Consider the following 113,395-nt stretch of genomic DNA (forward strand, 5'->3'; position numbering starts at 1 on the left):
TGTCGGCCGGTGGGTGGGCGCGGGCGTACGCTCCCGTCCGTAACGTGGGACGCCGGCGGCACACCGCAGGCCGGCGAAGGGCTGCACACCGCGCACGACGCGGTGTGCAAGGGGAAGGAGACGTCTTGCGCTCTGTGCGTGGGATGCGGATCGCCTCCGCCATCGTGGCGGGTGGACTCGTGCTGGGCGCTGCCGCGTGTGGTGAGGCTCCGGACGACGACAACAACGCCGGCGGCGACGGTGGCAAGAAGTTCAGCGCCTGCATGGTGACCGACGTCGGCGGCATCGACGACAAGTCCTTCAACGCCTCGGCCTGGAAGGGCCTCCAGGAGGCGCAGAAGGAGAACGACAAGATCGAGATCAAGAACGTCCAGTCGAAGGCCGAGGCGGACTACGAGGTCAACCTGACCGGGTTCGTCAACCAGAAGTGCGACTTCATCCTGGCCGTCGGTGGCCTGATGTCGGACGCCACCAAGGCCGCGGCTGAGAAGAACCCGAACCAGCAGTTCGGCATCGTCGACGCCAACCCGGGTGTCTCGAACGTCTACCCGATGCAGTTCGACACCGCGCAGGCCGCGTTCCAGGCCGGCTACCTGGCCGCCGGGATGAGCAAGACCGGCAAGGTCGGCGCCTACGGCGGTCTGCCGATCCCGCCGGTCACCATCTTCATGGACGGCTTCGCCGACGGCGTGGCGTACTACAACAAGACCAAGAGCAAGAACGTCCAGGTTCTCGGCTGGGACAAGGCCGCCCAGAAGGGCTCCTTCGCCAACTCGTTCGAGAAGCAGGACGAGGGCAAGAAGGTCTCCGACGCGCTCGTCGCGCAGGGCGCCGACGTCGTGATGCCGGTCGCCGGTGGCGCCGGTCTCGGCACCACCTCCGCGGCCAAGGCCTCGGGCGGCAAGTACTCGGTCGTCTGGGTCGACATCGACGGCTGCGAGAGCACCCCGGACTGCTCGGCGATCCTGACCACGGTCGTCAAGAACATCCCGGAGGCCGTCAAGGAGGCCGTGCTGAAGGCCGCCGGTGGCGAGAAGCTGCAGTCCACCCCGGGCTTCGTGGGCACGCTCGCGAACACCGGCGTCTCGATCGCCCCGTACCACGACTTCGAGAGCAAGGTCCCGGCGGACCTGAAGGCCGAGGTCGACAAGATCAAGGCGGACATCGCCGCCGGCACCATCACCGTCACCTCGAAGGCCCAGCCGACCAAGTGACGGTTCCGCCGGCCGCCGCGGTGCGATCATCGGCAGCGGAGGCCGGCGGACACCAGGTTTGACGATCCGGCCGTCCCGGCGCAACGGGGAAGGTACCCCCAGCGCCGGGGCGGCCGATCAGCTTGACTCCCCCCGACATCCCCACCCGGCGTGGTGGCGGCGCGGCAGGTCGCTACGCTGCACCATCGCTCGCACTCCAGGAGGTTGCGCTGAGACTCGAACTGCGCGGCATCACCAAACGGTTCGGTGATCTGGTCGCCAACGACCACATCGACCTGACGGTGGAGCCTGGAGAGATCCACGCCCTGCTCGGCGAGAACGGCGCCGGCAAGTCGACCCTGATGAACGTGCTCTACGGCCTCTACCAGCCGGACGAGGGCGAGATCCTGGTCGACGGCAAGCCGCTGAAGCTGAAGGGTCCGTCGGACGCGATCGCCGCCGGGATCGGGATGGTGCACCAGCACTTCATGCTGGTGCCGGTCTTCACCGTGGCCGAGAACGTGATGCTCGGCGCCGAGCAGGTCAAGGGGCCCTTCGCCGGGATCCTCGACCGGCGGCGGGCCCGGCGCGAGGTCGCCGAGGTCTCCGAGCGGTACAACCTGCGGGTCGACCCGGACGCGGTGATCGAGGACCTGCCGGTCGGCATCCAGCAGCGGGTGGAGATCGTCAAGGCCCTCACCCGCGACGTCGACCTGCTGATCCTCGACGAGCCCACGGCCGTGCTCACGCCGCAGGAGACCGAGGAACTGCTCACCGTCATGCGGTCGCTCAAGGCTGCCGGCAAGTCGATCGTGTTCATCACCCACAAGCTGGGCGAGGTGAAGGCGATCGCCGACCGGATCACGGTGATCCGGCGCGGCAAGACCGTCGGCACCGCCGAGCCGAGCGCCAGCCGGGACGAACTGGCCGCGCTGATGGTGGGACGCAGCGTCCGGCTGACCGTGGACAAGAAGCCGGCCACCCCCGGCAAACCGGTCCTGGAGGTCTCCGGCCTGGTCGTGGACGACGACCGGCAGGTACGCGCGGTCGACGGCGTCGACCTGACCGTGCACGCCGGTGAGGTGCTCGGCGTCGCGGGCGTACAGGGCAACGGCCAGACCGAGCTGATCGAGGCGATCATGGGCCTGCGCCCGGTGCTCGCCGGCACGATCAGCCTCGACGGCGAGCCGACGCACGGCTGGTCGACCAAGAAGGTGCTCCGCGCCGGCGTCGGCTACGTACCGGAGGACCGCAGCGTGGACGGCCTGGTCAAGGAGTTCTCCGTGGCGGAGAACCTGGTGCTTGACATCTACGACCGGCCGCCGTTCGGCAAGGGCCTGTCGCTCAAGCCCGAGGCCATCGCGAAGTCGGCGCGGGAGCGGATCGAACAGTTCGACGTCCGTACCTCCTCGGCCGACGCGGCGGTCGGCACGCTCTCCGGCGGCAACCAGCAGAAGGTGATCGTGGCCCGGGAGCTGTCCCGGCCGCTGAAGCTCTTCATCGCCGCCCAGCCCACCCGGGGCGTGGACGTGGGCTCGATCGAGTTCATCCACAGCCGGGTGATCCGCGAGCGGGACATCGGCACCGCGGTCATGGTGGTCTCCAGCGAACTGGACGAGGTGATCGGCCTGGCCGACCGGATCGCGGTCATGTACCGCGGGCGGATCATCGGCATCGTCGGCCCGGACACCCCGCGCGAGGAGATCGGCCTGCTGATGGCCGGCATCACCCCGGACGCCGCCACCCCGGACGCCGCCACCGCGACCGAGGACGGCCCTGGCAACGAGGACGAGGCATGACCAACCCGAACCCCGTCTCGGGCTCGCCGGACAAGGAGCCGGCGACCGAGGCGCAGGAGTCGCTGAGCGAGGCCCGGGCGACGCCGACGCAGCCGGCGGCTGACACCGAGCAGACGGTGCCCGCCACCGCGACCGCGAAGAAGCCGGAACCGGCCGGGGAGTCCCGTCCCGGCATGGGCCGGATGTTCCTGGACAACCTCTGGGCCGCGAACACGTTCACCGTGACGGTGCTCGCGGTGCTGCTGGCCATGGTGGTCGGCGCGGTGCTGATCATCGTGTCCGACCCCGAGGTGCTCGCCACCTACAGCTACATCACCGCCCGCCCCACCGATGCGCTGAACGCCAGCTGGACGGTGGTCAGCGAGGCGTACGCGAACCTGTTCAAGGGCGCGATCTTCGACCCGGACGCGGTCGGCTTCACCGCCGCCCTGAGCCCGATCTCGGAGACGCTCACCTACGCCGCGCCGCTGGTCTTCACCGGCCTGTCGGTGGCGCTGGCCTTCCGCGGCGGCCTGTTCAACATCGGCGCCCAGGGCCAGGCCACGATCGCCGTCATCCTGGCCGCCGTGGCCGGCTTCGCGCTGCCGCTGCCGCCCGTCGTGCACCTGCTGGTGGCGCTGATCGCCGGCGCGCTCGGCGGCGCGCTCTGGGGCTTCATCCCCGGCATCCTCAAGGCACGGGCCGGCGCGCACGAGGTGATCAACACGATCATGCTCAACTACGTGGCGGTCTACTTCCTGTCCTGGATCATCGTCCAGAACGGGGTGCAGAACCCGAACCGGGCGGACGCCATCAGCAAGCCGGTCGAGTCCACCGCACAGCTGCCCCGCCTGCTCGGCGAGGACCTGCGGGTGCACGCCGGCATCCTGCTCGCGGTGGCGGCCACCTGGTTCATCGCCTGGTTGCTCAACCGCTCCACGCTCGGCTTCGAGCTGCGTGCCGTGGGTGCGAACCCGGACGCGGCCCGGACCGCCGGCATCAGCGTCACCAAGACGTACGTGCTGGTGATGGTGTTCGCGGGCATGCTGGCCGGTCTCGGCGGCTCGACCATGGTGCTCGGCACCACCGCCACCGCGCTGACCCCGCTGGTGATCGCGCAGATCGGCTTCGACGGCATCCTGGTCGCGCTGCTCGGCCGCGTGAAGCCGTGGGGCGTGCTGCTGGCCGCGCTGCTGTTCGGCGCGCTCCAGGCCGGCGGCAACCGGATGCAGTCGTACTCCGGCATCTCGCTGGAACTGGTCACCGTGCTCCAGGCGCTCATCGTCATCTTCATCGCCGCGCCTGCCCTGGTGAAGACGATCTTCCAGCTCCGGGCGGCCCGCGCCGCCCGGTTGCAGACGAGCCTCGCGAAGGGCTGGTGAGCATGTCCACCACCGCTGTCCCCGAGGTCGCCGTTACCGCGGTCGACGAGGGTTTCTGGACCCGTAACCGGAAGATCGGCGCGGTCCTGCTGGCGCTCGGTGTGCTCGCGGCGGTGCTGTTCGGCGCGCTCGCGACCGACCAGCACGCGCGGTTCACGCTCAGCGAGACCGAGGGCGGGGCCGCCCTGGAGATCAACGGTACGGTCGGCGCGATCCTGTTCGGGCTGATCACCGCCGCGGCCGGAGGCGCGCTGCTGGCCGGGGTGCCGAAGCGCTGGTTCACGCTGCTGCTCGGCGCCGGGCTGGTCGCCTTCGTGCTGAGCTTCCTGTGCTGGCAGGTCTCGGCCGCCCCCGAGGGCCGCAACTTCATGCCGCTGGTGAACGTCGTCCGCGGCACGTTCATCCTGGCCCTGCCGCTGATCTTCGGCGCGCTCGCCGGTGTGCTCTGCGAGCGTTCCGGCGTGGTGAACGTGGCGATCGAGGGCCAGCTCCTGATGGGCGCCTTCTCCGGCGCGCTGTTCGGCAGCATGTCCGGCAGCGTCTGGGTGGGCCTGGTGGCCGCCGCCATCGGTGGCGCGTTCATCTCGTTCCTGCTGGCCGTGTTCTCCATCCGCTACCTGGTCGACCAGGTGGTCATGGGCATCGTGCTCAACCTGCTGGCGGTCGGCATCACCGGCTTCCTGTACGAGCGGCTGATGCAGACCGACGCGGCGAAGTACAACAGCGCCCCCCGGTTCGGCAACTGGGAGATTCCGCTGCTGTCCGACATCCCGCTGCTCGGCCCGGCGCTGTTCCGGGGCAACATCTTCCTCTACGTCGGCCTGCTGCTGGTGCTCGTCATCCACCTGGCGTTGTTCCGTACCCGGTGGGGCCTGCGGACCCGTTCGGTCGGCGAGCACCCGACCGCCGCGGACACGCTGGGCGTGAAGGTGCTGCGGCTGCGCTACCGCAACGTGATCCTGGCCGGTCTGGTGGCAGGTGTCGGCGGCGCCTCGTACACGCTGGCGCTCTACTCGTTCACCAAGAACATGATCGGCGGTAAGGGCTTCATCGCCCTGGCCGCGCTGATCTTCGGCCGGTGGAGCCCGACCGGCGCGCTGCTGGCGGCGCTGTTCTTCGGCTTCGCCGACCAGCTCGCCACCTACCTGGGCGCGATCGGCAGCAGCATCCCGAGCCAGTTCCTGGCGATGCTGCCGTACCTGGCGACGATCCTGGCCGTGGCCGGGCTGGTCGGCAAGGTCCGGGCGCCGGCCGCCGACGGCAAGCCGTACATCAAGGGCTGACCGCCCGCCGCGACACAGTGCCCGGCGGGGCGACCCGCCGGGCATCGTCGTCTCCGGCCGCACCCGCGACCGATCGGCGTTGATTGGGCAGAATGGGGGTTGTGATGGAGATCGACTGGGAGCGGCTGCGTACCGCCGCCACCGAGGTCATGCGGCACGCCTACGTGCCGTACTCGAAGTTCCCGGTGGGTGCCGCCGCGCTCGTCGACGACGGCCGGGTCGTGGTCGGCTGCAACGTGGAGAACGCCGGCTACGGCGTCACGCTCTGCGCCGAGTGCGGCGTGGTCTCGCAGCTGCACGCGACCGGCGGTGGCCGGATCGTGGCGCTGTCCTGCGTCGACGCCACCGGTGAGCCGCTGATGCCGTGCGGCAGGTGCCGGCAGCTGCTCTGGGAGCAGGGCGGGCCGGAGTGCCTGGTCGAGGCGAAGGGCGGACCGCTGCGGATGGCGGAGCTGCTGCCGCACGCCTTCGACGTGGCCGACATCGAGGCGGTGACCGGCGAGCATCCGGTGCCTGTGGTGCCGGACCGGCTGGCCGCCTGGCGGGGCCGGGGCACCGTGTTCGTGCACCCCGACCTGTCGGCCGGGCAGCAGGTCTGGACGACGTACTGGGAGCGGTCGTCGGGGGAGACCACTGACGCCGAGACCGGCGTGCTGGAGGAGGGCTCGACCTGGGACGACCCGGCCGAGGCGATCGAGTGGGGGCTGGCGCGGACGCCGCGCGTGGTCGTGGTGGACGCTTCGGGGACGATCTTCTGGGCTGGTGAGGGTGAGCCTCCCACGGAGATTCCGGTTCGTTGGGGTTGAGTCGGTTGAAGTGGGTTGAGCTGGGGGAATCGGGCCGACCGTGCCCGGCTCCGGGCGGTCAGGCTTGATCCCTGCGCCGGTCACGGTCGGCCCGATTCCTCGACGGTCACCGTTCGCGGGTTGAGCGCGACCAGCGACCATCCCGATTACTGATTGGATCATCAGAAGTGAGTGCTTTCACGGCGGTTGACGTCATCCGGGCCAAGCGGGACGGGGCCGTGCTGAGCGACGGGCAGATCGACTGGGTGGTCGACGCGTACACCAAGGGCCTGGTCGCCGACGAGCAGATGTCGGCGCTGGCCATGGCGATCCTGCTGCGCGGCATGACCGCGCCGGAGATCGCCCGGTGGACCGCCGCCATGATCGCCAGCGGCGAGCGGCTCGACCTGTCGCCGGTGTCCCGGCCGACTGTGGACAAGCACTCCACCGGCGGCGTCGGTGACAAGATCACCCTGCCGCTGACCCCGCTGGTGGCCGCGTGCGGCGCGGCGGTGCCGCAGCTGTCCGGCCGGGGCCTGGGCCACACCGGCGGCACGCTGGACAAGCTGGAGTCGATCCCGGGCTGGCGGGCGGCGCTCACAAACGACGAGTTCATCGCCCAGCTCCGCGACGTGGGCGCGGTGATCTGCGCGGCCGGCGACGGGCTCGCCCCGGCCGACCGCAAGCTGTACGCGCTGCGCGACGTCACCGGCACCGTCGAGGCGATCCCGCTGATCGCCAGCTCGATCATGAGCAAGAAGATCGCCGAGGGGACCGGCGCGCTGGTGCTCGACGTGAAGGTCGGCTCCGGCGCGTTCATGAAGAACGTCGACGACGCCCGCGAACTGGCCCGCACCATGGTCGAGCTGGGCGGCGCGCACGGCGTCCGGACGGTCGCCCTGCTCACCGACATGTCCACCCCGCTCGGCCTGGCCGTGGGCAACGCGGTCGAGGTGACCGAGTCGGTGGAGGTGCTGGCCGGCGGCGGTCCGGCCGACGTGGTGGAGCTGACGCTGGCGCTGGCCCGGGAGATGCTCGACGCGGCCGGCCTGCCGGACGCCGACCCGGAGGCGGCACTGCGGGACGGCCGGGCGATGGACTCCTGGCGCACGATGATCCGGGCGCAGGGCGGTGACCCGGACGCCCCGATGCCGACGGCGAACGAGGTCGAGCTGGTCACCGCGACCGAGGACGGCTGGGTCGCCGAGATCGACGCGTACGCGATCGGGGTGGCCGCGTGGCGGCTCGGCGCGGGCCGGGCCCGCAAGGAGGACCCGGTGAGCATCCCGGCCGGTGTGGTGCTGCACAAGCGACGCGGTGACCGGGTACGTGTCGGCGACCCGCTGTTCGAGCTGCGGGCCGAGCACGCCGAGCGGATGCCGGCCGCGCTGGACGAGGCGCGCCGCGCGGTGCGGGTGGCGCCGGACGCACCGGACGCGACGCCGCTGGTCGTCGAGCGGATCGGCTGACCGGGGACGGCCGTGGTGCCGGCCCGGCGGGAGCCGCTATCCTCCCAGGCCAGGGGGGATCGGCCGGCGACGAGCCGAGGTGAGCAGACAGGGGCTTGACCGTGCGCGTACCCGCTCCCGACCCCCGGGCCGTCCGGGAGGCGAGCCTGGACGAGTTGTCCCGGCTGGGTCTTCCGCTGCCGCCGCCGCAGTTCCCGCTGGTGTGGGAGCCGGGCGACGGGATCGAGCTGCGTCCGACCCCGGAGATCGAGGCCCGGATCGCGGTGCTGCACGTGATCCTGGCCCGCTGCTTCGGGATGCCCGCGCAGGCGGCGATGGGCTGGCTGCTGGAGTCGCACCTGGTCGACTCGGTGACGCCGCCGGAGTGGCAGTTCGTGATGGGCGGCCGGGGCGACCACAGGTCGTTCGTGCTGCACCACGACGCGTTGTTCTCGCTGGCCTGGGTGCTCGGGCTCGCCAAGGAGCTGGACCCGACGGTGCCGGTGGACGAGCGGCTGGTCGAGCGGATGCCGAACCTGGTCGCGGGGGAGACGTTCGGCCAGTGGCGGGCCCGGATCCTGGCCGCGCCGCAGCATCCCGGTGACGCCGCGGCGCTGCTCGACCTGCACTACTGCCTGGACTGGGCGTACCTGGAGACCGAGAAGGCCGGCGGCGCGCTGCCGGGCCTGGTGGACGCCAACGCGATCGGGCAGCGCCGGTGGGCGCTGGAGTGGGCGGTGGTGCTGCGCGGGCCGTACCACGACGAGCCGCCGGGCTGGGAAGAGGTCGACCTCTCCACCTGAGCCGCGTCAGCGCGGGCGGTGCACGCCGAGCCGGACGGAGAGCGTGACCGGCACCGGGTCGGGCAGCGCGGCGATGCGCGCGGCGAGCCGTTGCGGGTCGGCGTGCCAGGCGCTCGGTCCCATCCCGACGAGCGTGGTGACCTCGGCGCGGGTCAGCGCGAGCCGGGCCCGGTGCCCGGTCGCGGACTCCTCGGCGAAGTGGGCGCCGAGGCTGCCGGCGACCCGGTCGGCCTTGTCCGGGTCCACCCGCAGCAGGTCCAGCGCGTCGACGAGTTCGGTCAGGTGGTCGGCGGCCGGGGTGACCACCAGCAGCGCGCCGCCGGGGTCGAGCACCCGGTGGAACTCCGGGCCGTTGCGCGGCGCGAACACGTTCAGCAGCACGGCGGTGGACCGGTCGGCCAGCGGCAGCCGCTGCCAGGTGTCGGCCAGCGCGGCGGCGGCCCGCGGGTGCGCCCGGGCCGCGCGGCGCAGCGCCGGCTTGGAGACGTCCAGGGCCAGGCCGGCGGCGTCCGGCAGCGCCGCCAGCACCGCCGCGAGGTAGTGCCCGGTCCCGGCGCCGGCATCCACCACCAGGGGGTACGGGTCGACGTCCGCGACGCGTACCGCTGTGGTCGCCAGCGCGGCGGCGACGGCGTCGTAGTGGCCGGCGGCGAGGAAGTCGGCGCGGGCGGCGACCATCTCGGCGCTGTCGCCGGCGTGCGGGGCACGGCCGGCGAGCAGGTTCACGTACCCCTGCCGGGCGATGTCGAAGCTGTGCCCGCGCGGGCAGCGCAGCGCGCGTGCGGTGCCGGCGGTGGTCTCGGTGAGCGGCTCGGCGCAGACCGGGCAGCGCAGCCGGGCGAGGACGCGGTCGTCCACGGCTCAGCCCTCCGCTTCCGGCCGGCCGGTGAGGTGGCGGATCACCCGCTGGCTGAGCGTGCCGAGCGCGGCCACCTCGGCCGGGGTGATGCGGTCGATCAGGTGCCGGCGGACGGCCGCGACGTGCCCGGGTGCGGCGGCTTCGACGGCCCGGCGCCCGGCCGGGGTGAGCACGACGACCGAGCCGCGGCCGTCGGTGACGCACTCCTCCCGGCTGACCAGGCCGCGTTGCTGCATCCGGGAGATGTGGTGGGACAGGCGGCTGCGGGACCAGAGCATCCGGTCGGCGAGTTCGCTGAGCCGGAGTCGTTGTTCTGGGGTCTCGGACAGGTCGCTCAGGACGTCGTAGTCGGGCTCGGAGAGACCGGCGTCCTGCATCAGCTCCCGGGCCAGTTCCAGGTCGAGCAGGCGGCGCATGCGGCGGTAGCCGCGCCAGGCGCGGTCCTCCTGCTCGTCCAGCCAGCGCGGTTCGTCCACGGGCCGATCCTACCGGTGTTGTTGACATGTCACCAAGTTGCGGCCTAGGTTGATGACATGTCAACCAAACTGCCGTCCCGGCTGGTGCGGCTGTTCGCCGGCCTGGCCCTGTTCGGCGTCAGCGTCGCGCTGATGGTCCGCGCCGACCTCGGGCTCGCGTCCTGGGACGTGCTGCACCAGGGCCTCGCCGACCGCACCGGCCTGCCGATGGGCCTGCTGGTCAACGGCGTGGCGCTGCTGGTGCTGCTGCTGTGGATCCCGCTGCGGCAGCGCCCGGGCGTCGGCACCGTGGCGAACGTCGCGCTCGTCGGCCTGGCCCTCGACGCGACGCTGGCGCTCCTGCCGCCGGTCGCCCCGCTCGCCGGCCGGATCGGCCTGCTGGTCGCGGGCGTCCTGCTCAACGGCCTCGCCACAGCGCTCTACATCGGCGCCCGTCTCGGCCCCGGCCCGCGGGACGGGCTGATGACCGGCCTGGCCGCCCGTGGCCTGCCGCTCGGCCCGGCCCGCACCGGGATCGAGGTGACGGTGCTGGCCGTCGGCTGGCTGCTCGGCGGCGCCGTCGGCCCCGGCACCCTGCTCTACGCGATCGGCATCGGGCCGATCGTCGCCTGGTTCGTTCCCCGGCTCACCACCCCGGCCCCGGCCGCCGCCCCGACAGGAGTGACCTCACCATGCCCCGCCTGACTGTCGTCGTCGCCAGCACCCGCCCCGGCCGGGTCGGCCGTCGCATCGGTGACTGGTTCACCGCGGCCGCCGTCCGCCACGCCGGCTTCGACGAGGTACGCCTGCTCGACCTGGCCGAGATCGGGTTGCCCTTCCACGACGAACCGCACCACCCGTCCGAGCGGGTCTACCTGCACGAGCACACCCGCGCCTGGAGTGCCGCGATCGACGCCGGGGACGCCTTCGTCCTGGTGATGCCGGAGTACAACTACGGCTTCAGCGCGCCGCTGAAGAACGCGATCGACTACCTCTACCACGAGTGGCAGCACAAGCCGGTGGGCTTCGTCAGCTACGGCATGACCTCCGGGGGCCTGCGCGCGGTGCAGATGATCAAGCAGGTGGTGACCACGCTGAACATGACCCCGGTCAACGACCAGGTGGTCGTCTTCCTGCGGCAGGCGCTGGACGAGGCGGGCGAGCTGCGACCCGACCCCGGCCGCGAGGAGGCCGCCGCGCTCATGCTGGATCAGCTCGCCCGGCTGGCCGTCGCGCTAGCGCCGCTGCGGTGAACGCGTGAGCGCGAGGAGTGAGCCGGGTTTGCGAGCCCCGCAGTCGCGAACGAAAGGCGGCACGGTGAGCGCCGGGAGCGAGCCGGGGTCGCGGCTCTGGGAGCTGTTCGGCGAGCGCGGGCGCGGGGTGCTCGCCACGCTGCGCCGGGACGGCCGCCCTCAGCTGTCCAACCTCGACTACCTGGCCGAGCCGGGCCTGATCCGCTGCTCCACCACCGGCGACCGGGCGAAGGTGCGCAACCTGCGCCGCGATCCCCGGGCGAGCTTCCACGTGACCACCGCCGACGGCGGGGCGTACGCGGTAGCCGAGGGCACCGTGACGCTCACCCCGCCCGCTGCGGCCACCGACGACGCGACGGTCGACGAGCTGGTCGAGGTCTACCGGCGGATCCGCGGCGAGCACCCGGACTGGGCCGACTACCGGGCCGTCATGGTGGCCGACGGGCGGGTGGTCCTGCGGCTCGCGGTGGAGCGGGTGTACGGCTGGCGACCCTGACCGCCCCGGTCCACCGCCGCGCCCGTACGGGGGATGACTAGGGTCTGAGCATGGTCGCAATCTCGTACGAGGACATCGTCAAGGTCCCGAAGGCGCTGCTGCACGATCACCTCGACGGCGGCCTGCGGCCCGCGACGATCGTGGAACTGGCCGCCGAGGTCGGCCACGAACTGCCCACCACCGACCCGGCGGCGCTCGGCGTCTGGTTCACCGAGGCGGCGAACTCCGGCTCGCTGGAGCGCTACCTGGAGACGTTCGCGCACACGGTGGCGGTCATGCAGACCCCTGCCGCGCTGCGCCGGGTCGCCCGCGAGTGCGCGCTGGACCTGGCCGCCGACGGCGTGGTCTACGCCGAGGTGCGGTTCGCGCCCGAGCAGCACCTGGAGCAGAACCTGACCCTGGACGAGGTGGTCGACGCGGTGGTCACCGGGTTCCGGGAGGGCAGCGCGCTGGCCGCCGAGGCGGGCACCCCGATCCGGATCGGCACGCTGCTCACCGCGATGCGGCACGCGGCCCGCTCGCAGGAGATCGCCGAGCTGGCCGTGCGGCACCGCGACACCGGTGTGGTCGGCTTCGACATCGCCGGAGCCGAGGCGGGCTTCCCGCCCACCCGGCACCTGGACGCGTTCGAGTACCTCCAGCGGGAGAACTTCCACTTCACCATCCACGCCGGTGAGGCGTTCGGCCTGCCGTCGATCTGGCAGGCGATCCAGTGGTGCGGCGCCGACCGGCTCGGCCACGGCGTCCGCATCGTCGACGACATCACCCCGGGCAACCCGCCGGTGCTGGGCCGGCTGGCCGCGTACGTGCGGGACAAGCGCATCCCGCTGGAGCTGTGCCCGTCGTCGAACGTGCAGACCGGCGCGGCGGCCTCGATCGCCGACCACCCGATCGGGCTGCTGCGCGACCTGCGGTTCCGGGTGACTGTGAACACCGACAACCGGCTGATGAGCGGCACCTCGATGTCGCGGGAGATGGCGCTGCTGGTGGAGGCCTTCGGCTACGGCTGGAAGGAACTCCAGTGGTTCACCATCAACGCGATGAAGAGCGCCTTCATCCCGTTCGACGAGCGGCTGCGGATCATCGACGAGGTGATCAAGCCGGCGTACGCCGAGCTGATCGGCTGATCACGACTGGCGGGGGTGGCCGGAGAGCAGTGCGGCCACCCCGCGCAGCACCTGCCCGGCCCGGGCCGCCTCGGCGCCCAGCCCGGTCTGCCGGCGCAGCACGGCCGGCTCGGCGCGCAGCAGCGCGACCCCGCGCCGGAGCAGCACCCGGGGCGCCTTGCGCTGCTCGGCGAGATCCCGGGCGAGGCGGCGCAGGAACGTCGCGCCGCGCGGGCGGCGCAGCGCGTACGCCCCGGCGAGCAGGCCCAGCCGGCGGCACTCGGCCACGATCTCGGCCGCGAAGATCCCCTCGGCGACGAAGATTGGCGATCCGTCGACATCGAATGGCCGGGTGGCTACCCGACGGTCTGCGCCGATCGCATAAACCGGCACTTCGGCCTTGCCCTCACGAGCCAGTCGGGCGATTGTTTGCACCGCCGTGTCCGAATCCCAGGACAAGGGGGACTCCCAATCCACCTGTCCGTTTCGGCGCGGACACGTAGGGTCATCGCCGTCCTTGTAGAAGTCGTCCAGGCAGAGCACCGGAAGTCCGGTTCGCTGGGCTATGTATGACTTTCCGGACCCGGAGGGGCCGGCGAGCAGGACGACGCGGTGCGGGTGTTCCATTACCTTCAGTGACTCCGGCCAGACGGATTGCTATCAAATTGCATCAACATCTCATCACACCTCCGGTGAGGGACAACCTGGTCTTTCTCTTTGCGGAGCGGCGTGATGGAATCTCGGAGGTCCGACCCGCCGGGTCGGTCGCTCGGCGTTGCCCTCAGGGTGGCGCTGGGCGCGGTAATGCGAGGGCGGTGACGTGAGCAAACGGCCAACGACGGCGGGCTCCTTCCTGTCGCGGCTGCGCCGGCCGATGAGTCGGCTGCGCGACATGCCGATCTGGTCCAAGCTCGGTCTGATCATGATCGTGCCGACCATCGCCACGGTCGTGGTGGGCACCAGTGGTCTGGTCGACCACCTGGAGACGCTCAACAATGCCAACCGGGCGGGGGATCTGGCCAACCTGATCGGCTACTCGGGTGACCTGGTCGACACCGTGCAGGACGAGCGGGTCGGCGCCGTGCTCTTCCTCGGCGCGAAGGAGTTCCAGACCCGGGCGCAGTACCAGGAGGGTTACAACCGCGCCAACCAGCGGGTGGACCAGGCGAAGTCGCCGTACCTGCGGCAGCGTGGCGAGATCGACGACCTGCCCCGCAACTTCGTCGGGCTGCTCGACACGATCGACACCCAGCTGAAGGATCTTCCGGCTACCCGCAGCCAGGTGCTGAACGGCAAGCTGAAGATCAATGACGCCGACCAGGCGTACCGGCAGCTGATCGAGGATCTGCTGGCCATCCGCGACTCGGCCACCCAGCTCGCCGGTAACAACGACCTGAGCGACCGGATGCGCGCGGCGGCCGCTGTGGCCCGGCAGAAGGAATACCTGACCCAGCGCCGGGTCGTCGTCCACCAGGCGCTCACCCAGAACCAGTACACCGCCGCGCTGCGCGAGCAGTTCATCGCCAGCGGCACCGGCCAGTCGCAGTCGCTGGCGACCTTCCAGTCGGTCGCCACCGAGCCAGACAAGCTGTTCTACGAGCAGACCGTCTCCGGGCCCGACCTGCGCAAGGCCGACCGCTTCACGAGTTTCGTCTCGGGCAACAACAACGGCTCGATGGAGAACGCCCCGTTCGGGTCGGACCAGTGGGACCAGACCATGGTCGCCAACGCCAAGCTGATCCGGACCGTGGAGGCCCGGCTCGACGGCAACGTGGTCCGCCAGGCCGACGCGCTGCGCTCGGACACCCAGCGCCAGGTGTTCCTGGAGACCGGCCTGCTGCTCACCATGCTGCTGCTGGCCATCCTGTTCGCGTACCTGGTGGCCCGCTCGATGGCCCGGTCGCTGCGCGACCTGCGCCAGGGCGCCCTGGCGGTGGCTCAGTACGGGCTGCCACAGGCGGTCGCCCGGCTGCGTGACCCGCAGGTCACCGGCCAGCTCTCCCCGGTGCAACTCGCAAACCAGATCGCCGAGCCGCTGCCGGTACGCAGCAAGGACGAGTTCGGCCAGGTGACCGAGGCGTTCAACGCCGTTCACCTGGAGGCCGTCCGGACCGCCGCCGAGCAGGCCGCCCTGCGGGCCTCGGTCGCGACCATGTTCGTCAACCTGGCCCGCCGCTCGCAGATCCTGGTCGACCGGCTGATCGGCCACCTCGACCGCCTGGAGCGCGGCGAGGAGGACCCGGACCGGCTGGCCGAGCTGTTCCAGCTCGACCACCTGGCCACCCGGATGCGCCGCAACGACGAGAACCTGCTGGTCCTCGCCGGTGCGGACTCCACCCGTGTGCAGCGCGAGCCCGCCGCCCTGATCGACGTGTTGCGCGCCGCCCAGTCCGAGGTCGAGCACTACACCCGGATCGAGTTCGGCGTGATCGACCGGGACATCGAGGTCGCCGCCCACGCGGTCAACGACCTGGTGCACCTGGTCGCCGAGCTGTTCGACAACGCCACCGCCTTCTCCCCGCCGGACTCGCAGGTCATGGTGGAGGCCCGGCGGGTCGGCGACCGCGCCTCCCTCTACGTGGAGGACCGCGGCATCGGCATCAGCCCGGAGCAGCTCCGCGACCTCAACGAGCGGCTGGCCACGCCGCCGCAGGTGGACGTCGCGGTCTCCCGGATGATGGGCCTGGTCGTGGTCGCGCGGCTGGCCGCCCGGCACGGCGTCCGGGTCGAGCTGCGGCCGGGCGCCGACCGGGGCACCGTCGCCGACGTGACGCTGCCGACCTCGGTCCTGGTGCCGCGCGCCCTGGCCGGCCGTGGCCTGCCCGGTCCGGCCCTGCCCGCCGCGGGTCCGCAGCAGAACGGCCCGGCACCGGCCTTCGGCGCCTTGGCGGCCTTCGGCAACAACAACCCGCCGAGCCTGCCGCCGGCGCCCCACCCGGGCTCCTCGGGCAACCAGGTCACGCTCGGCGGACGCGCGTTCGACCCGGCGCCGCGCAACGGCTCGGGCACCCCGGCGAACGCCGGTGGCGGCCGTGCCATGCCGGCCTGGTCCGACCTGACCGGCGCCAGCCCGTCCGGCGGTGACGGCGGATTCGGCGGCCGGCCCAACGGCCAGTCGACAGACCCGCTGCCGCAGCGGCGCAACCCGGCCGACGGCGACCCGGGCAGCACCGGGCAGCAGCCGGCGATCCCGCGCCAACTGCCGAGCAGCCCGGAGGCGCGGCCCTACAGCCCGCCGCCGGTCTCCGCGCCGCCGGTCCCGCCGGTGTCGGCCCCGCCACTGCCCCCGGTCTCCGGCGCGCCGGTCTCCGGTAACCCGCTGCCGTACCGCCCGGTCTCGGCCGCGCCGGTCTCCGGTGACCCGTTCTCGGGCCGCCCGGTCTCCGCGGCACCGGTCTCCGGTGACCCGCTGCCGTACCGCCCGGTCTCGGCCGCGCCCGTCTCCGGGCACCCGGCGCCGGTGTCCGGGCAGCCCGCTGCCGGGTACCCCGCCTCCGCGCCGCCGGCGAACCAGCCGCAGGCACGTCCGATGCCCGCACCGGGTGTCAGCGCCCCGCCGGTCTGGCCGCCGGTCACGCCGGCCCCGGCTCCGGCGGCGCCGGAACGGGCCACCGGTGGCATGGACATGACCACCGAGCTGCCCCGGGTGCCGCGCACGGAGATTCCGGCCACCCCGCAGCAGGCGGCCGGCCAGCCGTCCGCCGCTCCGGCCGCGAGCCGGCCGGCCGAGGCCCCGGCGGCGAACCGCCCGGCGGCCCCGGCGGCACGTCCGGCCGCGCCGCAGCAGCAGGGCAACCGCCAGCGGTACGCGGACGAGACGATGGAGCTGCCGATCTTCCGGGAGCTGGAGTCGGCGTGGTTCCGCACCCGCCGGCCCGGGCCCAACGAGGAGCCGGCGGCCCCGGCCGCGACGACGAACGGCGGCGCCGCCACCCAGCAGTTCGCCAAGGTGGACACGGCCGGCCGGCCCGTGCCGCAGAAGACACCCGCAACGACAGGTAACACGCCGATGGCACACACTCCGACGGCCGGCGGAGCACCGCGTGACAACGGCGCGGCGAACGGGAACACCCGTCCCGCGTACACCGGCGGGTTGCCCACCCGGCAGCCGACCGCGTCGCCGCAGTCCTCCTCCCCGTGGCAGACGGCGGCCGACGACGGCTGGCGTGCCGCCTCGGCGGCCACCGAGGTCCCGGTTGCGGAGACCACCCGGAAGGGCCTGCCGAAGCGGACGCCGATGGCGCAGCTCGTGCCCGGCAGCATCGAGAAGCCTTCCGCGTCGGTGCAGCGGCGTACTCCGGAGGGTGTTCGGGGCCTGCTCTCGGCCTACCATCGGGGCGTGCAGCGCGGGCGTAACACCGACAGCAACACGACCGGCCCGGAGGGCACTCCGGGCGGGCAGCAGTCCTCGCAGTCTGACTCAGGCCCGGTGGCCGGGAGCGGGCAGAAGGAGCAACAAGGATGACTACTACGCAGGATCTCGGATGGCTGCTCGCCAACTTCGCCGACCGGGTGCCCGGTGTGGCGCACGCGGTCGCGGTCTCGGCCGACGGCCTGCTTCTGGCCTCGTCCCGTGACCTTCCGCGGGACCGCGCCGACCAGCTCGCCGCGATCGCGTCCGGTCTGGTCAGCCTGACCCAGGGCGCGGCCCGCTGCTTCGAGGGCGGGGCGGTGTTGCAGACAGTCGTCGAGATGGACAACGGTTTCCTGTTCCTGATGTCCATCTCCGACGGCTCGTCGTTCGCGGTGCTGGCGGCGCGGAGCTGCGACGTGGGTCAGGTCGGGTACGAGATGGCCCTGCTCGTGGACCGGGTGGGCGATGCCCTGACGCCGCAGCCGCGCACGGCTGTGGGGATGATGGGCTGAATGACGCGCTGGCCGGTGGGTCAGGTGCGGGAACAACTACGACAGCGACGGATGTCACCGGGGCGAGCCGGTGCCGGGTACGAGGGAGGTGAGCGGCGAAATGGCGGATCGTGACGAGCCGACCGGAGCGTTGGTCCGGCCGTACGCCGTTACCCGCGGTCGTACCCGCCCTCGGCTCGACATCGCCCTGGAGGCACTCGTCGAGACGACGGTGCGCGGCCGAGCGGTTGCCACTGGCAATGGTGGCCACGGTCGTGAACACCAGTACATCGCCGCGTTGTGTGACGGACGTGTGCAGTCGCTCGCCGAGATCGCGGCGCGGATGCAGCTTCCGCTCGGCGTGGCCCGGGTGCTCATCGCCGACATGGCGACGGACGGCCTGGTCGCGGTCCACGAGCCGACCATTTTGGACGACTCCGACGACGCGGTGGGCACTGAACTGCTGGAGAGGGTGCTGAGTGGACTTCGCAGGCTCTGACATGTCGCACCGGCCGCCGGCCCCGAGCGGCCGAGTGACGTCGGCGAAGATCGTTATCGCCGGTGGGTTCGGCGTCGGCAAGACGACGCTGGTCGGCTCGGTCTCCGAGATCACGCCGCTGACCACCGAGGCGATCATGACCTCCGCCGGTGTCGGCGTCGACGACACCCGGCAGGTGCCGGGCAAGACGACGACCACGGTGGCGATGGACTTCGGTCGTATCTCGATCGACCGGGATCTGATCCTGTACCTGTTCGGTACGCCGGGTCAGACGCGGTTCTGGTTCATGTGGGACGAGTTGGTCCGGGGTGCGATCGGCGCGGTGGTGCTTGTCGACACCCGGCGGCTCGCCGACTGCTTCGCCGCCATCGACTTCTTCGAGCACCGGCGGCTGCCGTACCTGGTGGCCATCAACTGCTTCGACGGCATGCAGTACCACGATCCGCAGGACGTCCGGGACGCGCTGGCGATCTCCCGCGACGTGCCGGTGGTGCCGTGCGACGCCCGTAACCGGGAGTCCACGAAGCACGTGCTGATCTCGCTGGTCGAGTACGTGCTCACCATGCGGCGCTCGCGGGCCGTCGCGCCCGCCTGACCGACGCGCGGAAGCGCCCGGCGGCCTCAGGGCCACCGGGCGCTTCCTGCCGTCCGGGGTCGGACACGGTACGCGACCGCCCGGTGACCCTCCACGGGACGGTCACCGGGCGGTGAGCGGGGTCAGGCGTACCGGGTCCAGGTGCCGCGGAACACCTGGTACACGGCGAGCGAGTCGGGCTCCATGCCGCCGTGCCGGTCGGCGCTGAACGCGTACCCGCCGGCGATGCCCTCGACGGTCTGCGCCTGGAGGAGGGCCCGCAGCCGGCCCCGGTCCAGGCTCGTCGCCATCCGCGCCGACGTGGCGAGGAGCTGGAGCGCGTCCGAGGCGTACGGGGCGAAGTCCGGGCTGACGCCGTGCCGCTGCGTGTAGCGGTTGACGAAGTCCCTGCGGGCCAGCTGCGCCGTCGTGGTGGCGGTGGCGGCGGAGACGTCCAGGCAGGCCGGGTGCACCGCGTACGCGCCCTCCACGGCCGCGGCGTTCGCGCCCTGGACGGTGTCGTCGGCGACCGCGCCGGCGTCGAAGAAGATCGGGCCGCGGTGACCGGCGGCGCGCAGCTCCCGCGCGGCGACTCCGGAGTCCGGCGCGGTACCCCAGACCACCACGCCGTCCCGCTGGCCGCCGGCGACGCGCTCGGCGGCGGCACGGAAACGCCGGCCGGTCGCCGGCAGGCGTACCGTGCGGGCCAGGTCGACGGTGCTGTCGGCGAGCGCCTCCCGCATCGCCCGCACACCCGAGTCGCCGTGCATCCCGTCGGTGGCGAGCACCGACACCCGCCGGATCTTCTTGGACTCGAACAGCTCCACCAGGCGACGTGCCATGTCGACGGCGTCCGGGGTGAGCTTGTAGGTGAACGTGCGCTCGTCCAGCGGCAGCACGATGCGGTCACCGTAGCCGAGCGACAGGAACGGCGTCTTGACCCGCTGGGCGGCCGCCGCGAGGGCCGCCGAGGTCTCGCCCAGTACACCGCCGATCAACGCCTGCGCGCCGATCCGGGTGAGGTCGGCGGCGTGCCGGGCGGCGACCTCGGGATTGCTGCCGTTGTCCAGGATCTGGAGCCGGACCGACCGGACCAGGTTCCCGACCGGCAGGCCGGTGCGGTTGAGCGAGTCGGCGGTGAGCTGCAGGGCCTGCCGCTGGGCGACGCCGAGCAGCGACCCCGCTCCGGTCAGCTCCAGGCTCGCGCCGACGATCAGATCCTGGTCGCTCGGCGCGCTGCTGGACGGGCCGTCCTCCGGCCGCTGGCCCTGCGGAGCGCAGCCGGCGAGCAGCAGGCTCCCGGCAGCGGCGGCGAGGACGCCCCGCCGGGTGAGCACAGTGGAGTCGAACGCCGGTGTCGCCAATGGAATCGCCTTCCCACCCCGGCGAACAGGCGCCGCCGCTGGTCCGCCGGGTATGTTCCCGGCCGGTCCAGCCCAGCGTCAAATCGCCCCGGTGTGGGATGAAACACCCCCCGGGAAGCCCGGTCAGGAGCGGTAGCCCGCCGAGCGGTACTCGTACTCCCGGTCGTCGTCGCGGTCGCCGGTGTCGCGGGTGAAGTCCCAGCCGCCGGCCGCCTCGCGGCCCGGACGGCCGCCCACGGCGAAGCCGCCGATCTCCTGGCCGCGCCGCCAGCCCCGGAAGTATCCGGTGGTGTTCTCGGCGAGGCTCGCCGCGTTCCGGACGATCCGCAGTGGACGTTCCTCGCGCAGCGGGGAGCCCGGCACCAGGTTGGCCTGCGGCACGCGCTTCGGCAGCCCGGCCTTGGTCTCGGCGCCGACGGCCGGACGGGCCGCTTGCTCGGCCGCCTGCCAGCCGGTGTCGGCGGTGCTCGACCACTCCAGGTCGGCCTCGTCGCCGTGCCCGACGAACCAGGCGGACTTGGCCTGCGCGAAGATCAGCAGGTCGCCGTCACCCTCGTCGGAGACCGGCGGCGGCCGGTGCTCCTTCGGTGCGGGACGCCGCTCGGGCGCGGCGGGCAGCGGGACGCGGCCCGGGTCACCCTGGTCGACGAGACGCAGCGGCGGCGTCTCCAGACCGGGGTCGGCCGAGCGGCTCATCTCGTCGCGCAGCGCCCGGTCGGCGAGCGGCGGCGGCTCCACCAGCCGCAGCATCGGCGGCTCCTGCGGCAGGTCGTCGGCGAGCCACGGCGGCGTGACCCGGCCCGGGTCGCTCGGCGCGTCCACGCCCCGCCCGTACGGGTAGGTGGTGCCCTCCCGCTCCCGCGCGGTGTCGTCCTCGTTGTTCACCAGCGGCCAGTTCGCCCGGGAGCCCGGCGGCGCCTCCGGCGCGGGCGGACGCGGGGCCGGCACCGGAATGCTCAGGTCGGTGGCGCTGAAGCCACCGGTCGGCGGTTCCTGGTGCTGGTTGGTCTTCGGCCGGGGCGGGATGACGGTGCGCTGCCGCTCGGCCCGCGCCTTGTTGATGGCCGCGGTGGTGAGCGTCGGCCGGAACGGCTCGCCAGCCTCGGCGGGCGGTACGGCGCCGCGCGGGGACGGGGCGATCGGGGTGATCCCGGGGGGCGGCGGTGGCGGCGCGGAGATCGGCCGGTTGGTGGGGCCGTCCACCCGCGACGGCAGCGGCGCGCCGGTCGGCTCGGGCCGCGCCGGGGGAGCCGACGACGGCCGGCCCAGTGCGGCTGCCGGAGCGACGGGCGTGACCGGAGTCGGGGCGACGGGCGGCGGCGTGACGGGCGCGGGCGCGACGGGCGGCGGGCCGAGCGGCCGGGGCGTCGTCGTGGCGGCCGGACCGGACACCGGCTCCGGACGGCTGCGCCGCCCGCCGGGGACCGGTTCGGGACGGCCGCGACGGCCGGCCGGTTCGGGTGCGCCGGCCGGTTCGGGACGACCGAGGTGGGGCTCGGCGATCGGTTCCGGCGGGATCGAGCGCACCGGACGCAGGTCGGCCGCGGGCGCCGGGGCCAGCTCGTCGACCTGCTCGCCCCGTCGCGCGGCGGCCCGGCGGCCGGTCGCGGGAGCGGGAGCGGTGCGTTCGGCGAGCGCGCCGACGAGCGCGTCGCAGCCGGCGTCACAGGTGCGGACGGAGGCGACGGCCTGCCGTACGGTCTCGGCGACGGCAGCGGTGAGCGTGCGGTTGACGGTGGCCCGCCGGGGCGTCTCGGAGATGGCGACGCGCAGCGCGGTCACCGCGTCGGAGACGGCGTCGGCGTCTGCCACTCCCTCGCCGGCCAGATGCGCGACGACCGCGTCGGCGGCCGGCGCGCCACCACGGCCCGCGGGGCCGGTGAGCATGCCCGGCTCGGGCAGCGCGTCGAGCACCGCCAGGGCGACCCGGTCGGCAGGATCCGGGTAGGCCCGCAGCGCGGCCGGGTAGAGCTCGCGGAGCACCTCGCGCAGCGTCACCGCGGCGGAGTGCCGGCCGCTCGCCAGCGCCGCGTGCGCGGCCAGGACCTGCGTGTATCCGGCCAGCTCACGCGGTGCCGGGAGGGTCACCGCGGAGAGCGCGCCGGCCTGGAGCGCGCGGGCCAGCCCGACCGCGCGGCGTTCGGCGGGCGGGGACTGCATCTCCTCCAGGGAGTCGTCGTCGGCGAAGCGCTCGGCGAAGTCGTCGACCGAGTCGTCGTCGGCGATCGCCAGCGGCCGGCCGGCGGCGCTCAGCAGCGAGGTGACGATGTGGTCGTCGCTGTCGGCGGCGATGGCCGCGCCGCTCGGACCGCCGGACCGCTCCACCAGCAGCGCGACCAGCCGGGCGTAACCGGCGGGATCGTCACCGATCTCGCAGACGTGCAGCAGACGGCCTGCGTCGTCGACCACAGCGGACGTAAGCGTCGTTCCGGCCGAAGCCGTTCGGTCGGCCGGATCTGCCGAGGCCAGACCGCAGTACACGCGCACGAGCGCCACGGCGTCGTCCTCCTCCCGGGACACAGGTCTTGCTCTGCCAGAGACTGATGCTCCCCGCTCCGGGTCAGTCGCGCCAGTCCACAACCGCAGAGATCTTGCCGACAATGGTGCGCCAACCCAAACTTGCGGTTTGTGCCCCGATTTTCTTCAGCCGGCGTCGACCCAGGAAACCACCGACGCCACCGTTGACGGAAGCGCGCAGAGCCTCGTCCAGGTCGTCCAGGCTGGAGCCCGCCGAGAGCATGTCCAGCACGGCGGGTAGCCGCAGGGCGTACGCCAGGTCACGGGCGATCTCACCGGCTTCGATGAGCAGCTCGTGGTCCCACGCGTCGTGGCCGCCGCGCAGGTTCTCGACCACCAGGTCGAGCTCGTACGTGTCCTCGTCCAGCGGGGCGATGTCGGCCGGTTCCAGCCGTTCGGACAGTTCATTCCAACTGTCCAGCTGGGACAGATCGTTCGGCGCGCCGGAACGGATGAAAGTGACCAATGACTCGGGGGTCTTGAACAGCAGGAGCCGGCCCTTGTGAGTGAGGAAGAGCGGCACCTCCTCGTCGCCCGCCTCGTCCTCGTCGTCCTCGTCCTCGGAGTCGTCCTCGTCGTCCTCGGCCTTCTCCTCGTCCGAGGCGTCGGCCTTGCCCTTGCGGCGGGACTTGGCGTCCTTCTCCTCGTCCTCGTCGTCCTCCTCGGCGGAGAGGGCGGCGAACTCCTCGTCGAGGATCACCACCTCCTCGTCCTCCTCGGTCTCGACGACCTGGCGGCGGGCCAGGAACGGGTCGTCCTGGTCGCGTTCGGCGACGTCGGTCGGGGTCAGCTCGCGCGCCGGCCGGTACGCCCGCAGCGTGAAGCCGGTGCCGGCGGGCAGGGCGATCTCCACCGGGTCGATCCGCACCTCTTCCCAGAGCGCGCGGTCCGCCGGCGGGCGGTCCTCCTCGACCTCGTCGGCCGCGGCGGCGGCGTCGGTGTCGTCGAGCTCGGGCTCGTCGGCGTCGGGCCGTTGGGGCGACTGGCGGGCCACGCTGACCTCCGTGTGCGTTCGGGTTGCCCACCCGGCGGCGTCGCGCCGCCGAGTGACTCTGCGCACATACCCTAGTGGGCGACGGTTCCGACCGGGAGTCGCACCCCTTGGCGTCGCGGCGGCACGACAAGTAGCGTTGCTACACATGAAGGCGCAGGCGCTGCACGGACACCTGGACGCGCTCCTGCTCGCCGTGCTGGAACGGGGCGCGCTGCACGGCTACGCGATCATCGAGGCGTTGCGGGCCCGCAGCGGCGGCACGCTGGATCTGCCCACCGGCACCATCTATCCGGCGCTGCGCCGGCTGGAGCGGGCCGGGCTGGTGGCGAGCACGTGGAGCACCGTCAACGGCCGGGAGCGCCGTACGTACGAGCTGACCGAGGCGGGCGGTCGCGCGCTCGCCGGGGAGCGGGCCGGGTGGCACGAGTTCAGCGCCACCGTCGGGCGGTTCCTCGGCGCGGACGAGCCGCCCACCGCACCGGCCTGACGGGGGCGCGTCGGCAGCCGCTCAGCCGGCCGACCGGCGATCGGCGAGCACCCAGCATCGGGCCGCCCGGGCCAGCGCGAACCAGGCCGCCGAGACCACCACCATCCCGATGACCAGGGGTGGCCAGGTGAGCGCGGCGTCCCACAGCCCGATCGACCAGCCGAACAGCGCGCCGCCGGCGACCGCGCCGAGCAGCAGGCTGCCGGTCAGACCGAAACCGATCAGTCGCGCCGGGCGGACGAGCCGCGGTGAACCCCACCGGGCGACCAGCGGACCGACCAGCAGCCCGGCGAGCGCCAGCGCGGCGACCACGCCCCAGATGCCGTTCAGCGCGGCGGAGAGCAGCAGGTAGCTCTGCGGCGGCGGCGGACCGTCGCTCCAGCTCGACCCCTGCCAGGTCAGGTCACCGGCGGCGATGAGCACCACCGCCACCACGAGCGTGCGCAGCGCCAGCCCGCGCAGCGCGCCGACGGCCAGCTCGGCCTGGAAACCCGGCACGAGCTGGGCGTCGCTGCCGAACTCGGCGACCGCCCGCCGCTGCGCCTCCGCGCGCGGCAGGCCCCCTTCCCGGTACGCCTCGACGGCGTCCTCCAGCGCGTGCCGCGCCTCGGTCAGCAGGTCGGTCTTGAGCCGGTTCGGCCCGTGCAACCGCGTGGACAACTCGTGCAGCCGCTGGTCGACCACTGCCTCCTCATGCACCCGCATGGGGTAAGCCTGCCACCGGCGGGCGGCAACCCGCGTCAGGGAAAACCCCGATCGGCCGGGCGTCAGGGCGTGATCGCCAGGTAGCCGCGCTCGGCCGCCTCCTGGCGCAGCCACTGCTCCCGGTACCAGCCGGGGCGTGCCACCAGCTCGTCGTGCCGGCCGCGCTGCACGATCCGGCCGCCTTCGAGCACCACGATCTCGTCGAACCCGGCGAGGCCGCTGAGCCGGTGGCTGATCAGCAGCACCGAGTGCCCGGCCGGGGTCGCGGCGAGCGTGGAGTCCAGCACCGCGTCGGCGGCCGCCGGGTCGAGCCCCTCGGTCGGCTCGTCGAGCACCAGCACCGGCGGGGCGGCCAGCAGCGCCCGGGCCAGCGCGAGCCGCTGCCGTTGCCCGCCGGAGAGCTGCCCGCCCTGCTCGCCGACCACCGTGTCCCAGCCGTCGGGTTGTTCGCGTACCCAGTCGAGCAGGCCGGCCGCCCGGGTCGCGGCGACCAGGTCCGCCTCGGTGGCGTCCGGGCGGCCGAGGAGCAGGTTCTCCCGGACCGTGGCGTGGAAGACGTACGCCTCGGCGAGCAGGCCGCCGACCACCCGGGGCAGATGTTCGGCCGGGATCTCGGACACCGGCACGCCGCCGGCGGTGACACGGCCGGTGTCGGGGCGTACCGCGCCGGTGAGCACCGCGGCGAGCGTGCTCTTGCCGGCGCCGCTCGGCCCGACCACCGCCACCCGGCGGCCGGCCGGCAGGTCGAGGTCGAACCCGGCCAGGGCGGGGGCGGCGCCGGCCCGGTAGCGGACCGTCACGTCGGCGAACCGCACGCCGTGGCCGTCGACGGTGGGCTCCGGCGCGTCCGGTGGCGTCGCCGGGCCGGGCTCGGTGAGCAGGTCGGCGACCCGGGCCAGCCCGGCCCGCAGCTGGGTGCGCTGGCGGGCCGCCGCGACGAGCGCGAGCGCCACCTCCACGGCGGCGAGCGAGCCGACCGCGAGGACGCCGACCAGCACGCCGCCGACCTCGGCGCGCAGCGCCACGACCACCACGGCGGCGGCGGTGAGGCCGCCGACGAGGACGCCGAGCGCGTCCACCGCGAAGCCGGCCGCTGCGAGCCGGCGTTCCAGCAGGGCCAGTCGTCCGGCCCGCTCGTCGGCGGCGGCGAGCGCGGCGCCGGTGGCCCCGAACGCGGCCAGGTCGGCGGCGCCGTGGGTGAGGTCGACCGCGTCCACGGCGAGCGCGCCCCGCAGCGGGGCCACCTCGTCGGCGGCGCGGCGGGTGATCCGGGTGGCGAGCGCGGGCAGCGCCACTCCCGCCACCAGCAGTCCGAGCGCGAGCACCCCGGCGGCCGGTGGTGAGATCAGCGCGGCGACGCCGACCGCGAGCACGCTGACCAGTGCCGCCGCCGCGCCGGGCACGAGGACGCGCAGCAGCAGGTCCTGGGCCGCCTCCACGTCCGAGACCAGGCGGCTCAGCGCGTCCCCGGTACGGCGGCCGGTCTCGCGCCGGGCGGCGAGCGTGGCGAAGACGCGGGCCCGCACGTCGGTGATCATGCGAAGGACGGCGTCGTGCCCGGCGAGCCGTTCGGTGTACCGGAACACGCCCCGGCTGACCGCCAGTGCCCGGACCGCGACGATGGCCACCGTCAGCCGGTCCAGCGGCGGTCGGCCGGCGGCGCTCATCAGCAGCCAGGTGGCGGTGGCCATCAGCGCCAGGCCGGCGAACTCGGTCACGGCGGCGAGCAGCCCGGCGCCGAGCAGCCGGCTCAGGTAGGGCCGGGCCAGTCGCAGCACCGCCCGTTCCCCGCCGGGGATCATCGGGGCACCGCCGGGCCGGTGGCGGTCGGGTGCAGTTCGGTGACCCGGCCGTCCTCGACCCGCAGGATCCGGTCGGCGTCGGCGAGCAGCGCGGGCCGGTGCGCGACGAGCAGCGCGGTACGCCCGGCGACCAGCCGCCGGGTCGCGTCCAGCACGACCGCCTCGCTGGCGCTGTCCAGCCGCGCGGTCGGTTCGTCGAGCAGCACGATCGGCGCGTCCCGGAGGAACGCGCGAGCCAGCGCGACACGCTGCCGCTGACCGCTGGACAGGCCGTGACCGCGCTCGCCCAGGCGGGTGTCCAGCCCGTCGGGCAGGGCGTCCACCACCTCGTCCAGCGCGGCGCCGGTGACCGCCGCGGCGAGCGTGGCATCGGAGGTGTCCGGTGCGCCGAGGCGGATGTTGTCGGCCAGCGATCCGGCGAACAGGTGCGCCCGCTGCGGCACCCAGGCCAGCTCGCGCCGCCAGTCGTCGAGGTCGACGCCGGCCAGGTCCACCCCGTCGACGGTGACCCGGCCGGAGGTCGGTGCGACGAAGCCGAGCAGCAGGTTGAGCAGCGTGCTCTTGCCCGCGCCGCTGGGTCCGATGATCGCCACCCGGTCGCCGGGCAGGATGGTCAGCGTGACGTCGCGCAGCGCCGTGGTCCGGTCGTACGCGACTGTGACGCCCTCGAAGCGGATCTCGCCCGAGCCGCGCGGCGCCGGACGGCGTGGCTCGGCGGTGGCGGGCGCGTCGGCGGCGGAGAGCGTGAGCGCCTCGTCCAGCGCGGTGAGTCCTTCCATGCTGGCGTGGAACCGGCTGCCCGCGGCGCGCAGGGGCAGGTACGCCTCCGGGGTGAGCAGCAGCACCAGCAGCGCGGTGGAGAGCGTGAGGCCGCCGCCGAGCAGCCGGATGCCGACCGGCACCGCGACCAGCGCGACGGAGAGCGTGGCGACCAGTTCCAGCACCAGCGCGGACAGGAACGCGATCCGCAGCGTCTTCATGGTGGCCTGGCGGTGGCCGTCGGCCATCCGGCGTACCACGTCGACCTGCCCCTTGGACCGGCCGAACGCGCGCAGCGTGGGCAGCCCGGCGACCATGTCGAGGAAGTGCCCGCCGAGCAGCGACAGCCGGCGCCACTGCCGTTCGGTGGCGGCCTGCGCCTGCCAGCCGAGCAGCGCGCCGAAGATCGGGATGAGCGGGATGGTGAGCGCGATGATCAGCGCCGAGCTCCAGTCGGCGAACACGATCCGGGCCAGCACGGCCACCGGCACCGTGACGCTCAGCACGAGCTGCGGCAGGTAGCCGGTGAAGTACGGGTCCAGCGCGTCCAGGCCACGCCCGGCCAGCGTGGCGAGCTGCCCGCCCCGCTGCCCGGCGACCCAGGTCGGGCCGTGCCGGCCGACCGCGCCGAGCAGGTCGGCGCGCAGCGCCGCCTTCACCGTGGCGGCGGCCCGCGCCGCGACTGTGCCCTGCGCCCAGCTCACCAGCGCCCGCCCGGCCACAGCGGCCACGAGACCGGCCAGCGCCGGCCGGTGCAGCCGCCCGTCGAACGCCGTCGCCAGCAGCGTCGCCAGCGCGGTGGCCTGAGCGATCACCAGCAGCGCGGTGAGCCCGCCCAGCACCGCGAGCACGGCGAGGTCGCGCCGGGCCGCGGGGACCCGACGCAGCAGACGCGGGTCGAACGGGCGGCGGTTCACCAGTACACCGGTGCCCTGCCGTCGATCCGTCCCCGGAACACCCACCAGCACATCGCCTGAAAGCCTAGTAGGGCCGGCAGGAGCGGTAGCGCGAGCCATCCCAACAGCGCCAGCGTCGGGTGGCTGGCGGCCGCCTCGGCCACCGTCAGCGACGCCGCCGGGTCGCCTGCGGAGACCAGGATCCGGGGCCAGAGCGCGGCCCCGATCAGCGGCGCGGGCAGCGCCAGCGCGGTCGCGGTCGCGGCGAAGGCCGCCAGGGCCCGGCCCCGCCGCAGCGCCGCGCGGGCCGCCAGCAGCGCCGCCACGAGCGCCAACGGCAGGAGTACGGCCACAGCCGGGCGCGCCACCGCGGCGCGTACCCGATCGGAGAGCACGCCCAGGACGGTGGCCGCGCCGACCGCGACCAGTGCGGCGGGCACCAGGCCGCTCGCCAGCCGGGCGAGGGCCGGGGCCTCGGCGGCGGGCAGCCGGAGCGTGAGGAACGTCGCACCGTGCACCGCCACCAGCGCGAGCAGCGCCAGCCCGGCGGCGGCGACGAACGGGGTGGCGAGGTGACCGACACCGACCACGTGGCCGTCGGCGCTCAGCGGCACGCCCTGGAGCAGCCCGGCGAGCACCGCGCCCCAGCCCAGCGCGGCCAGCACGCAGCCGACCACCACCACCCGGTCCCAGCGGGCGCGGGCGGCGGCGGAGGCCGGGCGGCTGCGCAACTGCACCCCGGCGGTCACCAGCACCACACCGGCCAGCGCGGCGAGCACCGCCGGGTAGAAGCCGGAGAGCAGCTCGCCCTCCAGCCGGGGGAACGCGCCGAACAGGATGCCGACGGCTGCCACCAGCCAGACCTCGTTGCCGAGGAAGAACGGCCCGAGCGCGGTGAGCGTGGCCCGGCTGCCCGGTGCCGGGCCGCGCCGGGCCAGCAGCAGGCCGACGCCGTAGTCGTAGCCGCCGAGCACCAGGTAGGTGGCGAAGAAGAGGCCGAGCAGGGCGTACCAGGCGAGTTCCACGGCGGGCTCCCTCAGACGAACACGGGCTGGTGGTGGGCGTCGCTGTCGGGCGCGGGCGGGCGGCCGAGCGCGGGGTCCTGCGCGCCACGGGCCGCGTGCCGGGCCATCAGCGTCCAGTTGGTCACCGCGAGCGCGCCGAGAAGCAGACTGAACCCGATCAGCGAGGTGAGCATCAGCCCCGGTGAGACCGGCGAGACGGCCTGCGCGGTGGGCAGCAGCCCGTACGCCGCCCAGGGCTGGCGGCCGACCTCGCGGGCGATCCAGCCGAGCAGCATCGCCACGAAGGGCAGCGGCAGGCCGAGCAGGATCAGCCAGAGCGGCGCCTTCAACCTGATGATCCAGTCCCGCCAGAGCAGCGGCAGCAGCAGCCAGAGGGCGCCGAGCGTGAAGCCGATCAGGATCATGAAGCCGAGGGCGACGTCGGAGAGCACCGGCGGTGCCCAGTCGCCCGGGCCGAAGCGGGCGGTCCAGTCGGCGACGAGTGCGTCCCGGTCGGGGCCGCCGCCGAACTTGGTCGGCTGGAGCTGCCCGACCGGCCCGAACTGGGCGAAGCCGAAACCCTGGAGCATGCTGACCGCTAGGGCCGCGGTGACCAGGCCGAGCCGCAGCGAGGTGCGGAACAGCGCGTAGTCGGGGGTACGCCGCAGCAGGTGCCAGGCGCTCACCGCGGCCATCAGCAGGCCGCCGGTGACCAGGCTCGCCGAGATCACGTGGCCGAACGCCATGCCGAACGTCGGGTTGCTGAGCAGCGCGCCGAAGTCGGTGAGGTGGGCGACGCCGTCGCGGACCTCGTACCCGACCGGGTTCTGCAGCCAGGCGTTCGCCACCATGATCCAGAAGGCCGAGGCGTACGCGGTGATCGCCACGCCCCAGAGCAGCGCCAGGTGCACGCCGCGCCGCAGCCGGTGCCATCCGAAGATCCACATGCCGAGGAACGTGGACTCCAGGAAGAACGCCACCAGCGTCTCGATGGCCAGCGGCGCGCCGAACACGTTCCCGACGTAGCGCGACAGCCCGCTCCAGTTCAACCCGAACTGGAACTCCATCACGATGCCGGTGGCGATGCCGAGCACGTAATTGATCACGTAGAGCTGGCCCCAGAACCGGGTCAGTCGCTCGTACACCGGCTTGCCGGTCAGGTAGCCGGCCGTCTGCAACCCGACCAGCAGCGTGACCAGGCCGAGCGTGACCGCCACGAACAGGAAGTGGATCGACGTGGTGGTGGCGAACTGGAGGCGGGCGAGGAGCAGCGGGTCCACTGTCGTCCTCCCATGCATGGGTTGGCTCTCTTGTCGTAGCCAACCTACACGTAGCCTCGCTACCTATAGGGGCGTGCGAACCCGGAGAAGTCCCGTAGGGGGCGACGTCAGCTCAGGAACAGGGCGAACGGCAGGGAGACGAGCGTGCCGGCGACAGCCAGCGCCATCGCGCCGAGCACCCGCGGCGGGCGGTCCGCGACGAGCAGCCGCTGCACGCGTACGTCGAGGTCGCGGTCGCCGAGTCCGAGCGTGCCGGCCGGCTGGACCCGGTGCTCGGCGGCGGCGAACCGGCGCAGCGCACCGGCCAGCGGTGCGTCCGCGTGCAGCTCCCGGGCCTTGTCGTCGGCGCGCATCTCGACCAGCAACGCCACCCGCGCGTGCGCGTCCCGCACCCACCGGAACCAGGGCAGCGCCCGGCACAGCGCGGTGAACGGCAGCAGCACCAGGTCGTGCCGCTCCTGGGCGTGCGCGCGCTCGTGGGTCAGCACCGCTGCCAGCTCGGCCGGGTCGAGCAGGTCGAGCGTGCCCGCGCTCACCACCACCCGGGGACGCACCCCGGGCAGGCAGTACGCCGCCGCGCTCGGATGGTCGAGCACCAGCGCGCCGGGCACCGTCGGGTCACGCCGGGCCACCAGGTGCAGCAGCTCCCGGTGCCGGCGCTGGGCGCGGACCGCCCCGTGCAGGCTGCGTACCGTCGTGGTGAGCAGCACCACGCCGATGCCGAGACCCACGCCGACCAGGCTGAGGTGCACCGCGCCCACCCCGGCGGGCAGCGTGCCGTGGGCCAGGTCGTCGGCCAGGGCCAGCAGCGCGTACCCGGTCGCCCGGTCGTACGCGTCGAGCCCCAGCGCCATCGGCAACCCCATGGCGGACAGGCCGAGCGCCAGCCCGACCGCCTGCCAGCAGAGGATCGCCACCCGGGGCGCCCGCCAGGTCCAGCGCGCGGCGGCGAGGACCTGCGCGGTCAGCCAGCAGGCCAGGATGATCGCGGCGAAGTGCAGGGCGTACGCCACGGCAGCCGCCCTACCGGTCCGTCGCCTCGTCGAGCGCCGGCCGAACGGGCCGGGGGTTCTCGACCCGGCCGGCCGGTCCGTCCTCGACCGTCGCCCCGGCCTCGGCGCCGAGCGCGGCGCGGAGCACGTCCGCCTCCGTGCCGGTCACCGAACGGGCGAAGCGCACGAGTGCGGCGTCCCGGCTGCCGCCGAGGTCGAGGGCTTCGAGCATGAGCTGGGCGATGTGCGCCTCGCGGGTGGCGGCCGGGCGGTAACGCCAGGCGCGCCCCTCCCGCTCGCGCTGCACCATGCCCTTGCCGGCGAGCCGGTCGAGCACTGTCATCACTGTGGTGTAGGCGAGTTCCCGGCCGTCCAGGGCGTCGGCGACCTCGCGTACGGTCACCCCGCCCGACGAGGCGGGCGCCGCGTCCCACAGCACGTCCATCACCGCACGCTCAAGGTCCCCCAGCCGAGTCACCCGTCAATCCTACCCCCGGTAGTAGATCCCCTCCGCCGCCCCGGTCCCCGGTTCCGTTCGCCGTCCCTCCCTCCCGAAGATCAACACCAGCTCGGGGAGGTGGTGCGGTCCGAGGCGGCTCGATGCAGCCACCTCGCCGTGCTGGTGTCGATCACGCGGTCCTCGGGCCGCCCCGCCAAGATCCAATCCACCTCGGGGAAGTGGTGTTGTCCCGGGTCGCTCGATGCATCCACTTCGGGGATGTGGTGTTGATCGTGCTGGCCTCGTGCGCGCGCCCCGGCAAGATCCATGCCAGTTCGGGGAGGTGGTGGCATTCGGGGCGGGTTGATCGGCCCACTTCGCCGTGCTGGTGTTGACCTTGGTGCATGGGGGAGGGCGAGGTTGGTGCCGGTTCGGGGAAGAGTGGTGCTGTCCGGTGTCGGTTGGATGTGGCCACCTCGGGGAAGTGGTGTCGATCTTGCCCGGCGCGGGTGCGATCGACAACAGTCGCGGGAAGCGCGGGAACGGGAAGTGGCGGCAACCCGGCTGGGGGTGTGCCGCCACTTCGGGCCGGACCGGGCTGCGTCGGTCAGACGCCCTTCGGGTGCCAGACCGTCTTGGTCTCCAGCAGCGTGGTCATCCGGGTGATGCCGGGGTCGGCGTACCAGTCGCGGTCGGCCGGGGCCGGCCGGAGCACCCGCTTGAGGTTCTCCGCGGCCTTGATCTCCAGGTCGGCCGCCAGGTCGGCGTCGGCGACGCCGGTCAGGTCGATCGCGTTGACGTCCATGTGCGCGGCGAGCGTCGGCACGGTCTCGGTCAGCCGGCCGGTGAGGATGTTGACCACTCCGCCGGGCAGGTCGGAGGTGGCGAGCACCTCGGCCAGCGTCACCGCGGCCAGCGGCGCCGCCGGGGAAGCGGCCACCACGACCGTGTTGCCGGTGACGATCGCCGGGGCGATCACGCTCACCAGGCCGAGCAGCGCGGGTTCCTCGGGGGCGACCACCGCCACCACGCCGGTGGGCTCCGGCGCGGACAGGTTGAAGTACGGGCCGGCCACCGGGTTCGCCCCGCCGTACACCTGGGACAGCTTGTCGGACCACCCGGCGTACCAGACCCAGCGGTCGATCGCCGCGTCCACCTCGTCGGCCGGGACGCCCAGGGCGACGAACTGCTCGCGCCGGCCCTCCAGCATCTCGGCGACCCGGTAGAGGATCTGGCCCCTGTTGTACGCGGTCGCCCCGGCCCAGCCCTTCACCGCGGCGCGGGCGGCCACGACGGCGTCCCGCGCGTCCTTCCGGGAGGCAAGAGACACGTTCGCGGATTGCACGAGATACGACCGTCCCGACTCGCTGCGCGGGAACTTCCCGCCGATGAAGAGCTTGTACGTCTTGCGTACCGCGACCCGCTCAGACATTGAGGTACCCCTCCAGCCCGTGCCGGCCGCCCTCGCGCCCGTAGCCCGACTCCTTGTAGCCGCCGAACGGCGACGTCGGGTCGAACTTGTTGAACGTGTTGGCCCACACCACGCCCGCGCGCAGCCGGTCGGCCAGCCACAGGATCCGGGAACCCTTGTCGGTCCAGATCCCGGCCGACAGCCCGTACGGTGTGTTGTTGGCCTTCTCGACGGCCTCCGCCGGGGTGCGGAACGTCAGCACGGACAGCACCGGGCCGAAGATCTCCTCGCGGGCGATCCGGTGCGCCTGGGTGACGCCGGTGAAGATGGTCGGCGCGAACCAGAAGCCGCGCTCGGGCAGCTCGCACGGCGGCGACCAGCGCTCCGCGCCCTCGGCGGCCCCGGCGTCGGACAGCTCCCGGATCCGGGCGAGCTGCGCGGCCGAGTTGATCGCGCCGATGTCGGTGTTCTTGTCCAGCGGGTCACCGACCCGGAGCTGGGCCATCCGGCGCTTGAGCGACTCCAGCACCCGGTCGGCGACCGACTCCTGGACCAGCAGCCGGGAACCGGCGCAGCAGACGTGCCCCTGGTTGAAGAAGATGCCGTTGACGATGCCCTCGACGGCCTGGTCGATCGGTGCGTCGTCGAAGACGATGTTCGCGGCCTTGCCGCCCAGTTCCAGCGTCAGCTTCTTGCGGGTGCCCGCCACCGAGCGGGCGATGGCGCGGCCGACCTCGGTGGAGCCGGTGAACGCCACCTTGTCCACGCCCGGGTGCTCGACCAGCGCCCGGCCGGTGTCGCCGGCGCCGGTGACGATGTTCACCACGCCGGCCGGCAGATCGGCCTGCTGGCAGATCTCGGCGAACAGCAGCGCGGTCAGCGGGGTGGTCTCGGCCGGCTTGAGCACCACCGTGTTGCCGGCGGCCAGCGCCGGGGCGATCTTCCACGCCAGCATGAGCAGCGGGAAGTTCCACGGGATGACCTGCGCGGCCACGCCGAGCGGCTTCGGGTCGGGGCCGAAGCCCGCGTGAGGGAGCTTGTCCGCCCAGCCCGCGTAGTAGAAGAAGTGCGCGGCGACCAGCGGCAGGTCGACGTCGCGGGACTCCTTGATCGGCTTGCCGTTGTCCAGCGACTCCAGCACCGCCAGCTCACGCGAGCGCTCCTGGATGATCCGGGCGATCCGGAACAGGTACTTGGCCCGGTCCCGGCCCGGCATCGGACCCCAGACCTTCTCGTACGCGCTCCGGGCGGCGCGGACCGCGCGGTCCACGTCGTCGGTGCCCGCCTCGGCGATCTCGGCCAGCACCTCCTCGGAGGCCGGGTTCACCGACTTGAAGCTGCCGCCGGAGGCCGGGTCGACGAACGCGCCGTCGACGAAGAGCCCGTACGAGGGCTTGATGTCCACCACCGAGCGGGACTCGGGGGCGGGTGCGTATTCGAACATCGCGTTCAGTCCAGGGTGAAGTAGTCGGGGCCGGCGTAGACGCCGGTCGTCAGCTTGGTGCGCTGCATGAGCAGGTCGTTGAGCAGGCTCGACGCGCCGAACCGGAACCAGTCCGGGCTCAGCCAGTCCGCGCCGACCGTCTCGTTGACCATGACCAGGTACTTGATCGCGTCCTTGGTGGTCTTGATGCCGCCGGCCGGCTTGACGCCGACCTGGCGCCCGGTAGCGGCGCGGAAGTCGCGGACCGCCTCCAGCATCACCAGCGTCACCGGCAGGGTCGCAGCGACCGGGACCTTGCCGGTGGAGGTCTTGATGAAGTCACCGCCCGCGAGCATGGCGAGCCAGGACGCCCGCCGCACGTTGTCGTACGTGGCCAGCTCGCCGGTCTCCAGAATCACCTTGAGGTGCGCGTCCCCGCAGGCTTCCTTGGTGGCCACGATCTCGTCGTAGACCTCGGCGTACCGCCCGGCCAGGAACGCGCCGCGGTTGATCACCATGTCGATCTCGTCCGCGCCCGCCTCGACCGCCGCGCGCACGTCGGCGAGCTTGATCTGCAGCGGCGCCTGGCCGGACGGGAACGCGGTCGCCACGCTGGCCAGGTGCACGCCGCTGCCGCGCAGCACCTCCGCCACGTACGGGACCATCGACGGGTAGACGCAGACGGCGCCGACGTGCGGGCAGCTCGGGTCGGACGGGTCGGGGCGCAGCGCCTTGGCCGCCAGCGCCCGCACCTTGCCCGGGGTGTCCGCCCCTTCCAGCGTGGTCAGGTCGACCATCCGGATCGCCAGGTCGATCGCCTCGGCCTTCGCCGTGGTCTTGATGGAGCGGGTGCCGAGTTGTGCCGCCCGCTGCTCCGCGCCGACCTGGTCCACGCCGGGCAGGCCGTGCAGGAAGGTCCGCAGAGCGGTCTCGGATCGTCCCAGCTCGGTGAGGTCCGACCGAGCCGACGTCGTTGTCGCCGTCATGCCCCGAATAGTACGCACCCGCGAGTCGAGTGATCTTGCTCACGAACGACCGGTAGTGAGCGTCATACGTGAGCGGTGTCGCTGGTCGTACCGCACCCGCCCGGCGCCCGGCCGGCAAACGGTAGGTTGAGCGATCGTGGACGTAACCGTCATTGACCATCCGCTCGCCCAGACGCGGCTGACCGCCATGCGGGACGCCCGGACCGACTCGTCGTCGTTCCGGGCCGCGCTGCGCGAACTCACCACCATGCTGGTGTACGAGGCCGCGCGCTCCTTCCCGGTCGAGAAGTACTCGATCCAGACCCCGGTCACCGCCACCGAGGGCAGCCGGCTGGCGAACCCGCCGCTGCTGGTGCCGGTGCTGCGGGCCGGTCTCGGCATGGCCGACGCCGCGCTCGGCCTGCTGCCCGAGTCGTCGATGGGCTTCGTCGGCCTGGCCCGCGACGAGGAGACGTACGAGCCCCGCGCGTACATGGAGTCGCTGCCGCGCGACCTCGCCGGCCTGCCGGTGCTGGTGCTCGACCCGATGCTCGCCACCGGCGGCTCGCTGGAGCACTGCTGCCGGCTGCTCGCCGACCGCGGCTGCACCGACATCACCGTGCTGTGCGTGCTCGCAGCGCCGGTCGGCATCGAGCGGCTGGAGCGCTCCGGCCTGCCGCTGCGCCTGGTCACCGCCTCGATCGACGAGGGCCTGAACGACTCGAAGTTCATCGTCCCCGGCCTGGGTGACGCCGGCGACCGCCAGTTCGGCGGCATGCCCCGCTTCTGAGACCGGTCCGGTGCGGAGGGACGCCCTCCGCACCGTGTCCGGCCCTACCCGGCGAGTCGATGCGCGGGGGTGCGGGGAGGCGCTAGCGTTCCGGGCCATGACTGGTGTTGCGCTCGCCGAGGAGTTGCTGCTCCTCGCGTATGACGACGAAACCGGCAAGGCCACCATGCCGCGGATCAGCCTGGACCTGGGCATGGCCGCCGCGGTGCTGGTCGAGCTGGCCCTGGCCGGACGGGTCGCGTACGCGGACGGGAACCTGGCGGTGGTCGACCCGGCCCCCACCGGCGAGCCGATCGCGGACGCCGTACTCGCCAAGATCGCTGCGGACACCCCGCACACGCCGTCGTCGTGGGTGCAGCGACTGCGGCACGGGCTGCGCGACCGGATCCTCTCCGACCTCTGCGGCCGGGGCGTGGTCCGCGACGTCGACGAGACCGAGCTGGGCTTCATCCACGTGCACCGCTACCCGGTGGCCGACGCCTCGGTCGAGGCGGACATCCGGCAGCGGCTGGCCGACGCGCTGACCAGCGGGCAGCTCCCGGACGAGCGGACCGCCGCGCTCGCGACGCTGGTCGCCGTGCTGCGGATGGAACCCGCGCTCGGGCTGACCGGCTCGGCCGCCGAGGACGCCGGCCGGCGCCTGGAGGAGATCGCCGCCGGCGCCGGGTTCTCCGGCACGGTGAGCCTGGACGACAGCGTGGTACGCCCGTCGATCAGCCTGGTCATCGCCGCGCTGGGCCAGGCCGTCGACGCCGCCCTCGGCAAGCGGTGAGGAAGGCCCCTTCCTCGCAGCAGGGGTCAGAGGCCCAGGGCGGCGGCGATCTCGTTGCGCAGCTCGGTCACCGCGGCACGCGCGCGCTGCCGGGCCGCGGGCACGTCGCCGCCGGTCACCGGCTCCACCACCTCCAGGTACGCCTTGAGCTTCGGCTCGGTGCCGGACGGCCGGATCACCACCCGGGCCGCGCCGGTGCGCAGGATCACCACGTCGGCGTCCGGGAGCAGGTCGGACGCCTCGGTCACCGGCTGCCCGAGCAGCGCGGTAGGGGTGGCCGCCCGGATCCGGGCCATCGAGTCCGCGATCACCCGCAGGTCCTCCACCCGGACCGAGAGCTGCTCGGTGTGGTGCACACCGAACTCGGCTGCGAGCTCGTCCAGCCGGTCGAGGAGCGTGCGGCCCTCGGCCTTGAGACCGGCGGCCAGCTCGGCGACAGTCAGCGCGGCGGTGATGCCGTCCTTGTCCCGGACGTGCTCCGGCGCGACGCAGTAGCCGAGCGCCTCCTCGTAGCCGTACACGAGCGGCTCCCGGCCGCCGCCGGCCCGGACGATCCACTTGAACCCGGTGAGCGTTTCGTCGTAGGGCAGGCCCCGGGCCGCCGACATGGCCCGCAGCAGCGCCGACGACACGATCGTGGTGGCGTACAGGCCGGTCACGCCCCGCCGCATCAGGTGGTCGGCGAGCAGCGCGCCCACCTCGTCGCCGCGCAGCATCCGCCAGGACCCGGCGTCGCGTACGGCAACCGCGCAGCGGTCCGCGTCCGGGTCGTTGGCGATGGCCAGGTCCGCGCCGGTGCGGTCGGCGAGCGCGACCAGAAGGTCCACCGCGCCCGGCTCCTCCGGGTTGGGGAAGCTGACGGTCGGGAACGCCGGGTCCGGCTCGGCCTGCTCGGGCACCACGCCCGGCACGCCGAATCCGGCGCGTGCGAACGCGGCGGTCAGCACCGCGCCGCCGACCCCGTGCAGCGGCGTGTACGCCACCTTCAGGTCGCGCGGTCCGGCCGGGTCCACCACGGCGGCGGCCCGCTCCACGTAGGCGGCCACCAGGTCGTCGCCGAGTACCTGACCGGCCGGACCGAGCGGCACCGCCGCGAGCGGGCCGACGGCGCGGATGGCCGCCTCGATCCCGGCGTCGGCGGGCGGCACGATCTGCGCGCCGGAGCCCAGCTCACCGCCGAGCTGCGCGCCCAGGTAGACCTTGTAGCCGTTGTCCTGCGGCGGGTTGTGGCTGGCGGTGACCATCACGCCGGCGACCGCGCCGAGCTGCCGGACCGCGAACGCCAGCACGGGCGTGGGCAGCGGCCGGGGCAGCAGCAGCGCCGGACGGCCCGCACCGGTGGCGACCTGCGCGGTGCGCTCGGCGAACGCACGGGAGCCGCGCCGGGCGTCGTACCCGATCACCAGCGGGCCCTCGCCGCCCTGGGCGGCGAGCCAGCCGACGAGCCCGGCGGCGGCCTGGGTGACCACGGCGAGGTTCATGCCGTTGGGCCCGGCCCGCAGCGGGCCGCGCAGCCCGGCGGTGCCGAAGGTCAGCGGACCGGCGAACCGGTCGGCCAGGTCGGCCGCCGTGCCGGGCAGCCCGTCGAGGACCGCGCGCAGCTCGTCGCGGTCGGCCGGGTCCGGGTCGTCGTCGAGCCAGCGCTCGGCGCGTACGCGAAGGTCGTCAAGGTCAGTGGTTTCCGCCGCCATTGCCTCATGAAAGCACGGCGGCGGATCACCACCGACCGTCGGCCTCGACTCAGTTCGCCGCCGTGAGCTGGAACGAGCCGGCCATCGCGTCGAAGATCGGCTTGCTCTCGGCGAAGGTGGCGTCGCTGGAGGAGAGGTAGAACGAGTAGACCTTGCCGCCCTGGACCACGCCCCGCCACACGCCGTGCCGCTTCTCGTCACCCTCGCCGCAGGTGTACTCGAACTCGGCGGCCGGCTTACCGGCCAGCGTCGTCTCGGTCATCGCGAGCTGTTCGTAGGGCTTGGCGCACGACTTGCTCTTGTCGCGGAGGTTGCGGGAGGCGAACTCGGCCCAGCTGACCGACGTGCCGCCCCAGTTCTCGGCCAGCACCCGCACCTTGCGGCTCTCGTCCTGCGGGTCGACGTAGTCGACGAAGACGCCACCGGTCTTGCGGTCCCAGCCCTTCGGCACCTGGACGGTGATGCCCTTGACGGTCTGCTCCTGCATCTCCACCGGCGAGGCGGCGGCCGAGTTCGACGGCAGCGCGCCCACGATCGGCGGGGGAGCGTCGTCGCCGCCGCTGGTCAACGCGATCACGCTCACCAGCAGCACCACGGCGAGGCCACCGGCGGCGGCGAGCTGGACCTTGCGCGGCCACGCCTTCACCCGGCCGAGCAGGCCCTTGGCCGTGCCGAGCGGGCCGCCACCACCGGCGGCGGGTGCGGTGGCCGGGGTGGTCCACGCCTGGCCGGTGCCGGGCACCGACCACTGGTTGCCGGCGCCGTACACCGGCTGGGTGGCGTCGACGGTGCGGCCGTAAGTGGCGGGTACCGCCTGGGTCGCGTCCGCACCGGCGCCCGCCCCGAGCCGGACCGTGGCGTCCGGCGAGATGCGCTGGGTGGCGTCCGGCGTGCCCGGCCCGGACATCGCGCCGGTCGGGGTGTGCAGCGGACCGGCCAGCGCGTCGGCGCTGGTCTCGTCGAGCGCGGCGGCACCCGCTGCGGCCTTCTCGGCCTGGGGCCGCTCGCCGCGACGCAGGGCGGCGAGGCGGTCGGTGAGCGACTCGTCCGGGCCGATCATCGCCCGGCCGCCGATCTGCCCGCTCGGCTTCGGCTCCGCGGCGATCGCCGGCGGCGTGGTCGGGCGCGGCACCGGGACCACCGCGTACGGGTCGGTGACCGAGTTTACGGCGGTCGCGGTGCTGGTCAGCGGCCCGGCGAGCAGTTCGCGCAGGTTGGCGCGCGCGCGGTGCACGTCCATCCGGCGGGCCGGGTCCTTCTCCAGCAGCCCCATCAGCACCCCGGTGAGCGGGCCGCTGCGCTGCGGCGTGGCGGGCGGGTCCTCGACCACCGCGTGCATGGTCTCGATCGGGTCGCCCTTGTCGAACGGGGGCCGGCCCTCGACCGCGGTGTAGAGCGTCACACCGAGCGAGAACAGGTCGCTCGGCGGCCCGAACTCCTGGCCCATTGCCCGCTCGGGCGAGATGAAGTGCGGCGAGCCGAGCACCATGCCGGGCGTGGTGAGCTGCACGTCGGTGGGCATCCGGGCGACGCCGAAGTCGGTGAGCACGCAGCGGCCATCGGTGCAGATCAGCACGTTCGCCGGCTTCACGTCGCGGTGCAGCACGCCGATCGCGTGCGCGACCTCCAGCGCGCCGAGCAGCGCGATCCCGATCTTGGCGACGGCGCGTGGCGCGACCGGCCCGTCCTCGATCACCATGTCGGCCAGGCTGCGGGCGTCCAGCAGCTCCATCACGATCCACGGGCGGCCACCCTCGGTGACCACGTCGTAGACCTGCACCACCGCCGGGTGCTGGATCGCCGCGGCGGCTCGGGCCTCCCGCAGCGTCCGTTCGTAGAGCGCGTCGCGGTCGCTCGGGGCGAGCCCCGGCGGGAGGACGACCTCCTTGACCGCCACATCACGGCGCAGCAACGTGTCTGTGGCCCGCCAGACCGTGCCCATGCCTCCGTTGCCCACCGGGGAGCGCAGCGAGTAGCGACCACCGATGGTGGTGCCGGGCGCCGCGCGTCCAGTGGGGGGACTGGCCGGTCCGCCGCTCCACGTCGGAATCTGAGTCACAGAAAAGCCACCGGGGGATATCGAGGGGGCTGGGACACAACCCCTCTATCTTGCTGGTTCCGACGCCCGATGCGAAACCCGACGCGGCGGGCGTTTACCTACTCGACGGTATGTGGTCGGTTGCTCACCTCCGGTGGGTCGCCGCCGCGAGGTGTGCGGTATCCCTCACCCACCAGGCGGTCTGCGCGTCCTACCATCCGGTAATGAGCGATGCGCGGTCAAGCGAGTCGGGTTTCCCGATCCAGGGCGTCTACACGGCGGCAGACCTTCCGGCGGATCTGGACGCCCGGCTGGGCGAGCCGGGCGAGTTCCCGTACACCCGCGGGGTCTACCCGACGATGTACACGTCCCGGCCCTGGACCATGCGACAGTACGCCGGGTTCGGCACCGCGACCGAGAGCAACGCGCGCTACCACCAGCTGCTGCGCGCCGGCACCATGGGCCTGTCGGTCGCGTTCGACCTGCCCACCCAGATGGGGTACGACTCGGACGACCCGATCGCGCACGGTGAGGTCGGCAAGGTCGGCGTCGCCATCGACTCCATCGAGGACATGCGCACGCTGTTCGGCGGCATCCCGCTGGACAAGGTCTCCACCTCGATGACCATCAACGCGCCCGGCTCGGTGCTGCTGCTGCTCTACCAGCTCGTGGCCGAGGAGAACGGCGTGCCGGGGGCGGCGCTCAACGGCACCATCCAGAACGACATCCTCAAGGAGTACATCGCCCGGGGGACGTACATCTTCCCGCCGAAGCCCTCGCTGCGGCTGGTCGCCGACACCTTCGCCTACTGCCGGGCCGAGGTGCCGAAGTGGAACACCATCTCGATCTCCGGCTACCACATGGCCGAGGCCGGCGCGTCGCCCGCGCAGGAGGTGGCGTTCACGCTCGCGAACGGCGTGGAGTACGTCCGCGCGGCGCTCGCCGCCGGTCTGGCCGTCGACGACTTCGCGCCCCGCCTGTCGTTCTTCTTCGTGGCCCGCACCACGCTGCTGGAGGAGGTCGCGAAGTTCCGCGCGGCCCGGCGCATCTGGGCCCGGCTGATGCGCGACGAGTTCGGCGCGAAGAACCCGAAGTCGATGATGCTGCGGTTCCACACCCAGACCGCCGGCGTGCAGCTCACCGCCCAGCAGCCGGAGGTGAACCTGGTCCGGGTGGCGGTGCAGGGCCTCGGCGCGGTGCTCGGCGGCACCCAGTCGCTGCACACGAACAGCTTCGACGAGGCCATCGCGCTGCCCACCGAGAAGGCGGCCCGGCTGGCGCTGCGGACCCAGCAGGTGCTGGCGTACGAGACGGACCTGACCGCCACCGTCGACCCGTTCGCCGGGTCGTACGTGGTGGAGGCGATGACCGCCGAGGTGGAGGCGGCCGCCACCGAGCTGATGGACCGGGTCTTCGACCACGGTTCGGCGGTGGACGCGATCGAGGCCGGGTTCCAGAAGCGGGAGATCGAGCAGTCCGCGTACCGGATCGCCCAGGAGATCGACTCGGGCGAGCGGGTGGTGGTCGGGCTCAACCGGTTCCGGATCGACGAGGAGGAGCCGTACGAGCCGCTGCGGGTCGACCCGTCGATCGAGGCGGCGCAGGGGGAGCGGCTGGCCCGGCTGCGCGCCGAGCGGGACTCCGGCGCGGTGGAGCGGGCCCTGGCCGAACTGCGTGCCGCCGCCGAGGGGGACGCCAACGTGCTCTACCCGATGAAGGAGGCGCTGCGCGCCCGCGCCACTGTCGGCGAGGTGTGCGGGACGCTGCGCGAGGTGTGGGGGATCTACCGGCCCAGCGACCGGTTCTGAATCGTCCCGGCGGCGGCCCCGCCGCGCACCCTGAGTGCGCGGTGCGGGCCGCTTTCGCGTGTGCGATTCGGCGATTCGGGTAACCGGATCGGGTGAACGGGACGGACAGCCTGTGCGGTCGGCGGTCGGACGCTCGTGTCACCGTCGGGAGTCTTCCGGCAGCCGACAGTTGTCGTGCAATTGTCGGAGCGGCAGTTAATTGCCACGACTAATGCGACAATTCGGAACGACGGGTCGTTATTTGTGGCCGATGAAACGGTTACGCGTTGTAGGAGGTGGGAGGCGGATGACGGCGTTCGACCGCGATCTACCTGCTGTCCCGCAGATATTCGAGCCCTCCCACCAGGGCATTCGTGACGCTGCGCGGTCCGACCGCTACGCGAAAGATGTTGCGCAGCGTCACCGTCGGAGGTCTAGGCTGTCTGCTGTCCGACCCGAAGATCCATCCACTTCTAGTGATCGAGAATTCGACGTGACGAGTGCGTTGACGCTGCCTTCCGGCGGCCCGCTGGCGTCGTCCCGGCCCGAGGCGCCGACCGGTTACCAGCCCCTGCCCTTCGAGCTCGACCATCTGCTCGCTCTGCGCGTACCGGGCCTCATCGAGACGCGCCGTCACATCCACTCCCACCCGGAGCTGTCCGGCGAGGAGTTCGAGACGGCCGCGCTGGTGCACCGCGAGCTGTCCCTGGCCGGGCTGAAGCCGCGTCTGCTGCCGAAGGGCAACGGCGTCATCTGCGACATCAACGGGCGCCCGGACGGGCCGGTGATCGCGCTCCGCGCCGACATCGACGCGCTGCCGCTGAGCGACCCGAAGGACGTGTCGTACCGCTCGACAGTCGAGGGCGTCTGCCACGCCTGCGGCCACGACGTGCACACGTCGGTGATGCTCGGCGTCGGCATGCTGCTGGCCCAGCTCGCCGACACCGGCCGGCTCGACGGCCGGGTCCGGCTGATCTTCCAGCCGGCCGAGGAGATCCTGCCCTGCGGCTCGCTCGAGGTCATCGAGGCCGGCGGCCTGGACGACGTGGTGCAGATCTTCGCGCTGCACTGCGACCCGAACCTGCCGGTGGGCAAGGTCGGCCTGCGGGTCGGCCCGATCACCGCCGCCGCCGACAACGTCACGGTCCGGCTCACCGGGCCGGGCGGGCACACCGCCCGCCCCCACCTGACCGTCGACCTGGTGGACGCGCTCGGCCGGCTGGTGACCGAGGTGCCGACGCTGATCAGCCGCCGGGTGCCGGCCAACAGCGGGCTGCTGCTGGTGTTCGGCCACGCCTCGGCCGGCACCCGTTACAACGTCATCCCGTCCGAGGCGTGCGCGGCCGGCACGCTGCGGGTGATGGACCGCGACACCTGGGACCAGGCACCCGAGATCGTGGCTCAGGTGGTGCGGGACGTGCTCGCCCCCACCGGCGCCACAGTCGACCTGGAATACCTGCGCGGCCGGCCCCCGGTGACGAACGACGCCGGCGCGATCGGCGTGCTCACCGCGGCCACCGCCGCGGCGCTCGGCCCCGACGGCATCGCCGAGACGCCGCAGAGCATGGGCGGCGAGGACTTCTCCTGGTACCTGGAGCACGTGCCGGGTGCGCTCGCCCGCCTCGGCGTCGGCCGTAGCGGGCCCAACGTGGACCTGCACCGGGCCTCGTTCGACGTGGACGAGCGCGCCATCGAGGCCGGCGTACGCCTCATGGTCCAGACCGCGCTGCGGGCACTGGCGGCGGCGCGCTGACCGGACCGTCGGCCGGCCCGGCCGGGCCCGGCGGCATCGGGCCCAGGCCGGGCGGCAGCATCGCACCCGGGCCGGGCGGCGGCGTCCGCCGGGCCCGCACCCGGCGCCGCCCCAGGAGCAGCAACCACAGCGGTACGCCGATCACCACCGCGAACGGCAGCACCGCGCCGAGCACTGTGAGCAGGACCCGGGCCGAGGCCAGGAACGCCGTCCAGCCGCCGCCCAGCCCGGCCAGGAAGCCCAGGTCAGCCTCCTCCTCGGCGGTGCTGGCGTCCTGACCGAGGAACGTCACGGTGATGGTGGACAGCGAGGTCAGGTCAGCGAGCCGGCGCTTGCGGGCCTCCAGCGCGGCCAGGTCCGCCTGCCGGGTGCCCACCTCGTTCTCCAGCCGGACCAGCTCGTCCACCGACGTGGCCCGGGCCAGCAGCTTGCGGGAACTCTCCACCCGCGCCCGCTGGGTGGCGATCCGGGCGTCCAGGTCGACCACCTGCTCGGTGACGTCCTCGGTGCGGATCTCCCGGCGCTCCTGCCGGCCGAGACCGGCGAGCCGGTCGATCACCGCGGTGAACCGGTCGGCGGGCACGCGCAGCGTCAGCGCCGCCCGCGCCTCGGCGGCCCGGCTCGACCGCCGGTCGGCGCCGACGAATCCGCCGGCCGCCGTCACCGCTGTGGTCGCCTCCCGCGCGGCGGCCTCCACATCGTCCACCCGGACCTGCATGGTTCCGGTGTAGATGATGGACCGCTGGTCGACCCGCAGGTCCGCGCCGCCGGTGCCGCCCGGGGCCGCCTGGTCGCTGTCCGCACCGCCCTCGGCGGCCTGCTCGCGCCCCGCGCCTCCGTCGGCGGCGGGCGCGGCCGAGTCGCTGCCACTGTCACCGCCCGCGCCGCACGCGCCCACACCCAGCGCTGCTATCAGACCCACAGCCACCAGGGCCACGCCCCGGAGTCGTCGTCCACCCATGCCCCGTACTCCGATCGTCGGCGGCCCCGACTGCCGGGACCGATACCTCGGACGTGACGCGTGGTCGCGCCGGTTCCGGCAGACTGCGCTGAGGACATCACGATTCGATAAGCGAGGAGTCACGATGCAGGTGACCAAATTCGCCCACTCCTGCCTCCGGCTGGAGCACGACGGTGCGGTGCTCGTCGTCGACCCGGGTGTCTTCAGCGATCCGGCGGCGCTGGACGGTGCCGACGCGGTGCTGATCACCCACGAGCACCCGGACCATGTGGACGTCGGCGCGCTGACCCGGGCGCTGGAACGGCGGCCGGTGCCGGTGCACGGTCCCGCCTCGCTCGCCGGGGTGCTCGGCGACGCCGCCGAGGCGCTGGTGACGGTCGAGCCCGGACAGTCGCTCACCGTCGCCGGGACGCCGGTGCGGACGTACGGCGGGCAGCACGCGGTCATCCATCCGGACATCCCGGTGATCCAGAACATCGGCTACCTCTTCGCCGACGTGGTGTACCACCCGGGCGACGCGTTGTTCGTGCCCGACGACGTGCAGGTGGACACGCTGTTCGCCCCGATACACGCACCCTGGTCGAAGTTCTCCGAGGTGGTCGACTTCATCCGCGCGGTCGCGCCGCGCCGGGCGTACGCGCTGCACGACGGGCTGCTCAACGACAACGGCTTCGGTGTGCTGGACCGGCAGTACACGGCGATGTCCAACACCGACTACCGCCGTCTGGAGCCGGGCACCCGGATCGACGCCTGACCATGACCGAGGTGCCCGCGGAGGTGATCCGGCGGCTCTACGCCACGCCCCCGGACCGGTTCGTGGCGGCCCGGGACGAGGCCGTCGCGCAGGCGCGTCAGTCCGGCGACCCGCGTACCGCCCGGGAGATCGGCAGGCTGCGCCGGCCCACGGTGGCGGCCTGGCTGGTCAACCTGCTGGCGATCCGCCGGCCCGAGCTGGTCGCCGACCTGAGCCGGCTGGCCGAGTCGCTGCGTGCCGCGCAACGCGACCTGCGCGGCGGCACGCTGCGGGAACTGTCCGCGCAGCGGCGCGCCGTCGTGGGCGCGCTGGTGGCGGAGGTACGCCGGCTCGCCGCCGCCGAACCCGCCGCGCCCCCGGTCGGGAAGCTGCCGCTGGGCGAGGTGGAGGCGACACTCAACGCCGCGTTGTCGGACACCGAGGTGGCCGAACAGGTACGCGCCGGACGCCTGCTGCGGGCCAGCCACTACGCCGGGTTCGGCGAGGTGCCCCGCCCCCAGTTGCGGCTCGTGACGGGGGGCGAGGAGACGCCCGTCGTACCGGATCGGGCGGCCGAGCGGGCCGACGCGCGCCGGGCCCGCGACGAGCGGGCGACGCGGGCCGAACGGGCCGGGCGGCGGCGGACCGCGACCCGGGAGCTGACCCGCGCCCGCGCGGACCTGGACCGGGCCGAGAAGGAGCTGGCGGCGGCCGACGCGGCCGAGCGGGACGGCGCCGCGACGCTGGACCGGATCGAGACCGAACTGGCCGAGCTGGAGCGTCGCCGGGCCGTGGCCGAGCAGGAGCTGAGCCGGGCCCGGCTGGCCCGCCGGGGCGCGGAACGGGCGGTCACCGCGGCCCGGCGCCGGGCCGGTGAGGTGGAGGCCGTGTTGGAGGCGCTGGACGCCGAAGAGGGGGATGCCGACACCGGTGACGACCGGGCAGACTGAGCGTGATGAATGGCTACGGTGGAGTGACGGGCGGCCGATGACTCCGGAACAGCTCGCCGCCGCCTGCAAACCGCTGGTGCTCGAACTCGGCGAGGCGTTCGCCCGCTGCCCGTCCACGCTGCGCCGGGCGCGGCTGCTCGGCATCTCCGGGTGGGCCTTCTACATCACCGGGCGGGCCGGTGCGCTCGGTGACGTCCGCGCCGAGACGGTCGCCGCGGCGCTCGGCTTCATCGCTCCCGAGGCGGTCACCGACGGCTGGGACGCCGCCGCGCGCACCGTCCCGCCGCTGGAGGTGGCCGCCGCCAACCTGGCCGAGTGCTGCCGGTGGGGCACCGCCCGGCTGGGCGACGGCGCCGAGTCGTCCCGGCTCGCCGCGCTACTGGGCCGGGCGGTCGACGCGGCGGATGGCAGCGGCATGCCGCTGTTCGCCGCCTGGCGGGCCATGCCGGTACCCGATCCCTCGCCCGGTGCGCGGGCGGCGGTCGGCATGCTGCTGCTGCGTGAACACTTCGCCGGGGCGTACCTGCTGGCGGTGCGCGCGGCCGGACTGACACCGCTGGAGGCGGTACTGGCCGGGCCGGAGGGCGAGGCCGGTGCCGCGGCGTGCGGCTGGGTGCCCCCGTACCCGCCGGTCGGGCCGCTGGTGCGGCGCCGGCTGTGGGCCGAGGCGGTGACCGACCGGCTGGCCTCGGCGGCGTTCCGCGCGTTGAGCGCGGCCGAGGGTGCTGAGCTGCTGGGCCTGCTCGGCGCCGCGCGGCAGCGCACCCGCGGCGGATAAATGGGAGGCGATCCGGCCGGTCCGGCTGCCACGATCTGGCCCGTGACGCTCCCCGCAGGCTGGTCGGCCCGCCGCCCGACCCTCGACGACATACCCGCGATCCTGGCGGTGGTGCACGCCGCCGACACGTTCGCCGTGGGCCACCCCGACTTCGACGACGAGGACGTACGGTCCGCGCTGACCGCGCCGTTCGTCGACCCGGCCCGGGACTCGTGGCTGGTCACCGATCCGGACGGCACGGCGGTGGCCTGGTCGATCCTGGCCAACCCGAGCGGCGTCGGCCGGGAGTGGGTGGACGTGCTCGTCGACCCCGACCGCGGCGCCGACCTGCGCGCGCCGCTGCTGGCCCGGCTGCTGGAACGCGTCGCCGAACGGGCCGCCGAGCGCGGCCTGCCCGCGCTGACCGCGCGCGCCGGCGTGTACGCGCCGGAGACCCGCTGGGCCGGTGAGCTGACCGAGGCCGGGTTCACCCGGATCAAGCGCTACATCCGGATGAGCCGCTCGCTCGCCGACCTGCCCGCCGAGCCGGCGCCCCCGCCCGGGGTGACCGTCCGGCCGCTGCGCGCCGACGACGAGGACGACCTGCGGCTGTTCCACCGGATCTACGACACCGCGTTCCGGGACACCCCCGACCACGACCCGCTCGACTTCGCGCAGTGGCGGGACCTGCTGCCGTCGTACGGCAAGGTCTGGGACGAGTGGTTCCTGGCCGAGGTCGACGGCGAACCGGCCGGTGCGCTCCAGTCCTCCGACCAGGCACTCGACCAGGACCGGGGGTGGGTGCGGACGCTGTCGGTGCTGCCCGCGTACCGGCGTCGCGGGGTGGGCGCGGCGCTGCTGCGCCGGGCGTTCGCGGTCTACGCGGCGAAGGGCCGCACCGGCGCCGGGCTCGGCGTCGACCTGGCCAACCCGACCGCGCCGGTCACGCTCTACCGCTCCGTCGGGCTGGTGGAGGAGCACTGGGCCGACATGTACGAGCGCAGCGTGCCCGCCTCGCGGGTGTGACCCGGCACCCCTCGTGCCGGGGTCGCCGAGCGCGGGTACGGCCGCCCGGCGCACACTGTGGGTGTGGGAGACGCGCTACGCCGACGCGGTGCCGGTGGGGCGGGACCGCAGCTCGGTGACGTAGTCGTCCGGCGCGCCCGCCTTCTCCGCGGCGTTCGCGAGCTCCGAGAGGTACCACGCGGTGGGCAGCCCGCCCTCGTACCCGTCGAACACGTAGACCCACGCCGTCACGTCGCCGTCGAGCGTCGAGACGCGGACGGTCAGCTTGCGGTACGTCCCGGCGGTCACGCCCTCGATCTCGTCGAGTTGCGCGGCGTCGTACGGGTGGATGTCGTAGAGGGCCACGAACACCCGGTCGCCCGGGGACTCGACAACGGTGCTGACCGAGCCCTCCCAGCCGATGACGTCCTCGCCGGCGAAGGTGAGCCGCCAGCCCTCGAGCCAGCCGGTGCCCACCATCGGCGAATGCGGGCAGTAGGCGCGCATGCGGGCGGGATCCAGGTTCGAGCCGTAAGCAGCGTAGAGACCCACGGCGACGACGATAGCCCGGCTGGTGGGTGAGGGAGAATACGACAGTGCGTGTCGGACGGGACGGGGAGAAGAAAGTCACTGTGAGCACAGACGAAGGGACGGCTCCGTGAGCGCGAGGAGTGCAGCGGAGCGGAGCCCCGCAGTCGCGAACGAAGGGACGGCTCCGTGAGCCAGATCGTGATCATCGGCGGCGGGCCGGCCGGGTACGAGGCGGCTCTGGTCGCCGCGCAGTTGGACGCCGATGTCACGGTGGTCGAGGCGGAGGGCGCCGGCGGCGCCTGCGTGCTCTCCGACTGCGTGCCCTCCAAGACGTTCATCGCCAGCTCCGAGGTGGTCACCGGCTACCGGGACACCGAGGAGTTCGGGGTGCACTCCGACGGCCTGGAGGCGGTCACCGTCGACGCGCGGGCGGTGCACGAGCGGGTCAAGCGGCTCGCGCTGGCCCAGTCCGCCGACATCCACACCAAGCTCGTCAAGGCCGGCGTCGAGTTCGTCGCCGGCACGGCCCGGCTCGGCGAGGACACGCTCGGCCACACCCACCGGGTGATCGTCACCCCGGCCGGCGGCGGCGCCGAATACTCCATCGCCGCGTCGACGGTGCTCGTCGCGACCGGCGCGACCCCCCGCCAGTTGCCCACCGCCGTACCGGACGGCGAGCGCATCCTGACCTGGCGCCAGGTGTACGACCTGCCCGACCTGCCCGAGCACCTGATCGTGGTCGGCTCCGGGGTGACCGGCGCCGAGTTCGCCAGCGCGTACCTCGCCATGGGCGTCAAGGTCACGCTCGTGTCCAGCCGAGACCGGGTCATGCCGCACGAGGACGCCGACGCCGCGATGGCGATCGAGCGGGTGTTCCGCAACCGGGGCATGAGCATCCTGAACAACTCCCGCGCCGAGGCGGTCCGCCGGGTCGGGGACGGCGTCGAGGTGGTGCTCTCCGACGGCCGGCAGGTCACCGGCTCGCACGCGCTGATCGCCGTCGGCTCGATCCCGAACACCGCCGACCTGGGCCTGGCCGAGTACGGCGTGGAGCTGGCCCGGGGCGGTTACGTGACGGTGGACCGGGTCTCCCGTACCAACGTGCCGGGCATCTACGCGGCGGGTGACTGCACCGGCGTGCTGCCGCTCGCGAGCGTCGCGGCCATGCAGGGCCGGATCGCCATGTGGCACGCGCTGGGCGAGGCGGTGCGGCCGCTGCGGCTGCGTACCGTCGCGGCGAACGTCTTCACCGACCCGGAGCTGGCCACCGTCGGCGTCTCCCAGGACGAGGTGGACGCCGGCAAGACCCCGGCCCGCCAGGTGATGCTGCCGCTGTCCGGCAACGCCCGCGCGAAGATGGACGACCTGGCCGACGGCTTCGTCAAGCTGTTCTGCCGTCCGGCGAGCGGCCAGGTGATCGGCGGCGTGGTGGTGGCGCCGAAGGCGAGCGAATTGATCCTGCCGATCACGATGGCGGTGGAGAACAACCTCACCGTCAACGAGCTCGCGCACACCATCACCATCTACCCGAGCCTGTCCGGCTCGATCACCGAGGCCGCCCGCCAGCTCATGCTCCACGAGCTGGAGTAGCCCCCCTTTGCTCGTCGATCATGGAGTTGCGGCCCCCGATCCGACCGGTATGCCCGGTCTGTGCGGGGCCACAACTGCATGATCGACGACTTTGGTCAGGGTGACGTGCAGGGCCAGGGTTGTCAGCAGGGCTGTCTCGGTCAGGATGAGCGCGCGCTCGATCAGGCCCAGCAGGGCGCGGTCGCCGGGGTAGGCGGACCAGATCATCGCGCCCGCCAGCACCAGGCTGGCCACTGTCAGCCCGCGTAGCCAGGCGGCGGCTCCGGCGACCGGGTGACGGGCCAGCAGCCAGCCGGCCACCGGCAGGGCCAGGAACGACAGCACCGAGGCGTACCGGTGCACGTACGCGGCGGTGTCCATCTGCGTACCCGGCTCGTTCGTGGGCACCACGGCGGCGGCCAGCAGCCCGGCCGACCAGGCGGTCAGCAGCGCGAGCGGCACCCGGCCCGCACCGGCCCGGCGCAGCGACGGCAGCAGCACCAGACTGGCCGCCGCGAGCACCGCCATCGCGGTGTCGATGACGCCGCCCCGATCGGAGACGGCGAAGTCGCTGACGGTCAGCGACCAGGGATCCAGGTCGTCGCTCACCTCGAGATGACCGACCATTGCGAGCACCGCCGCCAGGACGATCCCGCCGAGGGCCAACAGGCCGCTGCTCCGCGTTCCAGGCATACGGCCAGCCTGTCGCCGCAACCGCCCCAGACGGATCCGGGACCACCACCCACTTCGCTACCCGGGTCGTCCCCTACCGGACCCCCGAGAACGCGTCAGGCCACGTCCAGGCGGATGTTCCCGATTCGGGCGACCACATCGAGGTGGCCGCCCAGGCCGGTCACGTAGGCGCGCAGGATGTCCAGGTTGACACTCTCGCCGTTCTCGATCTGGCTGATCCGTGCCTGAGACAAACCGGCCGCTTCCGCCAGCTGGGCCTGGGTCATGCCCAGCTGCTTGCGGATCTCCGCCAGCTGCGCGCCGCTGACCGAAGCCAGCATCTGCTCTCGGATTTGTCCCCGCCTGGCCACACGCTCGCTGTCGTCCCACGAGGGATCGATACTTCGGGCCTTCGCCTTGACGTCGCGCCAGTTCGCCCCACCACTCATGGCTGTTCTTCCTTCAAGTTGATCAGGTGCTCCTGGAACCGCTCGTCCGCCAACGGAATGGCGAGCCGGTACCAACTCTGCCACTGCCCCGCCTTGTCCCCGGCCACCAGGAAGATGGCTTCACGGGAGGGGTCGAACGCGAAGATCATCCGAACCTCTGAGGTCGACGCTCCGAACTGCGCGTCAGGTGCCGGCGGAGTCGGCGGTGGCCTCGGCGCGGGTCTGCCGGGCGCTGCTGATCCAGGTCATCGCCCACCCGGCCAGCGCGAACCCCGCAGCGGCCACCCCGCCGATCAGCAGCAGCCGCCACGCCGAGTGGGTCAGCGCCGTACCGCCCAGATGGCCGACGAGCGCGCCGTAGCTGGACCACGCGAGCGCCGCCGCCGCCTCGTAGGGCAGGAACAGCCGGTACGGGTAGCGGCTGCGCCCGGCCGAGAAGCAGGCAGCCATCCGGCCACCTGGTACGAAACGGCAGAGCAGGATCACCATCGGCCCCGGTTCGCGCAGCCCACGGGTGACGCGAGTGACCGCCCGGCGTGCCCGTCCGGGTGGCGTGGCGCGTGCCGCGCGGCGGGTCGGCGTGCTGCGGCCGATCAGGTAGCAGGCCAGGTCACCGATGAACACACCGGCAGCGCCGACCGCGATGGTGAGCGGCAGGCTGAGCCCGCCGTACACGGTCAGCGCCCCACTGGTGATCATGACGAGCTGGGTCGGCACCACCGGGACGAAGGCGTCGGCGATCAGCAGGATCAGCAACAGCGCGTACGCCCACATGGGTGACGCGACGTCAGAGATGAGCTCGGCCACGACCGCCACCTCGCCGGAGTTCTCCGTTCGACCGGATCGAGCCTGACGCCGTGTCCGGCGCCACCGCCACCGGCCCCGCCGCACGGTGACAGGCGACACCGGCAGGCCGTAGGTGTGAAACGAGGCGGCCCGCCCGCGAGTGACGGGCCACCGGCGCGTACACCACGGGGCGGGGCGGCGCATCGTCGATTCCCGGCGTACCGTTGGTCGGACGCGGCACCGGAGCCGTCGGGTCCCCCGTTCCTGACGACCGGGCCGCCGCGGGTCGCCGGCAGGTCCCGTGCCGGCGACCCGCACCCACTCTCCGAAACTCAGGTGCGCCGTCGATGTCCGCGTGCCTATCGTCCGGGCATGCGCAGTGCGGTAGTGACCACGACGCCGGGTGTTCCCGGCGCGCCGCACTGACGTTTCCGTCGACGAGGCCCCGGGGCGATCCGCTCCGGGGCCTCGCGGCGTACCGGGCCTGCTCGCCTCCGGGTCGTACCCGATCAAGGAGAGCGACATGATCGACCACCGCAGGCTCGGCCGGGACCTGGAGCTGTTCGTCTCCGACCCGCTCGCGGGCGCCGGGCTGCCGATCTGGCTGCCGGCCGGCGCCGCCGCCCGGCACGCCGTCGAGGAGTACGTCCGGGAGTTGGAGCGCCGGGCCGGCTACCGGCACGTCTACTCGCCGCCGCTCGGTAAGCGGGAGCTGTTCGAGCTGTCCGGGCACCTGGGCTACTTCGCCGACGACATGTTCCCGCCGATGCGGCTGAGCGCCGACGACGAGTTCGTGCTGCGTCCGGCGCTCTGCCCACACCACGCGCTCGTGTTCCGCGCCCGCGGCCGCTCCTACCGGGAGCTGCCGCTGCGGATCGCCGAGCTGGGCGGCATGTACCGGGCGGAGCGCTCCGGTGTGCTCGGCGGGCTGTCCCGGGTGCGCGCCATCTCGCTCAACGACGCGCACAACTTCTGCGCCCTGGAGCAGGTCGGTGACGAGGTCCGCGAGATCCTGCGGCTGATCGGCGAGGCGCACGCGGCGCTCGGCGTCCGTCCCGCCGGGATGCGGCTGTCGCTGCGCGGGCCGGGCCAGCGGTACGTGGGCGACGACGCCGGCTGGGCGCGGGCCGAGGAACTGCTCCGCGCCGCGCTCGACGGGGTGGACGTCGTCGAGGCGCCGGGCGAGGCCGCGTTCTACGGCCCGAAGATCGACATTGAGATCGTGGACGCGGCCGGCCGGGAGTCGACCATCTCCACCGTCCAGCTCGACTTCGACAAGCCGGAGCGGTTCGACCTGTCGTACACCGACTCGGACGGCCGCCGGAAACGGCCGGTGATGGTGCACCGCAGCCTGGTCGGCAGCATGGAGCGGCTGTTCGCGTACCTGATCGAGGTGCACGAGGGCGCGTTCCCCGCCTGGTACGCCCCGGTGCAGTTGCTGCTGCTCCCGGTCGACGCGGCGCAGGCCGACGCGGCCGTCGGGCTGGCCCGCCGGGCCGAGGCGGCCGGGCTGCGGGTCGAGGTGGACCACACCGGTTCGCTCGGTGCCCGGATCCGGGACGCGTCCCGCCGCCGCGTCCCGTACACCGGGGTTCTCGGCCCCCGGGAGGCGGCCGACGGTTCGGTCTCGCTGCGCCTGCGCGACGGCCGGGTGCTCGACCCGATGCCCGCCGCCGATGCGCTGAGCCTGGTCGGCGCGGTGGTCGCGAGCCGGTCGGCGGCGCTGCTCCCGGCCTGACCCCGGCCCGTCCGGGTGCCGGTGAGGCACCCGGACGGGGACCGGTGTCGGACCTGTGGCCGGGTCCACGTCAGTTCCCGACCGGCGTGCCGGCGCCGGCACGCATTCCCGGCGGGCCGGCCGGGGCGGGCGCCGGCACCTCGTCTTCGATCACCGCGCCGCTGAACTGCGCCCGGTAGAGCCGGGCGTACGCGCCACCGGCGGCGACGAGCTGGTCGTGGGTGCCCTGCTCGACGATCCGGCCCTGCTCCATCATCAGGATCAGGTCGGCGTCGCGGATCGTGGAGAGGCGGTGCGCGATGACGAAGCTCGTCCGGTCCGAGCGCAGCGCCGCCATGGCGCGCTGGAGCAGCACCTCGGTCCGGGTGTCCACCGAGCTGGTCGCCTCGTCCAGGATCAGCAGCGACGGCTCGGCCAGGAACGCCCGCGCGATGGTGATGAGCTGCTTCTCCCCGGCGCTGACGTTGCTGCCCTCCTCGTCGATCACCGTGTCGTAACCGTCCGGCAGGCTGCGGACGAACCGGTCCACGAACGTCGCCCGGGCGGCGGCGAGGATCTCCTCCTCGGTGGCGTCCGGCCGGCCGTAGGCGATGTTGTCCCGGATGGTCCCGCCGAACAGCCAGGTGTCCTGGAGCACCATGCCGATCCGGCCGCGCAGGTCGTCGCGGCGCATCGTGGCGATGTCCACCCCGTCCAGGGTGATCCGCCCGGCGTCCAGCTCGTAGAACCGCATGACCAGGTTGACCAGCGTGGTCTTGCCGGCGCCGGTGGGACCGACGATGGCGACCGTGTGACCCGGCTCGGCGACCAGCGACAGGTCGTCGATGAGCGGCTTCTCCGGGTCGTACCGGAAGGAGACGTGCTCGAACTCGACCCGCCCGTGCGGGTCGGCGATCCGGGCCGGTTCGGCCGGGTCGGGGCTCTGCTCGTCGGCGTCGAGCACCGCGAAGACCCGCTCGGCCGAGGCCACCCCGGACTGCAGCAGGTTGGCCATCGACGCGACCTGGGTGAGCGGCTGGGTGAACTGCCGCGAGTACTGGATGAACGCCTGCACGTCACCGAGGCTCATCGAACCCGACGCCACCCGCAGGCCGCCGACCACGGCGATCGCGACGTAGCTGAGGTTCCCGATGAAGAACATCGCCGGCATGATCAGCCCGGAGACGAACTGCGCGCCGAAGCCGGCCCGGAACAGCTCCTCGTTCTTGGCGTGGAAGGCGGCCTCGACCTCCTTCTGCCGGCCGAAGACCTTCACCAGCTCGTGCCCGGTGTACGCCTCCTCGATCTGCCCGTTCAGCTCGCCGGTGTGCTTCCACTGGGCGATGAACTTGCCCTGCGACCGCTTGGCGATCTGACCGGTGACCACCACCGACAGCGGCACCGCGACGAGCGCGACGACAGCCAGCAACGGCGAGATCCAGAACATCATCGCGAGTACGCCGACGACGGTGAGCAGCGACGTGAGCAACTGGCTCAGCGTCTGCTGGAGCGTCTGCGACACGTTGTCGATGTCGTTCGTGACCCGGCTGAGCAGCTCACCGCGGGGCTGCTTGTCGAAGTAGGGCAGCGGCAGCCGGTTGAGCTTGTCCTCCACGTCGGCGCGCAGCGTCAGCACCGTGCGCTGCACCACGCCGTTGAGGACCCAGCCCTGCGCCCACTGGAGCATGCTCGCGCCGACGTAGAGCACCACGGCGAACGCCAGCACCCGGCCCAGCGCGTCGAAGTCGATGCCGGTGCCGGGGATCACGTCCATCCGGGCCAGCATGTCGGCGAAGTTGCCGTTGCCCTCGGCGCGGGCCGCCTCCGCAGCCGCCTCGGTGGTGGTGCCGGGCGGGAGCTGCCGTCCGATCACCCCGCTGAAGATGATGTCGGTGGCGTGGCCGAGCACCTTCGGCCCGATGACGCTGAGCCCGACGCTGGCCAGGGCCAGCGCGAGCACGCCGGTGAGCTGGAGCCGGTACGGCCGCAGCCGCGCCAGCAGCCGCCGTGCCGAGGGCCCGAAGTTCATCGCCTTCTCGGCCGGCATGCCCATGCTCATGTGCGGCGGACCGCCGCCGGGCCGCCGCCCGGCCGGTGGCAGCCGCGTCGGCTCGTTCTTCTGCTGGGGAACCGACGAGGTCACGCGGCCACCTCCGCCGTCTGCTGCGACGCGACGATCTCGGCGTACGTGGGGCAGCTCTCCAGCAGTTCCTCATGTCGTCCCATCCCGACGACACCCCCGTCCTCGAGCACGATGATCTGGTCGGCGTCGACGATCGTGGAGACCCGCTGGGCCACGATCACCACCGCCGCGTCCGCGGTGACCGGCTTGAGGGCGGCCCGCAGCCGGGCGTCCGTGCCGAGGTCGAGCGCGGAGAAGGAGTCGTCGAAGAGGTAGATCTCCGGTTTGCGGACGAGCGCGCGGGCGATGGCCAGGCGTTGCCGCTGGCCGCCGGAGACGTTCGTGCCGCCCTGCGCGATCGGCGCGTCCAGCCCGCCCGGCATCTCGGCGACGAAGTCGCGCGCCTGGGCGATCTCCAGCGCGGCCCACAGGTCGGCGTCGGTGGCGTCCGGGTTGCCGTAGCGCAGGTTGCTCGCGACCGTGCCGGTGAACAGGTAGGGCCGCTGGGGCACCAGCCCGATCCGCCGCCACAGCTCGTCCGGGGCCAGGTCCCGTACGTCCACGCCGTCGACCAGGACCGCGCCGGCGGTCGGGTCGACCAGCCGGGGGATAAGTGTGAGCAGCGTGGTCTTGCCGGCGCCGGTGGAGCCGATGATCGCTGTGGTCCGGCCCGGCTCGGCGCGGAACGAGATGTCGTGCAGCACCGGGGCGCTCGCGCCCGGGTACTGGAATCCGGCGCCGCGTAGTTCCAGCTCGCCCCGGCCGGTGACCTCGGTGACCGGGTCGGTGGCCGGCACCACCGACGAGTCGGTGTCCAGCACCTCCTCGATGCGCTCGGCGCAGACGGCGGCCCGGGGCACCATCATCAGCATGAAGGTGGCCATCATGACCGCCATCAGGATCTGCATCAGGTACTGCAGGAACGCGGTGAGCGCGCCGACCTGGATCTGACCGGAGTCGACCCGTGCCGCGCCGAACCAGAGCACCGCGACGCTGGAGACGTTCAGTACCAGCATCACGATCGGGAAGATCAGCGCCTGGAGCCGTCCGATCCGCAGTGCGGTGGTGGTCAGGTCGGTGTTGGCGACCCGGAACCGGTCGGTCTCGTACGGCTCACGGACGAACGCCCGGACCACCCGGATGCCGGTGATCTGCTCGCGCAGCACCCGGTTGACGGTGTCGATCCGGGTCTGCATGAGCCGGAAGCCCGGCACCATCCGGCGGATGATCAGGCCCAGCGCGACGGCGAGCACCGGTACGCAGACCAGCATCAGCCAGGAGAGCCCGACGTCCTCGCGTAGCGCCATCACCACGCCGCCGACGCTCATGATCGGCGCGGCGACCAGCATGGTGCAGCTCAGCAGCACCAGCATCTGCACCTGCTGGACGTCGTTGGTGTTGCGGGTGATCAGCGACGGCGCCCCGAACCGGGCGACCTCGCGGGCGGAGAAGCTGTTGACGCGCCGGAAGATCGAGCCGCGTACGTCGCGGCCGAACGCCATCGCGGTCTTCGCGCCGAAGTAGACGGCGGCGATCGAGCAGGCGATCTGGAGCAGGCTGACGAGCAGCATCCACCCGCCCGTACGCAGGATCTGGTCGGTGTCGCCGACGGCGACGCCGCGGTCGATGATGTCGGCGTTGAGGCTGGGCAGGTAGAGCGAGGCGATCGTGCCGACGAACTGGAACGCCACCACGGCGGCCAGCCATCGTCGGTACGGGCGCAGATGTGTGCGGAGCAGGCGGATCAACACAGATGGCTCCCCGTTGGCGGCTCGGTGTCGGACTCGCTGTCCCGGTTCAACCGACGGAGGTCCCCGTCGGACATGCCGGTGATGATTTCGATCAGGAACTGGCGGATCACCGCCCGGTTGGCCGGGTCGGCGTCGACCGACGTCAGCGGCCGGTCGCTGTGGATCATGTCGCTGATGGCGCGGGCGTGTTCGCCGCCCTTGTCGGTCAGCGTGAGCCGGACCGTGCGGCGGTCCTCCGGGTCGCGACGGCGGCTGACGAAGCCGTCGCGTTCGAGGGTGTCCACGATGCCGGTGAGCGTGGCGGGCCGGACGAAGCACAGCTCGGCCATCTCCCGGTGGCTCACGTCGCCGGCCCGGAGGAGGATCATCAGGACCCGCATGCCGGCGGACGTGAGCCCGTGTTCGGCGAGGTACCGCCCCCAGTGCTGTTCGACCACGTGACCGGCGATCGAGATCAGCCGGCCGAGTGGCGCGTGGTGCAACGCGTCGGGGAAGCGGACGAGCGGGCCCATGTTCACGAGCGTCAGGTTAGCCCCCGAACCATCAGGGCCCAAACTAATTCTGAGAATCTCCTCAGCCGCGGTCGGCGCGGGCGCGTGGCGGCTCGTCCGGGGCGGTGGCGACGTACTCCCGCATCACCTCGGTGACCTCGCGCAGGAACGCCGTGGTGGCCTCGGCCTGCTCGGGGGTGAGCCGGGCGACCGCCCGGTCGACGCCGACGAGCATCGGACGCAGCGCCTCCAGCACCTCGCCGACGGCGCTCTCGGTCACCTGGAGGCTGAGCCGCCGCCTGTCGTGCGGGTGCGGGGTCCGGGCGACGTGACCGGCCTGCACGAGCCGGTCCACAAGCGTGGTCGCCGAGGCGGATCGGATGCCGAGCCGGTTGCCCAGCTCGACCGGGCCCAGCGGCTCCGGGCTGGAGACCAGGTGGTCGATCGCGGCGGCGTCTGTCGCGTTGAGGCCCAGGCGGCGGGCCAGCGCGGCCCGGGTGTCACCGGCCAGGCGCAGCACGTCGCGCAGTGCGCGGGACGCCTCGCTGCTCGGCGGCGCGACCCGCGCGGACTCTCCGGTTGACGGCACCCCCTCCACGGGATAAAGCTAGCATCTCAGGTAGCTAGAAAATCTAGCTAAAGGGAGGGCGCCATGCGCGGCGACGGGCGCGGCCGCTGGTTCGGCTTGCTGGCCATCAGCCTCGGCGTAGCGATGATCATCGTGGACGCCACGATCGTGAACGTCGCGGTGCCGCAGATCATCCGGGACCTCGACATCACCTCCACCGACGCGCAGTGGGTGCAGGAGGCGTACACCCTGGTCTTCGCCGCGTTGCTGCTGGTCGCCGGCCGCTTCGCCGACCGGTCCGGGCGGCGGCGGATGTTCCTCGTGGGTGTCACCGTGTTCGTGGTCGCCAGCGTGCTCGCCGCGCTCGCCGGCTCCGGCGAGACGCTGATCGCCGCCCGCGTGCTCCAGGGTGTCGGCGGGGCGATGATGCTGCCCACCTCGCTCTCCCTGCTGAACGCCAACTTCACCGGCCGGGAGAAGGGCATCGCGTTCGCCGTCTGGGGCTCCACGATCGGTGGCGCGGCGGCGCTCGGGCCGCTGCTCGGCGGCTGGCTCACCACCACGTACTCCTGGCGGTGGGCCTTCGGCATCAACGTCCCGGTCAGCCTGGCCGTGATCGTGGCGACGCTCGTGCTGGTGGCCGAGTCCCGCGACGAGCGGGCCGAGCGCGGGCTGGACCTGCTCGGTGCGCTGCTCTCGGTGATCGGCATGACCGGCGTCGTCTTCGCGCTGATCGAGGGCCGCACCTACGGCTGGTGGGAGCGGGAGCGGCCGTTCAGCCTCTTCGGGCTGGACTGGACCGCGTCGATCTCGCCGGTGCCGGTGGCCGCGCTGGTCGGCCTCGTCGCGCTCGGGATCTTCCTGGCCCAGCAGGTACGCCGCAACCGGGCGGGCCGTCCCGCGCTGCTCGACCTGTCGCTGTTCGGCATCGGCTCGTTCCGCAACGGCATCCTGGCCGCCGCGATCGTCAGCCTGGGCGAGTTCGGGCTGCTGTTCGCGCTGCCGCTGTGGTTCCAGAACGTGCTCGGCTACAGCGCCTTCCGGACCGGCCTGGCGTTGCTGCCGCTCGCCGTCGGCAGCTTCCTGGCCAGCGGCATCGGCGCGCCGCTGACCCAGCGCTGGGGTGCGGCCCGGGTGGTGCAGCTCGGCGTCGCCGCCGAACTGGTCGGCGTGGCCGGGCTCGGGCTCGTGGTCGCGCCGGACACGAGCTGGTGGGCGCCACTGGGCTTCCTGTTCGTGTACGGCGTCGGCGTCGGCCTGGCCACCGCCCAGCTCACCGGCGTCTCCCTGTCGCAGGTGCCGGTACGCCGCAGCGGCCAGGGCTCGGGCCTGCAGAGCACCGCCCGGCAGGTCGGCTCCGCGCTCGGCATCGCGGTGCTCGGCACCGTCCTCTTCGCCGGCCTCGGCGGGATCCTCGGCGACCGCCTGGCCGACCAGCCCGGGTTCACCCCCGCCCAGCGGGACCAGGTGGTGAGCGCGGTCAAGGAGAGCGCCGGCGCGGCGATCGGCGGGCTGGAGGCGGACCCGCGTACCGCGCCCATAGCCGAGGAGGCGAAGGCGGCGTTCTCCGAGGCCACCCGGTACGCCGCCTTCGCGGGCGCCGGATTCCTGCTGATCGGCCTGGTCGCCTGCCTGCGCCTGCCGACGGTGCGCGCCGAGGAGACCGGGGACAGCCCGCCCGCCGAGGCGGAGCCGGCCCGGGCCTGAGCCGGGTTCCGCCGTTCTCGTCCCGCCGGCTCGGCGCGGGCGGCCGGGTCGGCGGCGGGTCATCCGCCGAGGGCCACCGCCAGCGCCGCGGCCACGAAGACGACCTGGAGCACGGTACGGACGCCGAGCGGCGTCACCGGGCGCCCGGCGAGCGTGAGCCGTCGCCGTGCGGCCGACACGTTCGCCGGGAACATGGCGAGCATCAGCAGCACCAGCCCGACGGCCGCCGGGCGCGCGGTGGCCGGGAACAGCAGGGCGAGCGCGCCGGCGAGTTCCAGTACGCCGGTGACGGTGACCAGCAGATCCGGCCGGGGCAGCGCCGGCGGAACCATCGCGATCAGGTCGGCGCGGCGGGACGCGAAGTGGGCCACGCCGGTCAGCACGAACATCAGCGCCAGCCCCACCCGCAGCGCGGGGTGCCACCCGTCCAGGGCGTCCACGCCGAGCAGGCCGGCGATCCGGGCCAGCGCGGTGCCGGCGAACAGTGCGATCAGGGGTGCCATTGTCGATCCCTCCGACGAACATCTTGTCGCTGACAAGATTGCGTCGATGGTGCCATCTTGTCAATGACAAGTTAGAGTGACGGCATGGCCTCGTACCACCACGGCGACCTCCGCCGCGTCCTGCTGAGCACCGCCGCCGAGGCGATCGCCGAGTCCGGACCGGCCGCGCTGAGCCTGCGTGAGCTGGCCCGGCGCGCCGGGGTCTCGCACGCCGCGCCGGCGCACCACTTCGGCGACAAGGCCGGGCTGCTCACCGCGTTCGCCACCCAGGGCTTCGACCTGCTCGCCGACGCGTTGCGGCAGGCCGGGGACGACCTGCTCGACACCGGCGTGGCCTACGTCGGGTTCGCGGTGCGGCACCGGGCGCACTTCGACGTCATGTTCCGGCCCGAGCTGTACCGGGCCGACGACCCGGAACTGGTCGCCGCCCGCGCCCGCTCCGGCGACGTGCTGCGCGAGGGGGTGGCCCGGCACACCGGGCGGGAGCCGGACGCCGACGCGCTCGCCGCCTGGTCGATCGTGCACGGCTTCGCCACGCTCTGGCTCTCCGGCGCGCTGCCATCACGGGTGGGCGACGACCCGGAGGCCGCCGCCCGTAGCGTGATCAGGCGGTTGTTCGACTGAGCCGGCCGGACGTCACCAGCTCGTCGGCAACGGCATCCCCTCGGTGTACCCGGCGGCGCTCTGCACGCCGACGAGCGCCCGCTCGTGGAACTCCTCCAGGCTGCGCGCGCCCGCGTACGTGAACGCGCTGCGCACCCCCGAGATGATCTCGTCGATCAGGTCCTCGACGCCGGGCCGGTTCGGGTCCAGATACATCCGGGCCGAGGAGATGCCCTCCTCGAAGATCGCCTTCCGGGCCCTGTCGAACGCGCTGTCCTCGGCCGTACGGGCGCTCACCGCACGCGACGACGCCATGCCGAAGCTCTCCTTGTAGCGCCGCCCGTCGGCGTCGGTGTAGAGGTCGCCGGGGGACTCGTAGGTGCCGGCGAACCAGGAGCCGATCATCACGTTCGAGGCGCCCGCGGCCAGCGCCAGCGCGACGTCGCGCGGGTGGCGGACGCCGCCGTCGGCCCAGACGTGCCGCCCCAGCGAGCGGGCCGCCGCCGCACAGTCGAGCACCGCGGAGAACTGCGGGCGCCCCACGCCGGTCATCATCCGGGTGGTGCACATCGCGCCCGGCCCGACGCCCACCTTCACGATGTCCGCGCCCGCGTCGACCAGGTCACGTACGCCGTCTGCAGTCACCACGTTCCCGGCCGCCACCGGCACCGGCGGGTCCAGCCGGCGGACCGCCCGCAGCGCCTGGAGCATCCGCTCCTGGTGCCCGTGCGCGGTGTCCACGACGAGCGTGTCCACCCCGGCCTCCAGCAGCGCGGCGGCCTTGCCGGTGACGTCACCGTTGATGCCCACGGCGGCCGCGATCCGCAGTCGCCCCCGGTCGTCGGTGGCCGGCTTGTACAGCGTGGCGCGCAGCGCGCCCTGCCGGGTCAGCACGCCGACCAGGCGGCCGTCGTCGTCCACCACCGGCGCGAGCCGCCGCCGGCCCGCCGACAGCCGGTCGAATCCGGTACGCGGGTCCGCGTCCGCCGGCACGGTGTGCAGCTCGGTCGACATCACGTGCCGGAGCTGGGCGAAGCGGTCTACCCCGACGGTGTCCGCCTCGGTCACCACGCCCATCGGCCGGCCGTCCGCGTCGACCACGACCACCGCGCCGTGCGAGCGTTTCGGCAGCAGGTGGATGGCGTCGCCGACGGTGTCGGTCGGGCCGAGCGTGATCGCCGTGTCGTGTACCAGGTGCCGCTGCTTGACCCAGCCGACCACGTCGGCGACGACCTCGATCGGGATGTCCTGCGGGATCACCGCCACCGCGCCCCGCCGGGCCACGGTCTCGGCCATCCGCCGTCCGGCGACGGCCGTCATGTTCGCCACCACGAGCGGGATCGTGGTGCCGGTCCCGTCGGTGGTGGCCAGGTCGACGTCGAGCCGGGAGCCCACCTCGGACCGGTTGGGCGCCATGAAGACGTCGTTGTAGGTCAGGTCGTGCGCGGGGACCGCGCCGTGAAGGAACCGCACCCGGCCATCATTCCCGCCCGGCGGCGCTCCCGCCCTCCGTGGTGGCTCAGACCACCCGCCCCCGCGCTGTTGCGAAGGGGTCCTTCCGCATGCCTCAGGCGATGGTGCAGATCGCGGCGCCGGACGTGATCACCGCGCCGACCTCGGCGGCGAGCCCGCTGACCGTGCCGGCCTTGTGCGCGTGCAGCGGCTGCTCCATCTTCATCGCCTCCAGCACCACGACGAGGTCGCCCTCGGCCACCTCGTCGCCGTCCGCGACGGCGATCTTCACGATCGTGCCCTGCATCGGGGAGGTGAGCGTGTCCCCGCTGACCGCGGCGCCCGCCTTGCCCCCGCCACCCCGGCGGGCCGGCTTCTTCGCGGCGGGCGCGGCTGCCGCCGTACCCGCGCCGAGCCCGGCGGGGAGGACGACCTCCAGCCGCTTGCCGCCCACCTCGACCACGACGGTCTCGCGCTCGGCCGGTTCGTCGGCGGCGCCGGCGCCGGCGGTGAAGGCCGGTACGGTGTTGTCCCACTCGGTCTCGATCCACCGGGTGTGCACGGCGAACGGCTCGGCCGTGAACGCCTCGTCGCGGATCACCAGGCGGTGGAAGGGCAGCGCGGTCGCCATGCCCTCGACCACCATCTCGTCGAGCGCCCGGCGGGCCCGCTCCAGCGCCTCGGTACGCGTCTCGCCGACGATGATCACCTTGGCGAGCAGCGAGTCGAAGTTGCCGCCGATCACGTCGCCGGCCGAGATGCCGGTGTCCACCCGCACGCCCGGCCCGGAGGGCAGGCGCAGCGCGGTGACGGTGCCCGGCGCGGGCAGGAAGTTGCGGCCCGGGTCCTCGCCGTTGATCCGGAACTCGATGGCGTGCCCGCGCGGCGTCGGGTCCTCGGTGAAGCGCAGCTTCTCGCCGTCGGCGATGCGGAACTGCTCGCGCACCAGGTCGATGCCGGCGGTCTCCTCGGTGACCGGGTGCTCGACCTGGAGCCGGGTGTTCACCTCCAGGAACGAGATCGTGCCGTCCGCGCCGACCAGGTATTCCACGGTGCCGGCGCCGTGGTAGCCGGCCTCCCGGCAGATGGCCTTGGCGCTGTCGTGGATCTGGGCGCGCTGGGCGTCGGTGAGGAACGGCGCGGGCGCCTCCTCGACCAGCTTCTGGTGGCGGCGCTGCAGCGAGCAGTCCCGGGTGCCCACCACGATCACGTTGCCGTGCTGGTCGGCCAGCACCTGCGCCTCGACGTGGCGCGGCTTGTCCAGGTAGCGCTCGACGAAGCACTCGCCCCGGCCGAACGCGGCGACCGCCTCGCGGGTGGCCGACTCGAACAGGTGCGGGATCTCCTCCATGGTGCGGGCGACCTTGAGGCCGCGACCGCCACCGCCGAACGCGGCCTTGATGGCGACCGGCAGGCCGTGGTCGACGGCGAACGCCATCACCTCGTCCGCGTTCGCGACCGGGTCCGGGGTGCCGGGCACCAGCGGCGCGCCCGCGCGCTGCGCGATGTGCCGGGCGGTCACCTTGTCGCCGAGGTCGCGGATCGCCTGCGGGGTGGGGCCGATCCAGGTCAGCCCGGCGTCGATGACGGCCTGGGCGAAGTCGGCGTTCTCGGAGAGGAAGCCGTAGCCGGGGTGCACCGCGTCGGCGCCGGAGCGGGCCGCCACATCGATCAGCTTGTCGATGCGCAGGTAGCTGTCGGCGGCGGTGTCACCGCCGAGCGCGTACGCCTCGTCGGCGAGCGTGGCGTGCAGGGCGTCCCGGTCGGAGTCCGCGTAGACGGCGACGCTGGCCAGCCCGGCGTCGCGGCAGGCGCGGATGACGCGGACGGCGATCTCGCCGCGGTTGGCGATGAGAACCTTGCGCACCTTGTGGCTCCTCCCGGGAGGTCGTTGCCGGGAGTTTAGCGGCCGAGCTGCGGGGCCTAACGATCGCTCAGTGTGGGATGCGGCACTGTAGTCAAACTTGGTTATTACGCTTGTCCCGTGTCGGCAACGAGGATGATGATTCTTGGCCTGGTTCGGTGGATGCAGCCGGTGCACGGCTACGACGTGCGCCGCGAGCTGCTCAGCTGGAGCGCGGACAAGTGGGCGAACGTGCAACCGGGCTCGATCTACCACGCGCTGCGCAAACTCACCGACGAGGGCCTGCTCCGGACCGTCTCGGTGGAGCAGGTGGGCGCCCGCCCAGCGCGCACCACGTACGAGGTGACGCCGAAGGGAGAGGACGAGTTCGAGACGTTGCTGCGGGCGCAGTGGTGGCAGCTCCACGAGCCGCCGGACCCGTTCGTGGCGGCGTTCTCCTTCCTGCCGGCGATGCCGCGCGAGGAGGCCGCGGCGGCGCTGCGCAACCGGGCGAACCTGCTCCGGGCCGGGGTCGAGTCGACGCGCGCCTCGCTGGACTCGGACTGGGTGCGCACCCGCAAGCCGGTGCACGTCGGGTGGATGTTCGAGCTGTGGCTGGCCCGCGCCGAGGCGGAGTCGGCCTGGTGCGAGCGGATCGCGGAGCGGATCGAGTCGGGAGTGTCGTACCTGCCCGATGGGATGGAACGGGCTGAGGGCTGGTCGGGCTGGTCCGACGGCTCCCGGTGACACGACATAATCAACGTTGACTAAAAGAGCTATATCGCGTTAGCCTCGGCGGGAATCGCGGGGGATTCGTGCGTCCTCGCGGACGATCGGCGGCCGCTCAGGTCCGCCCGGACGACCAGGAGCAGAAATGATCGAGACCAGGGGGTTGCGGAAGTCCTACCGCTCCCGCGCGGGTCGCGAGACGAAGACAGTGGACGCGGTCCGCGGCGTGAACCTCGACGTCGCAGCGGGGGAGATCTTCGGCTTCCTCGGGCCCAACGGCGCCGGCAAGACCACCACGCTGCGGATGCTCGCCACGCTCATCGAGCCGGACGGCGGCGAGGCCACAGTGGCCGGCGCCGACCTGCGCAAGGACCCGGCCGAGGTGCGCCGCCGGATCGGCTACGTCGCCCAGGGCGGCAGCACCTGGGACGAGTCGAGCGCCCGCGAGGAGCTGGTGCTCCAGGCACGCCTCTACGGCATCGGCAAGGCCGACGCGCACCGCCGTGCCGAGCGCGCGCTCGAAGCCTTCCAGCTCACCGAGTACGCCGACCGCAAGTGCAAGACCTACTCCGGCGGTCAGCGCCGGCGCGTCGAGATCGCGCTCGGCATCATCCACGAGCCGAAGATCGTCTTCCTGGACGAGCCGACCACCGGCCTCGACCCGCAGAGCCGCGCGCACATGTGGGACGAGATCCGCCGGCTGCGTACCGAGGGAATGACCGTCTTCATCACCACGCACTACCTGGACGAGGCGGACGCGCTCTGCGACCGCATCGCGATCATGGACCACGGCGAGGTGGTCGCCGAGGGCACACCGGCCGAGCTGAAGCGGGAGATCTCCGGCGAGGTAGTGATCGTCGGCCTGGACGCCCCGAGCACCCCGCGCGCCGCCGAACTGCTCGACACCGAGGCGTACGTGAGCAAGCTGGAGACCGTCGACGAGGGCGGCCTGCGTCTCTACGTCGACGAGGGCGCCACCGCCATCCCGCAGGTGTTGCGCCGCCTCGACCACGCCGGGCTGGACCTGCGCTCGATCGAGCTGCACCGCCCCAGCCTCGACGACGTCTTCCTCACCAAGACCGGCCGCTCGCTGCGCGAGTCCTGACCCCCGGAGAAGCTGTCATGAAACTCGCCCGCGACACCTGGCTGATCTTCCAGCGCCAGACGCAACTGCTGCTGCGCAACCCGGTGTGGATCTTCGTCGGCGTCTTCCAGCCGGTGATGTACCTGCTCCTGTTCGCCCCGCTGCTCAAGCCCGCGCTGAACGCGCCCACCCAGGCCGCCGCGTACAAGATCTTCGTACCCGGCCTGCTCGTGCTGCTGGCCATCTTCGGCGGCCTGTTCCAGGGCTTCGGCCTGATCGCCGAGCTGCGCGCCGGCGTGATCGAGCGCTCCCGGGTCACCCCGGTCAGCCGGCTCGCCCTGCTGCTCGGCCGCTCGCTGCGCGACGTGGTCTCGCTGATCGCGCAGGCGATCATCATCACGCTGCTGGCGCTCGCGTTCGACCTGCGCGTGTTCATCGGCAACCTGCTCCTGGCGTACCTGATGCTCGCGCTCATCGCGCTGATGACCTCGGCCGTCTCCTACGGCATCGCGCTCAAGGTCAAGAGCGAGGACGCGCTCGCCCCGCTCATGAACACCGTCGCGCAGCCGGTGCTGCTGCTCTCCGGCATCCTGCTGCCGCTCACCTTCGCCCCCGGCTGGCTCCAGGGCGTGGCCAAGTGGAACCCGTTCTCCTGGGCGGTCGAGGGCACCCGCGCGCTGTTCAACGGCGACCTCGGCAACGACCGGGTGTGGCAGGGCCTCGGCATCATCGCGGTGCTCGCCGCCGCAGGCGTGTTCTGGGCCGCCCGCCAGTTCGCCCGCAGCGTCCGCTGAGCAGGGGGAGAGCTACCTCTCAGCAGGGGCGGGGCACCGGCCGGGCGCGCGTAGCGTGGGCCGGTGCCCCGCCTCACCCGTGACCGGATCACCTGGCTGACCTACGCCCAGCTCGGTCTGTGGGGCTTCTTCCTCTACGGGTTCGGCCCGGTCGTACCCCTGCTCCGCGACGAACAGGGCACCAGCGCCGCCGTCGCCGGCCTGCACAGCACCGGCATCGCGGTGGGCGCGCTCGCCGGCGGCGCGCTGTTCGCCCCGGTCGCCCGCCGCCTCGGCCGTGGCCCGGCCATCTGGCTCGGCCTCGCCGGCGTCGCCGCGGGCGTGACCGCGCTCGGCCTGCTCCGCCCGCTGCCGGCCACGCTCGCCGCCGTCGCGGTCATCGCCACCTTCGGCATGATGGTCGTCAGCGGCGTGAGCGTGGTGCTCACCGCCCGGCACGGCTCCGCCGCCCCGGCCGCGCTCACCGAGGCCAACGCGGCCTGCGCCGGCATGGGCATCCTGGCGCCGCTGACCATCGGCGCCACCGTCGACGCCGGCCTCGGCTGGCGACCCCTGATGGCCGTCGAGGTCGGGCTGATCACGCTCGTCGCGCTCGCGGCCCTGACTTTCCGGGTACGCGTGCCGAAACGCGCCCCCGCTGACGCGGCTGCCGGCACGCCCGTCCCCGTGGCCGCCGCCACCCGGGTGCCCGTCGTCCCCGCGTCCGGGGTGCCCGAAGCCGTCGTGCCCGCTCCTGCCGTGCCCGCGTCTGCCGTGCCCGCCTCCGGGGAGCCCGTTTCCTCCGGCTCCGGGGCGGCGGGGCGGTTGCCACGTGCGTACTGGATCGCCTGGGTCCTGATGTCGGTCACCGGGTCGATCGAGGTCTGCCTGTCGCTGTGGACAGCCGACGTGCTGCGGACCCACGCCGGGCTGAGCGCGGGCGGGGCGTCGGCGGCGGTCGCCGCGATCGTGTGCGGCATGTTCGCCGGCCGGATCGCCGGTGGCCGGGCCGCGCTGCGCTGGGCGCCGGTGCCGCTGCTGCTCGGCGCGCTCACCGTCTCGATGGCCGGGTTCGCGCTGTTCTGGGGCAGTACGGTCGGCTGGCTGGCGGTCACCGGGCTGGTCGTGCTCGGGCTCGGCAACGCGCTGCACTACCCGTTGGCGATCTCGATCGCGCTCGCAGTCGCAGGCCCGGCCGCCGACAAGGCGGCGGGCTGGTCCGCGTACTCGATGGGTGTGGGTTTCGGGATCGCGCCGGTGGCGCTCGGGTGGGTGGCCGACGGCCTCGGCCCGCACCCGGCGTTCCTGCTGCTGCCCGCGTTCATCGCGGTGGCGGTGCTGCTGACGGTGCGGCTGGGACGTGCCCTGCCCGCGCCGGTCCGCGCGGCTTGATCGACTCCACTACGGCGAGGTGGCGGCTTCCGGTGCTCGGGGTTGCCGCCACCTCGGCGAGGTTGTGTTCGGTCGGCTCAGAGCACTCGGGCGAGCGTGACGCCGTCGGCGATCGGCAGCATGACCGCGGTGTCCTGCCCTGCTTGGTCCGCGGGGCTTGATCGACTCCATTTCGGCGAGGTGGTGGTATCCGGTGCTCGGGGTTGCCGCCACCTCGGCGAGGTTGTGTTCGGTCGGCTCAGAGCACTCGGGCGAGCGTGACGCCGTCGGCGATCGGCAGCATGACCGCCTCGACGCGGACATCAGCGATGACCGCGTCGTTGAACGCGGCGATCGCCCGGTCGTCGGCGTTGCGCGGGGCGAGCACCCGGCCGTCGCGCAGCGTGTTGTCGACGGCGATCACCGCGCCGGGACGCATGCGGGGCACCAGCTCGTCCCAGTAGATCGGGTAGCCGACCTTGTCCGCGTCGATGAACGCGAAGTCCAGGTGACGCTCGCGGGGCAGCTCGCGCAGCGTCTGGGCGGCCGGGCCGATGCGCAGCTCGATGCGGTCCTGCACACCGGCGCGCTGCCAGTAGCGCCGGGCCACGCCCGTGTACTCCTCGGAGATGTCGAAGCAGGTCAACCGGCCGCCCTCCGCCAGCCCCCGGGCGATAGCCAGCGAGGAGAGGCCGGTGAACGTGCCGACCTCGACCGCCTGCCGTACGCCGAGCAGCCGGGTCAGGAACGTCAGGAACGCGGCCTGTTCGGGCGCTACCTGCATGACCGCCTCGGCGGGCAGGGCCGCCCGGGTCTCCTCGGCCAGTTCCTGGACGATCTCGTCCGGGGCGGACCCGTGGGCCACCAGGTAGGCGTGCAGTTCCGGGGTGAGCGGCAGCGGCTTCGTGGTCATGTCCGGACGTTAGCCGAGATGTTCGATCTCCTGGCCCCCGGGCGCGATCTTCGTCCACAGGTCGACGATGCTCAGCTCCACCTCGGCGAGCAGCCGGCGCAGCAACGGCAGGGACAGCCCCACCACCGTGCCCGGATCGCCCTCGATCCCGGTCAGGAACGCCCCACCCAGCCCGTCGATGGTGAACGCGCCGGCCACGGCCAGCGGCTCGCCCGTCTCCACGTACGCGGCGATCTCCTCGTCGCTGATGTCGGCGAAGTGCACAGTCGTAGAGGCGACGGCCTCGGCGCGGGACTCGTGCGTCACGTCGATCAGGCAGTGCCCGGTGTGCAGGACGCCGCTTCGCCCGCGCATCCGCTGCCACCGCCGCGTGGCGTCCGCCGCGTCGTCGGGCTTGCCGAGGATCTCACCGTCGAAGGCGAGCACCGAGTCGCAGCCGAGCACCAGCGTGCGCTCGTCCGGCGAGGGCCGCAGCCGATCGCGTACCGCCTGCGCCTTCAGCCGGGCCAGTTCCAGGCACAGATCCTCGGCCCGATCGCTCACCACCTGCGACTCGTCCACGCCGCTGACCAGCACGTCCGGCTCGATCCCGGCGGCCTGGAGCAACTTGCGGCGGGCGGGGGACTGCGAGGCGAGCACGAGGCGCACCGGTACGGAGGTCGACACCCCGCCGACGCTACCGGCTGACCCTCGGCGGCGGGTCGTCGGCACGTCGGCGCCGCCGCCAGAACAGGTAGCCGCCGCCCGCCGCCACCAGCACACCCAGGGTGGCGAGCCCGCGTACCGTGCCGGCGCTGTCACCCTTATCGGGTGCTGCCTCCGCCGACGCGGGTGGCGTGACGTTGGAGGACTCGAAGCCGAGCGGCGGTACGTCTGCGGTGAGCGCGGCGACCAGGTCGATGACGCCGTAGCCGTACTGGTCGTCGCGACCAGGTGGTCCCTTGTCGACGGCGGTGGCGGTCAGGCGGTGGGCGACTTCCTGGGCGGGCAGATTGGGGTACTTGGAGCGGATGAGAGCAGCAGCCCCGGCAACGATCGCAGTCGCGCTGGACGTCCCCGTGCCCTTCGAGTACTTGCCGTCGTAGCTGGTGCTGTAGATATCGACTGCAGGGGCAGCGACATCGACCTTAGATCCTGTGACTGCAATTGAGGCATGGTTTCCGGCCTGATCGGTCCCGCTTACGGCGATGACGCCTTCCTCTGCGGCTGGATAACCGATCGTGGCCGCCTCAGGGAGGTTGCCAACGCCTGCGATAACGACTATGTCGGCGGCTAGTGCATTCTTCACTGAGCGGGTCAGTTTCTCGCTCGTGACGCCTGCGCTTGAGATGCTTATAACTCCGACATGTTGCGTGACTGCAAAATCTATCGCCTCGGCAAGCTTGTCGACCTCGCCGTAGTTGTCCGATCCGGACGATATGATGGGAAGGATTTTGGCCTCCGGCGCTATGCCGAGTGCGCCGATTTCCCCGTCAGAGCCATGGGCGGCGATGAGCCCTGCCATGGCGGTTCCGTGGCTGTTTGCGTCGTGCAAACCATCTCCGGTGCCCGTCAGAACATTCTTTCCCTCGAGAAGATTTCGGGAGAGGTCCGGATGAGGATCAACGCCAGTATCAGGGACGGCCACTAGGATCCCGGCTCCGCGAGAGATCTTATGAGCCTCGTTTACCTTGAGGAACGCCAGGTGCCACTGATCTTGTCGGACTCGCGAAGCATCCTCTGGTGCGGTTGGCTGCCCTGCGTGGATTAAGATGAGGCTGACAGCGGCCAAAATCGATAGGGTTATGCGCATGCTGAATCAGTCAACGATCTCGACCGATGGCTGGTCCTGGATCGATCGGACCGTCGTCGGTCGGAGGTAGCACGACCGGACTAACCCCCTTATCGGTCTCCCAGGGGTGGTCTGGATCCCATGGTCGAGATGCTCCACCCGTCTCGTTTTGGCGACTGGATCGGCTGCTCGTAGAAGGGAAACCGCCAAGAGGTGGTCCGCCCACCGAGCCCATTGCTGAGTTCTTACCAATTCCGGGGCGTGATCCAGCATTGCCAGTGGGGGCAGTGCCCGCACCGCCGCCTCCGATGACGCCGCCCACGGGATTCACCCTGCGGGGCGTGGCATTCGGAGAGGACGGCTGGACAAGACCCGGGCCGAATGGTTGACCGATCAATCCGTTCGGCTGCGTGCGAGGGAAGACGTTCTTTGGCGCCGCGCCTGGAGCCGGTCTGCCCGTGGAGGGGTGAGGTTGATTATCTCGCGAAGACGGTTTAGCGCCTAGAGCGCCAGGAGTGGTCGGCGGGAGGGGAACCGAGTTTGGCAACGATGGGGGAGTCAACGGAGCGTTTGGTGTGGCGGCACTTGGAGAAGGGGCCAAGGTGGAACCGGCGTCGCCAAGGATCGGTCCGACGCCCACGGTGGGGGGAGTTTGCGGCCCTTGGCTGGAAACGCCGCCGAGTGGCATTGGCTTCGGCCCTGGATTTGGACTTGTGACAGCGACCGGAACGATTGGTGGAATAACAGGTGCTGCCCCGCTGGCCCCGTATACATCTGGGTTATTCGTTTCGATGCCAGGTCGAGGAACAGCTGGTGGGCGCTGGAGCATGACCTGGGCGTGCTGGAGTTCGCCGCTCAACCCCGTCATCAACCCGCGCGCCCGTACGTTCAACTGCTCCAGGTCGTCGTCCGTCACCGGGGGCCGCTCCGGCAACCGGCTGCCCGCAACCGCCTTCGGGTCGGCGATCGTCGCCTCGTACGCCTGCTTCTGCCGCAGCTTCTTCGCGTACTCCTCGTGCAGTGGTTGCAGCTCGGCCCGCGCGCTGCCGATGGCCCGGGCGGCGGCCGCCAGCGCGTCGTAGTTCGCGGCGGCCGCGTCGTGGGTGCGCTGCACGCGCTCGATGAGCTGGTCGAGTTCGGCGATGTACGCCCGCGCGGCGGCGTTGGTCTCCGGTGGCCACGCGTCGGCCAGGCCGCGCCGGTATTCGCGCAGGCGGCTCAGGTGGGCCAGGGCGAGGTCGCAGACCTTGCGCCAACCGGCGACCTGCTTCCACTGGCCGGCGGTGTCCTGGTCCTGCACGCACGCCCACATGCTGAGGACGTCCATCAGCCGCCAGTCGGTCAGCCCGGAGGTGCGTCCGCTGCCCCGTTCGATCACGGCAGGATCACCCGGCTCTGTTCGGGGGCGGTGGGGTCGGCCAGTGGCGGCATCGGGCGGGCGACGGTGGCGGACGGCCCGGCGAGCGCTCGTTCCACGTCGGCCACGCGGGCGGAGGAGAACGCGTCGGCGTCGCCGTAGCGGGCGGCGATCCGCCCGGCGGCGTCGGCGAGCCGGCCGGTCGCCGGTGCGAGATCCCAGACCGCGCTCACCGCGGCGGTCTGGGTGTCGTGGTGGGCCTGGAGGAACTGGACCAGCTCGATGAAGGCGTCGGCCGGGTTGGGCACCGGCGCCTTCATGTCGTCGGCGATGTAGGACAGGTGCGGCGAGTAGTTGCGCGTCACCTCGTCCTGGAGGCGGTCGGCGAACTCCCGCATCTGTCGGATGTCGGCCTCGATGCCGCCGTAGCCGCGCAGCCAGCCGGCTGGCTGGTTGTCCTCCGGGATCATCGGAGCCTCCTGCCCGTCACCACACGGTTTCCCTGAGTGAGGTTAATGGCTCGACGCTGATCCCGGCAGCCCCGCCCCGTCGCCGCGAGCGGGAGGTGAGGTCAGCGGGGGAGGCCGGAGGCCCGCCACGCGCCGGGGCCCGCGACGTGCCCGGCCAGGGCGGGGCGTGCGCTGCGCGCCCACTGCGACACGGGGGCCGGCGCGGCGGCCTGGGCCGGGCGGGTGCGCACCACGATCGCGCCGACCAGAGCGGCCAGCTCCTCGGCGGTGGGCACGCCACGGACGATCCGGAACAGCGGCTCCTCGGCAGACATGACCCAAGGGTACGCGTCGCGAATTCGACCTTCGCCGTACAGTGGCGTGCCGACGGTGTGGGCGTCGCAGCGGCCGGGTACGGTTCTCTGCGATGTCGAACGCGCTCCCCCAACTCGTCGCCGACCGGTACCGGCTTCTCACGCCGCTCGGCCAGGGCGGCATGGGCCGCGTCTGGAAGGCGCGGGACGAGGTGCTGCACCGGGACGTGGCCATCAAGGAACTGGTCCCGCCCCCCGGCCTCACCCCGGAGGAGCGCCGCGAGATGCGCGAGCGCTCGCTGCGTGAGGCGCGGGCGATCGCCCGCCTCAACAACGTCAACGTGGTCCGCATCTTCGACGTGCTGCGCACCGACGGCGATCCGTGGATCGTGATGGAGTACGTGGCGTCGAAGTCGTTGCAGGACACCATCGCCGAGGACGGCCCGGTCAACCCGGCCAAGGCGGTCGAGATCGGCCTCGGCGTGCTGAACGCGCTGAAGGCCGCGCACAAGGCCGGCATCATGCACCGCGACGTCAAGCCGGGCAACGTGCTGCTCGGCGAGGACGGCCGCGTGGTGCTCACCGACTTCGGCCTGGCCACCATCCCCGGCGACCCGAACGTGACGCGTACCGGCATGGTGCTGGGCTCGCCCGCGTACATCTCGCCGGAGCGTGCCCGCGACGGCACCGCGGGTCCGGAGGCGGACCTGTGGTCGCTCGGCGCCACGCTCTACGCGGCCGTCGAGGGCAAGTCGCCGTATGCGCGCCCGTCGGCGATCGCCACGCTCGCCGCGCTCGCCACCGAGCCGATGCCGCCGCCGCGCAACGCCGGGCCGCTCAAGCCGGTGCTCCAGGGCCTGCTCCGCAAGGACCCGGACGAGCGGATCACCGCCGAGGTGGCCGAGCGCATGCTGCGCAAGGCCGCCGGCCGGCGGGCCAAGAGCATCTCGCTGCTCGACGGCGTACGCCGGCCCGGGCCGAACGGTCCGCGCGTGCCGCGCCCGCCGCTGGTGCCCGCGCCGCGCCCGGCCGACCAGGCCGAACGCGCCGCGTCCGGGGTCGCCGCAACCGGGGGTACGGCGGCAGCCGCCGACCCGACGGCGAAGGTGCCGGCACTCACCTCGGACGCCGGGCCCACCGCGGTGACCCCGCCGCCCGCCGACCCGACGGCGAAGCTCGACCCGGCGCCCTCGGCCGACGAGACGCTTGTGGACGACGAGGCGCGGGTGGACGGCGTCGACCCGGCGCTGGACGAGACGCGGCTCGACGGCGAGCCGGTCACCGACACCCCGGCGCCGGTGAGCCCGGCCGTGACCGGCTCCGCGCCGGTCAGCCCGGCTCCCGTGCAGGAGGCGTCGTCGACCGGCCGGGCGACGGTGCTGCCGGTCGAGAAGTCCGCGCCGAACCGGCGCAACCTGCTGATCGGCGCCCTGGTCCTGCTGCTGCTCGTCGGTCTGGTGGTGGCTGTGCCGCTGCTGAACAACGGTGACGACGGCGGTGAGCCGACTGCCGGCACCTCGGCGTCGGTGGCGCCGCCGCCCGCGCCGAGCGAGAGCGCGTCGCCGAGTGCCCCGGCGACCAGTGCGTCGGCCAGCCCCACGCCGTCGGCCAGCCCGTCGGCGTCCGGGGCCGCGTTGCCGGCCGGCTGGCGCCTCTACACCGGCCCGAACGGCTTCAAGGTGCCGATCCCAGAGAACTTCCAGGCACGGGTCGGCGGGGACAACGTCGTGCTCTACGAGGTCGGCGGCGCTCGGCGGGTGCTGTTCATCCAGTGGACGCCGAACCCGAAGGACGACGCGTACACCGACTGGAAGGGCCAGGAGCCGTACCGCGCATCGCGCGTGCGGGGCTACAAGCTGGTCGGCATCACCAAGTGCGACCCCTACTTCCGCACCTGCGCCGACTGGGACTGGCTGGAGACGCGCAACGGCGACACCCGCTTCCACGTCCGCAACCGTGGGGTGGCGACGGCCAGCAACAGGGGCTTCGCGTTGCGCTGGGAGGTGCCCGCGAAGGACTGGGACGCCAACCTGGCCAACTGGGAGATCATCACCAAGGGCTTCGTGCCGGACCGCAAGAACTGATCGGGAATCCCGCCGGTCACGAAACTCGCTCGCATGGCTTTCCGTCCTCGGGGGTATGAATCCTCCGACGACGGAAGGAGGCGCGACATGGGTTACCGACGGAGGTACACCGGCCCGCGGCTGGCACTGTGGATGCTCGTTGCGCTCGGCGACGTCGTACTGCTCCTGATCAGCGCCGGCCTGTCCGCGCCGGTCGCGGTCCTCGGCGTGCTGACGCTCACGGTAGTGGGCGTGGCGGCGTGGCGCCTGACGCGCCGCACGCCGGTGCCCGTCCCGGCCACCGCGCGCCGCAGAGCCTGACCTCGGGGTACGACGACAGCGGGACCGCCTCGTGACGAGGCGGTCCCACTTGTGTCGCACGTACGTCAGGCGGTGTTGTTCGCCAGCGCGATCAGCCGGCTGCGGTCACCGTTCCAGTAGTTGCGGTCGACGTTGCCGCTGATCCCGGAGACGGCGCCGGTGCTGGTGTACTGCCAGAAGCTCCACACCGGGGCGCCGGCCGGCAGCGTGCCGGGCGCGCTGGCCCAGCGGGCGAGCCACAGCGGGTGGTTGGCCCACGGGCCGGTCCAGCTGCCCGTGCACTGGTTCCACCAGCTCGTGGTGGTGTAGATGACCGCGTACCGGCCGGTGCGGGAGCGGTAGGTGTTGAGGAAGTCCTGGATCCAGTTGCGCATGCCGGTCGTGCTCAGGCCGTAGCAGTAGCCGCCGCTGTACGGGTTGCCCTCGATGTCCAGCGCGGCGGGCAGCGTACGGCTGTCCGCCGACCAGGCGCCACCGTTGCTGGCCAGGTAGTTGGCCTGGGTGGAACCGGCGGAGATGTTCGGCCGGGCGAAGTGGTACGCCCCGCGGATCACCCCGGCGTTGTACGCGTTGACGTAGTTCGCGTTGAAGTTCGGGTCCTTGTAGCTCGTGCCCTCGGTGGCCTTGATGAAGGCGAACTGGATACCCGAGTTGCGCACGCTGGTCCAGTTGATGCTGCCCTGGTAGCGGGAGACGTCGATCCCGGGCGTGGTCGCGGCGGCGGCCGGTCCGGCGGTCGCCACGAGGGCCACGGCCGCGGTGGCGGCGGCGGCCAGGCCGGCGGCGAGAAGCCGGCGTACGGAGAGTCTGGTGCTGGGCATGGTTGCCTCCAGAGGGACGTCCGTCTATTGACGCCCATCTTTGGAGCTTAGTGCCCTAGATCGCAATAGGGGGAAAGGAAATTTTCATCGACGGCCGTCGTTCGTCCAGGTGGCGCGACGGATGCGGGTCAGCGCAGGTCGCTCGGGTCCATCGCCCAGCGGAACGGCTCGGTGACACTCAGCGTCTCGCCCGCCTTGGTGACGGCATCCTCGACGTAGTGCGCGCCGTCGAGCCGGTGCAGCAGCACGCCGGTCGAGCGACACGGCTCGGGGCGGTAGGCTCCCCGCCCATGCCCCTGATCGACGGTCTCACCACGCTCTGGGACACGCTGACCAGCGCCCAGCCGGACCCGCCGCCGCTGCTCGTGGTGGTCACCGCCGTGGTCGCGCTCGCGGTGGTCGTGGCCCGGCTGCCCTGGCGGATCGCCCGCAACGCGGTGACCATCGCGCACGAGGGCGGCCATGCGCTCGTCGCGTTGCTCACCGGCCGGCGGCTGCACGGCATCCGGCTGCACTCGGACACCTCCGGGCTGACGCTGTCCGCCGGCCGTCCCACCGGGCCCGGCATGATCCTCACGCTGCTCGCCGGGTACGTCGCGCCGTCGCTGCTCGGCCTCGGCGGCGCGTGGCTGCTGGCCGGGAACCGGATCACGCTGCTGCTCTGGCTCGCGGTGGCGCTGCTGCTGGGCATGCTGGTGATGATCCGCAACCTGTTCGGCGTGCTGTCGCTGCTGGTCACCGGCGGCGTGGTGCTCGCCGTCTCCTGGTACACCTCGCCCGAGGTGCAGGCCGCGTTCGCTTGGACGTCGGTGTGGTTCCTGCTGATCGGCGGCGTACGGCCGGTGTTCGAGCTGCACCGGCAGCGCGCCCGGGGCCGGATGCCGCAGTCCGACGCCGACCAGCTCGCCCGGATCACGCCGTTCCCGGCGCTGTTCTGGGTGGGCCTGTTCCTGCTGGTGAGCGTGGGCGCACTCGCCGCCGGAGCGCTGCTGCTGGCCGGCCCGATCCTCGCCGACACGGGCCTCACCGCCTGACCGAGCCGAACCGCATCTCGTCCCGGAGCGGACCGCCTCGCGACAGGGCAGAATCGGACCGTGCGATACGTGATCATCGGAGCGGGCGCGGTCGGCGGCACCATCGGCGTACTCCTGGCCGACGCCGGCCACGACGTGACGCTCGTGGCCCGCGGCGCGCACCTAAACGCGCTGCGGGAACGGGGTCTGACGCTGCGCACGCCGGACCGCGAGGTGACGGGCCGGCTCCCCGCGGTGGCCGGTCCGGACGGGCCGCCACTGCCGGCGGACACCGTGCTGGTCCTCACCGTGAAGTCGCAGGACACCGTGGCGGCGCTCGACACCTGGGCGGACGCCCCGGTCGAGGGCGGCGGAACGGCGGGCGAACGGCTGCCGGTCGTGCTGGCGCAGAACGGCGTGGCGAACGAGCCGGCCGCGCTGCGTCGCTTCGCCCGCGTGCACCCGGTGTGCGTGTGGCTGCCCGCCACCCACCTGGAGCCGGGCGTGGTGGTCGCCAACGGCCATCCGCATCCGGGCATGCTGCACATCGGCCGCTACCCGACCGGCGCCGACGACACCAGCCGCGCGGTCGCCGCCGACCTGACCGCGGCCGGGTTCGTCGCGCCTGTCCGGGACGACGTGATGCGCTGGAAGTACGGCAAGCTGCTCGCCAACCTCGGCAACGGCCTCCAGGCCCTGCTCGGCCGGGACGTGCCCGAGCCGCTGTCGAAGCGGGTACGCGCAGAGGGAGAGGCGGCGCTCGCCGCGGCGGGCATCGCCCACACCACTGTCGAGGAGGAGGCCGCCGAACGGGGCGACCTGGTGTCGCACCGGCCGGTCGGCGGCGAGGAGCGCTCCGGCGGTTCCACCTGGCAGAGCCTGGCCCGTGGTGCCGGCTCGGTCGAGACCGACCACCTCAACGGTGAGATCGTGCTGCTCGGGCGCCTGCACGGCGTACCCACCCCGGCCAACGCGGCCGTGCAGACCGCGGTCCGCCGGGCGGTCCGCGACCGGATCCCGGCCGGCGGCTTCCCGCTCGGCGAGTTGGAGAAATTGCTCGGCTGAGCGGGCAACCCGCGCCGCGCCGCCAGGCGTGTCCCCTCACGAACACGGGGAGGTGGCAGGTGCCCGACAGCGACGGGTTCGACGAGTTCTACCGGGGCAGCCGACAGCGGCTGCTCGGCTTCGTCTACGTGCTCACGGGTGACCTCGCCGAGGCGCAGGACGCCGTGCAGGAGGCGTACATCAGGGCCTGGCAGCGGTGGTCCACGGTGCGCGGGTACGACGACCCGGAGTCCTGGGTGCGGGTGGTGGCGAGCCGGATCGCGGTGAGCCGCTGGCGCAGCCTGCGCAGCCGGGCGCGCGCCTACCTGCGGCACGGCGCGGTGGCGGACGTGCCGGCGCCGAGCACCGAGACGCTGGACGTGGTCGCCGCGCTGCGCCGGCTGCCCGAGGCCCAGCGCACCGCAATCGCCATGCACTACCTGCTCGGCATGCCGGTCGCCGAGGTGGCGCGCGAGACCGAGGCGCCGATCGGCACCGTCAAGGCCCGGCTCTCCCGGGGGCGGACCGCGCTCGCCGGGCTGCTCGCCGTGGTGGACCTGGAAGAGGAGGCGGCAGATGCCTGACGACGTCGCACTCGTGGAGTTGCTGCACCGGGATCTGCGCAACGTCACCTGGCCGGAGCCGGAGGCGATCCGGGCCACCGCCCGGCGGCGCAGCCGGCGCTCCGCCGCGCTCGCTGCGGCTTCGGTGGTGGTCGTCGCGGCGCTCACCGCGACGCTCGTGGACCGGGCCGGCGCGCCGCCACCGCCCGCCGCCGGTGCCGTCGACGGGCGGGGGGAGATCGTGGCCGAGGCGATGCTGGAACCGGCCGACGTCCCGGTACCGACCGGTGAACGGCTCGGCGAGACCGGCCTCGACGAGCCGGTCCGGGTCGACGACCTGCTTCAGGTCTGCGCCCGGGAACAGGGGCGGCCGGCCGAGGAACCGCGCTCGCGCTACTCACGGGGGCAGACCCTGATGGAACCGCCGACCGAGCCCGCTACGACCATCGGATCGGTCCTCACCCAGGACGTCTACCGGATGGAGCCAGGCGAGGCGGGCCGGTTCGTCACCGACCTGGAGGGCACTGTCGCGGCCTGCGGGGCGTGGCGGACGACCGGCCAGGCCTACACCGAGCGGGGGATGGTCAGCGCGGATGTCGTGCACCGCTGGTACGTCGCGGCGACCGGCTTCGCCGGAGACCAGGCGCTGCTGCTGCGGCACGAGGCGAGCGTGCCGCCCGACGAGACGACCGGCTGGCCGCCCGGCTACGCGCCGTTGTTCGAGGACCGGCTGGTCGTACGGGTGGGTGACCTCGTGACGGTGCTGATCCCGTCCGGCCGGCTGCGGACCGACCTGCCCGAGGGCCAGGTGCCCGAGGCCAGGGTGACCGAGGAACAGGTGCGGCAGATGGCGCAGGTCGCGGCCGAGCGGATGTGCGTGGCCGCGAACCCGGGCTGCTGACGCCGGTGCCCCCGCCGCCTCAACGTCGGGGGCACCGGGCCGGCTACAGCGGGATGTTGCCGTGCTTCTTCGGCGGCAGCGTCTCGCGCTTGGTGCGCAGCACCCGCAGCGCCCGCACGATCTGGGTACGCGTCTCGTGCGGCGGGATCACCCCGTCCACGTAGCCGCGCTCGGCGGCGATGTACGGGTTGGCGAGCGTGTCCTCGTACTCGGCGATCTTCTCGGCGCGGACGGCGGCCGGGTCCTCGGCGTTCGCCAGCTCCGAGCGGTAGAGGATGTTCACCGCGCCCTGCGCGCCCATCACCGCGATCTGCGCGGTCGGCCAGGCGAAGTTCAGGTCCGCGCCCAGGTGCTTGGAGCCCATCACGTCGTAGGCCCCGCCGTACGCCTTGCGGGTGATGACGGTGACCTTCGGGACGGTGGCCTCGGCGTACGCGTAGATGAGCTTCGCGCCGCGGCGGATGATGCCGTCCCACTCCTGGCCGGTGCCGGGCAGGAAGCCGGGCACGTCGACGAAGGTGAGCACCGGGACGTTGAACGCGTCGCAGGTACGCACGAACCGGGCCGCCTTCTCCGACGCGGCGATGTCGAGCGTGCCGGCGAACTGCATCGGCTGGTTCGCCACCACGCCTACCGGGCGTCCCTCGACGCGGCCGAAACCGACCACCATGTTCTGCGCGTACAGCGGCTGCACCTCGAGGAACTCGCCGTCGTCGAGCACGTGCTCGATGACCCGGTGCATGTCGTACGGCTGGTTCGCCGAGTCCGGGATCAGCGTGTCCAGCTCGCGGTCCTCGTCCGTGACGTCGAGGATCGCCGGCGCGTCGAAGACCGGCGGCTCGTCCAGGTTGTTCGACGGCAGGTACGACAGCAGCGCCTTTACGTACTCGATCGCGTCCTCCTCGTCGGTGCCGAGGTAGTGCGCGTTGCCGCTGCGGGTGTTGTGGGTACGGGCGCCGCCCAGCTCCTCCATGCCCACGTCCTCGCCGGTGACCGTCTTGATCACGTCGGGGCCGGTGATGAACATGTGCGAGGTCTGGTCGACCATGACGGTGAAGTCGGTGACCGCCGGGGAGTAGACGGCGCCGCCCGCGCACGGGCCCATGATGAGCGAGATCTGCGGGATGACGCCGCTGGCCCGGACGTTGCGGAAGAAGATCTCGCCGTAGAGGCCGAGGGACGTGACGCCCTCCTGGATCCGCGCGCCGCCGGAGTCGTTGATGCCGACGACCGGGCAGCCGATCTTCATGGCGAGGTCCATCAGCTTGACGATCTTCTCGCCGAAGACCTCGCCGAGGGAGCCGCCGAAGACAGTGAAGTCCTGCGAGAAGACGCAGACCTGCCGGCCGTCGACGGTGCCGTAGCCGGTCACCACGCCGTCCCCGTACGGGCGGGTCTTCTCCAGCCCGAAGTTGGTCGAGCGGTGCCGGGCGAACTCGTCCAGCTCGACGAACGAGCCCTCGTCGAGGAGCATCTCGATCCGCTCGCGGGCGGTCTTCTTGCCCCGCGCGTGCTGCTTCTCGACGGCGCGTGCCGACCCGGCGTGCACCGCCTCGTCGAGCCGTCGCTCCAGGTCCGCCAGCTTGCCGGCGGTCGTGTGGATGTTGAACCCGGTCTCGGTAGTCACCCGTGGAATATAACGATGGTTCAGGTCGAAGAGGCTGTGCAGTGCGCCTCACTCGGGCCGTAGGCTGGCGGGATGCCCGGCTCGCCGTACACCGATCTGGACCGACCGCCGCTGTCGGCGGCCCGGCTGCGGCGCGCGCTGGTCGCGCCGCACGGCCCCTGGCGCCGCCTGGAACTGCTCGCCGAGACGGGCTCGACGAACGCCGACGCGGTGACCGCGGCGCGCGCCGGCGAGCCGGAGGGCCTGGTGGTGGTCGCCGAGCGGCAGACCTCCGGCCGGGGGCGGCGGGGCCGCGTCTGGCAGTCGCCGCCGCGTGCCGGTCTCGCGACGAGCGTGCTGCTGCGGCCCGGCGAGGCGGACGCCGAGCGCGGCTGGTCGCCGGTGCCGGTCACCGGGTACGGCTGGCTGCCGCTGCTCGCCGGTGTCGCGCTGGTCGAGGCGGTACGCCTGCTGGCCGAGCTGGACGCGCGGCTGAAGTGGCCGAACGACCTGCTGGTGGACGGCGCGAAGTGCGCCGGGGTGCTGGCCGAGGCGGTGCCGGGGGAGAGCGACAGGCCGCCGGCGATCGTGGTCGGTGTCGGGCTGAACGTGACGCTGCGCGCCGACGAGCTGCCGGAGAACCCGACCGGGCTGCCCGCCACCTCGCTCCAGCTCGCGGGTGCCACCGCCACCGACCGGGATCCGCTGCTGCGGGCGCTGCTGCGCGCGCTCGCCGACTGGTACGAGCGCTGGCGTGACGCCGGAGGGGACGCGGAGGCCAGCGGGCTGCGCGAGGCGTACCTGGCCCGGTGCGCCACCATCGGCCGTCAGGTACGGGTGCTGCTGCCCGACGGCAGCGAGGCGTACGGCACCGCCACCGGCGTGGACGGCGACGGGCAGCTCCTGGTCGAGACGGGCGCCGAGACGCTGCGGCTGGCGGCAGGCGACGTGCTGCACCTGCGGTGAGGGAAGGGCCCCCTGTCAACAACCACGGGTAGCCGTCCGCGCGGCCGATGCCGACCGGATGCGCCGACCGGTTACGGTCAGCGCGTCCTGTTCTGCGAGGAGGTTCCGCCGTGGCGTTCCCCGAAGACGTGCTCACCGAGGACGAGCACGTCGTGTTGCACCTGCACCCGCACTGGAAGGCCCTGATCCGGCCGGTCCTGGTGCTCGTGCTCGCCGTCGCGGCGGTCGTCGCCGGCTGGCTCCTGCTGCCCGACGGCAGCGGCGGCACGATCGCGCTCTACGCGATCGCCGTGGTCGCCCTGGCGCTGGTGCTGTGGCTGGGTCTGTGGCCGTTTCTGGTCTGGCGCACCACGCACTACCTGTTCACGAACGAGCGGGTGCTCCTCCAGCAGGGGGTGCTGTCGCGTAACCGGCGGGACCTGCCGCTGACCCGGATCAACGACCACGCCATGCACCAGCGTTTCGTGGAGCGGCTGCTCGGCTGCGGCACGCTGACCATCGAGTCGGCGGGTGAGCGTGGCCAGTCGGTGCTGCACGACGTGCCGGGCGTGGACAGGGTGCAGACGAAGCTCTACGAGCTGGTCGAGTCGCACCACGACAAGCACAGCCTGGGTGACGGCGAGATGCGCGAGATCCTGGCCGACATGACCGAGGGCAAGTCCCTGCGCGAGCAGCCCTGACCCGTCTGACGGAGAAGGCCGGCACCCCTGACCAGGGGTGCCGGCCTTCTCGTGGTTCAGCGGCGGGCGCGGCGGGGCTGGAGTTCCGCGGCGAGTTCGGCGTCCAGGTCGGCGCCGAGCGCCCCACCGAGTCCGGCGTCCGCCGGTGCGGGGCGACCACGCGGTGGCGGGAAGCCGGCCGCCCGGCCGGTGCCCGGAGCCGGCTCCTCCTCCTCCAGCTCGCTGACCGACTCGGCCAGCTCGGCCACCGGGTCCATCTCGGCGACGTTGTCCCACTCGTCACGCGGCACCGAGTGCCAGGTCTCCTCGGCGTGCTTGGGGACGGGCTGGAAGACGAACGTCCGGTAGGACCAGAAGCGGAACAGCGTGGCCAGCAGGACACCGATGGTCTTGGCGACGTTCAGCGCGAGCAGCCCGTGGACGCCGAGGCCGTACTTGGCCAGGGCCAGGACGCCGAGCTCGATGAGCAGGCCCGCCCCGTTGAAGAGGAAGAACAGGACGTATTCGCGCCGGAGTGCCGATTTCGGTCGATCACGGTACGTCCAGTGACGATTCATCAGATACGACGTGATCGTGGCGACAATCGTCGCGATCACTGTCGCCTTCAGCTGACCGTCACGGAAAACCGTGAGTGCCAGCGCATTGAACACCGCGTAATTGATGACGGTGTTGATGCCGCCGACGATGCCGAATTTGAGCGCCTCGTGGATGAACTTCTGCCAGCGCTCGGGCAGCAGACGGACTCCAGGCATGCGGAACACCTTAGGCAGTTGGCTGGGCCGGCTGGGCCCGGCGGGTCGGGATGGGCGGTTCGTCACGCCCCGGACTCTCGGTCGTGGCTCGTTGCCGGAACGGGAGGTGTTCCCGCCTCGACGAAGACGAACCGTCGGTACGACCAGAACCGGAAGAGCGTGCCCAGGCCGGTGCCGACGATGAAGCTGGCGAGGTTGTCGGCCAGGGGGGTCTGGAACACCGCGGGCCAGATCGCGCCGAGCCCGTAGTGGCTGATCGCCAGGCAGGCCACCGCGATGCCGAGGCCGACCGCGTTGAAGAAGAAGAACAGGGCGTACTCGCGGGCCGGGTTCGACCGCTGCCGGTGCCGCCACGTCCAGAACCGGTTGCCGAGGAAGGCGACTGTCGCGGCGATCACCGTGGAGATGGTCTTCGCGGCCAGCGGCGGCATGTCCCGGCCGCTGGACAGATAGTTGAAGAGGACGAAGTCCACGACGAAGGCGAGCCCGCCGACGGTGGCGAACTTGCTCAGTTCGTGGATGAGGTGACCGAAACGGTCGAGCAGTGCTCCGATCGGACCCCGGCGGGTCTGCGGAGCCCCCGGTTGGTCTCCGGTCATCGTCGCGGCCACCCGCCGAGAGTACCGGTTGTGCGGTAACCGGGCGGACTCCAACGGCGAGTCGGCCACGACGGCTTCGCCGCGGCTGTCTCGCGCGGGCCGCCCGGGTCGGAGAGGCGTCGCCCGTTCTCGATGTCCGTGAGCAGAGCGTAACGCGCTGTGCGAATCTGTGGAGCGCATCACGGAATCGTCTTTCGCGACATGTTCGTACGCTTCCCCGCGATCGGACGTCGGAGTCACTCCGGTGCCGGACCCGGCCGTCGAAGGTTCACCGCAGGATTTGCGTGAAACTGCGCGCGAAAGCGGGTATCAGATCGTGATGCCGCAGCGTGGCCGTACCTTGTGCAGTTCTTCACAACCAGTCCCACTGACTGACGAGGCAGTCCGGTTTACGCTGAGCCCAATCCCAGGTTTCCACGAGGCGGCGTACCAGCCCGCCGGAACTCGTGCACCCCATAGATCGGTCAGCGTCGACCACAAGGAGAAGTGACATGGTTGCTCCGGCTGCTGTTCGGGGTATCGATCAGGCCCCGACGTCCCACCCCAAGCTGCTGGCCTGGGTACGTGAGGTCGCGGAACTGACCACCCCCGACCGCGTGGTCTGGGTGGACGGGTCTGATGAGGAGTGGCGCCGCCTCACCGACGAACTCGTCGAGAACGGCACCCTGATCCGACTGAATCCCGAGAAGAAGCCCAACTCGTTCTACGCGCGTACCGACCCCACGGACGTCGCCCGGGTGGAGGAGCGCACCTTCATCTGCTCCGCCGACGAGGCGGACGCCGGCCCCACCAACAACTGGATGGCGCCGGCCGAGATGAAGCGGACGATGACGGAGCTGTACCGCGGCAGCATGCGCGGGCGCACCATGTACGTCATCCCGTTCTGCATGGGCCCGGTCGAGGCCGAGAACCCCATGTTCGGCGTGGAGATCACCGACAGCCCGTACGTCGTCGCCTCGATGCGGATCATGACCCGGATGGGGTCTTCGGTCCTGGAGGCGATGGGCGACGACGCCGACTTCGTGCACGCGCTGCACTCCATCGGCGCCCCGCTCGCGCCGGGCGAGCAGGACGTGGCGTGGCCGTGCAACGAGACCAAGTACATCTCGCACTTCCCGGAGACCCGGGAGATCTGGTCCTACGGCTCCGGCTACGGCGGCAACTCGCTGCTGGGCAAGAAGTGCTACTCCCTGCGTATCGCCAGCGTGATGGGGCGCGACGAGGGCTGGCTGGCCGAGCACATGCTGATCCTCAAGATCACCTCGCCGGAGGGCAAGGTCTACCACATCGCGGGCGCCTTCCCGTCGGCCTGCGGCAAGACCAACCTCGCCATGCTGGAGCCGACCATCCCGGGTTGGAAGGTCGAGACGATCGGCGACGACATCGCCTGGATGCGGTTCGGCGCGGACGGCCGCCTCTACGCGGTCAACCCCGAGTACGGCCTGTTCGGCGTCGCGCCCGGCACCGACTGGAAGACCAACGCCAACGCCATGCGGACGCTGGACCGGGGCAACTCCATCTTCACCAACGTGGCGCTGACCGACGACGGCGACATCTGGTGGGAGGGCATGGGTGAGCCGCCGGCGCACCTGATCGACTGGAAGGGCAACGACTGGACGCCGGAGAGCGAGAACCTCTCCTCGCACGCGAACAGCCGTTTCTGCACGCCGATCACGCAGTGCCCGATCCTGGCGGACGACTACTACGACCCGAACGGCGTGCCGATCGACGCGATCCTGTTCGGTGGCCGTCGCCGGGACACCATCCCGCTGGTCACCGAGGCCCGCGACTGGGTGCACGGCGTCTACATGGGGGCCACCCTCTCCTCGGAGACGACCGCCGCCGCCTCCGGCGCGGTCGGTGTGGTCCGCCGCGACCCGATGGCCATGCTGCCGTTCATCGGTTACAACGCCGGCGACTACTTCCGGCACTGGATCGAGATGGGCAAGGGCGCGGACGGCGACGAGGCCAAGCTGCCCAAGATCTACTACGTGAACTGGTTCCGCAAGGACGCCGAGGGCAACTTCCTCTGGCCGGGCTTCGGCGAGAACTCCCGCGTGCTCAAGTGGGTCATCGAGCGGCTGGAGGGCCGGGCCGAGGCGGTGGAGACGCCGATCGGCATGGTCCCGGCGCAGGACGCGCTCGACGTCGAGGGCCTGGACATGACCCCGGAGGACGTCCGGATCGCGCTGAAGGTCGACGCGGACGAGTGGCGCAACGAGCTGCCGCTGGTCACCGAGTGGTTCGAGAAGTTCGGGGACAAGCTCCCCGGCGTGCTCTGGGCCGAGCTGGACGCGCTGCGCGCCCGGCTGGACGCGGAGCCGCAGAAGTAACAGGTGTGCCTGTTGCCCGCGCCGGGCAACATCGGATGCCATGAGGACGGCCGCTGAACCTGTCGAGGTCCGGCGGCCGTCCGCCGTCCGGGCGCTCACCACGCTGCTCGCCGTGACCGCGGCGGCCACCGTGGTGGTCGAGCTGCTCAACTACTGGTACGCCCCGGAGCAGGAGTTCGGTCTGGCCGTACGCACCGGCTGGGCGATGCTCCGGTCGCTCGGCTTCCTGCTGCTGATCGGCCACGTGAACAAGGGACGGGTGGGGGCCCGGCCGTTCGGGCTGATCCTGGCGGTGACCACGATCTTCGCGGTCGGGCGGCTGATCGTGCCCCGGCAAGGGGTGCCCGCGCTGCCCGGCCTGGTCGGGTTCGCCGTGCTCACCGCGCTCTGCGTCGCCGTCGTGGTGCTGCTCTACCGCTCCGAGACGATCCGCGCGCACCTGGTCCGGCACCGCAAGGGCCTGGTCGTCGAGGGCGGGACGATCGCCTGGCGGGAGGTGGCGCCGAAGCGCCCGCAGGCGAACGGCTGGCTGCTCACCGCCCGCGTCGCGGCGTTCACCTACAGTCCGCTGATGCTCGTGCCCGCGCTGGTGGCGACGGGTGCCGTGCTGGACGGGCGGCTGGCCGCCGTACCGGCATTGATCTTCTGGTTCGGCGCCGGCATCGCGGTCAGCTACGCCGTGCTGTTCTGTACCGCCTTCCTGCTGCGTGACAAGGCGTGGGCGCGGAAGGGCCTGGTGGCCGTCACGCTCGGCGTCCTCGCGATCGACCTGCCCCTGTGCTGGTGGCTGCTCGGCACCGACGGCCTGATCCGCGACGGCGCCCCCCTGGTCACCGCCGCCGCCCTCACCCTCTGGTCCCTCAACCGAGCCACCCGCACCCCACCCCACCCCGTCGATCATGAAGTTGACGGCGATTTCGATCTGGCGGTTTCTAGGCTTCAGTGCAACTGATCTTGGTTGGGCTGGAGGGGCTGGTGGCGAGGCCGGGTGTGATGACGTTCGGGCATCGGCAGGTGTTGGAGCATCTGTGGGGGTCGGGTCGGACGATCTCGCAGATCGCGGAGGTTCTCGGGGTGCCGGTGTGCACGGTGTCGCGGGAGGTGGCGCGGAACAACAGTGCGCGGCACGGGACGAAGAACCCGCTCGGGCGGTCACTGCCGTCCGGGCGGGCTCGGCGTCCGTATCGGTGGGGGTATCAGGCGCAGTGGGCGCAGCGGCGTTCTGACGGGGCCCGGCGGCGGCCGGTGGTCTCGAAGTTGGCGGCGGGCACGCGGCTGCGGCAGGTGGTGGCGGGGAAACTGGCGCGTAGGTGGTCTCCGAAGCAGATCGCCGCGTGGTTGCGGGCCACGTTCGCCGACCGGCCGGAGTTGCAGGTGTCCCACGAGACGATCTACCAGGCGATCTATGTGCAGTCGCGGGGCAGCCTGCGGGCGGAGTTGACCCGGCAGGTGGCGCTGCGCTCGGGTCGCACCCAGCGGCGCCCGCAGTCGCGGGCCGCGGGTGCCGCCCGTAGTCGGCGGCCCTGGATCGGGGACCTGCGGATCAGTAACCGGCCGGCTGAGGCTGCCGACCGGGCGGTGCCCGGGCACTGGGAAGGTGACCTGGTCATCGGCAAGGCCGGAGCCTCGGCGATCGTGACCCTGGTGGAACGGACCACCCGCTATGTGATGCTCGGCGCGCTGCCTCACGGCCGCGACAGCGAAGCCGTCATCGGTGTCCTCACCGCCCTGGCAGCCCGCATGCCGGCACACCTGCGCCGGTCGCTGACCTGGGACCAAGGCACGGAAATGGCCACCCACCCGGTGTTCACCGTCGCCACCGGCTGCCCGGTCTACTTCTGCGACCCCCACAGCCCCTGGCAACGCGGCACCAACGAGAACACCAACGGGCTCCTACGCCAGTACTTCCCCAAAAGCAGCTACGACTTCCGCGCCATCGACCAGCGCGGCCTGGACCACGTCGCCCACGAACTCAACACCCGGCCCCGCGAAACGCTGGGCTGGAACACCCCAGCCCAACGCCTCGCACAACTCATCACCACCTGACGATTGCACTCACCCCTTGACCCCGCCTCTCCGTTGATGCCGCCAACCTCATGATCGTCGCCCGGGGCGGGGCGCGGCGGGGCAGGATGAGGGGGTGTGGGACGTCGTGGTGGTGGGGGCGGGGCCCGCTGGGGCCGCCGCCGCGCTCGGCGCGCGGCGGGCCGGGGCGGCGCGGGTGCTGCTGCTCGACCGGTCCGACTTCCCCCGCGACAAGGCGTGCGGGGACGGCATCGCCGCGCACGCGCTGGACGTCCTCGCCGAGCTGGGCGTGACCGGCGCCGTCGACGGCTACGCACCGCTGCCCGCGCTGCGCCTCGTGGGGCCCGGTGGCGGCACCGTCGCCCGGACGCTGCCCCGGCCCGCGTACACGGTGCCCCGCAAGGTGTTCGACGCTCGCCTGGTCGCGGCGGCGGTGGCCGCCGGCGCGGAGTTGCGGCGGCACACCGTACGCCGGGTGGAGATCGCCGCCGACCGGGTGCTGCTCGACGGCGAGCTGCCCGCGCGGGCGGTGGTGGGCGCCGACGGCGCCGGATCGGTGGTACGGCGCGCGCTCGGCCACCCGGTCAACCCGGACCGGCACCTGGCGCTCGCCATCCGGGGCTACGCGCCCGCGCCGGCCGGGCCGCCGGAGCAGCTGATCGTGACGTCCGCGGCGCGCTGGCCCGCGTACGCCTGGGCCTTTCCGATCGGCGACGGTCGCGCGAACGTCGGGTACGGGGAGGTGTTGCGCGGCGAACCGCTCAGCCGCGCGCACCTGGTGGACCGGATGGCCGCGCTGCTCCCGGACGTCGACCCGGCCACGGTGACCGGGCTGCGGGCGCACCACCTGCCGCTGTCCACCCACCGGCCGGCGCCCGGCCGGGGGAGGGTGGTGCTGGCCGGGGACGCGCTGTCGCTGATCAACCCGTTCACCGGCGAGGGCATCTTCTACGCGCTGCGCTCCGGGGCGCTCGCCGGTGCGGCGGCGGCCGGCTCCCCGGCCGAGGCCGCCCGGGTGTACGCCGCCGCCCTGCGCGCCCGGCTCGGCACCCACCTGCGGCACAGCTCGGTGGCGGCGTGGCTGGCCCGGCGGCGCCGGGTGGTCGACGCGGTGGTCGGCGCGGCCCGGCGGGACGAGCGCGTCTATCGCACCGTCGTGGAGCTGGGACTCGGCGACGGCCGGCTCGACGCGCGCACCCTGATGGCGATCGGCGCGGACCTGCCGCGACCGTGCCGGACCGGCTCGCCCTCAGGTGATATGCCACCGAGACACTGATCTCTCCCGCGGGTCGCTACCCTGCAAGGTGATGACTCTGCGGAAACTCCTCTACTCCGTGTACGAGCGCCGGCTGACGGCGAAGCTCGCGGGCAAGCCCGTACCCGCACACGTCGGCGTGATGTGCGACGGCAACCGCAGATGGGCCCGGGAGATGGGCTTCGTCGACCCGAACGACGGCCACCGGATGGGCGCCGAGCGGATCAAGGAGCTGCTCCGCTGGTGCGACGCGGCCGGCGTCGGGCACGTCACACTCTGGTTGCTCTCCACCGACAACCTGTCCCGCCCGGCCGCCGAGCTGGACCCGCTGCTCCAGATCATCGAGGACCTCAGCACCGAGCTGGCCGAGGAGGGCAACCCCTGGCGGCTGCGGATGGTCGGCGCGCTCGACGTGCTGCCGGCGCAGCACGCCGCCGCGCTCAAGGCCGCCGAGGAACGCACCCGCGACCGCGACGGCGGGGCTCAGGTCAACATCGCGGTCGGGTACGGCGGGCGGCGCGAGATCGCCGACGCGGTCCGCTCGCTGCTGGTGGAGCACGCGGCGAACGGCGGCACGATCGAGGAGCTGGCCACCTCGATCAACGTCGACCACATCTCCGAGCACCTCTACACGAAGGGGCTGCCGGACCCGGATCTGATCATCCGGACCAGTGGCGAGCAGCGGCTCTCCGGCTTCATGCTCTGGCAGAGCGCGCACTCGGAGTTCTACTTCTGCGAGCTGAACTGGCCCGACTTCCGCAAGGTCGACTTCCTGCGGGCCCTGCGCTCCTACGCCACCCGCCAGCGCCGCTTCGGCACCTGACCCACCCTCGCCCCGGCCGCCCCGCCCCGCCCTCGCCCCGCGCGCCTCGGCGATCTTGCACTCTCGGCCCCGAAAGCGTGGCTTATGCCCCCTTTTCCGGGGCGGCAAGTGCAAGATCGCGGAGGAGAGACGGGCCCCGGGGCCCGGGGGGTCAGCGGAGGTGGGGCAGGGCTGAGGTGAGGAAGTCGGCCAGGGCGGCGGGGGAGTCCAGGGTCAGGTCGGCGGCGTCGGCCACCTCGTGACCGGTCTCCGGGTTGGCGACCGCGACGCAGACACCGAGGAAGTCGGGATCGGCGGCGGCGCGGGCACGCAGCGCGGCGAACGCCTTGATGTCGGAGACGTCGTCGCCGAAGTACCAGGCGCCACCGGCGTCCCGGACCGTCTCGCCGATCACCATGCCCTTGTCCCGGTCGACCGGAGGCTTGAGTTCCAGCACCATCCGGCCCGGCTGGGCGCGCAGCCCCAGCCGCTCGGCCTGGGCCCGGCCCCACTCCTGCACCAGGTCGCCGAGCTGCGGGGCGGTACGCCAGTGCAGCGCCACGGAGAGCCGTTTGAACTCGACGAGCGCGCCGGGCGGCAGTTCGGCGCGGGCCTGCTCGGCCAGCTCCGACATGGTCGGCACCCACGGCAGGGCGGCCGGCTCGGTGACCGTCTCGCCGCCGGAGTGGCTGTGCTCCAGGCCGTAGAGCCCGTACAGGTCGATGCCGGCGAGGCCGCCGAGGTGGTCGCGGAGGAAGTCCACCGGGCGTGCGGAGACGATGGCGATCCGGCGGACGTGCGGGGCGAGCGCCTCCAGTGCGGTGAGCACGTTGGGTGCGGGCCGTACGGCCGTGGGATCGTCGTCGACGGGCGCGAGGGTGCCGTCGAAGTCGAAGAAGAGGACGACGTCACCCGCGCGGGCGGCGGTCGCACGCCAGGCGTGCTCCGCGTTCAACGGGGTCTTCGGCTGCTGGTTGCCCAGATTCAACGGCGGCACGCGCGTCAGCGTACCCCGCGCCGGGCGGCGTATTCGTGGCCGAGATGTGACGTCGGAACGACGTGGTGATCAGCGTTCGGCGGCTCCTCGTCCCCGGCGACCGAACGGCACCACTGCTGCCTCCTGCCCGTGGCTGAGCAGGTAGCCCTCCACGAAGCCGGTGTTGCGGTCGCCGGTGTGCGCCTCGATCTCGTTGAGCCGCGCCACCAGGAACTCGGTGAGCGCGCTGACCCGGTCGTTTAGTCGATCGTGCAGCTCGGCGACGACGGCGAGGATCACCGCGGTGCCGGCTGTGGTGAGCGCGAAGAGGTTGACGACCAGGGGAAGCTGCCCGCCGTCCAGTACGCCGACCACCACGTTGCCGGTCACGCACGATGTCAGCGACACCACCGCGACCACGACTGCCAACCATTTCAGGGTCATGGACAGACCCCTCCTTCTGTCCCGCAGGGCTGGGTTCGGCTGTGTCCCGTCCCCCCGCCGATGACGAGCCCCTAGCAGTACAAACGTGGACGCTAGCGGGTCCGATCCGTCCCCGCGGCGAAACGATCGGGTCCGACCTTCCGTTCTTTCGCCATCTGAGGAACTACCCGGCCTGTTTACCCCTATTTCGGACACCGCCCGGCAGCGTCGGGCGATATGCGAGGTAACGAATGGTTTCTCGAATGTGGAACTTCTCCGCGTCGGAGACGTTCGGGTCGACCAGCCGGCGCAGCAGCGCCTCCACGTCCGGGTCCATCGGGGGCGGGGCCGGCGCGGTGCGCGGTCCGGCGGCCCGGTCCCAGCCGAGCGCGGTGAACGCGACGGCCGGATCGAGTCCCAGCCCTTCGCAGAAGGCGACGACGCGTTCCGCCTCCGGGTCGCTCGCCCAGTCGCCGCGTACCCATCGGTTGATGGTCTGGCGGGAGACGCCGGTGCGCCGGGAGACCTCGGTGCCGCTCCAGGCCCGCAGCGCGCGGGCGTCGTCGAGCGCGCGCCGGACGAAGGTGGCGAACGCGATCTTCCGTGCGTTGGTCGTCTCGGTCACCCCGTGACGGTACGGCCAGTCGGTCCCGGGAGGGCGGCTCGGCACGCTGCTGTCACGCCGACGTGACGTCGGTGGCGGATTTCCGGTAAACGATCCAGTGCTGCTCCTGAGGGGTGTCACCCGGGCAGAATAGATGGACGCCAGTACGGCGGCAAAGGCCTGAAAAGCTGATACTGTCACGCTCATGAGACAACTTACGGTGTGTCACGTGCTTGAGACGACGAGTGCTCACATGCGTCACTCCGCGGGTGCCGAGGGGGTCTCGTGACCGAGCTCGCGACCCGTGCCCAGGCCTTCGGGCTGATCGCGGACGGAGTGTCCGCCGGGCTGAGCGCCCCCTGGCGTCTCTATCTCGCCCGCGGGTGCCGGTACCTCTCGCTCAGCGTCGGCGACCGGGGGGAGTGGGACGCCTGGCGTACCCACCTCGGCTGCCCCGAGCTGAGCGTGCGGGTCTACGACTCCGGCGGTGAGATCCGCCGGGCGTCGGTGGCCGAGGTGATCCTCGACGGATGCCGGATCAGCGTCGAGCTGGTCGAGGAGGTCAGCACCGACGACCTGGAACGGCTGCTGGTGGTCGACCCGCTCCCCGGGGCGGACGAGCGATGACCCCCTTTCTCGCCGTGGTGCTCGTCCTCGTGCTCGGCTCCACCTGCTACGCGGCCGGCCGCCTGCACGGCCAGCTCAGCTACCGCATCGGCTACCGGTTCGGTTACCGCCAGGGCTACTTCGACGGTGACCGGGGCGCCTGGAACCGCCGCCGGCGCGACGCCCAGGCGGCCATCGCCTCCGCGTTGTCCGGTCCCAGTCCCACGGTGGTGACGTCGGCCGGCCGCTCGGCCGTGCCGTTCGCCGGCACCTCCGTACCCGCGGCGGTCGCCGCCCGGCCCGGCTCCGCTCCGGCCGTCCGCGTCACCGCCACCGCCCAGTTCGGCGGCGTCGGGCGGGTGGGCACCACGTACACCGGATCGTCGTTCGGCGCGGCCGGCGCCGGACCGCGGGCCGGGACGCTGGTGCGCCGCCAGGGCTGAGGCCCGCGCCGCGTCGCGGCGCCGCAGTGGACGACCGGCCGGGGTGCGCGCAGGGGGCATGCATCCCGGCCGGTTCCGGTCCGCCGGTCACTCGAACGGGTGTACGTCAGGCGAAGACCGGACGATGATCCACGCGCGCCTCTAGCCCCGCGGCCCCGGTGCGATTAGCGTCTAGGCATGGCACGGGGTTTTCCCGGGCCAGCCGGACAGCCCGGACCTGCGTCCTCGCGCACGGGGCCCGCATCCGACCCCGTGTCCTCCGGGCACCGGAAGAGGCGGAACTCGGGTGGCCGGGTGCCCATCCGCGGAGCAGGCCTGTGACCACTCGCCGTACCCCCGCCGGAGCCGAGCAGACCCCGGCCTCGACCGCCCCGACCCGCCGGACCACCCGCAGCCGCCGCGGCGCCGCCGCCGAGGCCGAGGAGCCCCGACCAGCCGGCCCGGCCTTCGTCCTGGACACCTCGGTCCTGCTGTCCGACCCGGCCGCCTTCCACCGCTTCGCCGAGCACGAGGTGGTGCTGCCGCTGGTGGTGATCTCCGAGCTGGAGGGCAAGCGACACCACCCCGAGCTGGGCTGGTTCGCCCGCCAGTCGCTGCGCATGCTGGACGAGCTGCGGGTGCGGCACGGCCGGCTGGACCGCCCGGTGCCCGCCAACGATCAGGGCGGCACGCTGCGGGTGGAGCTGAACCACACCGACGACGGGGTGCTGCCGCCCGGCTTCCGCAACGAGTCGAACGACGCGCGCATCCTTTCCGTGGCGCTCAACCTGGCCGCCGAGGGGCGTGAGGTCACGCTCGTCAGCAAGGACATGCCGCTGCGGGTGAAGGCGGCCTCGGTGGGCCTGCGCGCCGACGAGTACCGGCACGGCCAGGCCAGCGATCCGACCTGGACCGGGATGGCCGAGCTGGACCTGGCCGAGGAGGAGATCGGCCGGCTGTACGCGGGCGAGGCGCTCGACGTCGACGCGGCGGCGGGCCTGCCCTGCCACACCGGCCTGGTGCTGCACTCGGGGCGGGGCTCGGCGCTGGGACGGGTGCTGCCGGACAAGACGATCCGGCTGGTCCGGGGCGACCGGGAGGCGTTCGGCGTGCACGGGCGCTCGGCGGAGCAGCGGATCGCACTCGACCTGCTGCTGGACGAGTCCATCGGCATCGTGTCGCTCGGCGGGCGGGCCGGCACCGGCAAGTCCGCGCTGGCGCTCTGCGCCGGCCTGGAGGCGGTGATGGAGCGTCGCCGGCACAAGAAGGTGATCGTGTTCCGTCCCCTGTACGCGGTCGGCGGCCAGGAACTCGGCTACCTGCCCGGGTCGGAGTCGGAGAAGATGTCGCCGTGGGCGCAGGCCGTCTTCGACACGCTCGGCTCGGTGGTGCACGAGAACGTGCTGGAGGAGGTCACCTCGCGCGGGCTGCTGGAGGTGCTGCCGCTGACCCACATCCGCGGCCGGAGCCTGCACGACGCGTTCGTCATCGTGGACGAGGCGCAGTCGCTGGAGCGGGGCGTCCTGCTCACCGTGCTGTCCCGGATCGGTCAGGGGTCGCGGGTGGTGCTCACCCACGACGTGGCCCAGCGGGACAATCTGCGGGTCGGCCGGCACGACGGGGTGACGGCGGTGATCGAGGCGCTGAAGGGGCATCCCCTCTTCGCGCACGTCACCCTCAGCCGATCGGAGCGTTCTCCGATCGCCGCTATGGTCACCGATCTGTTGGAGGACATCCCCGGCTGACTGCCGCTTTTGCCCCACTTTGTCCGCATTTTAAGGGTGACGCAGATCACTTTTAGGCCCGGCCATTTCCCACCGGCCTCACTGTGCGCAATGGTGTCCATCGAGCGTCACCTACCACTCGGGAGCCGGACACGGCCCGAAGTCACACCGGTACCGGTGCGCTCACGGCACCGGCGTGACCCGACCCGGCCATGCGCGTGCCGTGTCCCTGCCCCCGACGAAGGGAAACTTCGTGAGTCGGCTCTGGAGCCGGTTCGGCGCCCGTACGGCCGCTGTCGCGCTGCTCTCCGTGGGCGTCGCCGGCGGCTTCTATCTGGGTGAGGATCGACAGACCCAGCAGCAGGGCCTGACCGCGCAGGTCGGCCTGGAGGTCGACCAGGCGGAGTACGCGTACCAGCGCGACCGGCTGTCCGACCACCGCGTGGACTCGTCCCGGCAGCGGGCCGCCGAGTACCAGGCGAAGCTGCGTGCCGCCGCGGCGGCGAAGGAGGCCGCCGAGCGGGCCAGGAAGGCCGAGGCGGCCGCCGCCACCCGCAAGAAGGAGCGGGCCGCGGCCGAGGAGGAGGCGGAAGCCAAGGTCAAGCCGTACAACGGCCCGATCCCGTCCTCGTGCGCGGAGTACAGCGGCAACCGGAAGATCGGTTGCGCCGTCATGCTCGACAAGGGCTTCGGCATCGACCAGTTCCCCTGTCTGGACAAGCTCTGGACCAAGGAGAGCGGCTGGAACCCGAAGGCTTCCAACAGCTCGTCCGGGGCGTACGGGATCCCGCAGGCCGTGCCGGGCAGCAAGATGGCCTCGGTGGCCGACGACTGGAAGACCAACCCGGCGACCCAGATCACGTGGGGGCTCGGCTACATCAAGGGCCGGTACGACACCCCCTGCGGCGCCTGGCAGAAGTCACAGAGTTCGGGCTGGTACTGACATCACGACGGCGGCGGGACACGCGGGGAGACCCGGTGTCCCGCCGTCGTCGTACCGGCCCCGACTGGCGGCCTGCCGCTTTTGCTGATAGCTCTTGGTAGGTGACCTGGCACGGCGGCCCCAGCGGCGACCCCTACCGGTTCGGCACCGACGCGTTCTACGCGGCGCTCGGCCGGGCCTTCGTCGCCATGTGCGCGGTCGTGCCGGTGCTGTTCCTCATCGAGGCGCTCGACGTCGGCCTGCGACTCGGCCTGGACTACACCGCCGGCATCATCCCGCAGCGGCTCCAGGGCCTGGACGGCGTCTTCTTCTCACCGTTCCTGCACGCCGGCTGGAACCACCTCTACAGCAACAGCATCCCGCTGATCCTGCTCGGCACGTTCGTGCTCGCCGCGGGCACCCGCCGGTTCCTCTGGTCCACCGCCGTCATCATCCTGGTCAGCGGCCTGGGCGTCTGGTTCACCGGCTCACCCAACTCGGTGGTGGTCGGCGCCAGCGGCGTCATCTTCGGCTACCTCGGCATCCTGCTCACCCGGGGCGTGGTGGAGCGGAGCTGGTGGAACTTCGCCGTCGGCCTGCTGGTCGGGTTGCTCTACGGCTGGCAGCTGCTCGGCATCCTGCCCACCGACGAGCGCATCTCCTGGCAGGGCCACCTGTTCGGGCTGCTCGGCGGCGTGGTCGCGGCGATCCTGTTCCGCCGCCGCAACGACACCGGCGAATCCGACCGCCTCGGCTCACCCAGGATGACGCTGCCCTGACGGCGCGTTGATCGAAGCGCGGGACATGCTTGCCCGGGGCCACCCGCCCGCCTACCGTTTCGGCATCAGCACGGGGTGATCCGAAGCGGAAAGTGACGGTACGCCATGCGCGAGGTCGATGTCGCCGTGATCGGGGCCGGTCCCGCCGGGCTCTTCGCCGCCTACTACGCCGGTTTCCGCGGACTCTCCGTGTCGGTGATCGACGCGCTGCCCGAGCCGGGCGGCCAGGTCACCGCGATGTACCCGGAGAAGCTGATCCTCGACGTCGCCGGCTTCCCCGCGATCAAGGGCCGTGAGCTGGTCACGAACCTGGTCGCCCAGGCCGCGCCGTTCCACCCCGACTACCGGCTCGGCGTACGCGCGGAGAAGCTGTCCTACCTCGACGGCCGGCCGGTGCTCGGCCTCGCCGGCGGTGAGCAGCTCACCTGCGGCGCGGTGCTGGTCACCGGCGGGCTCGGCAGCTTCACGCCCCGGCCGCTGCCGGTCGCGGAGAGCTTCACCGGCGGCGGGATCGTCTACTTCGTGCCGCAGCCGGCCGAGCTGACCGACCGGCACGTGCTCATCGTCGGCGGCGGCGACTCGGCGTTCGACTGGGCCGCCACGCTCGCCCCGCTGGCCCGGTCGGTGACGCTGGTGCACCGGCGGGACCGCTTCCGGGCGCACGCCGCCACCATCGAGCGTGTCCGCGCGCTGCCGGTGCGGATCGTGGTGAACGCCGAGGTGAGCCGGCTGTACGGCGAGGAGACGGTCACCGGCGCCGAGCTGACCGTACGCGGCGGCGAGGTGGAGACGCTGCCGGTGGACACCGTGGTGGCCGCGCTGGGCTTCACCGCCGACCTCGGCCCGCTCGCCGAGTGGGGGCTGAACCTCGACCGGCGGCACATCGTGGTGGACAGCGCGATGGCCACCAACCTGCCCCGGGTGTTCGCGGCCGGTGACATCACCGAGTACCCGGGCAAGGTCCGCCTGATCGCCACCGGCTTCGGCGAGGCCGCCACCGCCGTCAACAACGCGGCCGTCGTCATCGACCCGACCGCGCACCTGTTCCCCGGTCACTCCTCCGACGGCACCTGACGCCGATCGGCGTCAGGGCAGGCCGACCAGGTCCGCCATCAGGCCGATCTGGTGGTCGAAGTACTCGTCGCGGTGCGGTAGCGCCCGGTTGATCCGGCCGAACAGCTCGAAGCTGATCAGCCCGAACAGCTGGGTCCAGCCGGCCATGCCGCGGGCCAGCAGCGCGGGTGGCACGTCCATGCCGAGCAGCCCGACCAGTTCGGCCACGTCGCCGCGCAGCGGCTCGGGCAGTTCGTCGTCGGGCGGGGCGAGCCGGCCGGAGGCCAGGCCGTCGCGCAGGATGCCGACCAGGGTCACCGGAGGGCGCTGGGCCGGCGCGACCGTGTCGTCCGGGGCCGCGTACCCGGGCACCGGGCTGCCGTAGAGCAACGCGTACTCGGCGGGGTGGGCCAGCGCCCACGTACGGGCCGCCCGGCAGGCGGCGAGCCACCGTCCGCGCAGGTCGGCCTGGTCGGCGGCGGCGTCGGCCGCCTCCACCGCGTCGCCGAGCGCGTCGTACGCCTCCAGGATGAGCGCGGTGAGCAGGTCGTCGCGGCTGGGGAAGTAGCGGTAGATCGCCGAGGAGACCATGCCGAGGTCGCGGGCCACCGCGCGCAGGGAGAGGTTCGCGCCGTCGGTGTCCAGGTGGCGGCGGGCGACCGTCTTGATCTCTTCGATCATCCCGGCGCGGACCCGGGCGCGGAGCGAGGGAGCGACCATGCCGTCACTCTGCCACGGATGAGAGCAGCAATCAAAAGAGAGAGCACTGCTCTTGACGTGGGCTGCTCGCATGAGTCATGCTCTGTTTCGAGAGCGGTGCTCTCGCTTCGAACAACTGCTTCAGTGAAGGTGGACCTGTCATGGCACTGCACGTGATCGTCGGCGCCGGCCCCGTCGGCACCGCCACCGCCCGCCTCCTCGCCGAGCGCGGCGAGCGCGTGCGCGTGGTCACCCGGCGCGGCACCGGCCCCGAGCACCAGGCGATCGAGCGGGTGGCCGCCGACGCCGCCGACGCGGACCGGCTCGCCGCGCTCACCGAAGGCGCTGACGCGCTCTACAACTGCGCCAACCCGGAGTACCACAGGTGGCGGACGGACTGGCCGCCGCTCGCAGCCGCCCTGCTCACCGCCGTCGAGCGCAGCGGCGCCGTGCTCACCACAGTCGGCAACCTTTACGGGTACGGCCCGGTCGACGCCCCGATGACCGAGGCCACCCCGCTCGCCGCCACCGGCGTCAAGGGCCGGGTCCGCAACCGGATGTGGGCCGACGCCCTGGCTGCCCACCGCGCCGGCCGGGCCCGGGTCACCGAGGTACGCGGCTCCGACTACATCGGCCTCGGCGGCAACTCGCTGCCGATGATGGTGCTGCCCAAGGTGCTCGCCGGGCAGCGGGTGTTCCTGCCGGTCGCCTGGGACGCCCCGCACACCTGGACGTACGTGGGAGACGTCGCCCGTACCCTCGTCGCCGCCGCCACCGACCCGCGGGCCTGGGGACGAGCCTGGCACGTGCCGAGCGCGCCCCCGATGTCCATGCGGGCGCTCGCCGACCGGGCGGCGAAGCGGGCCGGGGCGCCGGCACCCCGGCTGATCCGAATGCCCTACCCGGTGCTCTGGCTCGGTGGCCTGGCCGACCCGTTCGCCCGGGAGCTGCGGGAGACGGCGCACCAGTTCGCCGGGCCGTTCGTGATGGACTCCACCGCCGCGAGCGAGACGTTCGGGATCGAGGGGACGCCGCTGGACCGGGTGGTCGACGAGATGGTCACCGGCCTGCGGGCCGCCGCACCCGCCGCCGCCCGTTAGGGGCGGCGGGCCGGGCCGAGGGCGGCGACGAGCACCGCGACCAGGGTCAGCGCCGCGGTGGCCAACCCGACACCGTCGCCCGGTCGACAGCGTGTCCGGCTCACTCCTGCTCGGCCAGCGGGCGTCCGTCGAAGTCGACAGCCGAGTAGAGGGCGAGCTTCTCCAGGCGGTGGTACGAGTCGATCACCCGGATCGTGCCGCTCTTGGAGCGCATCACGATCGACTGGGTGTACGCGCCACCGGAGCGGTACCGCACGCCGCGCAGGAGGTCACCGGAGGTGACACCGGTGGCCACGAAGAAGCAGTTGTCGCCGGTGACCAGGTCGTCGGTGAACAGCACCCGGTCCAGGTCGTGCCCGGCGTCCAGCGCCTTGCGGCGCTCCTCGGCGTCCTTCGGCCAGAGCTTGGCCTGCATCATGCCGCCCATGCACTTGAGCGCGCACGCCGCGGTGATGCCCTCCGGGGTGCCGCCGATGCCCATCAGCACGTCCACGTCCGACTCGCCGCGGGCCGCCGCGATGGCGCCGGCGATGTCGCCGTCGGAGATGAACCGGATCCCCGCGCCGGTACGCCGGATCTGCTTGACCAGGTCGTCGTGGCGCGACCGGTCCAGCACGCACACGGTCACCTCGGCGGCGTCGGTGCCCTTGACCTTGGCGATCCGGTTGATGTTCTCGGCCACCCCGGCGTTGATGTCCACCACGTCGGCGTACATCGGGCCGACCGCCAGCTTCTCCATGTAGAAGACCGCGCTCGGGTCGAACATCGCGCCGCGCTCGGCCACCGCGAGCACCGCCAGCGCGTTCGGCATGCCCTTGCTCATCAGCGTGGTGCCGTCGATCGGGTCGACCGCCACGTCCACCTCGGGGCCGGTCCCGTCGCCGACCTCCTCGCCGTTGAACAGCATCGGGGCGTTGTCCTTCTCGCCCTCACCGATCACCACGACGCCGCGCATCGGGATCGAGTTGATCAGCTTTCGCATGGCGTCGACAGCTGCGCCGTCGCCGCCTTCCTTGTCGCCCCGGCCGACCCAGCGGCCGGCGGCCATCGCCGCGGCCTCGGTCACCCGGACCAGATCGAGGGCGAGGTTGCGGTCGAGATCCTGGGGCGTCCGCGTCCTGGTGGTTGTCATGGCGGCCTCCTCGCGACGTTGCGGGGTGGGACCGGCGGCCACCGCCGCCGGTTTTGTCGCTGATCCTCACACGATCTCAGGTTCGCCGTCCCGGCGGGGCGGAGGAGGCCAGGATCACGTCCCCCGGTGGGCTGCGACAATGGCCCGGTGGAAGCCGCACAGCCTGCCGACCGCACACCGACCGACGCCACCCCGCCGGACGGCCAGCCGCCGGTCCGACCGGACGGCGGCCCGGCCCCGTCCGAGGGGCAGCCCGCGCTGGTCGAGCCGGCTGCCGCGGCCGGCGAGCCCGCGCCCGCCGAGCCCGTGGTCGCCCCGGCGGCGGGCAAGGCCCGGTCCGAGCGGTCGCCGAAGGACATGGCGCTGTCCCTGCTGATCCTGCTGGTCCCGATCGCGCTGCTGCTCGCCTTCTACCGGGGCTTCCTCGGGGGCGACTCGCCGGTCACCGTCGACCCGGCGCCCGCGCTGGAGCAGGCCCGCTCCGCGAACGCCTTCCCGGTCAGCGAGCCGACCGGTCTGGGCGACGACTGGCGTACGGTCAACGCCCGATTCCGGACCGAGCCGGACGGCTCGACGCTGCGGATCGGATACGTGACCCCGGAGGGCCGGGGCGCGCAGCTCGTGGAGAGCAACGTCCCGGCGGAGAAGCTGCTGCCGGCCGAGCTGACCGAGGGGCAGCCGCAGGGCGCTGCCGACCTGCCCGGCGGGCTGAGCTGGCAGCGCTACACGGCACGCGGCAACGAGCAGGCGCTCGTCCTGCTGGAGCCGAACCGCACCGTGATCGTGGTCGGTGACGCGGGCGAGACGGAGCTGCGCAAGCTCGCCACGTCGCTGCGCTGACATCCTCCCTCCGGGTGAGGCGGGATTGCGGATCCCCGCTTCCGGGAACAGAAGGGACATCGAGCCCGGACGACCCACCTGGAGAGGTTGACGTGAAGATACGACGCTTCAGCGCCACCGCGTTCGCCGCGGCGCTGCTCATTCCCGGCCTGGCGGCCTGCAACGGCAACGGGACGACGTCCGACGCCTCCGCGACCCCGAGCGCCTCCGGCAGCGTCGCACCGAGCGCCACGGCGTCCAGCAGCGCGGCCAAGCAGGCCCTGCTCGACTCCACGAACGCGATCCGCGAGGGGAACTTCAAGTTCTCCATGACCGGCGCGGGCTCCACCGCCGAAGGGCAGGTGCACGAGCCGAGCCAGAGCGCCGACATGCGGATGACCATCGGCGACCCGTCGTCAGACCTGATGATGAAGCTCGACCTCATCCACGCGAAGCCGGACAGCTGGGTCAAGCTGGAACTCGGTGGCACCGCCGCCGCGCAGATCCCCGGCGTGAAGAACCTCAACACCGGCAAGTACCACCACCTCGACCAGAACCGGATCAAGGGCAACCGGGCGCTGGGCTTCGACTTCGAGAAGCTCGACCCGGCCGGCAGCGCCGTCCTCACCCAGGGCATCACCGAGGTACGGCAGACCGGCGAGGGCGCGTACGAGGGCACCGTCGACGTGTCGAAGGCCGCCGAGGCGGGTTCGCTCGACCCGGCCGTGATCACCGCGCTCGGGGCGCAGGCCCAGTCGGTGCCGTTCACCGCCAAGGTCGACACGCAGGGGCGGCTCAGCGAGATGGTGCTCAAGATCCCGGCCGCCGGCCAGAGCGCCGCGCAGGACCTGAAGATCACCTACACCGACTACGGCAACGCGGCCCCGGCCCAGAAGCCCTCGGCCGACCAGGTCGTCGAGGCGCCCTCCGAGCTGTACAACCTGTTCAACTGAGGTCCGCGGTGGGGTTCGGCGAGCGCGCCGGACCCCACCGTCAGTCCTCGGCGCGCTGGCGGGCGGCGTCGATGCGGGCGCGCGCGCCGTCCAGCCAGCGCTGACACACCCCGGCGAGCTGCTCGCCGCGCTCCCAGAGAGCCAGCGACTCCTCCAGCGAGGTGCCGCCCGCCTCCAGCTTCTCCACCACCGAGGCCAGCTCGGCGCGGGCCTGCTCGTAGCTGAGCTGTTCGTCCTGCTTCCTGCCGGTCATCGTCTCTCTTCCCTCAGCCGTCGACGGTCGCGGTCAGCTCGCCCTCGGCGAGGCGTACCCGCAGTGGATCGCCCTTGTCGACCTCGGAGGCCGCGCGGACGACGTGGCCGTCGGCGCGCTGCACGATCGCGTAGCCGCGCTCCAGCGTGGCGGCCGGGGACAGCGCGCGCAGCCGGGCCAGCGTGTGCCGCAGGTCGTCGGTGGCACCCCGCAGCCGGTGCTCCAGCGACCGGCCGGCGCGGTCGCGCAGCGCTGACACGTCCACCGCCCGCTGTTCGACCATCACCTGCGGCCGGGCCAGCACCGGGCGGGAGCGCAGCAGGTCGATCCGGTGCTGCTCCCGGTCGACCAGGTGACGAACGGCCCGTTCGAGCCGGGACCGGGCCTGGCCGATCAGCCGGACCTCCTCGGTCAGGTCCGGCACGATGCGCTTCGCCGCGTCGGTCGGGGTGGAGGCGCGCACGTCGGCGACGTAGTCGAGCAGCGGCGCGTCCGTCTCGTGGCCGATCGCGCTGACCACCGGTGTGCGGCAGGCGAAGACCGCCCGGCACAGCGCCTCGTCGGAGAAGGGCAGCAGATCCTCGATGCCGCCACCGCCCCGGGCGATGACGATCACGTCGACGGCCGGGTCGGCGTCGAGCACCTTGAGCGCGCCGACGATGTCGGGTACCGCGCTCGGCCCCTGCACCGCCACGTTGATCGTGCGGAAGTCGACGGCGGGCCAGCGGCGGCGGGCATTGGTCAGCACGTCCCGCTCGGCCGCCGAGGCGCGGCCGGTGATCAGGCCGACCCGGCCCGGCAGGAACGGCAGCCGCCGCTTGCGGGACCGGTCGAACAGGCCCTCGGCGGCGAGCAGCTTCTTGAGCTTCTCCAGCCGGGCCAGCAGCTCGCCGAGGCCGACCTGGCGGATCTCGTCGGCGCGCAGGCTGAGTGTGCCGCGCGCGGCGTAGAACTCCGGCTTGGCGTGCAGCACCACCCGGGCACCCTCGCGCAGCTCCGGCGCGCCCGCGTCCAGCACGTCGCGGTTGGTGGTGACGGTGAGGCTGAGATCGGCCGACGGGTCGCGCAGCGTGAGGAAGACGGTGCTCGCGCCGGGGCGGCGGCTGATCTGCGCCACCTGGCCGTCGACCCACACCCAGCCCAGGCGGGCGATCCAGGCGCCGACCTTCTGGCTGACCACCCGGACCGGCCAGGGCTCCTCGGCCGTGCTCCGTCCGTCCGGGCTGCTCCGCCCGTCCGGCGCCCCCCGGCCGTCCTCTCCCGCGCTCACCCGCCCACCCTACGGCCCGGGACCGACAGCGCCCGCGCGTGCATCGCGGCCGCTGCCGTGCGGGAGGGCGGCACGTACGATGGGCGGGTGACTGACGCTGAGACGACTCCCCGGACCGGCAAGCGCGTGCTCCTGGCCAACCCCCGCGGCTACTGCGCGGGCGTGGACCGGGCGGTGCAGACCGTCGAGGAGGCGCTGAAGCTCTACGGCGCGCCGATCTACGTGCGCAAGCAGATCGTGCACAACAAGCACGTGGTGCGCACGCTGGAGGCCCAGGGCGCGATCTTCGTGGAGGAGAACGAGGAGGTGCCGGAGGGCGCCACCGTCATCTTCTCCGCCCACGGCGTCGCCCCCGAGGTCTACGACCAGGCCAAGCAGCGCTCGCTGCGGGCGATCGACGCCACCTGCCCGCTGGTCACGAAGGTGCACCACGAGGCCCGGCGGTTCGCCGCGCAGGACTACGACATCCTGCTCATCGGGCACGAGGGGCACGAGGAGGTCATCGGCACCGCCGGTGAGGCCCCCGCCCACATCCAGCTCGTCGACGGCCCGGACGGCGTCGACAAGGTCACCGTGCGCGACCCGGAGAAGGTGGTCTGGCTGTCCCAGACCACGCTGTCGGTGGACGAGACGCTGGAGACCGTGGCCCGGCTCAAGAAGCGGCTGCCGCTGCTCCAGTCGCCGCCCAGCGACGACATCTGCTACGCCACCTCCAACCGCCAGCACGTGGTCAAGGAGATCGCCCCCGAGTGCGACGTGGTGGTCGTGGTCGGCTCGCGCAACTCCTCGAACTCGGTCCGGCTGGTCGAGGTGGCGCTCGACGCCGGAGCCCGCGCCGGCTACCTGGTCGACTTCGCGCACGAGATCGAGGACGCCTGGCTTGCCGGGGCGAGCACTGTGGGTGTGACCTCCGGCGCGAGCGTGCCCGACGAGCTGGTCCAGCAGGTGCTGGCGCACCTGGCCGAGCGCGGCTTCGGCGACGTCGAGGAGATCACCACCGCGGACGAGCGGCTGACGTTCTCGCTGCCGCAGGAGCTCAAGCGCGACATGAAGGCCGCCGCCGCGGCCCGCGGCTGACCGGGAACGGATCGGCCGTCCGCCGCGTCCAACCGACCATGAAGACTCCTCGTACGGTGCTCGTCGCACTGCTCGCCGGCCTCGCGCTGACCGCCTGCGCCGCACCCGGCGACGGGTCCGCCGATTCCAGCCCGAGCCCGAGCCCGAGTACGACGGGAGCCGCCCCCGTGACCAGCCAGCCCGACCCCGGCACGAGCCCGAAGCGTCCCGGCCCCTCCTGGAAGGGTGGCCCGTCGACCCCGCCGGGGGTCGGCGGCACCGTCATCAGCGGCACCGTGCAGGCCGGCGTCGAGCCGAACTGCCTGTTGCTCGACGGCCACCTGCTCGTCGGCGGGCCGCGCGACGTGCTCAAGCCCGGCGCCCGGGTCGAGGTCACCGGCCGCCCCGAGCCGGGCATGATGACCACCTGTCAGCAGGGCACCCCGTTCGTGGTCGAGTCCGCCCGCCGCGCCTGACCGCAAGCACGAAGGAGCCCCGCCCCCTCCGAGAGGGGACGGGGCTCCTTCGTGTCAGCGGCTCAGTTGACCGCGAGGACCTCGACCGAACCGCGGCCGACGACCGCGCCCTCGGTGGTGGTCACGGCCATGTCGCCGTACAGCTCCCGGCCGGCGGCCGGGGTGGACAGGGCGGTCACCGCACCGGTGAGGGTGGCGGTGGCGCCGTTGGCCAGGGACAGCGGCGTGGACGGCGCGGAGAGCGTGCCCAGCGCCGGGGACGCGAACGAGTCCCGGTAGTCGTACGCGGTGCTCGGGTCACTCATCGAGTAACCGTCGACCACGACCCGGTAGGTGCCGGGCGTCGGGTTGGTCAGCGTGACCGCCTCCTCCGAGTCACCGTCGGCCGACTGGCCCACCTGCGTGGTGCCGCGGAAGACCGTCAGGTCCAGGTCGGCGCTCAGGTCGGACGGGTTGCCGATCCGGGCGGTGAACGAGGTGGCGCCGGCGGGCACCTCCACCGTGTACTCCTGGGTCGCGCCCTCGGTGATGCTGGGACGCTCGGACCGGACGCTCGCCAGCGGACCGCCGACGCCGGTCACCTGGACCGGGCCGAACGTGTTGGTCAGGCTCCAGCTCACCGAGGCCGGGGTGCCGGCGGTGACCGACGGGAGCTGGACCACTGCCGGCTCCACAGTGACGCCCTGCACGCGGGCCTGGAGCCGGAACGGGTTGTCCAGCGCCGGCGAGGTGCGACGCGCCTCCACCTCGATCTCCCACACGCCCGGCAGCGGGTTCTGGTAGTCCCGCTCCTGCGGCTTGCAGACCGCGGCGTCGGAGAAGTTGGTGTAGCAGGCGGTGCTGGCGGTGCTCTCGACCGGCACGCCGTACGGGTTGATGGCGATGAAGCGGGTCTGCGAGCCGGTCGCGATGCCGGACAGGTTGACCTGCAGCGCGCCGGCACCCGGCGGCACCGTCACGAAGTACGACCGGAAGCCGTTGCGCTCGACCGAGCCGTCGGCCGAGAACGAGTACGCCGGAGCGGCGACCGGGTTCGAGGCGATCACGACGGTGGCGACCTCGAAGTCGACGACGGAGGTGGCCGGGTCGTCGACGGTCATGATGGCGCCGTGCGCGCCGGCGGTCATCGGCTTGGCCTTCACCTTGACCGTGACGGTCTTGTTCAGCGGCAGCCACACCACCTTGGGGGCGCTGTAGGTGCCGTCGTTGCCGCGGAAGGCGACCTCGTGCTTGACGCCCTTGTTCGGGCCGCTGGTGCGGGTCAGCTTCACCTCGTAGTGGCGGCTCTCCTTGACCTTCTGGCCACCACGGTCGGCGGCGCAGCGGTTGTAGAGGCCGGTGCCGACGTTCGGGTTCGGCACGAACGTGCCGGAGGCCCGGTCGTAGCGGGTCAGGTTCGGCGACAGCTCGGTGCAGACCGGCGCCTCGGAGGTGTAGGTGCGGGTCTGCACGCCCTTGGCGAGCAGGCTCCACGCGCCCGGTACGTCGAACATGCCGTAGCCCTGCGCGTACGTCGGGACGCCGCTGATCGGGTCCGCCGAGGTGTAGACGGCCCGGCGCAGCGCGGCCGGGGTGACGCCCTTGCCGGTCGCCTTGGCGGCCGACAGCAGCAGCGCGGCGGCACCGGCGGCCTGCGGGGACGCCATCGAGGTGCCGTTGAGCATCTGGTAGCCCGGGGGCAGCGAGTAGCCCGCCTCCGGCACCGGGTTGCCCGGCTGCCAGGTCGGCGCGGTGGAGATGGCCGAGCCGGGGGCGGCGATGTTCGGCTTGAAGCCGCCGTCCTCACGCGGGCCGCGCGACGAGAAGTTGAACAGCGCGTTGTCCTTGCGGACCACCGAGCCGTAGTTGGCCAGCCAGGTGTCCTTGCTGACGCTCGCCGCCACGCTGACCACGTCGGTGGCGACAGACGGGTCACCGACGGTGTTCACGCCCGGACCGGAGTTGCCGGCCGAGATGAACAGCTGCACGCCGTAGGTGTTGATCAGGTCGTTGTAGAGGACCGCACGGGCGTTCGAGCCGTCGTTGAGCGCCGGCAGACCGCCGATCGACATGTTCACCACGTCGACCTTGCGGTTGATCACCAGGTCGGCCATGCCGGTGGTGAGCGCCGCGGCGGTGCAGCCGCCACCCCAGGAGCAGGCGCGGGCGGAGACCAGCTTGGCACCCGGCGCGGCGCCGTCGAAGGCGCTGTTGCCGAGCATGTCGTTGGCGGCGGTGATGCCGGCGACGTGGGTGCCGTGGGTGCTCTCGATGATGCCGATGTTGACGTAGTCGACCAGGCCGGGGCCGCCGACCGGGGCGGTGTTCACGTTGCGCCGGTACTCGACCACGAACGGGATCTGCTCGCGGACCGCAGTGGCCGGGTTGTCGGTGCCGAAGTGGCCGACCTGGAACTTCTCCTTGTACGGCCGCATCACCTCGTCGTCGGTGAAGTCGTTGTTCTTGTTCGCGTCGACGCGGACGTCACCGGTGGTGGGGTTGTAGAGGACGCCCCAGAAGTCGGTGGTGTCGCCGTCGCGGTTGAGGTCGCCGCGCGCGTCGCTGTTCGCGGTGATGTTCTCGCGGAACACGTTGAACCGGTAGTTGCCGGCCGGCGCCGTCCAGGTGCCCAGCGAGGTGGTGAACGTCGGGCCGCTGACCTCGGTCAGCATGGGGCGCCAGGAGGCGTCCTCCAGCGGGTCGGTGGCGGTGACCCAGTCGACGATCTTGCGCTCGCCGGTGGTGGTCTGCTGGAGCGCCGGGTGGTCGAGGTCCACACCGGAGTCCATGATGCCGATGGTGACGCCGCGGCCGTCCCACTGCGGGTTCGCGGCCTTGAAGGCCTCCGCGCCGGTCTCGTTCGTCGGCATGTACGGGTTCACCGCGCCGGTGTCGCCGCCCGGCCCGGCGAGCGTCTCGGCCTGCGAGGCGGTCTTGGCACCCTTCGGCGCCGCCTCGGGCGCCGGGTCGGGGAGCTTGATGGTCTCGTCCAGGTCGACGGCGGCGACACCCGGCAGCGTGGCGGCCTTGAGCGCCTTCGCGGTCGGGACCTTCGCCAGCACGTAGCCGATCTGGTCGTACCGCTGGCTGACGGTGGCGCCCAGGCCGGTCAGGCCGTCGACGACCTTCTTGGCCGAGCCCTTCTTCGCCGCGATGATCATCGTGACGGTCGGCGCGTTCTTCGCCTCGGCCTCGTCGAGCAGCTTGGCGTCGTGGGCGCCCAGTGCCTTCGCGGCGGTCGGCTGCGAGGGCGGGGTGGCGGGGGCGGCGCTCGCGGTGCCGGCGCCACCCCCCACGGTCAGGGCGCCGGCCGCGAGGACCGAGGCCAGGAGCGCGGCGGACGGTCGCCGGCTGCGCGTGCGGGGTTTACTCAACGTTCTCTTCCTCCAGAGAACAGGGCCCTCGAGGGGCAGGGCACGTGTGACGGTGATCCTGCGTGTCAGGACGGCAGGTGTCACTACTCGGCCTGGGTTTGTGACCAGTCCGTGATAGAAATCGGCCTACGTCATCACGTGCGGCGTGTTAGGCGTCGACGTCCGTCGACCTCTCGGCCGATGTGGACGGCGTGCCCAGCAGCTCCGGTGCCTGCGGCTGCCTCGGCGCCAGCTCGACCTGCGCCGGCGCGGCCAGCTCGTCGTCGGAGACGCCCAGCTCGGCCAGCTTGCGGGCGCTGACCAGCACCCGCGCCTCCAGGGACCCCACCGCGCGGTTGTACGCCGTCACCGCCCCGCTCAGCGAACTGCCGAGCTTGCCCACGTGGTCACCCAGAGTGGACAGCCGCCCGTACAGCTCGCGGGCCAGCGAGTGGACGGTGGCGGCGTTACGCGCCAGCGCCTCCTGCCGCCACGAGTAGGCGACGGTGCGCAGCAGCGCCACCAGCGTGGCCGGCGTGGCGAGCACCACGTTGCGGGCGAACGCGTGCTCCAGCAGGGACGGGTCGCGTTGCAGCGCCACGTCGAGGAACGGGTCCGCCGGTACGAACAGCACCACGAATTCGGGCGTCTGGTCGAACGCCGACCAGTAGGACTTGGCCGCCAGGCCGTCCACGTGCGCGCGCAGGTGCCGGGCGTGCGCGTCCAGGTGGGTGTCGCGCCCCCGCTCGTCGCGCGACTCCATCGCGGTCAGGTACGCGTCGAACGGCGCCTTCGCGTCCACCACCACCGTCCGGCCGCCGTGCAGCCGTACCACCAGGTCGGGGCGTACCCCCTGGTGGTCGGTCGCGGCGGTGACCTGCTCGCTGAAGTCGCAGTGTTCGAGCATGCCGGCGGCCTCGACGATCCGGCGGAGCTGGTGCTCGCCCCAGCGGCCACGCACCTGCGGCGCGCGCAGCGCGGCGACCAGCTGCTTGGTCTCGGTGCGCAGCTCGCCGGAGACGGCGCTCATGGACCGCACCTGTTCGCGCAGTTCGGCGTACGCGTCGACCCGGTCCCGCTCCAGCTCGGCCACCCGCTGTTCGTAGCGGCGCAGCGTGTCGTGCAGCGGCGCCACCGCGCGGGCGACCGCCTCCTGGGACTGCGCCGTCGCCTCGTAGCTCAGCGCCCGCATGGACTGCTCCAGCCGCCCCTCACCGGCCTGGGTGGCGGCGAGCGTCGCCTCCAGGCGGGCGATGTCAGCCGCCGCGCGCGCCCGCGCGGCCAGCCAGCCCACCGCGCCGCCCGCGGCGAGGCAGAGCACCACCACGGCCAGCGTCGCAAAGCTCATGGCCAAGAGCTTGCCAAACGGGTACGACGAGCGCCCGGTGGGTACGTTCGAGTCATGGAGTTCGCGTTGTGGCTGGTCCTGATCCTGCTGCTCGGAGGTGCGTTCGTGTTCTGGCGGAGGGGGAGCAGATCGCGCCGGTCGAACGAACTGGCCGACGCCCGCGCCGAGGCGCAGCGCTGGTACGAGCGGCTCGGCGGCCAGCTGATGAACCTGCACGGCGACGCCCCGGCGGTCCGGCAGGCGCTCGCCGACGCCGGTGAGCGCTACAACGCGGCCGGTTCGCAGCTGGAGCAGGCGACCACGCCGCGCCAGTTCGGGCTGGCCCGGGAGACCGCGCTGGAAGGGCTGGCGTACATCCGGGCGGCGCGGACCGCGATGGGCATCGACCCGGGCCCGGAGCTGCCGCCACTCGCCGCCGCCCAGGGTGCCGGCGCGCTCACCAAGGAGCGCCAGGTCGACGTGCAGGGGCAGACGTTCCGCGCCGGCCCGCAGCCGGGGAACGCGACGCCCTACTACTACCCGGGTGGCCGGTTCCAGGGGCGGCCGGTGCCGGCCGGCTGGTACTCCACGCCGTGGTGGAAGACCGCGCTCGGCGCGGGTGTCGGTGTGGTCGGCGGTCTCCTGATCGCGGACGCGCTGTTCTCACCCGCGTTCGCCGATCCCGGGTACGACGCCGGCTACCAGGAGGGCTTCGGCGACGGCCAGGACTTCGGCGACCAGAGCGACATGGGCGGCGGCGACGCGGGCGGCGGTGGCGACTACGCCGGTGGCGACTTCGGCGGCGACTTCGGTGGCTTCGGCGGCGGCGACTTCGGTGGTGACTTCGGCGGCGGCGACTTCTAGCCGGCCCCGGCGGGGCCCTCGCTCGCACGAGTGCCCCGCCCGGGACGGGATCAGCCGGTGTTGCGCATGCCGGCGGCGATGCCGTTGACGGTGGTCAGCAGCGCCCGCTCCAGCGCCGTACCGTCGTTCGGGGCCCGCCGCCCACCCGGCGCGGTCGCCACCGCCCGCCCGGCGGCGCCGGATTCGCGGTACTGCCGCAGCAACGCCACCTGGAGGTGGTGCAGCGGCTCCAGGTAGGTGTCCCGCACGGCGAGCGTGCGCTGCAGCACCGGTGAGTTGTCCAGCAGCGCCGGTGCGGCGGT

The 113,395-nt window shown here is 72.6% G+C and carries 106 protein-coding genes and 2 pseudogenes (1 of these 108 running past the window's edge); 58 read left to right on the plus strand and 50 right to left on the minus strand.

What is annotated here, in order from left to right:
• Positions 1 to 143: 143 nt before the first annotated feature.
• The 7 genes from O7611_RS02020 (at position 144) to O7611_RS02050 (ending at position 8,672) form a co-directional block, all read left to right on the plus strand.
• Positions 144 to 1,214, plus strand: coding sequence for a BMP family lipoprotein (locus O7611_RS02020; RefSeq protein WP_194798958.1), 1,071 nt, complete (start codon positions 144 to 146; stop codon positions 1,212 to 1,214).
• Positions 1,215 to 1,336: 122 nt separating this feature from the next.
• A complete protein-coding gene (locus O7611_RS02025; RefSeq protein WP_305070316.1) occupies positions 1,337 to 2,992 on the plus strand; it encodes an ABC transporter ATP-binding protein in 1,656 nt (551 codons plus the stop codon).
• A gap of 173 nt (positions 2,993 to 3,165) precedes the next feature.
• Positions 3,166 to 4,353, plus strand: coding sequence for an ABC transporter permease (locus tag O7611_RS02030; RefSeq protein ID WP_370584831.1), 1,188 nt, complete (start codon positions 3,166 to 3,168; stop codon positions 4,351 to 4,353).
• Between the two features lie 2 nt (positions 4,354 to 4,355).
• On the plus strand, positions 4,356 to 5,636 hold the full coding sequence (locus tag O7611_RS02035; protein ID WP_013283980.1) for an ABC transporter permease: 1,281 nt from the start codon (positions 4,356 to 4,358) through the stop codon (positions 5,634 to 5,636).
• Between the two features lie 104 nt (positions 5,637 to 5,740).
• Positions 5,741 to 6,442, plus strand: a complete 702-nt coding sequence (locus O7611_RS02040; protein WP_194798649.1) for a cytidine deaminase — start codon at positions 5,741 to 5,743, stop codon at positions 6,440 to 6,442.
• A 167-nt stretch (positions 6,443 to 6,609) separates the two neighbouring features.
• On the plus strand, positions 6,610 to 7,890 hold the full coding sequence (locus O7611_RS02045; RefSeq protein ID WP_194798648.1) for a thymidine phosphorylase: 1,281 nt from the start codon (positions 6,610 to 6,612) through the stop codon (positions 7,888 to 7,890).
• A gap of 101 nt (positions 7,891 to 7,991) precedes the next feature.
• Positions 7,992 to 8,672: a DUF4272 domain-containing protein gene (locus O7611_RS02050; RefSeq protein WP_194798647.1), complete on the plus strand. Its 681-nt coding sequence runs from the start codon at positions 7,992 to 7,994 to the stop codon at positions 8,670 to 8,672.
• A 6-nt stretch (positions 8,673 to 8,678) separates the two neighbouring features.
• Here O7611_RS02050 and O7611_RS02055 read toward each other — a convergent pair whose 3' ends face one another.
• Positions 8,679 to 9,530, minus strand: a complete 852-nt coding sequence (locus tag O7611_RS02055; protein ID WP_194798646.1) for a putative RNA methyltransferase — start codon at positions 9,528 to 9,530, stop codon at positions 8,679 to 8,681.
• A 3-nt stretch (positions 9,531 to 9,533) separates the two neighbouring features.
• The gene (locus O7611_RS02060; protein ID WP_194798645.1) at positions 9,534 to 10,007 is read right to left on the minus strand and encodes a MarR family winged helix-turn-helix transcriptional regulator; all 474 of its coding nucleotides are present in this window, start codon (positions 10,005 to 10,007) and stop codon (positions 9,534 to 9,536) included.
• Positions 10,008 to 10,064: 57 nt separating this feature from the next.
• On the opposite strand from O7611_RS02060, the gene yczE reads away from it, so the two are divergent.
• The 4 genes from yczE (at position 10,065) to O7611_RS02080 (ending at position 12,862) form a co-directional block, all read left to right on the plus strand.
• The gene (gene yczE / locus O7611_RS02065) at positions 10,065 to 10,691 is read left to right on the plus strand and encodes a membrane protein YczE (RefSeq protein ID WP_194798644.1); all 627 of its coding nucleotides are present in this window, start codon (positions 10,065 to 10,067) and stop codon (positions 10,689 to 10,691) included.
• Complete coding sequence (locus O7611_RS02070; protein ID WP_269696107.1) at positions 10,679 to 11,239, plus strand: NADPH-dependent FMN reductase; 561 nt, start codon at positions 10,679 to 10,681, stop codon at positions 11,237 to 11,239. Before yczE ends, O7611_RS02070 begins: the two co-directional genes overlap by 13 nt.
• Before the next feature lie 64 nt (positions 11,240 to 11,303).
• Positions 11,304 to 11,735 carry a PPOX class F420-dependent oxidoreductase gene (locus tag O7611_RS02075; RefSeq protein ID WP_194798642.1) on the plus strand — a complete coding sequence of 144 codons (432 nt, stop codon included), beginning with the start codon at positions 11,304 to 11,306 and terminating at the stop codon, positions 11,733 to 11,735.
• 50 nt (positions 11,736 to 11,785) lie between these two features.
• Positions 11,786 to 12,862 carry an adenosine deaminase gene (locus O7611_RS02080; RefSeq protein ID WP_013473969.1) on the plus strand — a complete coding sequence of 359 codons (1,077 nt, stop codon included), beginning with the start codon at positions 11,786 to 11,788 and terminating at the stop codon, positions 12,860 to 12,862.
• On the opposite strand, the gene O7611_RS02085 is transcribed toward O7611_RS02080, so the two are convergent.
• Positions 12,863 to 13,129, minus strand: coding sequence for a hypothetical protein (locus O7611_RS02085; RefSeq protein ID WP_228531240.1), 267 nt, complete (start codon positions 13,127 to 13,129; stop codon positions 12,863 to 12,865).
• Positions 13,130 to 13,661: 532 nt separating this feature from the next.
• Between O7611_RS02085 and O7611_RS02090 the strand changes: the two genes are divergently transcribed.
• From O7611_RS02090 to O7611_RS02105, 4 genes are all read left to right on the plus strand, one after another.
• Positions 13,662 to 17,306, plus strand: a complete 3,645-nt coding sequence (locus O7611_RS02090; protein ID WP_269696108.1) for a sensor histidine kinase — start codon at positions 13,662 to 13,664, stop codon at positions 17,304 to 17,306.
• Positions 17,303 to 17,707, plus strand: a complete 405-nt coding sequence (locus tag O7611_RS02095) for a roadblock/LC7 domain-containing protein (RefSeq protein ID WP_013283992.1) — start codon at positions 17,303 to 17,305, stop codon at positions 17,705 to 17,707. The genes O7611_RS02090 and O7611_RS02095 overlap by 4 nt, the downstream gene beginning before the upstream one ends.
• A 100-nt stretch (positions 17,708 to 17,807) precedes the next feature.
• Positions 17,808 to 18,185: a DUF742 domain-containing protein gene (locus tag O7611_RS02100; RefSeq protein ID WP_030501200.1), complete on the plus strand. Its 378-nt coding sequence runs from the start codon at positions 17,808 to 17,810 to the stop codon at positions 18,183 to 18,185.
• A gap of 1 nt (position 18,186) precedes the next feature.
• A complete protein-coding gene (locus O7611_RS02105) occupies positions 18,187 to 18,780 on the plus strand; it encodes a GTP-binding protein (RefSeq protein ID WP_030501201.1) in 594 nt (197 codons plus the stop codon).
• A 122-nt stretch (positions 18,781 to 18,902) separates the two neighbouring features.
• Here O7611_RS02105 and O7611_RS02110 read toward each other — a convergent pair whose 3' ends face one another.
• The 3 genes from O7611_RS02110 to O7611_RS02120 form a co-directional block, all read right to left on the minus strand.
• Positions 18,903 to 20,123: an ABC transporter substrate-binding protein gene (locus O7611_RS02110; protein ID WP_194798640.1), complete on the minus strand. Its 1,221-nt coding sequence runs from the start codon at positions 20,121 to 20,123 to the stop codon at positions 18,903 to 18,905.
• A gap of 123 nt (positions 20,124 to 20,246) precedes the next feature.
• Complete coding sequence (locus O7611_RS02115) at positions 20,247 to 22,643, minus strand: transposase (RefSeq protein WP_194798639.1); 2,397 nt, start codon at positions 22,641 to 22,643, stop codon at positions 20,247 to 20,249.
• A gap of 40 nt (positions 22,644 to 22,683) precedes the next feature.
• Positions 22,684 to 23,634 carry a DNA primase gene (locus tag O7611_RS02120; RefSeq protein WP_194798638.1) on the minus strand — a complete coding sequence of 317 codons (951 nt, stop codon included), beginning with the start codon at positions 23,632 to 23,634 and terminating at the stop codon, positions 22,684 to 22,686.
• A gap of 145 nt (positions 23,635 to 23,779) precedes the next feature.
• Here O7611_RS02120 and O7611_RS02125 point away from each other — a divergent pair, with 145 nt between their 5' ends.
• A complete protein-coding gene (locus tag O7611_RS02125; protein ID WP_194798637.1) occupies positions 23,780 to 24,121 on the plus strand; it encodes a PadR family transcriptional regulator in 342 nt (113 codons plus the stop codon).
• Positions 24,122 to 24,142: 21 nt separating this feature from the next.
• Here the strand turns inward: O7611_RS02125 and O7611_RS02130 are convergent, their stop codons facing one another.
• The 10 genes and pseudogenes from O7611_RS02130 to deoC form a co-directional block, all read right to left on the minus strand.
• Positions 24,143 to 24,826: a permease prefix domain 1-containing protein gene (locus tag O7611_RS02130; RefSeq protein WP_194798636.1), complete on the minus strand. Its 684-nt coding sequence runs from the start codon at positions 24,824 to 24,826 to the stop codon at positions 24,143 to 24,145.
• A gap of 62 nt (positions 24,827 to 24,888) precedes the next feature.
• A pseudogene (cydC, locus tag O7611_RS02135) lies at positions 24,889 to 26,703 on the minus strand (thiol reductant ABC exporter subunit CydC); the annotation flags it as partial.
• A complete protein-coding gene (gene cydD / locus O7611_RS02140) occupies positions 26,625 to 28,304 on the minus strand; it encodes a thiol reductant ABC exporter subunit CydD (RefSeq protein ID WP_269696109.1) in 1,680 nt (559 codons plus the stop codon). The pseudogene cydC and the gene cydD, both read right to left, overlap by 79 nt.
• On the minus strand, positions 28,301 to 29,308 hold the full coding sequence (locus tag O7611_RS02145) for a cytochrome d ubiquinol oxidase subunit II (RefSeq protein WP_269696110.1): 1,008 nt from the start codon (positions 29,306 to 29,308) through the stop codon (positions 28,301 to 28,303). Before O7611_RS02145 ends, cydD begins: the two co-directional genes overlap by 4 nt.
• A gap of 11 nt (positions 29,309 to 29,319) precedes the next feature.
• Entirely contained in the window at positions 29,320 to 30,567 is a 1,248-nt protein-coding gene (locus O7611_RS02150) for a cytochrome ubiquinol oxidase subunit I (protein ID WP_194798633.1), read from the minus strand.
• A gap of 107 nt (positions 30,568 to 30,674) precedes the next feature.
• Entirely contained in the window at positions 30,675 to 31,580 is a 906-nt protein-coding gene (locus O7611_RS02155) for a M56 family metallopeptidase (protein WP_121686509.1), read from the minus strand.
• Between the two features lie 10 nt (positions 31,581 to 31,590).
• Complete coding sequence (locus O7611_RS02160; RefSeq protein WP_120571673.1) at positions 31,591 to 32,037, minus strand: BlaI/MecI/CopY family transcriptional regulator; 447 nt, start codon at positions 32,035 to 32,037, stop codon at positions 31,591 to 31,593.
• A 568-nt stretch (positions 32,038 to 32,605) separates the two neighbouring features.
• Entirely contained in the window at positions 32,606 to 33,430 is an 825-nt protein-coding gene (locus O7611_RS02165; protein ID WP_194798630.1) for an aldehyde dehydrogenase family protein, read from the minus strand.
• Positions 33,423 to 34,853 (minus strand): aldehyde dehydrogenase family protein, encoded by a 1,431-nt coding sequence (locus O7611_RS02170; protein WP_194798629.1) that lies wholly within the window; start codon positions 34,851 to 34,853, stop codon positions 33,423 to 33,425. Before O7611_RS02170 ends, O7611_RS02165 begins: the two co-directional genes overlap by 8 nt.
• Positions 34,854 to 34,858: 5 nt before the next feature.
• Complete coding sequence (gene deoC / locus O7611_RS02175; protein WP_194798628.1) at positions 34,859 to 35,818, minus strand: deoxyribose-phosphate aldolase; 960 nt, start codon at positions 35,816 to 35,818, stop codon at positions 34,859 to 34,861.
• 136 nt (positions 35,819 to 35,954) lie between these two features.
• Here deoC and upp point away from each other — a divergent pair, with 136 nt between their 5' ends.
• Both upp and O7611_RS02185 read left to right on the plus strand, forming a co-directional pair.
• Positions 35,955 to 36,587, plus strand: coding sequence for a uracil phosphoribosyltransferase (gene upp / locus O7611_RS02180; RefSeq protein ID WP_120571672.1), 633 nt, complete (start codon positions 35,955 to 35,957; stop codon positions 36,585 to 36,587).
• Positions 36,588 to 36,684: 97 nt separating this feature from the next.
• Positions 36,685 to 37,359 (plus strand): GOLPH3/VPS74 family protein, encoded by a 675-nt coding sequence (locus O7611_RS02185; RefSeq protein WP_194798627.1) that lies wholly within the window; start codon positions 36,685 to 36,687, stop codon positions 37,357 to 37,359.
• A gap of 26 nt (positions 37,360 to 37,385) precedes the next feature.
• Here the strand turns inward: O7611_RS02185 and O7611_RS02190 are convergent, their stop codons facing one another.
• Entirely contained in the window at positions 37,386 to 39,050 is a 1,665-nt protein-coding gene (locus tag O7611_RS02190; protein WP_269696111.1) for a phospho-sugar mutase, read from the minus strand.
• Positions 39,051 to 39,099: 49 nt separating this feature from the next.
• The gene (locus O7611_RS02195; protein WP_194798625.1) at positions 39,100 to 41,109 is read right to left on the minus strand and encodes a serine/threonine-protein kinase; all 2,010 of its coding nucleotides are present in this window, start codon (positions 41,107 to 41,109) and stop codon (positions 39,100 to 39,102) included.
• A gap of 203 nt (positions 41,110 to 41,312) precedes the next feature.
• Between O7611_RS02195 and O7611_RS02200 the strand changes: the two genes are divergently transcribed.
• A complete protein-coding gene (locus O7611_RS02200) occupies positions 41,313 to 42,896 on the plus strand; it encodes an acyl-CoA mutase large subunit family protein (protein WP_135243294.1) in 1,584 nt (527 codons plus the stop codon).
• A 472-nt stretch (positions 42,897 to 43,368) separates the two neighbouring features.
• Entirely contained in the window at positions 43,369 to 44,628 is a 1,260-nt protein-coding gene (locus O7611_RS02205; RefSeq protein ID WP_194798624.1) for an amidohydrolase, read from the plus strand.
• Here the strand turns inward: O7611_RS02205 and O7611_RS02210 are convergent.
• Positions 44,585 to 45,589, minus strand: a complete 1,005-nt coding sequence (locus O7611_RS02210) for a DUF4349 domain-containing protein (RefSeq protein WP_269696112.1) — start codon at positions 45,587 to 45,589, stop codon at positions 44,585 to 44,587. The two genes, O7611_RS02205 and O7611_RS02210, sit on opposite strands and share 44 nt — an antisense overlap.
• 124 nt (positions 45,590 to 45,713) lie before the next feature.
• Between O7611_RS02210 and O7611_RS02215 the strand changes: the two genes are divergently transcribed.
• Genes O7611_RS02215 through O7611_RS02230 form a run of 4 tightly spaced genes read left to right on the plus strand, consistent with a single transcriptional unit; the run spans position 45,714 to position 49,055 of the window.
• Positions 45,714 to 46,343, plus strand: coding sequence for an MBL fold metallo-hydrolase (locus O7611_RS02215; RefSeq protein WP_194798622.1), 630 nt, complete (start codon positions 45,714 to 45,716; stop codon positions 46,341 to 46,343).
• Positions 46,344 to 46,345: 2 nt separating this feature from the next.
• The gene (locus O7611_RS02220) at positions 46,346 to 47,272 is read left to right on the plus strand and encodes a hypothetical protein (protein WP_194798621.1); all 927 of its coding nucleotides are present in this window, start codon (positions 46,346 to 46,348) and stop codon (positions 47,270 to 47,272) included.
• 37 nt (positions 47,273 to 47,309) lie between these two features.
• Positions 47,310 to 48,050 (plus strand): SCO6745 family protein, encoded by a 741-nt coding sequence (locus O7611_RS02225; protein ID WP_269696113.1) that lies wholly within the window; start codon positions 47,310 to 47,312, stop codon positions 48,048 to 48,050.
• A gap of 42 nt (positions 48,051 to 48,092) precedes the next feature.
• The gene (locus O7611_RS02230) at positions 48,093 to 49,055 is read left to right on the plus strand and encodes a GNAT family N-acetyltransferase (protein WP_194798619.1); all 963 of its coding nucleotides are present in this window, start codon (positions 48,093 to 48,095) and stop codon (positions 49,053 to 49,055) included.
• Positions 49,056 to 49,130: 75 nt separating this feature from the next.
• Here O7611_RS02230 and O7611_RS02235 read toward each other — a convergent pair whose 3' ends face one another.
• Positions 49,131 to 49,586, minus strand: a complete 456-nt coding sequence (locus tag O7611_RS02235) for a gamma-glutamylcyclotransferase (RefSeq protein WP_194798618.1) — start codon at positions 49,584 to 49,586, stop codon at positions 49,131 to 49,133.
• 165 nt (positions 49,587 to 49,751) lie between these two features.
• Between O7611_RS02235 and O7611_RS02240 the strand changes: the two genes are divergently transcribed.
• Complete coding sequence (locus O7611_RS02240) at positions 49,752 to 51,155, plus strand: NAD(P)H-quinone dehydrogenase (RefSeq protein WP_194798617.1); 1,404 nt, start codon at positions 49,752 to 49,754, stop codon at positions 51,153 to 51,155.
• Positions 51,156 to 51,173: 18 nt separating this feature from the next.
• Here O7611_RS02240 and O7611_RS02245 read toward each other — a convergent pair whose 3' ends face one another.
• The 4 genes and pseudogenes from O7611_RS02245 to O7611_RS02260 form a co-directional block, all read right to left on the minus strand.
• Positions 51,174 to 51,827, minus strand: coding sequence for a DUF998 domain-containing protein (locus O7611_RS02245; RefSeq protein ID WP_269696114.1), 654 nt, complete (start codon positions 51,825 to 51,827; stop codon positions 51,174 to 51,176).
• A gap of 95 nt (positions 51,828 to 51,922) precedes the next feature.
• A complete protein-coding gene (locus O7611_RS02250; protein WP_121684334.1) occupies positions 51,923 to 52,255 on the minus strand; it encodes a helix-turn-helix domain-containing protein in 333 nt (110 codons plus the stop codon).
• A pseudogene (locus tag O7611_RS02255) lies at positions 52,252 to 52,410 on the minus strand (type II toxin-antitoxin system RelE/ParE family toxin); the annotation flags it as partial. The gene O7611_RS02250 and the pseudogene O7611_RS02255, both read right to left, overlap by 4 nt.
• Before the next feature lie 28 nt (positions 52,411 to 52,438).
• On the minus strand, positions 52,439 to 53,062 hold the full coding sequence (locus O7611_RS02260) for a DedA family protein (protein ID WP_269696115.1): 624 nt from the start codon (positions 53,060 to 53,062) through the stop codon (positions 52,439 to 52,441).
• A 502-nt stretch (positions 53,063 to 53,564) separates the two neighbouring features.
• On the opposite strand from O7611_RS02260, the gene thrS reads away from it, so the two are divergent.
• Positions 53,565 to 54,779, plus strand: coding sequence for a threonine--tRNA ligase (thrS, locus tag O7611_RS02265; RefSeq protein WP_269696116.1), 1,215 nt, complete (start codon positions 53,565 to 53,567; stop codon positions 54,777 to 54,779).
• A gap of 70 nt (positions 54,780 to 54,849) precedes the next feature.
• On the opposite strand, the gene O7611_RS02270 is transcribed toward thrS, so the two are convergent.
• The 4 genes from O7611_RS02270 to O7611_RS02285 all read right to left on the minus strand — a co-directional run bounded on the left by O7611_RS02270 (position 54,850) and on the right by O7611_RS02285 (position 59,720).
• Positions 54,850 to 56,805 carry an ABC transporter ATP-binding protein gene (locus tag O7611_RS02270; RefSeq protein WP_370584830.1) on the minus strand — a complete coding sequence of 652 codons (1,956 nt, stop codon included), beginning with the start codon at positions 56,803 to 56,805 and terminating at the stop codon, positions 54,850 to 54,852.
• Between the two features lie 92 nt (positions 56,806 to 56,897).
• On the minus strand, positions 56,898 to 58,631 hold the full coding sequence (locus O7611_RS02275; protein ID WP_194798611.1) for an ABC transporter ATP-binding protein: 1,734 nt from the start codon (positions 58,629 to 58,631) through the stop codon (positions 56,898 to 56,900).
• Entirely contained in the window at positions 58,625 to 59,143 is a 519-nt protein-coding gene (locus tag O7611_RS02280; RefSeq protein WP_135243310.1) for a MarR family winged helix-turn-helix transcriptional regulator, read from the minus strand. Before O7611_RS02280 ends, O7611_RS02275 begins: the two co-directional genes overlap by 7 nt.
• Before the next feature lie 61 nt (positions 59,144 to 59,204).
• Positions 59,205 to 59,720 (minus strand): MarR family winged helix-turn-helix transcriptional regulator, encoded by a 516-nt coding sequence (locus O7611_RS02285; RefSeq protein WP_269696117.1) that lies wholly within the window; start codon positions 59,718 to 59,720, stop codon positions 59,205 to 59,207.
• Between the two features lie 54 nt (positions 59,721 to 59,774).
• On the opposite strand from O7611_RS02285, the gene O7611_RS02290 reads away from it, so the two are divergent.
• On the plus strand, positions 59,775 to 61,397 hold the full coding sequence (locus tag O7611_RS02290; protein ID WP_269696118.1) for a DHA2 family efflux MFS transporter permease subunit: 1,623 nt from the start codon (positions 59,775 to 59,777) through the stop codon (positions 61,395 to 61,397).
• A gap of 59 nt (positions 61,398 to 61,456) precedes the next feature.
• On the opposite strand, the gene O7611_RS02295 is transcribed toward O7611_RS02290, so the two are convergent.
• Positions 61,457 to 61,900 carry a DoxX family protein gene (locus O7611_RS02295; RefSeq protein ID WP_269696119.1) on the minus strand — a complete coding sequence of 148 codons (444 nt, stop codon included), beginning with the start codon at positions 61,898 to 61,900 and terminating at the stop codon, positions 61,457 to 61,459.
• 84 nt (positions 61,901 to 61,984) lie between these two features.
• On the opposite strand from O7611_RS02295, the gene O7611_RS02300 reads away from it, so the two are divergent.
• Entirely contained in the window at positions 61,985 to 62,524 is a 540-nt protein-coding gene (locus O7611_RS02300) for a TetR/AcrR family transcriptional regulator (protein WP_269696120.1), read from the plus strand.
• A gap of 12 nt (positions 62,525 to 62,536) precedes the next feature.
• Here the strand turns inward: O7611_RS02300 and O7611_RS02305 are convergent, their stop codons facing one another.
• Together O7611_RS02305 and O7611_RS02310 are read right to left on the minus strand one after the other, a co-directional pair.
• Positions 62,537 to 63,976 (minus strand): GuaB1 family IMP dehydrogenase-related protein, encoded by a 1,440-nt coding sequence (locus O7611_RS02305; RefSeq protein ID WP_194798606.1) that lies wholly within the window; start codon positions 63,974 to 63,976, stop codon positions 62,537 to 62,539.
• 94 nt (positions 63,977 to 64,070) lie between these two features.
• Positions 64,071 to 65,822 carry an acetyl/propionyl/methylcrotonyl-CoA carboxylase subunit alpha gene (locus tag O7611_RS02310; protein WP_269696121.1) on the minus strand — a complete coding sequence of 584 codons (1,752 nt, stop codon included), beginning with the start codon at positions 65,820 to 65,822 and terminating at the stop codon, positions 64,071 to 64,073.
• Between the two features lie 132 nt (positions 65,823 to 65,954).
• Between O7611_RS02310 and O7611_RS02315 the strand changes: the two genes are divergently transcribed.
• The 4 genes from O7611_RS02315 to O7611_RS02330 all read left to right on the plus strand — a co-directional run bounded on the left by O7611_RS02315 (position 65,955) and on the right by O7611_RS02330 (position 69,776).
• A complete protein-coding gene (locus O7611_RS02315; RefSeq protein ID WP_269698038.1) occupies positions 65,955 to 66,545 on the plus strand; it encodes a PadR family transcriptional regulator in 591 nt (196 codons plus the stop codon).
• A 127-nt stretch (positions 66,546 to 66,672) separates the two neighbouring features.
• On the plus strand, positions 66,673 to 67,632 hold the full coding sequence (locus tag O7611_RS02320; RefSeq protein WP_269696122.1) for an ATP-binding cassette domain-containing protein: 960 nt from the start codon (positions 66,673 to 66,675) through the stop codon (positions 67,630 to 67,632).
• 17 nt (positions 67,633 to 67,649) lie between these two features.
• A complete protein-coding gene (locus O7611_RS02325; RefSeq protein ID WP_013284036.1) occupies positions 67,650 to 68,405 on the plus strand; it encodes an ABC transporter permease in 756 nt (251 codons plus the stop codon).
• Positions 68,406 to 68,468: 63 nt separating this feature from the next.
• The gene (locus tag O7611_RS02330) at positions 68,469 to 69,776 is read left to right on the plus strand and encodes an MFS transporter (RefSeq protein WP_269696123.1); all 1,308 of its coding nucleotides are present in this window, start codon (positions 68,469 to 68,471) and stop codon (positions 69,774 to 69,776) included.
• Between the two features lie 238 nt (positions 69,777 to 70,014).
• On the opposite strand, the gene O7611_RS02335 is transcribed toward O7611_RS02330, so the two are convergent.
• From O7611_RS02335 to O7611_RS02345, 3 genes are read right to left on the minus strand one after another with little or no spacing between them, the layout of a single operon-like run.
• Positions 70,015 to 70,668 (minus strand): O-methyltransferase, encoded by a 654-nt coding sequence (locus O7611_RS02335; protein ID WP_269696124.1) that lies wholly within the window; start codon positions 70,666 to 70,668, stop codon positions 70,015 to 70,017.
• A gap of 9 nt (positions 70,669 to 70,677) precedes the next feature.
• On the minus strand, positions 70,678 to 71,334 hold the full coding sequence (locus O7611_RS02340) for a Maf family protein (RefSeq protein ID WP_269696125.1): 657 nt from the start codon (positions 71,332 to 71,334) through the stop codon (positions 70,678 to 70,680).
• Between the two features lie 10 nt (positions 71,335 to 71,344).
• The gene (locus O7611_RS02345; RefSeq protein ID WP_442929313.1) at positions 71,345 to 72,460 is read right to left on the minus strand and encodes a S8 family serine peptidase; all 1,116 of its coding nucleotides are present in this window, start codon (positions 72,458 to 72,460) and stop codon (positions 71,345 to 71,347) included.
• An 806-nt stretch (positions 72,461 to 73,266) separates the two neighbouring features.
• Here O7611_RS02345 and O7611_RS31895 point away from each other — a divergent pair.
• On the plus strand, positions 73,267 to 73,521 hold the full coding sequence (locus O7611_RS31895) for a hypothetical protein (RefSeq protein ID WP_308212780.1): 255 nt from the start codon (positions 73,267 to 73,269) through the stop codon (positions 73,519 to 73,521).
• A gap of 292 nt (positions 73,522 to 73,813) precedes the next feature.
• Here the strand turns inward: O7611_RS31895 and O7611_RS02355 are convergent, their stop codons facing one another.
• Together O7611_RS02355 and O7611_RS02360 are read right to left on the minus strand one after the other, a co-directional pair.
• On the minus strand, positions 73,814 to 74,266 hold the full coding sequence (locus O7611_RS02355; RefSeq protein ID WP_121684324.1) for a hypothetical protein: 453 nt from the start codon (positions 74,264 to 74,266) through the stop codon (positions 73,814 to 73,816).
• A 101-nt stretch (positions 74,267 to 74,367) separates the two neighbouring features.
• Entirely contained in the window at positions 74,368 to 74,580 is a 213-nt protein-coding gene (locus O7611_RS02360) for an acyl-CoA carboxylase subunit epsilon (protein ID WP_194798600.1), read from the minus strand.
• 92 nt (positions 74,581 to 74,672) lie between these two features.
• On the opposite strand from O7611_RS02360, the gene O7611_RS02365 reads away from it, so the two are divergent.
• Together O7611_RS02365 and O7611_RS02370 are read left to right on the plus strand one after the other, a co-directional pair.
• Positions 74,673 to 76,643 (plus strand): serine/threonine-protein kinase, encoded by a 1,971-nt coding sequence (locus O7611_RS02365; protein WP_269696127.1) that lies wholly within the window; start codon positions 74,673 to 74,675, stop codon positions 76,641 to 76,643.
• A gap of 87 nt (positions 76,644 to 76,730) precedes the next feature.
• Positions 76,731 to 76,943, plus strand: a complete 213-nt coding sequence (locus O7611_RS02370) for a hypothetical protein (protein WP_194798598.1) — start codon at positions 76,731 to 76,733, stop codon at positions 76,941 to 76,943.
• 65 nt (positions 76,944 to 77,008) lie between these two features.
• Here O7611_RS02370 and O7611_RS02375 read toward each other — a convergent pair whose 3' ends face one another.
• Positions 77,009 to 77,764, minus strand: a complete 756-nt coding sequence (locus O7611_RS02375) for a GH25 family lysozyme (protein WP_194798597.1) — start codon at positions 77,762 to 77,764, stop codon at positions 77,009 to 77,011.
• Positions 77,765 to 78,054: 290 nt separating this feature from the next.
• Here O7611_RS02375 and O7611_RS02380 point away from each other — a divergent pair, with 290 nt between their 5' ends.
• The 4 genes from O7611_RS02380 to O7611_RS02395 are packed head-to-tail and all read left to right on the plus strand — an operon-like array spanning position 78,055 to position 81,285.
• Entirely contained in the window at positions 78,055 to 78,798 is a 744-nt protein-coding gene (locus tag O7611_RS02380) for a M50 family metallopeptidase (RefSeq protein ID WP_194798596.1), read from the plus strand.
• A gap of 60 nt (positions 78,799 to 78,858) precedes the next feature.
• On the plus strand, positions 78,859 to 79,842 hold the full coding sequence (locus O7611_RS02385; RefSeq protein WP_194798595.1) for a ketopantoate reductase family protein: 984 nt from the start codon (positions 78,859 to 78,861) through the stop codon (positions 79,840 to 79,842).
• Between the two features lie 59 nt (positions 79,843 to 79,901).
• A complete protein-coding gene (locus O7611_RS02390) occupies positions 79,902 to 80,405 on the plus strand; it encodes a SigE family RNA polymerase sigma factor (RefSeq protein WP_194798594.1) in 504 nt (167 codons plus the stop codon).
• Positions 80,398 to 81,285 carry a hypothetical protein gene (locus tag O7611_RS02395; RefSeq protein ID WP_194798593.1) on the plus strand — a complete coding sequence of 296 codons (888 nt, stop codon included), beginning with the start codon at positions 80,398 to 80,400 and terminating at the stop codon, positions 81,283 to 81,285. The genes O7611_RS02390 and O7611_RS02395 overlap by 8 nt, the downstream gene beginning before the upstream one ends.
• Before the next feature lie 43 nt (positions 81,286 to 81,328).
• Here O7611_RS02395 and O7611_RS02400 read toward each other — a convergent pair whose 3' ends face one another.
• A complete protein-coding gene (locus O7611_RS02400) occupies positions 81,329 to 82,912 on the minus strand; it encodes an acyl-CoA carboxylase subunit beta (RefSeq protein ID WP_013284052.1) in 1,584 nt (527 codons plus the stop codon).
• Positions 82,913 to 82,984: 72 nt separating this feature from the next.
• Here O7611_RS02400 and O7611_RS02405 point away from each other — a divergent pair, with 72 nt between their 5' ends.
• Both O7611_RS02405 and O7611_RS02410 read left to right on the plus strand, forming a co-directional pair.
• Positions 82,985 to 83,857: a biotin--[acetyl-CoA-carboxylase] ligase gene (locus O7611_RS02405; RefSeq protein ID WP_194798592.1), complete on the plus strand. Its 873-nt coding sequence runs from the start codon at positions 82,985 to 82,987 to the stop codon at positions 83,855 to 83,857.
• A gap of 110 nt (positions 83,858 to 83,967) precedes the next feature.
• On the plus strand, positions 83,968 to 84,537 hold the full coding sequence (locus O7611_RS02410) for a PH domain-containing protein (protein WP_194798591.1): 570 nt from the start codon (positions 83,968 to 83,970) through the stop codon (positions 84,535 to 84,537).
• A gap of 56 nt (positions 84,538 to 84,593) precedes the next feature.
• Here O7611_RS02410 and O7611_RS02415 read toward each other — a convergent pair whose 3' ends face one another.
• Both O7611_RS02415 and O7611_RS02420 read right to left on the minus strand, forming a co-directional pair.
• Entirely contained in the window at positions 84,594 to 85,289 is a 696-nt protein-coding gene (locus tag O7611_RS02415; RefSeq protein WP_269696128.1) for a GtrA family protein, read from the minus strand.
• Between the two features lie 62 nt (positions 85,290 to 85,351).
• Positions 85,352 to 85,888: a GtrA family protein gene (locus tag O7611_RS02420; RefSeq protein WP_194798954.1), complete on the minus strand. Its 537-nt coding sequence runs from the start codon at positions 85,886 to 85,888 to the stop codon at positions 85,352 to 85,354.
• Positions 85,889 to 86,379: 491 nt separating this feature from the next.
• Here O7611_RS02420 and O7611_RS02425 point away from each other — a divergent pair, with 491 nt between their 5' ends.
• From O7611_RS02425 to O7611_RS02445, 5 genes are all read left to right on the plus strand, one after another.
• On the plus strand, positions 86,380 to 88,221 hold the full coding sequence (locus tag O7611_RS02425; protein WP_194798589.1) for a phosphoenolpyruvate carboxykinase (GTP): 1,842 nt from the start codon (positions 86,380 to 86,382) through the stop codon (positions 88,219 to 88,221).
• A gap of 40 nt (positions 88,222 to 88,261) precedes the next feature.
• Positions 88,262 to 89,173 carry a hypothetical protein gene (locus O7611_RS02430; RefSeq protein ID WP_269696129.1) on the plus strand — a complete coding sequence of 304 codons (912 nt, stop codon included), beginning with the start codon at positions 88,262 to 88,264 and terminating at the stop codon, positions 89,171 to 89,173.
• On the plus strand, positions 89,164 to 90,267 hold the full coding sequence (locus O7611_RS02435; protein WP_194803567.1) for an IS30 family transposase: 1,104 nt from the start codon (positions 89,164 to 89,166) through the stop codon (positions 90,265 to 90,267). The genes O7611_RS02430 and O7611_RS02435 overlap by 10 nt, the downstream gene beginning before the upstream one ends.
• A 94-nt stretch (positions 90,268 to 90,361) precedes the next feature.
• Positions 90,362 to 91,522, plus strand: a complete 1,161-nt coding sequence (locus O7611_RS02440; protein ID WP_269696130.1) for a geranylgeranyl reductase family protein — start codon at positions 90,362 to 90,364, stop codon at positions 91,520 to 91,522.
• 31 nt (positions 91,523 to 91,553) lie between these two features.
• Positions 91,554 to 92,324 carry an isoprenyl transferase gene (locus tag O7611_RS02445; protein WP_194798586.1) on the plus strand — a complete coding sequence of 257 codons (771 nt, stop codon included), beginning with the start codon at positions 91,554 to 91,556 and terminating at the stop codon, positions 92,322 to 92,324.
• Positions 92,325 to 92,475: 151 nt separating this feature from the next.
• Here the strand turns inward: O7611_RS02445 and otsB are convergent, their stop codons facing one another.
• From otsB to O7611_RS02460, 3 genes are all read right to left on the minus strand, one after another.
• Positions 92,476 to 93,300 carry a trehalose-phosphatase gene (otsB, locus tag O7611_RS02450; RefSeq protein ID WP_194798585.1) on the minus strand — a complete coding sequence of 275 codons (825 nt, stop codon included), beginning with the start codon at positions 93,298 to 93,300 and terminating at the stop codon, positions 92,476 to 92,478.
• A 69-nt stretch (positions 93,301 to 93,369) separates the two neighbouring features.
• The gene (locus O7611_RS02455; protein WP_013284062.1) at positions 93,370 to 93,723 is read right to left on the minus strand and encodes a hypothetical protein; all 354 of its coding nucleotides are present in this window, start codon (positions 93,721 to 93,723) and stop codon (positions 93,370 to 93,372) included.
• A gap of 163 nt (positions 93,724 to 93,886) precedes the next feature.
• Complete coding sequence (locus tag O7611_RS02460) at positions 93,887 to 94,327, minus strand: helix-turn-helix domain-containing protein (protein ID WP_194798584.1); 441 nt, start codon at positions 94,325 to 94,327, stop codon at positions 93,887 to 93,889.
• A 264-nt stretch (positions 94,328 to 94,591) separates the two neighbouring features.
• On the opposite strand from O7611_RS02460, the gene O7611_RS02465 reads away from it, so the two are divergent.
• The 6 genes from O7611_RS02465 to O7611_RS02490 all read left to right on the plus strand — a co-directional run bounded on the left by O7611_RS02465 (position 94,592) and on the right by O7611_RS02490 (position 99,833).
• Positions 94,592 to 94,933, plus strand: a complete 342-nt coding sequence (locus O7611_RS02465) for a hypothetical protein (RefSeq protein WP_013284064.1) — start codon at positions 94,592 to 94,594, stop codon at positions 94,931 to 94,933.
• On the plus strand, positions 94,930 to 95,355 hold the full coding sequence (locus tag O7611_RS02470; protein WP_194798583.1) for a hypothetical protein: 426 nt from the start codon (positions 94,930 to 94,932) through the stop codon (positions 95,353 to 95,355). Before O7611_RS02465 ends, O7611_RS02470 begins: the two co-directional genes overlap by 4 nt.
• 317 nt (positions 95,356 to 95,672) lie before the next feature.
• Positions 95,673 to 97,079, plus strand: coding sequence for a PhoH family protein (locus tag O7611_RS02475; protein ID WP_194798582.1), 1,407 nt, complete (start codon positions 95,673 to 95,675; stop codon positions 97,077 to 97,079).
• 232 nt (positions 97,080 to 97,311) lie between these two features.
• Entirely contained in the window at positions 97,312 to 98,001 is a 690-nt protein-coding gene (locus O7611_RS02480) for a transglycosylase SLT domain-containing protein (RefSeq protein WP_269696131.1), read from the plus strand.
• Positions 98,002 to 98,102: 101 nt separating this feature from the next.
• Positions 98,103 to 98,759, plus strand: coding sequence for a rhomboid family intramembrane serine protease (locus O7611_RS02485; RefSeq protein WP_013284068.1), 657 nt, complete (start codon positions 98,103 to 98,105; stop codon positions 98,757 to 98,759).
• A gap of 105 nt (positions 98,760 to 98,864) precedes the next feature.
• Positions 98,865 to 99,833 carry an NAD(P)/FAD-dependent oxidoreductase gene (locus tag O7611_RS02490; protein ID WP_194798580.1) on the plus strand — a complete coding sequence of 323 codons (969 nt, stop codon included), beginning with the start codon at positions 98,865 to 98,867 and terminating at the stop codon, positions 99,831 to 99,833.
• A gap of 12 nt (positions 99,834 to 99,845) precedes the next feature.
• Here the strand turns inward: O7611_RS02490 and O7611_RS02495 are convergent, their stop codons facing one another.
• Positions 99,846 to 100,532: a TetR/AcrR family transcriptional regulator gene (locus O7611_RS02495; RefSeq protein ID WP_194798579.1), complete on the minus strand. Its 687-nt coding sequence runs from the start codon at positions 100,530 to 100,532 to the stop codon at positions 99,846 to 99,848.
• A gap of 140 nt (positions 100,533 to 100,672) precedes the next feature.
• Between O7611_RS02495 and O7611_RS02500 the strand changes: the two genes are divergently transcribed.
• Positions 100,673 to 101,611, plus strand: coding sequence for an NAD-dependent epimerase/dehydratase family protein (locus tag O7611_RS02500; protein ID WP_269696132.1), 939 nt, complete (start codon positions 100,673 to 100,675; stop codon positions 101,609 to 101,611).
• 100 nt (positions 101,612 to 101,711) lie between these two features.
• On the opposite strand, the gene glpX is transcribed toward O7611_RS02500, so the two are convergent.
• Positions 101,712 to 102,743, minus strand: coding sequence for a class II fructose-bisphosphatase (glpX, locus tag O7611_RS02505; protein WP_194798577.1), 1,032 nt, complete (start codon positions 102,741 to 102,743; stop codon positions 101,712 to 101,714).
• Positions 102,744 to 102,890: 147 nt separating this feature from the next.
• On the opposite strand from glpX, the gene O7611_RS02510 reads away from it, so the two are divergent.
• Entirely contained in the window at positions 102,891 to 103,583 is a 693-nt protein-coding gene (locus O7611_RS02510) for a DUF4245 domain-containing protein (protein ID WP_194798576.1), read from the plus strand.
• 92 nt (positions 103,584 to 103,675) lie between these two features.
• Positions 103,676 to 104,515, plus strand: coding sequence for a hypothetical protein (locus O7611_RS02515; RefSeq protein WP_194798575.1), 840 nt, complete (start codon positions 103,676 to 103,678; stop codon positions 104,513 to 104,515).
• A 40-nt stretch (positions 104,516 to 104,555) separates the two neighbouring features.
• On the opposite strand, the gene O7611_RS02520 is transcribed toward O7611_RS02515, so the two are convergent.
• Positions 104,556 to 104,768 (minus strand): exodeoxyribonuclease VII small subunit, encoded by a 213-nt coding sequence (locus tag O7611_RS02520; protein WP_194798574.1) that lies wholly within the window; start codon positions 104,766 to 104,768, stop codon positions 104,556 to 104,558.
• Positions 104,769 to 104,781: 13 nt separating this feature from the next.
• Positions 104,782 to 106,038 carry an exodeoxyribonuclease VII large subunit gene (xseA, locus tag O7611_RS02525; RefSeq protein ID WP_269696133.1) on the minus strand — a complete coding sequence of 419 codons (1,257 nt, stop codon included), beginning with the start codon at positions 106,036 to 106,038 and terminating at the stop codon, positions 104,782 to 104,784.
• Between the two features lie 87 nt (positions 106,039 to 106,125).
• Here xseA and O7611_RS02530 point away from each other — a divergent pair, with 87 nt between their 5' ends.
• Together O7611_RS02530 and O7611_RS02535 are read left to right on the plus strand one after the other, a co-directional pair.
• Positions 106,126 to 107,115: a 4-hydroxy-3-methylbut-2-enyl diphosphate reductase gene (locus O7611_RS02530; RefSeq protein ID WP_194798572.1), complete on the plus strand. Its 990-nt coding sequence runs from the start codon at positions 106,126 to 106,128 to the stop codon at positions 107,113 to 107,115.
• 38 nt (positions 107,116 to 107,153) lie between these two features.
• Positions 107,154 to 107,570, plus strand: a complete 417-nt coding sequence (locus tag O7611_RS02535) for a hypothetical protein (protein WP_194798571.1) — start codon at positions 107,154 to 107,156, stop codon at positions 107,568 to 107,570.
• Positions 107,571 to 107,632: 62 nt separating this feature from the next.
• On the opposite strand, the gene O7611_RS02540 is transcribed toward O7611_RS02535, so the two are convergent.
• Both O7611_RS02540 and O7611_RS02545 read right to left on the minus strand, forming a co-directional pair.
• Entirely contained in the window at positions 107,633 to 110,923 is a 3,291-nt protein-coding gene (locus O7611_RS02540) for a S8 family serine peptidase (protein WP_269696134.1), read from the minus strand.
• Positions 110,924 to 111,071: 148 nt separating this feature from the next.
• Positions 111,072 to 112,250 carry a DNA recombination protein RmuC gene (locus tag O7611_RS02545; RefSeq protein ID WP_194798569.1) on the minus strand — a complete coding sequence of 393 codons (1,179 nt, stop codon included), beginning with the start codon at positions 112,248 to 112,250 and terminating at the stop codon, positions 111,072 to 111,074.
• Positions 112,251 to 112,304: 54 nt separating this feature from the next.
• On the opposite strand from O7611_RS02545, the gene O7611_RS02550 reads away from it, so the two are divergent.
• Positions 112,305 to 113,093, plus strand: coding sequence for a hypothetical protein (locus O7611_RS02550; RefSeq protein WP_269696135.1), 789 nt, complete (start codon positions 112,305 to 112,307; stop codon positions 113,091 to 113,093).
• A gap of 50 nt (positions 113,094 to 113,143) precedes the next feature.
• Here O7611_RS02550 and ppc read toward each other — a convergent pair whose 3' ends face one another.
• Positions 113,144 to 113,395, minus strand: partial view of a phosphoenolpyruvate carboxylase gene (ppc, locus tag O7611_RS02555; protein ID WP_194798567.1) — the 3' end only. It continues 2,535 nt past the right edge of the window; the window shows 252 of its 2,787 coding nt (coding positions 2,536-2,787); its start codon lies beyond the right edge, outside the window; the stop codon is at positions 113,144 to 113,146.

The organism is Micromonospora sp. WMMC273, from assembly GCF_027460285.1.
GTDB classification, from domain to species: Bacteria; Actinomycetota; Actinomycetes; order Mycobacteriales; family Micromonosporaceae; genus Micromonospora; species Micromonospora aurantiaca.

Excerpts from the sequence above, each read along its gene's own strand:
- O7611_RS02420 (WP_194798954.1), bottom strand. The coding sequence starts at position 85,888 with ATGACCGGAGACCAACCGGGGGCTCCGCAGACCCGCCGGGGTCCGATC.
- O7611_RS02190 (WP_269696111.1), bottom strand. The coding sequence starts at position 39,050 with ATGGCGGCGGAAACCACTGACCTTGACGACCTTCGCGTACGCGCCGAG.
- O7611_RS02490 (WP_194798580.1), top strand. The coding sequence starts at position 98,865 with ATGCGCGAGGTCGATGTCGCCGTGATCGGGGCCGGTCCCGCCGGGCTC.
- O7611_RS02335 (WP_269696124.1), bottom strand. The coding sequence starts at position 70,668 with ATGACCACGAAGCCGCTGCCGCTCACCCCGGAACTGCACGCCTACCTG.
- O7611_RS02130 (WP_194798636.1), bottom strand. The coding sequence starts at position 24,826 with ATGCGGGTGCATGAGGAGGCAGTGGTCGACCAGCGGCTGCACGAGTTG.
- O7611_RS02445 (WP_194798586.1), top strand. The coding sequence starts at position 91,554 with ATGACTCTGCGGAAACTCCTCTACTCCGTGTACGAGCGCCGGCTGACG.
- O7611_RS02100 (WP_030501200.1), top strand. The coding sequence starts at position 17,808 with ATGGCGGATCGTGACGAGCCGACCGGAGCGTTGGTCCGGCCGTACGCC.
- O7611_RS02245 (WP_269696114.1), bottom strand. The coding sequence starts at position 51,827 with ATGCCTGGAACGCGGAGCAGCGGCCTGTTGGCCCTCGGCGGGATCGTC.
- O7611_RS02200 (WP_135243294.1), top strand. The coding sequence starts at position 41,313 with ATGAGCGATGCGCGGTCAAGCGAGTCGGGTTTCCCGATCCAGGGCGTC.
- O7611_RS02185 (WP_194798627.1), top strand. The coding sequence starts at position 36,685 with ATGACTGGTGTTGCGCTCGCCGAGGAGTTGCTGCTCCTCGCGTATGAC.
- O7611_RS02550 (WP_269696135.1), top strand. The coding sequence starts at position 112,305 with ATGGAGTTCGCGTTGTGGCTGGTCCTGATCCTGCTGCTCGGAGGTGCG.
- O7611_RS02430 (WP_269696129.1), top strand. The coding sequence starts at position 88,262 with ATGAGGACGGCCGCTGAACCTGTCGAGGTCCGGCGGCCGTCCGCCGTC.
- deoC (WP_194798628.1), bottom strand. The coding sequence starts at position 35,818 with ATGACGGCGACAACGACGTCGGCTCGGTCGGACCTCACCGAGCTGGGA.
- O7611_RS02210 (WP_269696112.1), bottom strand. The coding sequence starts at position 45,589 with ATGGGTGGACGACGACTCCGGGGCGTGGCCCTGGTGGCTGTGGGTCTG.
- O7611_RS02170 (WP_194798629.1), bottom strand. The coding sequence starts at position 34,853 with ATGTTCGAATACGCACCCGCCCCCGAGTCCCGCTCGGTGGTGGACATC.
- O7611_RS02395 (WP_194798593.1), top strand. The coding sequence starts at position 80,398 with ATGCCTGACGACGTCGCACTCGTGGAGTTGCTGCACCGGGATCTGCGC.
- O7611_RS02520 (WP_194798574.1), bottom strand. The coding sequence starts at position 104,768 with ATGACCGGCAGGAAGCAGGACGAACAGCTCAGCTACGAGCAGGCCCGC.
- O7611_RS02040 (WP_194798649.1), top strand. The coding sequence starts at position 5,741 with ATGGAGATCGACTGGGAGCGGCTGCGTACCGCCGCCACCGAGGTCATG.
- O7611_RS02315 (WP_269698038.1), top strand. The coding sequence starts at position 65,955 with ATGATGATTCTTGGCCTGGTTCGGTGGATGCAGCCGGTGCACGGCTAC.
- O7611_RS02095 (WP_013283992.1), top strand. The coding sequence starts at position 17,303 with ATGACTACTACGCAGGATCTCGGATGGCTGCTCGCCAACTTCGCCGAC.
- O7611_RS02165 (WP_194798630.1), bottom strand. The coding sequence starts at position 33,430 with ATGTCTGAGCGGGTCGCGGTACGCAAGACGTACAAGCTCTTCATCGGC.
- O7611_RS02035 (WP_013283980.1), top strand. The coding sequence starts at position 4,356 with ATGTCCACCACCGCTGTCCCCGAGGTCGCCGTTACCGCGGTCGACGAG.
- O7611_RS02405 (WP_194798592.1), top strand. The coding sequence starts at position 82,985 with ATGCCCGGCTCGCCGTACACCGATCTGGACCGACCGCCGCTGTCGGCG.
- O7611_RS02345 (WP_442929313.1), bottom strand. The coding sequence starts at position 72,460 with ATGCGCATAACCCTATCGATTTTGGCCGCTGTCAGCCTCATCTTAATC.
- O7611_RS02225 (WP_269696113.1), top strand. The coding sequence starts at position 47,310 with ATGACTCCGGAACAGCTCGCCGCCGCCTGCAAACCGCTGGTGCTCGAA.
- O7611_RS02355 (WP_121684324.1), bottom strand. The coding sequence starts at position 74,266 with ATGATCCCGGAGGACAACCAGCCAGCCGGCTGGCTGCGCGGCTACGGC.
- O7611_RS02030 (WP_370584831.1), top strand. The coding sequence starts at position 3,166 with ATGGGCCGGATGTTCCTGGACAACCTCTGGGCCGCGAACACGTTCACC.
- O7611_RS02495 (WP_194798579.1), bottom strand. The coding sequence starts at position 100,532 with ATGGTCGCTCCCTCGCTCCGCGCCCGGGTCCGCGCCGGGATGATCGAA.
- O7611_RS02105 (WP_030501201.1), top strand. The coding sequence starts at position 18,187 with ATGTCGCACCGGCCGCCGGCCCCGAGCGGCCGAGTGACGTCGGCGAAG.
- O7611_RS02380 (WP_194798596.1), top strand. The coding sequence starts at position 78,055 with ATGCCCCTGATCGACGGTCTCACCACGCTCTGGGACACGCTGACCAGC.
- thrS (WP_269696116.1), top strand. The coding sequence starts at position 53,565 with ATGATCGACCACCGCAGGCTCGGCCGGGACCTGGAGCTGTTCGTCTCC.
- O7611_RS02455 (WP_013284062.1), bottom strand. The coding sequence starts at position 93,723 with ATGACCCTGAAATGGTTGGCAGTCGTGGTCGCGGTGGTGTCGCTGACA.
- O7611_RS02415 (WP_269696128.1), bottom strand. The coding sequence starts at position 85,289 with ATGCCTGGAGTCCGTCTGCTGCCCGAGCGCTGGCAGAAGTTCATCCAC.
- O7611_RS02300 (WP_269696120.1), top strand. The coding sequence starts at position 61,985 with ATGGCCTCGTACCACCACGGCGACCTCCGCCGCGTCCTGCTGAGCACC.
- O7611_RS02545 (WP_194798569.1), bottom strand. The coding sequence starts at position 112,250 with ATGAGCTTTGCGACGCTGGCCGTGGTGGTGCTCTGCCTCGCCGCGGGC.
- O7611_RS02360 (WP_194798600.1), bottom strand. The coding sequence starts at position 74,580 with ATGTCTGCCGAGGAGCCGCTGTTCCGGATCGTCCGTGGCGTGCCCACC.
- O7611_RS02295 (WP_269696119.1), bottom strand. The coding sequence starts at position 61,900 with ATGGCACCCCTGATCGCACTGTTCGCCGGCACCGCGCTGGCCCGGATC.
- O7611_RS31895 (WP_308212780.1), top strand. The coding sequence starts at position 73,267 with ATGACCTGGGCGTGCTGGAGTTCGCCGCTCAACCCCGTCATCAACCCG.
- O7611_RS02370 (WP_194798598.1), top strand. The coding sequence starts at position 76,731 with ATGGGTTACCGACGGAGGTACACCGGCCCGCGGCTGGCACTGTGGATG.
- O7611_RS02020 (WP_194798958.1), top strand. The coding sequence starts at position 144 with ATGCGGATCGCCTCCGCCATCGTGGCGGGTGGACTCGTGCTGGGCGCT.
- O7611_RS02280 (WP_135243310.1), bottom strand. The coding sequence starts at position 59,143 with ATGGGCCCGCTCGTCCGCTTCCCCGACGCGTTGCACCACGCGCCACTC.
- O7611_RS02470 (WP_194798583.1), top strand. The coding sequence starts at position 94,930 with ATGACCCCCTTTCTCGCCGTGGTGCTCGTCCTCGTGCTCGGCTCCACC.
- O7611_RS02250 (WP_121684334.1), bottom strand. The coding sequence starts at position 52,255 with ATGAGTGGTGGGGCGAACTGGCGCGACGTCAAGGCGAAGGCCCGAAGT.
- O7611_RS02080 (WP_013473969.1), top strand. The coding sequence starts at position 11,786 with ATGGTCGCAATCTCGTACGAGGACATCGTCAAGGTCCCGAAGGCGCTG.
- O7611_RS02220 (WP_194798621.1), top strand. The coding sequence starts at position 46,346 with ATGACCGAGGTGCCCGCGGAGGTGATCCGGCGGCTCTACGCCACGCCC.
- O7611_RS02375 (WP_194798597.1), bottom strand. The coding sequence starts at position 77,764 with ATGCCCAGCACCAGACTCTCCGTACGCCGGCTTCTCGCCGCCGGCCTG.
- O7611_RS02270 (WP_370584830.1), bottom strand. The coding sequence starts at position 56,805 with ATGCCGGCCGAGAAGGCGATGAACTTCGGGCCCTCGGCACGGCGGCTG.
- O7611_RS02535 (WP_194798571.1), top strand. The coding sequence starts at position 107,154 with ATGAAGACTCCTCGTACGGTGCTCGTCGCACTGCTCGCCGGCCTCGCG.
- O7611_RS02070 (WP_269696107.1), top strand. The coding sequence starts at position 10,679 with ATGCCCCGCCTGACTGTCGTCGTCGCCAGCACCCGCCCCGGCCGGGTC.
- O7611_RS02215 (WP_194798622.1), top strand. The coding sequence starts at position 45,714 with ATGCAGGTGACCAAATTCGCCCACTCCTGCCTCCGGCTGGAGCACGAC.
- O7611_RS02365 (WP_269696127.1), top strand. The coding sequence starts at position 74,673 with ATGTCGAACGCGCTCCCCCAACTCGTCGCCGACCGGTACCGGCTTCTC.
- O7611_RS02320 (WP_269696122.1), top strand. The coding sequence starts at position 66,673 with ATGATCGAGACCAGGGGGTTGCGGAAGTCCTACCGCTCCCGCGCGGGT.
- O7611_RS02325 (WP_013284036.1), top strand. The coding sequence starts at position 67,650 with ATGAAACTCGCCCGCGACACCTGGCTGATCTTCCAGCGCCAGACGCAA.
- O7611_RS02500 (WP_269696132.1), top strand. The coding sequence starts at position 100,673 with ATGGCACTGCACGTGATCGTCGGCGCCGGCCCCGTCGGCACCGCCACC.
- yczE (WP_194798644.1), top strand. The coding sequence starts at position 10,065 with ATGTCAACCAAACTGCCGTCCCGGCTGGTGCGGCTGTTCGCCGGCCTG.
- O7611_RS02425 (WP_194798589.1), top strand. The coding sequence starts at position 86,380 with ATGGTTGCTCCGGCTGCTGTTCGGGGTATCGATCAGGCCCCGACGTCC.
- O7611_RS02290 (WP_269696118.1), top strand. The coding sequence starts at position 59,775 with ATGCGCGGCGACGGGCGCGGCCGCTGGTTCGGCTTGCTGGCCATCAGC.
- glpX (WP_194798577.1), bottom strand. The coding sequence starts at position 102,743 with ATGACAACCACCAGGACGCGGACGCCCCAGGATCTCGACCGCAACCTC.
- O7611_RS02125 (WP_194798637.1), top strand. The coding sequence starts at position 23,780 with ATGAAGGCGCAGGCGCTGCACGGACACCTGGACGCGCTCCTGCTCGCC.